This is a genomic window from Nonomuraea sp. NPDC051941, assembly GCF_044593615.1.
This window is the reverse complement of record NZ_JBIUCF010000035.1, coordinates 1-110,937: the sequence shown is the minus strand read 5'-3', so window position 1 is coordinate 110,937 and position 110,937 is coordinate 1. Positions and strand designations below refer to the sequence as shown.

The 110,937-nt window shown below is 67.7% G+C and carries 116 protein-coding genes, 2 tRNA genes, 2 pseudogenes and 1 riboswitch (1 of these 121 only partly in view); of the genes and pseudogenes, 45 read left to right on the top strand and 75 right to left on the bottom strand.

The features are described from left to right. The 5 genes from ACIHFD_RS44030 to ACIHFD_RS44010 all read right to left on the bottom strand — a co-directional run. A protein-coding gene (locus tag ACIHFD_RS44030) for an L-aspartate oxidase (protein WP_397371984.1) crosses the window boundary here: on the bottom strand, positions 1-396 show its 5' portion. It extends 2,130 nt beyond the left edge of the window; 396 of the gene's 2,526 nt are visible here — the first part of the coding sequence; its start codon is at positions 394-396; the stop codon falls past the left edge of the window. A 63-nt stretch (positions 397-459) separates the two neighbouring features. Further along, positions 460-966, bottom strand: a complete 507-nt coding sequence (locus tag ACIHFD_RS44025; RefSeq protein ID WP_397371983.1) for a DUF6624 domain-containing protein — start codon at positions 964-966, stop codon at positions 460-462. 19 nt (positions 967-985) lie between these two features. Continuing rightward, positions 986-1,822: a pantoate--beta-alanine ligase gene (gene panC / locus ACIHFD_RS44020; protein ID WP_350723751.1), complete on the bottom strand. Its 837-nt coding sequence runs from the start codon at positions 1,820-1,822 to the stop codon at positions 986-988. Between the two features lie 16 nt (positions 1,823-1,838). Continuing rightward, positions 1,839-2,729 (bottom strand): DUF2520 domain-containing protein, encoded by an 891-nt coding sequence (locus tag ACIHFD_RS44015; RefSeq protein WP_350723753.1) that lies wholly within the window; start codon positions 2,727-2,729, stop codon positions 1,839-1,841. Between the two features lie 443 nt (positions 2,730-3,172). Further along, positions 3,173-3,400 carry a chaplin family protein gene (locus ACIHFD_RS44010; RefSeq protein ID WP_397371982.1) on the bottom strand — a complete coding sequence of 76 codons (228 nt, stop codon included), beginning with the start codon at positions 3,398-3,400 and terminating at the stop codon, positions 3,173-3,175. Positions 3,401-3,586: 186 nt separating this feature from the next. Here ACIHFD_RS44010 and ACIHFD_RS44005 point away from each other — a divergent pair, with 186 nt between their 5' ends. After that, positions 3,587-4,549, top strand: a complete 963-nt coding sequence (locus ACIHFD_RS44005; protein ID WP_397371981.1) for an SAM-dependent methyltransferase — start codon at positions 3,587-3,589, stop codon at positions 4,547-4,549. Here the strand turns inward: ACIHFD_RS44005 and ACIHFD_RS44000 are convergent. Both ACIHFD_RS44000 and ACIHFD_RS43995 read right to left on the bottom strand, forming a co-directional pair. Continuing rightward, complete coding sequence (locus ACIHFD_RS44000; RefSeq protein WP_350723759.1) at positions 4,533-5,726, bottom strand: cytochrome P450; 1,194 nt, start codon at positions 5,724-5,726, stop codon at positions 4,533-4,535. The genes ACIHFD_RS44005 and ACIHFD_RS44000 overlap by 17 nt on opposite strands. A 9-nt stretch (positions 5,727-5,735) precedes the next feature. Then, entirely contained in the window at positions 5,736-6,473 is a 738-nt protein-coding gene (locus ACIHFD_RS43995; protein WP_397371980.1) for a TerC family protein, read from the bottom strand. 112 nt (positions 6,474-6,585) lie between these two features. Continuing rightward, positions 6,586-6,701: riboswitch (SAM riboswitch) on the top strand. A 45-nt stretch (positions 6,702-6,746) separates the two neighbouring features. Here ACIHFD_RS43995 and ACIHFD_RS43990 point away from each other — a divergent pair. After that, positions 6,747-8,039, top strand: a complete 1,293-nt coding sequence (locus ACIHFD_RS43990) for an aminotransferase class V-fold PLP-dependent enzyme (protein WP_397371979.1) — start codon at positions 6,747-6,749, stop codon at positions 8,037-8,039. A 43-nt stretch (positions 8,040-8,082) separates the two neighbouring features. On the opposite strand, the gene ACIHFD_RS43985 is transcribed toward ACIHFD_RS43990, so the two are convergent. Further along, on the bottom strand, positions 8,083-8,733 hold the full coding sequence (locus ACIHFD_RS43985) for a DoxX family protein (protein ID WP_397371978.1): 651 nt from the start codon (positions 8,731-8,733) through the stop codon (positions 8,083-8,085). Between the two features lie 123 nt (positions 8,734-8,856). Between ACIHFD_RS43985 and ACIHFD_RS43980 the strand changes: the two genes are divergently transcribed. After that, positions 8,857-10,002, top strand: coding sequence for an NADH-quinone oxidoreductase subunit D (locus tag ACIHFD_RS43980; RefSeq protein ID WP_397371977.1), 1,146 nt, complete (start codon positions 8,857-8,859; stop codon positions 10,000-10,002). Further along, positions 9,999-11,066 carry an acyltransferase gene (locus ACIHFD_RS43975; protein ID WP_397371976.1) on the top strand — a complete coding sequence of 356 codons (1,068 nt, stop codon included), beginning with the start codon at positions 9,999-10,001 and terminating at the stop codon, positions 11,064-11,066. Before ACIHFD_RS43980 ends, ACIHFD_RS43975 begins: the two co-directional genes overlap by 4 nt. On the opposite strand, the gene ACIHFD_RS43970 is transcribed toward ACIHFD_RS43975, so the two are convergent. The 11 genes from ACIHFD_RS43970 to dacB all read right to left on the bottom strand — a co-directional run bounded on the left by ACIHFD_RS43970 (position 11,063) and on the right by dacB (position 21,069). Next, a complete protein-coding gene (locus ACIHFD_RS43970; RefSeq protein WP_350723765.1) occupies positions 11,063-11,518 on the bottom strand; it encodes a DUF3180 domain-containing protein in 456 nt (151 codons plus the stop codon). The genes ACIHFD_RS43975 and ACIHFD_RS43970 overlap by 4 nt on opposite strands. Next, positions 11,515-12,018, bottom strand: a complete 504-nt coding sequence (folK, locus tag ACIHFD_RS43965; protein WP_350723766.1) for a 2-amino-4-hydroxy-6-hydroxymethyldihydropteridine diphosphokinase — start codon at positions 12,016-12,018, stop codon at positions 11,515-11,517. Before folK ends, ACIHFD_RS43970 begins: the two co-directional genes overlap by 4 nt. Next, the gene (gene folB, locus ACIHFD_RS43960; protein WP_350723768.1) at positions 12,015-12,407 is read right to left on the bottom strand and encodes a dihydroneopterin aldolase; all 393 of its coding nucleotides are present in this window, start codon (positions 12,405-12,407) and stop codon (positions 12,015-12,017) included. The genes folK and folB overlap by 4 nt, the downstream gene beginning before the upstream one ends. Then, entirely contained in the window at positions 12,370-12,816 is a 447-nt protein-coding gene (locus ACIHFD_RS43955; RefSeq protein WP_364245492.1) for a nuclear transport factor 2 family protein, read from the bottom strand. The genes folB and ACIHFD_RS43955 overlap by 38 nt, the downstream gene beginning before the upstream one ends. Next, positions 12,813-13,619 carry a dihydropteroate synthase gene (folP, locus tag ACIHFD_RS43950; RefSeq protein ID WP_397372035.1) on the bottom strand — a complete coding sequence of 269 codons (807 nt, stop codon included), beginning with the start codon at positions 13,617-13,619 and terminating at the stop codon, positions 12,813-12,815. Before folP ends, ACIHFD_RS43955 begins: the two co-directional genes overlap by 4 nt. 108 nt (positions 13,620-13,727) lie before the next feature. Then, positions 13,728-14,306 (bottom strand): GTP cyclohydrolase I FolE, encoded by a 579-nt coding sequence (folE, locus tag ACIHFD_RS43945; protein WP_192788835.1) that lies wholly within the window; start codon positions 14,304-14,306, stop codon positions 13,728-13,730. After that, on the bottom strand, positions 14,303-16,297 hold the full coding sequence (gene ftsH / locus ACIHFD_RS43940; RefSeq protein WP_397371975.1) for an ATP-dependent zinc metalloprotease FtsH: 1,995 nt from the start codon (positions 16,295-16,297) through the stop codon (positions 14,303-14,305). Before ftsH ends, folE begins: the two co-directional genes overlap by 4 nt. A gap of 238 nt (positions 16,298-16,535) precedes the next feature. Then, on the bottom strand, positions 16,536-17,087 hold the full coding sequence (hpt, locus tag ACIHFD_RS43935; protein WP_350723776.1) for a hypoxanthine phosphoribosyltransferase: 552 nt from the start codon (positions 17,085-17,087) through the stop codon (positions 16,536-16,538). Positions 17,088-17,097: 10 nt separating this feature from the next. Beyond that, positions 17,098-18,102, bottom strand: a complete 1,005-nt coding sequence (gene tilS, locus ACIHFD_RS43930; RefSeq protein ID WP_355193543.1) for a tRNA lysidine(34) synthetase TilS — start codon at positions 18,100-18,102, stop codon at positions 17,098-17,100. A gap of 291 nt (positions 18,103-18,393) precedes the next feature. Next, positions 18,394-19,470, bottom strand: a complete 1,077-nt coding sequence (locus tag ACIHFD_RS43925; protein WP_364245504.1) for a zinc-dependent metalloprotease — start codon at positions 19,468-19,470, stop codon at positions 18,394-18,396. A 177-nt stretch (positions 19,471-19,647) separates the two neighbouring features. After that, positions 19,648-21,069, bottom strand: coding sequence for a D-alanyl-D-alanine carboxypeptidase/D-alanyl-D-alanine-endopeptidase (gene dacB, locus ACIHFD_RS43920; protein WP_397371974.1), 1,422 nt, complete (start codon positions 21,067-21,069; stop codon positions 19,648-19,650). Between the two features lie 137 nt (positions 21,070-21,206). Between dacB and ACIHFD_RS43915 the strand changes: the two genes are divergently transcribed. Continuing rightward, positions 21,207-21,698, top strand: coding sequence for an inorganic diphosphatase (locus tag ACIHFD_RS43915; protein ID WP_185069348.1), 492 nt, complete (start codon positions 21,207-21,209; stop codon positions 21,696-21,698). Positions 21,699-21,703: 5 nt separating this feature from the next. On the opposite strand, the gene ACIHFD_RS43910 is transcribed toward ACIHFD_RS43915, so the two are convergent. The 5 genes from ACIHFD_RS43910 to ACIHFD_RS43890 all read right to left on the bottom strand — a co-directional run bounded on the left by ACIHFD_RS43910 (position 21,704) and on the right by ACIHFD_RS43890 (position 28,026). Next, entirely contained in the window at positions 21,704-22,807 is a 1,104-nt protein-coding gene (locus ACIHFD_RS43910) for an NlpC/P60 family protein (protein ID WP_350723782.1), read from the bottom strand. 102 nt (positions 22,808-22,909) lie between these two features. Then, entirely contained in the window at positions 22,910-24,316 is a 1,407-nt protein-coding gene (locus tag ACIHFD_RS43905) for an RNA polymerase sigma factor (RefSeq protein ID WP_397371973.1), read from the bottom strand. Between the two features lie 84 nt (positions 24,317-24,400). Then, on the bottom strand, positions 24,401-25,120 hold the full coding sequence (locus tag ACIHFD_RS43900; RefSeq protein WP_350723786.1) for a hypothetical protein: 720 nt from the start codon (positions 25,118-25,120) through the stop codon (positions 24,401-24,403). Positions 25,121-25,274: 154 nt separating this feature from the next. Next, positions 25,275-26,885: an ATP-binding cassette domain-containing protein gene (locus tag ACIHFD_RS43895; protein ID WP_350723787.1), complete on the bottom strand. Its 1,611-nt coding sequence runs from the start codon at positions 26,883-26,885 to the stop codon at positions 25,275-25,277. 187 nt (positions 26,886-27,072) lie between these two features. After that, complete coding sequence (locus tag ACIHFD_RS43890; protein ID WP_397371972.1) at positions 27,073-28,026, bottom strand: teichoic acid biosynthesis protein C; 954 nt, start codon at positions 28,024-28,026, stop codon at positions 27,073-27,075. Between the two features lie 177 nt (positions 28,027-28,203). Here ACIHFD_RS43890 and ACIHFD_RS43885 point away from each other — a divergent pair, with 177 nt between their 5' ends. The 5 genes from ACIHFD_RS43885 to ACIHFD_RS43865 all read left to right on the top strand — a co-directional run bounded on the left by ACIHFD_RS43885 (position 28,204) and on the right by ACIHFD_RS43865 (position 32,764). After that, complete coding sequence (locus tag ACIHFD_RS43885; protein ID WP_397371971.1) at positions 28,204-29,373, top strand: DUF4185 domain-containing protein; 1,170 nt, start codon at positions 28,204-28,206, stop codon at positions 29,371-29,373. After that, a complete protein-coding gene (locus tag ACIHFD_RS43880) occupies positions 29,370-30,380 on the top strand; it encodes a DUF4432 family protein (RefSeq protein WP_397371970.1) in 1,011 nt (336 codons plus the stop codon). Before ACIHFD_RS43885 ends, ACIHFD_RS43880 begins: the two co-directional genes overlap by 4 nt. Positions 30,381-30,447: 67 nt before the next feature. Then, on the top strand, positions 30,448-31,218 hold the full coding sequence (locus ACIHFD_RS43875) for an SDR family NAD(P)-dependent oxidoreductase (RefSeq protein ID WP_397371969.1): 771 nt from the start codon (positions 30,448-30,450) through the stop codon (positions 31,216-31,218). 218 nt (positions 31,219-31,436) lie between these two features. Next, positions 31,437-31,856 (top strand): peptidase inhibitor family I36 protein, encoded by a 420-nt coding sequence (locus ACIHFD_RS43870; protein WP_363977656.1) that lies wholly within the window; start codon positions 31,437-31,439, stop codon positions 31,854-31,856. A 128-nt stretch (positions 31,857-31,984) separates the two neighbouring features. Continuing rightward, on the top strand, positions 31,985-32,764 hold the full coding sequence (locus ACIHFD_RS43865; RefSeq protein ID WP_397371968.1) for a hypothetical protein: 780 nt from the start codon (positions 31,985-31,987) through the stop codon (positions 32,762-32,764). On the opposite strand, the gene ACIHFD_RS43860 is transcribed toward ACIHFD_RS43865, so the two are convergent. Genes ACIHFD_RS43860 through ACIHFD_RS43830 form a run of 7 tightly spaced genes read right to left on the bottom strand, consistent with a single transcriptional unit; the run spans position 32,723 to position 41,987 of the window. Then, the gene (locus ACIHFD_RS43860; protein WP_397371967.1) at positions 32,723-34,159 is read right to left on the bottom strand and encodes a S10 family peptidase; all 1,437 of its coding nucleotides are present in this window, start codon (positions 34,157-34,159) and stop codon (positions 32,723-32,725) included. The genes ACIHFD_RS43865 and ACIHFD_RS43860 overlap by 42 nt on opposite strands. Before the next feature lie 9 nt (positions 34,160-34,168). Further along, positions 34,169-35,401 carry an enolase C-terminal domain-like protein gene (locus tag ACIHFD_RS43855; protein WP_397371966.1) on the bottom strand — a complete coding sequence of 411 codons (1,233 nt, stop codon included), beginning with the start codon at positions 35,399-35,401 and terminating at the stop codon, positions 34,169-34,171. Then, positions 35,398-38,373, bottom strand: coding sequence for a glycoside hydrolase family 38 C-terminal domain-containing protein (locus ACIHFD_RS43850; protein ID WP_397371965.1), 2,976 nt, complete (start codon positions 38,371-38,373; stop codon positions 35,398-35,400). The genes ACIHFD_RS43855 and ACIHFD_RS43850 overlap by 4 nt, the downstream gene beginning before the upstream one ends. Continuing rightward, entirely contained in the window at positions 38,373-39,182 is an 810-nt protein-coding gene (locus tag ACIHFD_RS43845) for a carbohydrate ABC transporter permease (RefSeq protein ID WP_363977641.1), read from the bottom strand. The genes ACIHFD_RS43850 and ACIHFD_RS43845 overlap by 1 nt, the downstream gene beginning before the upstream one ends. Continuing rightward, entirely contained in the window at positions 39,179-40,027 is an 849-nt protein-coding gene (locus tag ACIHFD_RS43840) for a carbohydrate ABC transporter permease (protein WP_397371964.1), read from the bottom strand. The genes ACIHFD_RS43845 and ACIHFD_RS43840 overlap by 4 nt, the downstream gene beginning before the upstream one ends. After that, positions 40,024-41,271, bottom strand: a complete 1,248-nt coding sequence (locus tag ACIHFD_RS43835; protein ID WP_355193515.1) for an extracellular solute-binding protein — start codon at positions 41,269-41,271, stop codon at positions 40,024-40,026. Before ACIHFD_RS43835 ends, ACIHFD_RS43840 begins: the two co-directional genes overlap by 4 nt. Before the next feature lie 20 nt (positions 41,272-41,291). Further along, positions 41,292-41,987, bottom strand: a complete 696-nt coding sequence (locus ACIHFD_RS43830) for a FadR/GntR family transcriptional regulator (protein ID WP_350723811.1) — start codon at positions 41,985-41,987, stop codon at positions 41,292-41,294. Positions 41,988-42,034: 47 nt separating this feature from the next. Between ACIHFD_RS43830 and ACIHFD_RS43825 the strand changes: the two genes are divergently transcribed. Beyond that, positions 42,035-42,517: a hypothetical protein gene (locus tag ACIHFD_RS43825; RefSeq protein WP_397371963.1), complete on the top strand. Its 483-nt coding sequence runs from the start codon at positions 42,035-42,037 to the stop codon at positions 42,515-42,517. Then, positions 42,496-43,224: an alpha/beta hydrolase gene (locus tag ACIHFD_RS43820; protein WP_397371962.1), complete on the top strand. Its 729-nt coding sequence runs from the start codon at positions 42,496-42,498 to the stop codon at positions 43,222-43,224. The genes ACIHFD_RS43825 and ACIHFD_RS43820 overlap by 22 nt, the downstream gene beginning before the upstream one ends. Here ACIHFD_RS43820 and ACIHFD_RS43815 read toward each other — a convergent pair. From ACIHFD_RS43815 to ACIHFD_RS43785, 7 genes are all read right to left on the bottom strand, one after another. Beyond that, entirely contained in the window at positions 43,199-43,723 is a 525-nt protein-coding gene (locus ACIHFD_RS43815) for a DUF305 domain-containing protein (protein WP_397371961.1), read from the bottom strand. The two genes, ACIHFD_RS43820 and ACIHFD_RS43815, sit on opposite strands and share 26 nt — an antisense overlap. Positions 43,724-43,760: 37 nt before the next feature. Continuing rightward, entirely contained in the window at positions 43,761-44,321 is a 561-nt protein-coding gene (locus ACIHFD_RS43810) for a dihydrofolate reductase family protein (RefSeq protein ID WP_350723819.1), read from the bottom strand. Between the two features lie 32 nt (positions 44,322-44,353). Then, a complete protein-coding gene (locus tag ACIHFD_RS43805; RefSeq protein WP_397371960.1) occupies positions 44,354-45,298 on the bottom strand; it encodes a phosphotransferase family protein in 945 nt (314 codons plus the stop codon). Positions 45,299-45,329: 31 nt separating this feature from the next. Further along, positions 45,330-46,457: a WD40 repeat domain-containing protein gene (locus tag ACIHFD_RS43800; protein ID WP_397371959.1), complete on the bottom strand. Its 1,128-nt coding sequence runs from the start codon at positions 46,455-46,457 to the stop codon at positions 45,330-45,332. Between the two features lie 53 nt (positions 46,458-46,510). After that, positions 46,511-47,137: a class I SAM-dependent methyltransferase gene (locus tag ACIHFD_RS43795; protein WP_397371958.1), complete on the bottom strand. Its 627-nt coding sequence runs from the start codon at positions 47,135-47,137 to the stop codon at positions 46,511-46,513. Between the two features lie 151 nt (positions 47,138-47,288). Beyond that, entirely contained in the window at positions 47,289-47,924 is a 636-nt protein-coding gene (locus ACIHFD_RS43790; RefSeq protein WP_397371957.1) for a response regulator, read from the bottom strand. A gap of 160 nt (positions 47,925-48,084) precedes the next feature. After that, positions 48,085-49,185: a sensor histidine kinase gene (locus ACIHFD_RS43785; protein WP_397371956.1), complete on the bottom strand. Its 1,101-nt coding sequence runs from the start codon at positions 49,183-49,185 to the stop codon at positions 48,085-48,087. A 367-nt stretch (positions 49,186-49,552) separates the two neighbouring features. On the opposite strand from ACIHFD_RS43785, the gene ACIHFD_RS43780 reads away from it, so the two are divergent. After that, on the top strand, positions 49,553-50,542 hold the full coding sequence (locus ACIHFD_RS43780; RefSeq protein ID WP_397371955.1) for a hypothetical protein: 990 nt from the start codon (positions 49,553-49,555) through the stop codon (positions 50,540-50,542). A 184-nt stretch (positions 50,543-50,726) separates the two neighbouring features. Then, positions 50,727-51,416 carry a DUF4328 domain-containing protein gene (locus ACIHFD_RS43775; RefSeq protein WP_397371954.1) on the top strand — a complete coding sequence of 230 codons (690 nt, stop codon included), beginning with the start codon at positions 50,727-50,729 and terminating at the stop codon, positions 51,414-51,416. Positions 51,417-51,769: 353 nt separating this feature from the next. On the opposite strand, the gene ACIHFD_RS43770 is transcribed toward ACIHFD_RS43775, so the two are convergent. Then, positions 51,770-52,228: an ArsI/CadI family heavy metal resistance metalloenzyme gene (locus ACIHFD_RS43770; protein ID WP_397371953.1), complete on the bottom strand. Its 459-nt coding sequence runs from the start codon at positions 52,226-52,228 to the stop codon at positions 51,770-51,772. An 83-nt stretch (positions 52,229-52,311) separates the two neighbouring features. Between ACIHFD_RS43770 and ACIHFD_RS43765 the strand changes: the two genes are divergently transcribed. From ACIHFD_RS43765 to ACIHFD_RS43750, 4 genes are read left to right on the top strand one after another with little or no spacing between them, the layout of a single operon-like run. Further along, positions 52,312-52,695 carry an ArsR/SmtB family transcription factor gene (locus ACIHFD_RS43765; RefSeq protein ID WP_397371952.1) on the top strand — a complete coding sequence of 128 codons (384 nt, stop codon included), beginning with the start codon at positions 52,312-52,314 and terminating at the stop codon, positions 52,693-52,695. Beyond that, positions 52,692-53,414 (top strand): MIP/aquaporin family protein, encoded by a 723-nt coding sequence (locus ACIHFD_RS43760; protein ID WP_355193494.1) that lies wholly within the window; start codon positions 52,692-52,694, stop codon positions 53,412-53,414. The genes ACIHFD_RS43765 and ACIHFD_RS43760 overlap by 4 nt, the downstream gene beginning before the upstream one ends. Positions 53,415-53,423: 9 nt before the next feature. Then, positions 53,424-53,861, top strand: a complete 438-nt coding sequence (locus ACIHFD_RS43755; protein ID WP_397371951.1) for an arsenate reductase ArsC — start codon at positions 53,424-53,426, stop codon at positions 53,859-53,861. 38 nt (positions 53,862-53,899) lie between these two features. Continuing rightward, positions 53,900-54,385, top strand: coding sequence for a GNAT family N-acetyltransferase (locus tag ACIHFD_RS43750; RefSeq protein ID WP_397371950.1), 486 nt, complete (start codon positions 53,900-53,902; stop codon positions 54,383-54,385). 878 nt (positions 54,386-55,263) lie between these two features. Here the strand turns inward: ACIHFD_RS43750 and ACIHFD_RS43745 are convergent. The 4 genes and pseudogenes from ACIHFD_RS43745 to ACIHFD_RS43730 form a co-directional block, all read right to left on the bottom strand. Further along, positions 55,264-56,703: a hypothetical protein gene (locus tag ACIHFD_RS43745; protein ID WP_397371949.1), complete on the bottom strand. Its 1,440-nt coding sequence runs from the start codon at positions 56,701-56,703 to the stop codon at positions 55,264-55,266. Between the two features lie 725 nt (positions 56,704-57,428). Then, positions 57,429-57,920 (bottom strand): hypothetical protein, encoded by a 492-nt coding sequence (locus tag ACIHFD_RS43740; RefSeq protein ID WP_397371948.1) that lies wholly within the window; start codon positions 57,918-57,920, stop codon positions 57,429-57,431. Positions 57,921-57,961: 41 nt separating this feature from the next. Beyond that, positions 57,962-58,108: pseudogene (locus tag ACIHFD_RS43735) on the bottom strand (group II intron maturase-specific domain-containing protein); the annotation flags it as partial. A 1,082-nt stretch (positions 58,109-59,190) separates the two neighbouring features. Then, entirely contained in the window at positions 59,191-59,976 is a 786-nt protein-coding gene (locus ACIHFD_RS43730) for a hypothetical protein (RefSeq protein ID WP_397371947.1), read from the bottom strand. 468 nt (positions 59,977-60,444) lie between these two features. On the opposite strand from ACIHFD_RS43730, the gene ACIHFD_RS43725 reads away from it, so the two are divergent. From ACIHFD_RS43725 to ACIHFD_RS43705, 5 genes are all read left to right on the top strand, one after another. Continuing rightward, positions 60,445-61,755 (top strand): DNA methyltransferase, encoded by a 1,311-nt coding sequence (locus ACIHFD_RS43725; RefSeq protein ID WP_397371946.1) that lies wholly within the window; start codon positions 60,445-60,447, stop codon positions 61,753-61,755. Positions 61,756-61,905: 150 nt separating this feature from the next. Further along, on the top strand, positions 61,906-62,091 hold the full coding sequence (locus tag ACIHFD_RS43720; protein WP_397371945.1) for a hypothetical protein: 186 nt from the start codon (positions 61,906-61,908) through the stop codon (positions 62,089-62,091). Then, a complete protein-coding gene (locus ACIHFD_RS43715; protein WP_397371944.1) occupies positions 62,081-64,471 on the top strand; it encodes a hypothetical protein in 2,391 nt (796 codons plus the stop codon). The genes ACIHFD_RS43720 and ACIHFD_RS43715 overlap by 11 nt, the downstream gene beginning before the upstream one ends. Positions 64,472-64,560: 89 nt before the next feature. Beyond that, positions 64,561-65,400, top strand: a complete 840-nt coding sequence (locus tag ACIHFD_RS43710) for a hypothetical protein (RefSeq protein WP_397371943.1) — start codon at positions 64,561-64,563, stop codon at positions 65,398-65,400. Beyond that, positions 65,400-66,971 carry an SIR2 family protein gene (locus ACIHFD_RS43705; protein WP_397371942.1) on the top strand — a complete coding sequence of 524 codons (1,572 nt, stop codon included), beginning with the start codon at positions 65,400-65,402 and terminating at the stop codon, positions 66,969-66,971. The genes ACIHFD_RS43710 and ACIHFD_RS43705 overlap by 1 nt, the downstream gene beginning before the upstream one ends. A 796-nt stretch (positions 66,972-67,767) precedes the next feature. On the opposite strand, the gene ACIHFD_RS43700 is transcribed toward ACIHFD_RS43705, so the two are convergent. After that, positions 67,768-68,523: an XRE family transcriptional regulator gene (locus tag ACIHFD_RS43700; RefSeq protein ID WP_397371941.1), complete on the bottom strand. Its 756-nt coding sequence runs from the start codon at positions 68,521-68,523 to the stop codon at positions 67,768-67,770. A gap of 146 nt (positions 68,524-68,669) precedes the next feature. Here ACIHFD_RS43700 and ACIHFD_RS43695 point away from each other — a divergent pair, with 146 nt between their 5' ends. From ACIHFD_RS43695 to ACIHFD_RS43685, 3 genes are all read left to right on the top strand, one after another. Further along, positions 68,670-69,017 carry a hypothetical protein gene (locus tag ACIHFD_RS43695; protein ID WP_397371940.1) on the top strand — a complete coding sequence of 116 codons (348 nt, stop codon included), beginning with the start codon at positions 68,670-68,672 and terminating at the stop codon, positions 69,015-69,017. Then, positions 68,998-69,480: a GntR family transcriptional regulator gene (locus ACIHFD_RS43690; RefSeq protein WP_397371939.1), complete on the top strand. Its 483-nt coding sequence runs from the start codon at positions 68,998-69,000 to the stop codon at positions 69,478-69,480. The genes ACIHFD_RS43695 and ACIHFD_RS43690 overlap by 20 nt, the downstream gene beginning before the upstream one ends. A 68-nt stretch (positions 69,481-69,548) precedes the next feature. Beyond that, on the top strand, positions 69,549-70,115 hold the full coding sequence (locus tag ACIHFD_RS43685; RefSeq protein WP_397371938.1) for an HD domain-containing protein: 567 nt from the start codon (positions 69,549-69,551) through the stop codon (positions 70,113-70,115). On the opposite strand, the gene ACIHFD_RS43680 is transcribed toward ACIHFD_RS43685, so the two are convergent. Next, positions 70,083-70,559 carry an NUDIX hydrolase gene (locus tag ACIHFD_RS43680; RefSeq protein WP_397371937.1) on the bottom strand — a complete coding sequence of 159 codons (477 nt, stop codon included), beginning with the start codon at positions 70,557-70,559 and terminating at the stop codon, positions 70,083-70,085. The genes ACIHFD_RS43685 and ACIHFD_RS43680 overlap by 33 nt on opposite strands. 2 nt (positions 70,560-70,561) lie before the next feature. Next, the gene (locus ACIHFD_RS43675) at positions 70,562-71,302 is read right to left on the bottom strand and encodes an XRE family transcriptional regulator (protein ID WP_397371936.1); all 741 of its coding nucleotides are present in this window, start codon (positions 71,300-71,302) and stop codon (positions 70,562-70,564) included. A gap of 152 nt (positions 71,303-71,454) precedes the next feature. Here ACIHFD_RS43675 and ACIHFD_RS43670 point away from each other — a divergent pair, with 152 nt between their 5' ends. Next, on the top strand, positions 71,455-71,670 hold the full coding sequence (locus ACIHFD_RS43670) for a hypothetical protein (protein ID WP_397371935.1): 216 nt from the start codon (positions 71,455-71,457) through the stop codon (positions 71,668-71,670). Then, positions 71,667-71,858, top strand: a complete 192-nt coding sequence (locus ACIHFD_RS43665) for a hypothetical protein (protein WP_397371934.1) — start codon at positions 71,667-71,669, stop codon at positions 71,856-71,858. Before ACIHFD_RS43670 ends, ACIHFD_RS43665 begins: the two co-directional genes overlap by 4 nt. On the opposite strand, the gene ACIHFD_RS43660 is transcribed toward ACIHFD_RS43665, so the two are convergent. Then, positions 71,818-72,174: a GntR family transcriptional regulator gene (locus ACIHFD_RS43660; RefSeq protein WP_397371933.1), complete on the bottom strand. Its 357-nt coding sequence runs from the start codon at positions 72,172-72,174 to the stop codon at positions 71,818-71,820. The genes ACIHFD_RS43665 and ACIHFD_RS43660 overlap by 41 nt on opposite strands. Positions 72,175-72,283: 109 nt before the next feature. On the opposite strand from ACIHFD_RS43660, the gene ACIHFD_RS43655 reads away from it, so the two are divergent. The 10 genes from ACIHFD_RS43655 (at position 72,284) to ACIHFD_RS43610 (ending at position 79,825) form a co-directional block, all read left to right on the top strand. Next, positions 72,284-72,613, top strand: coding sequence for a hypothetical protein (locus ACIHFD_RS43655; protein WP_397371932.1), 330 nt, complete (start codon positions 72,284-72,286; stop codon positions 72,611-72,613). Beyond that, positions 72,606-73,925, top strand: a complete 1,320-nt coding sequence (locus ACIHFD_RS43650) for an FtsK/SpoIIIE domain-containing protein (RefSeq protein ID WP_397371931.1) — start codon at positions 72,606-72,608, stop codon at positions 73,923-73,925. The genes ACIHFD_RS43655 and ACIHFD_RS43650 overlap by 8 nt, the downstream gene beginning before the upstream one ends. A 15-nt stretch (positions 73,926-73,940) precedes the next feature. Beyond that, complete coding sequence (locus ACIHFD_RS43645) at positions 73,941-74,588, top strand: DUF2637 domain-containing protein (RefSeq protein ID WP_397371930.1); 648 nt, start codon at positions 73,941-73,943, stop codon at positions 74,586-74,588. 15 nt (positions 74,589-74,603) lie between these two features. After that, a complete protein-coding gene (locus ACIHFD_RS43640) occupies positions 74,604-74,945 on the top strand; it encodes a hypothetical protein (protein WP_397371929.1) in 342 nt (113 codons plus the stop codon). Positions 74,946-74,960: 15 nt separating this feature from the next. Continuing rightward, positions 74,961-75,122 carry a hypothetical protein gene (locus ACIHFD_RS43635; protein WP_397371928.1) on the top strand — a complete coding sequence of 54 codons (162 nt, stop codon included), beginning with the start codon at positions 74,961-74,963 and terminating at the stop codon, positions 75,120-75,122. 3 nt (positions 75,123-75,125) lie between these two features. After that, complete coding sequence (locus tag ACIHFD_RS43630; RefSeq protein WP_397371927.1) at positions 75,126-75,248, top strand: hypothetical protein; 123 nt, start codon at positions 75,126-75,128, stop codon at positions 75,246-75,248. A gap of 95 nt (positions 75,249-75,343) precedes the next feature. After that, a complete protein-coding gene (locus tag ACIHFD_RS43625; RefSeq protein ID WP_397371926.1) occupies positions 75,344-76,735 on the top strand; it encodes a replication initiator in 1,392 nt (463 codons plus the stop codon). Then, positions 76,732-76,917 (top strand): helix-turn-helix domain-containing protein, encoded by a 186-nt coding sequence (locus tag ACIHFD_RS43620; protein ID WP_397371925.1) that lies wholly within the window; start codon positions 76,732-76,734, stop codon positions 76,915-76,917. The genes ACIHFD_RS43625 and ACIHFD_RS43620 overlap by 4 nt, the downstream gene beginning before the upstream one ends. Further along, positions 76,914-78,131: a tyrosine-type recombinase/integrase gene (locus tag ACIHFD_RS43615; protein ID WP_397371924.1), complete on the top strand. Its 1,218-nt coding sequence runs from the start codon at positions 76,914-76,916 to the stop codon at positions 78,129-78,131. Before ACIHFD_RS43620 ends, ACIHFD_RS43615 begins: the two co-directional genes overlap by 4 nt. Positions 78,132-78,190: 59 nt before the next feature. Continuing rightward, the gene (locus ACIHFD_RS43610; RefSeq protein WP_397372033.1) at positions 78,191-79,825 is read left to right on the top strand and encodes a zinc-ribbon domain-containing protein; all 1,635 of its coding nucleotides are present in this window, start codon (positions 78,191-78,193) and stop codon (positions 79,823-79,825) included. A gap of 136 nt (positions 79,826-79,961) precedes the next feature. Here ACIHFD_RS43610 and ACIHFD_RS43605 read toward each other — a convergent pair. The 10 genes from ACIHFD_RS43605 to topA all read right to left on the bottom strand — a co-directional run bounded on the left by ACIHFD_RS43605 (position 79,962) and on the right by topA (position 91,694). After that, a tRNA-Thr gene (locus ACIHFD_RS43605) sits at positions 79,962-80,038 on the bottom strand. Positions 80,039-80,094: 56 nt separating this feature from the next. Continuing rightward, positions 80,095-80,925 (bottom strand): regulatory iron-sulfur-containing complex subunit RicT, encoded by an 831-nt coding sequence (locus tag ACIHFD_RS43600; RefSeq protein WP_350724339.1) that lies wholly within the window; start codon positions 80,923-80,925, stop codon positions 80,095-80,097. A gap of 68 nt (positions 80,926-80,993) precedes the next feature. After that, entirely contained in the window at positions 80,994-82,079 is a 1,086-nt protein-coding gene (locus tag ACIHFD_RS43595) for a permease-like cell division protein FtsX (protein WP_397371923.1), read from the bottom strand. After that, positions 82,076-82,603, bottom strand: a complete 528-nt coding sequence (locus ACIHFD_RS43590) for a SigE family RNA polymerase sigma factor (protein ID WP_397371922.1) — start codon at positions 82,601-82,603, stop codon at positions 82,076-82,078. The genes ACIHFD_RS43595 and ACIHFD_RS43590 overlap by 4 nt, the downstream gene beginning before the upstream one ends. 51 nt (positions 82,604-82,654) lie before the next feature. Then, entirely contained in the window at positions 82,655-83,566 is a 912-nt protein-coding gene (locus tag ACIHFD_RS43585) for a permease-like cell division protein FtsX (RefSeq protein WP_397371921.1), read from the bottom strand. 40 nt (positions 83,567-83,606) lie between these two features. Next, positions 83,607-84,779 carry a DNA polymerase III subunit delta' gene (locus ACIHFD_RS43580; protein ID WP_355193478.1) on the bottom strand — a complete coding sequence of 391 codons (1,173 nt, stop codon included), beginning with the start codon at positions 84,777-84,779 and terminating at the stop codon, positions 83,607-83,609. A gap of 134 nt (positions 84,780-84,913) precedes the next feature. Further along, a complete protein-coding gene (gene tmk, locus ACIHFD_RS43575; RefSeq protein ID WP_397371920.1) occupies positions 84,914-86,983 on the bottom strand; it encodes a dTMP kinase in 2,070 nt (689 codons plus the stop codon). A gap of 132 nt (positions 86,984-87,115) precedes the next feature. Continuing rightward, positions 87,116-87,661, bottom strand: coding sequence for a helix-turn-helix domain-containing protein (locus tag ACIHFD_RS43570; RefSeq protein WP_397371919.1), 546 nt, complete (start codon positions 87,659-87,661; stop codon positions 87,116-87,118). A gap of 75 nt (positions 87,662-87,736) precedes the next feature. After that, positions 87,737-88,951 carry a metallophosphoesterase gene (locus tag ACIHFD_RS43565; protein WP_397371918.1) on the bottom strand — a complete coding sequence of 405 codons (1,215 nt, stop codon included), beginning with the start codon at positions 88,949-88,951 and terminating at the stop codon, positions 87,737-87,739. 58 nt (positions 88,952-89,009) lie between these two features. Then, positions 89,010-91,694, bottom strand: a complete 2,685-nt coding sequence (topA, locus tag ACIHFD_RS43560; RefSeq protein ID WP_397371917.1) for a type I DNA topoisomerase — start codon at positions 91,692-91,694, stop codon at positions 89,010-89,012. 208 nt (positions 91,695-91,902) lie between these two features. Here topA and ACIHFD_RS43555 point away from each other — a divergent pair, with 208 nt between their 5' ends. Beyond that, the gene (locus ACIHFD_RS43555; protein WP_397372031.1) at positions 91,903-92,070 is read left to right on the top strand and encodes a DUF5703 family protein; all 168 of its coding nucleotides are present in this window, start codon (positions 91,903-91,905) and stop codon (positions 92,068-92,070) included. 118 nt (positions 92,071-92,188) lie between these two features. Here the strand turns inward: ACIHFD_RS43555 and ACIHFD_RS43550 are convergent, their stop codons facing one another. Together ACIHFD_RS43550 and ACIHFD_RS43545 are read right to left on the bottom strand one after the other, a co-directional pair. Beyond that, a complete protein-coding gene (locus tag ACIHFD_RS43550; RefSeq protein ID WP_397371916.1) occupies positions 92,189-94,204 on the bottom strand; it encodes a chaplin family protein in 2,016 nt (671 codons plus the stop codon). Positions 94,205-94,454: 250 nt separating this feature from the next. Then, complete coding sequence (locus ACIHFD_RS43545; RefSeq protein WP_350724341.1) at positions 94,455-95,051, bottom strand: hypothetical protein; 597 nt, start codon at positions 95,049-95,051, stop codon at positions 94,455-94,457. Between the two features lie 351 nt (positions 95,052-95,402). On the opposite strand from ACIHFD_RS43545, the gene ACIHFD_RS43540 reads away from it, so the two are divergent. Both ACIHFD_RS43540 and ACIHFD_RS43535 read left to right on the top strand, forming a co-directional pair. Beyond that, positions 95,403-95,488: transfer RNA gene (locus ACIHFD_RS43540), tRNA-Leu, on the top strand. 64 nt (positions 95,489-95,552) lie between these two features. Next, positions 95,553-95,969 (top strand): hypothetical protein, encoded by a 417-nt coding sequence (locus ACIHFD_RS43535; protein WP_397371915.1) that lies wholly within the window; start codon positions 95,553-95,555, stop codon positions 95,967-95,969. 39 nt (positions 95,970-96,008) lie between these two features. On the opposite strand, the pseudogene ACIHFD_RS43530 reads toward ACIHFD_RS43535, so the two are convergent. The 9 genes and pseudogenes from ACIHFD_RS43530 to ACIHFD_RS43490 all read right to left on the bottom strand — a co-directional run. Then, a pseudogene (locus ACIHFD_RS43530) lies at positions 96,009-97,145 on the bottom strand (recombinase family protein); the annotation flags it as partial. Between the two features lie 8 nt (positions 97,146-97,153). Then, positions 97,154-97,285, bottom strand: coding sequence for a hypothetical protein (locus ACIHFD_RS43525; protein WP_397371914.1), 132 nt, complete (start codon positions 97,283-97,285; stop codon positions 97,154-97,156). Next, positions 97,282-98,850: a replication initiator gene (locus ACIHFD_RS43520; RefSeq protein ID WP_397372029.1), complete on the bottom strand. Its 1,569-nt coding sequence runs from the start codon at positions 98,848-98,850 to the stop codon at positions 97,282-97,284. Before ACIHFD_RS43520 ends, ACIHFD_RS43525 begins: the two co-directional genes overlap by 4 nt. A gap of 35 nt (positions 98,851-98,885) precedes the next feature. After that, a complete protein-coding gene (locus ACIHFD_RS43515) occupies positions 98,886-99,041 on the bottom strand; it encodes a hypothetical protein (RefSeq protein ID WP_397371913.1) in 156 nt (51 codons plus the stop codon). Continuing rightward, on the bottom strand, positions 99,034-99,234 hold the full coding sequence (locus ACIHFD_RS43510) for a hypothetical protein (protein WP_397371912.1): 201 nt from the start codon (positions 99,232-99,234) through the stop codon (positions 99,034-99,036). Before ACIHFD_RS43510 ends, ACIHFD_RS43515 begins: the two co-directional genes overlap by 8 nt. After that, positions 99,234-100,658 (bottom strand): FtsK/SpoIIIE domain-containing protein, encoded by a 1,425-nt coding sequence (locus ACIHFD_RS43505; RefSeq protein ID WP_397371911.1) that lies wholly within the window; start codon positions 100,656-100,658, stop codon positions 99,234-99,236. The genes ACIHFD_RS43510 and ACIHFD_RS43505 overlap by 1 nt, the downstream gene beginning before the upstream one ends. 86 nt (positions 100,659-100,744) lie before the next feature. Continuing rightward, the gene (locus ACIHFD_RS43500) at positions 100,745-101,065 is read right to left on the bottom strand and encodes a hypothetical protein (protein ID WP_397371910.1); all 321 of its coding nucleotides are present in this window, start codon (positions 101,063-101,065) and stop codon (positions 100,745-100,747) included. Further along, positions 101,062-101,340, bottom strand: a complete 279-nt coding sequence (locus ACIHFD_RS43495; RefSeq protein ID WP_397371909.1) for a hypothetical protein — start codon at positions 101,338-101,340, stop codon at positions 101,062-101,064. Before ACIHFD_RS43495 ends, ACIHFD_RS43500 begins: the two co-directional genes overlap by 4 nt. After that, positions 101,340-101,750: a plasmid replication, integration and excision activator gene (locus ACIHFD_RS43490; RefSeq protein WP_397371908.1), complete on the bottom strand. Its 411-nt coding sequence runs from the start codon at positions 101,748-101,750 to the stop codon at positions 101,340-101,342. Before ACIHFD_RS43490 ends, ACIHFD_RS43495 begins: the two co-directional genes overlap by 1 nt. Before the next feature lie 209 nt (positions 101,751-101,959). Between ACIHFD_RS43490 and ACIHFD_RS43485 the strand changes: the two genes are divergently transcribed. After that, positions 101,960-102,286 (top strand): hypothetical protein, encoded by a 327-nt coding sequence (locus ACIHFD_RS43485; RefSeq protein ID WP_397371907.1) that lies wholly within the window; start codon positions 101,960-101,962, stop codon positions 102,284-102,286. Here the strand turns inward: ACIHFD_RS43485 and ACIHFD_RS43480 are convergent. Both ACIHFD_RS43480 and ACIHFD_RS43475 read right to left on the bottom strand, forming a co-directional pair. Continuing rightward, positions 102,271-102,963 (bottom strand): GntR family transcriptional regulator, encoded by a 693-nt coding sequence (locus ACIHFD_RS43480; RefSeq protein ID WP_397371906.1) that lies wholly within the window; start codon positions 102,961-102,963, stop codon positions 102,271-102,273. The genes ACIHFD_RS43485 and ACIHFD_RS43480 overlap by 16 nt on opposite strands. Positions 102,964-103,183: 220 nt before the next feature. Then, positions 103,184-103,468: a hypothetical protein gene (locus ACIHFD_RS43475; protein ID WP_397371905.1), complete on the bottom strand. Its 285-nt coding sequence runs from the start codon at positions 103,466-103,468 to the stop codon at positions 103,184-103,186. Positions 103,469-103,816: 348 nt separating this feature from the next. Here ACIHFD_RS43475 and ACIHFD_RS43470 point away from each other — a divergent pair, with 348 nt between their 5' ends. Together ACIHFD_RS43470 and ACIHFD_RS43465 are read left to right on the top strand one after the other, a co-directional pair. Next, a complete protein-coding gene (locus tag ACIHFD_RS43470; RefSeq protein ID WP_397371904.1) occupies positions 103,817-105,199 on the top strand; it encodes an XRE family transcriptional regulator in 1,383 nt (460 codons plus the stop codon). Further along, positions 105,196-105,738, top strand: coding sequence for a flavoprotein (locus ACIHFD_RS43465; protein ID WP_397371903.1), 543 nt, complete (start codon positions 105,196-105,198; stop codon positions 105,736-105,738). The genes ACIHFD_RS43470 and ACIHFD_RS43465 overlap by 4 nt, the downstream gene beginning before the upstream one ends. Before the next feature lie 272 nt (positions 105,739-106,010). Here ACIHFD_RS43465 and ACIHFD_RS43460 read toward each other — a convergent pair whose 3' ends face one another. From ACIHFD_RS43460 to ACIHFD_RS43440, 5 genes are all read right to left on the bottom strand, one after another. Then, positions 106,011-106,271: a ClpX C4-type zinc finger protein gene (locus ACIHFD_RS43460; RefSeq protein WP_397371902.1), complete on the bottom strand. Its 261-nt coding sequence runs from the start codon at positions 106,269-106,271 to the stop codon at positions 106,011-106,013. Continuing rightward, on the bottom strand, positions 106,268-107,569 hold the full coding sequence (locus tag ACIHFD_RS43455) for a tetratricopeptide repeat protein (protein WP_397371901.1): 1,302 nt from the start codon (positions 107,567-107,569) through the stop codon (positions 106,268-106,270). Before ACIHFD_RS43455 ends, ACIHFD_RS43460 begins: the two co-directional genes overlap by 4 nt. A gap of 4 nt (positions 107,570-107,573) precedes the next feature. After that, on the bottom strand, positions 107,574-107,927 hold the full coding sequence (locus ACIHFD_RS43450; RefSeq protein ID WP_397371900.1) for a hypothetical protein: 354 nt from the start codon (positions 107,925-107,927) through the stop codon (positions 107,574-107,576). A 979-nt stretch (positions 107,928-108,906) separates the two neighbouring features. Further along, positions 108,907-109,332, bottom strand: coding sequence for an organic hydroperoxide resistance protein (locus ACIHFD_RS43445; RefSeq protein ID WP_355193180.1), 426 nt, complete (start codon positions 109,330-109,332; stop codon positions 108,907-108,909). Between the two features lie 109 nt (positions 109,333-109,441). Continuing rightward, positions 109,442-110,503, bottom strand: coding sequence for a hypothetical protein (locus ACIHFD_RS43440; protein WP_397371899.1), 1,062 nt, complete (start codon positions 110,501-110,503; stop codon positions 109,442-109,444). A gap of 210 nt (positions 110,504-110,713) precedes the next feature. Between ACIHFD_RS43440 and ACIHFD_RS43435 the strand changes: the two genes are divergently transcribed. After that, a partial coding sequence (locus tag ACIHFD_RS43435; protein WP_397371898.1) for a helix-turn-helix domain-containing protein occupies positions 110,714-110,937 on the top strand: 224 nt, incomplete at its 3' end.

Genomic DNA, 110,937 nt, shown 5'->3' with positions numbered 1-110,937 from the left:
TTCCCTGGTGAGCTGGAGCTCCCCGTCGGGGGTGCGGTCGAAACGGGCGCCGCGGCCGATGAGCCGCCGCAGCGCGCCGGGCCCCTCCGTGACGAGCGTGCGCACCGCCCGCACGTCGCACAGCCCGACGCCGGCGATCAACGTGTCGTTCAGGTGCTCGTCAGGGGTGTCGCGGGGGTCGAGCACGGCCGCGATGCCGCCCTGGGCCCACCGGGTGGAGCCCGCCGACAGCACGTCCTTGGTGACGACCAGCACCTTGGCGGACGGCTCCAGCTCCGCGTGGCGCAGGGCCACGGTCAGGCCCGCGACACCGGAGCCGATGACGACCACGTCCGCCTCGACGGTCCAGCCGGCCGCGGGCGCGGTCAGCCGCAGGGGAATCGCCGGTGCACTCATCAGGGATCTCCTCACTGAGGGATTTCGTCAATATGACGATAACGCCTCGTGCGGAGTGAGATGTCAGCGGCCCTCTGTTTTCCGGATGAACGCCTCGTACTCGGCGAACGGCTCCAGCCCCACGGCCGCGCGGCGCTCGTCGAGCAGGCCTGGGTCCTCGATCGGCATGGGCTCCAGGCCGCCGACGCCGTCGTGGAACTGCGTCCCGTAGAGCTGGGGACGGCCCGAGCGGACGCGTACCCGGTCCTCCAGGTACGCGAAGTCACGCGGCGAGGCCTCCTCGCGCTCGACCGCGTCGGCCATCGCCTCGTGGAAGACCCGCTGCGCCCGGTGGGAGGTGGCGTGCTGGGCCAGCAGCCAGGCCGCCCGCGCGGCCCGGTGCCCGACCTGCGAGACCAGCGGCCAGCCGCGGGTGGCGACCACGGAGTAGAGCCAGGCGGTGTTTCCCTCGTCGAGCTTCTGCAGCCGCGCCAGCTGCCGGTCGTCGGGAAAACCCTTGGCCGGGTCGCGCATCGCCTGGTCCATCTCCATGCGCCGGAGCAACTCGTCCCGCAGCTCCTCGTCGGTCATGACCCGACGGTAAACCGCCTCAGGCGGGATTCAAGGTGAGGGTGACGTTGTCGATCAACCGGGTGGTGCCCACCGTGGCGGCGACCGCGAGCACGGCCATCCCCGCGTACGACTCGTCCACCTCGGCGAACGTCGCGGGATCGACCAGCGCCAGATAGTCGGTCGTGAGCCGGGGCCCGGCCGCGTCGAGCACCTCCTGGGCCACCGTACGGACCCGGGCCGGGGTGAGCTCGGCCGCGCCCGCCCGCAGCGCGCGGGAGAGCGCCAGCGCCACCTGGCGGTCGTCGTCGGACAGGTAGCGGTTGCGGCTCGACAGGGCCAGGCCGTCGGGCTCGCGTACGGTCGGCGCCCCCAGGATCTCGATGGGCAGGTCGAGGTCGGCGACCATGCGGCGGATGAGGGCGAGCTGCTGGGCGTCCTTCTGCCCGAAGACCGCCAGGTCGGGCTGGACCAGGTTGAACAGCTTGAGCACGACCGTCAGCACGCCGTCGAAGTGGCCGGGCCGGAAGGCGCCCTCGACGATCGAGCCCATGTGGCCCGCAGAGACGCTCACCTGGCGGTCGGACGCGTACATCTCCGCGGCGTCCGGATGGAAGACGACATCCACGCCCTCGGCCCGGCACACGTCCAGGTCGGCGTCGAATGTACGGGGATAGCGTGAAAAATCCTCGCTTGGGCCGAATTGCAGGGGGTTGACGAAGATGCTGACCACGACCTGATCGGCGCGGACGCGGGCCTGCCTGATCAGCGACCTGTGCCCCTCGTGCAGCGCACCCATGGTGGGCACCAGAGCCACCTCACCACCCCGGCGTGCCTTGACCAGGTCTTCCCGGCCCTTGGCGACGATCAACTCCATAAGATGCCCCTTACCGTCAGGTCCATATATTGCCCCCCAGCGCGTCGAGGAGCCGCTCCGCCTCCTCCGGTTTGAGCAGCCCCGCGGCCAGCGCGCGATCGGCCGTGAGGCGGGCCAGCGCGATGTAGGCGTCCGCCGCCTCGGGCGCCGCCAGGATCAGCGCGTCCACGTGCCTGCGCACGGTGCCGGCGTCGCCGCGGACGACCGGGCCGGTCAGCCCCGTGATGCCCAGCCGCAGCACGTTGTCGAGCGCGGCCCCGAGCAGCGGGCCCAGCATCCGCCCCGGGTGCTCGACGCCGATGCGCCCCAGCAACTCCTGCGACTCGGCGATGAGGGTGACCATGTGGTTGGCGGCCCCGGCCAGCGCCGCGTGGTAGAGCGCGCGGTCGGCGTCGGCGATCCAGACCGGCTCGCCGCCCATCTCGATCACAAGGGCCTCGGCGATGGGCCGCAGCACGTCGGGGGCGGTCACGCCGTATGAGATGCCGGTGAGCTTGTTGAGATCGTCGTCCCTGCCCGTGAAGGTCATCACCGGGTGCAGCGCGAGCGGCAGCGCGCCGGCCTTGGCCGCCGGCTCCAGCACGGACAGCCCGTACGCCCCGCTGGTGTGCACCAGCAGCTTGCCGTGGAGGTCGGCACCCGTCGTGGCCAGCCCGTTGACGAGGTCGGGCAGCGCGTCGTCGGGCACGGTGAGCAGGATGAGCTGGGCCTGCGCGACCACCTCGTCGGGCCTGGACGGCTTGACACCGAGGCGGTCGGCCGCCCATCGCTGTGAATTGTCCGAAACGCCGCTCGCGGCCGCGATCCGGTGGCCCGCCTGAGCCAGTGCGGCACCGAGGGCCGAGCCGACCTTGCCCGCCCCGAGTACGCCGACAGTCAGCCGTGCCGGGCGATCCCCTGCGTCCATGACGTCACACCCCTGTCGACCTGCTGATGAGAAGCCTGCCGGGCGGACTGCCGCCCTGGCCTCAACCAGGCACGACGAGCTGGACTCCGGTCCGACGAGCAGGCTTCTGTTGTGGCACTGCCGACCAGCGTAACGGCCTCTCAAGGGCTGCGGACTGTCGGGCGCGTCTCGCGACTCGCCCGAGGGCTCCTACGTGACCGCGGTTTTGCCGCCCGTTGAGTTAACGACAAAAGCGACAAGGGCATACAAAACGTGCACCCCCTGTCGGAAGAGATGAGGAGAGGGGTTTCATCGCATGGCAGCGGGCGCCGAGTCCCCTCATCCAGGACCCGACGCCCGCAGGATGTGACCTCTTGGAGGTGCGACCGGCCGGCCGCTCGCCGACCGACCAGCCGGAGTCGGAGCCCGGGCCGGACGAGTGCCGGCCCGGGTTCTCTCTTCTTTCAGTGGTGGCTCGGCACGTAGGCGGTGGCGCCGCCCTGGCAGCCGGCGAACGCGGCGCCGATGACGGCCACGGCGTTGCCACAGATGTTGATCGGGATCGCGATCGGAAGGTGCAGCTGGTTGCCGCTGAGCACACTGCCGTTGCCGCTGGTCGTGTCGGCGTGCGCCGGGGCCGCGAGCGACAGCATGGCGACGGCTCCTGTGACGACCATGACCTTCTTCAGCACGAGGGCTCCTCTCGGTTTCGCGGCCTGGGGCCGCTGGTGCTTGCTCGGGAGCGGTCGGTCGCGCCAAATGGGAGTGACGCAACGCGCACGCTCGATGACATTAGGTAAACGTACCGCAAGTCCGCGACAATGAGTAGTCAAACGATGACGATGCGTGTCACTCGAAAGTCATGAGATAGTCCTGACATGTGGCTCACCTGGCGCGCCGCAATGGAGCGCGCGCTGTACGGCGAGGAGGGCTTCTACCTTCGCGAACGCCCTTCAGGCCACTTCCGGACCTCGGTCAGCGCCTCCCCGGCGTTCGCCGACGCGGTGCTGGCGCTGCTGTCGGAGGTGGACGCCGAGCTCGGCGGTCCCGACGTGCTCGACCTGGTCGACATCGGCGCGGGCGAGGGCACGCTGGTCGCCCAGGTGCTGGAGGCCGCCGAGCCCGCGCTGCGCGACCGGCTCCGCGTCACCGCCGTCGACCTCTCCCCCAGGCCGGACGGCCTGCCCGAGCGGATCGCCTGGCGCCGGAGCGTGCCCACCGGCCTCACGGGCCTGGCCATCGCCAACGAGTGGCTCGACAACGTGCCGCTCGACGTGGTGGAGCAGACCTCCGCCGGGCCACGCCTCATCATGGTGAACGTCCGCACCGGCGAGGAGCGCCTCGGCGGGCCGCCGCGACCGGACGACTGCGTCTGGCTCGACCGGTGGTGGCCGCTGACCCGGGTGGGCTCGCGCGCGGAGATCGGCCGCCCCCGCGACGAGGCGTGGGCCTCCGTCCTGGGACGTCTCACAAGGGGCCGAGCGATTGCCGTGGATTATGCACACCCTGTGGATAACCGGCCGCTCTGTGGCACGTTGACCGGTTACCGCGACGGCGCGGTCGTTGCCCCGATCCCCGATGGGACCTGCGATATCACGGCTCATGTCGCGCTTGACGCGTGCGCCGAGGCCGGGCGCCAGGCCGGCGCGATATCCACAGCCTTGTCCACACAGCGCGACGCGCTGAGGGCTTTGGGGATCACCGGCACCCGGCCCCCGATCGACCTGGCCCGCACCGAGCCGCGCACCTACATCCGGGCGCTGGCCAGGGCGTCGGAGGAGGGCGAGCTGATCGACCCGGCGGGGCTCGGCGGGTTCGGCTGGCTCAGCCAGCGGCGGTGACCTCCAGCGACCGCAGCCCCCTGATGATGTAGCCGGGCTTCCAGCTCGGCTCCTCCCGCAGTTCGAGCTTGGCCGCCCGGTCCAGGAGCGCGCCGTACGACTCGATGAGCTCGATGCGGGCCAGCGGCGCGCCCAGGCAGAAGTGGATCCCGGCCCCGAACGAGATGTGCGGATTGTCGGCCCGCCCCACGTCGAGCCGGTCCGGGTCCTCGAAGACCGCCGGGTCGCGGTTGGCGGAGCCGAACAGCAGCGCCACCTCCGACCCGCGCGGGATCTCCACCCCGTGCACCTCGATGTCCTCCAGCACCCAGCGTTCGAACATCTGCAGCGGCGTGTCCCAGCGCATCACCTCCTCGACGGCCGTGGGCAGCAGCGAGCGGTCCTCGCGCAGCCGGGCCAGTTCGGAGGGATTGCGGAACAGGGACCACCAGCCGTTGCCCGTCACGTTCACGGTGGCCTCGTGACCGGCGTTGAGCAGCAGCACGCACGTGCCGACCAGCTCGTCCTCGGTCAGCTCGTCGATCTGCGCCAGTGCGCTGATCAGGTCGTCGCCGGGAGCCCGGCGGCGCTCCGCGGCCAGGGTCTTGAGGTAGTCGGCGAACTCCGACGCCGCCCGTACCGCCGTGTGCTGGGCCTCGAGGCTCGGGTTGAGCTCGTACATGCCGCAGATCTCCGCCGACCAGGGGCGCAGGAGGTGGCGGTCGGCGTGGGGGATGCCGAGCATCTCCGCGATCACCGTCACCGGGAGCGGCTCGGCTACCTCGGCGAGCAGGTCGCCGCCGCCCTTCTCGACGAACGCGTCCACCAGGCCCGCGGCGATGGCGCGCACCCGGGGACGCAGCGACTCGACCATGCGCGGCGTGAACGCCTTGGAGACCAGCCGGCGCAGCCTGGTGTGCACCGGCGGCTCCACGTCGAGCATGCCCGCCCTGATCACCCGCCAGAACGGCTCCTGGAACTCCGGCTCCGCCGGCCTCCCGAACTCCTCGTTGGTGGCCACGTGGAGGTGGGACCGCCCCAGGCGGCGGTCCCTGAGCAGGGCGTTCACGTCGGCATGACGTGAGATCAGCCACTGGTTCGTCGGCTCGAAGTAGCTGACCGGCGCCTCGCGCCTCAGCTCGTCGTACACCCGGTACGGGTGCGCCACGAAATCCGGATCCCAAGGGTCAAATCGCACTATTTCATCTTAAGGAGTGGGGTCCTCCTGTTGCGCCGTCCGCTTGCTCCGCATGCGGATGTTCAGCAGCTCGACGACGAGCGAGAACGCCATCGCGAAGTAGATGTAGCCCTTGGGGATGTGCTGGCCGAAGCCCTCGGCGATGAGCACCACGCCGATCAGCACGAGGAACGACAGCGCCAGCATCTTGATGCTCGGGTGCCGGTCCACGAACCTGCTGATCGGCCCCGACGCGAACAGCATCACCAGCACCGCCACCACGACCGCCGCGATCATCACGCCGAGCGTGTCGACCATGCCGACGGCGGTGATGACGGAGTCGAGCGAGAACACGATGTCCAGCACCATGATCTGGATGATCACCGAGGCGAAGGAGGCGGCCGCGGCCTTCTTGCCGTCCTTGCCCACGGGGCCGTCCATGCTGTGGCCGATCTCGGTGACGCTCTTGCCCAGCAGGAACAGGCCGCCGAGCAGCAGGATCAGGTCGCGTCCCGATATTTCGTGACCGAAGACGGCGAACAGCGGCTCGGTGAGCTGCACCACCCACGACAGGGCGAGCAGCAGGAGCAGCCGGGTGATCAGGGCCGCGCCCAGACCCAGCACCCGGGCTCTGTCCCGTTGTTCGGGAGGTAGTTTCCCGGCCAGGATGGAGATGAAGATGATGTTGTCGATCCCCAGCACGATCTCCAGGGCGACCAGGGTGAAGAAGCCGATCCAGATCTGCGGGTCGGTCACCCAGTCCAACATTTACGCACCTCCATGACACATGAGCGGGATTTCCGGTAGCAACGAGTCAGCCGCCGAATAAGTTCACGGAGTTGCGATCGATGGAGGGGATTGGGTTATAGTCTCCGCCGTAGGTCATGAGTGCCAGCGACAAGCCCCGGCTAGCTGGCCGGCAACCCTCGCGTCCGCGGCGGGGTGCCCCGGGTGAAGACCTGGTCCGTCATGAAGTGTGGCGGGCAAGCGCGGGCTCCGTGGCTGCTTCCAGGGGTCCGATGACCCTGAGGGAGATGTGCCGTGTCCACGTTGACGATCTTCAGCTCCGTCCCCGCTCGCGCCGCCGAGGCCGAGGCCGTTCCGGTCGCCACGAGCAGGCCGATCCCCGCCGTGCTCGGGGCCGATCTCGAGGTGCCGGTCAAGGGCGGCCGGCTCGTCGGCTACGCCAACCTCGACTACGCCGCCAGCGCCCCCTGTCTCGAGCCGGTCAGCGCCGCCGTCACCGCCGCGCTCCCGGCCTACTCCAGCGTCCACCGGGGCGCGGGCTACGCCTCGCAGCTCACCACCGCCCGCTACGAGCAGGCCCGCCACACGGTGCGGGCGTTCGTCGGGGCCCGCCCGGACGACGCGGTGATCTTCACCCGCAACACCACCGACGCCACGAACCTCCTGGCCCGCTGCCTGCCCGCCGGCACCACCACCGTGGTCTTCGACACCGAGCACCACGCCTCTCTCCTCCCCTGGGAGAAGTCCGTACGGCTGGCGCCGCCCGCCTTCCCCGGCGAGGCGGTCCGCGCCGCCGACGCGGCCCTGGCCGGCATCGACGGCCCCAAGCTGCTCGTGGTCACCGCCGCCTCCAACGTCACCGGCGAGCTCTGGCCCATCGCCGCTTTGGCCCACGTCGCGCACCGGCACGGCGCCCGCATCCTGGTGGACGCCGCCCAGCTCGTACCGCACCGGCGGCTCAACCTGACCGCGCTCGACCTGGACTACGTGGCCTTCTCCGGGCACAAGCTGTACGCGCCGTTCGGCGCCGGGGTGCTGGTCGGGCGGCGCGACTGGCTCGCGGACGGCGAGCCGTACCTCAAGGGCGGCGGCGCGGTGCGCTCCGTGGGCGACGACACCGAGTGGCACGACGACCCTGAGCCGCGCCACGAGGCGGGCACCCCGAACGTGCTGGGCGCCATCGCCCTGGCCGCCGCCTGTGACGCGCTCACGGCCACCGGCTGGACCGCGCTGGTGCGGGAGGAGGAGCGGCTGATCGCGCGCCTGCGGTCCGGGCTGGCCTCCATCGAGGGCGTACGGGAGCTGTCGCTGTGGGGGGACGACCACCCGCGCGTCGGCATCGTGTCGTTCACCGTGGCCGGCTACTCGGCCCGCGAGGTGGCCGAGGTGCTGTCCGGCGAGTACGGCATCGGGGTGCGCGACGGCAAGTTCTGCGCGCACCCGTTCGTCCGGCACCTGTTGGGTGAGGCCGACGGCGGATGTGAGGACGGCACCGCCTCCGCGGTGCGGGCCTCCATCGGCATCGGCTCCACGCAGGAGCACGTGGACCGGCTGGTCGAGGCCGTGCGGGACCTCGTGAATCGCTGAGTCGGCCGTCGAGTCGGCGCTGAGTCGACTGCTGAGTCGGCCGCTAGACGGCGTCGGAGCGGTTCGGCGGCTTGCGGTGCGGCGGCGGCTCGTCGGAGACCAGGGCGTCGATGTCCCTCATGTCGTCGTCGTTGACCCCGCCGGCCCGGTGCTCGGTCGGCTGCCTGGGCACCCGAGGCGCCTCGGCGGGCGTCGTGAGGCCGCCGGGCCTGGTCGTGACGTTCGACGGCTCCGAACGCTGTGGCCGCGCGGCGCTTTCCTCCTCGGCGGCCCGGCGTTCCGAGCGCCGGCGGAACATCGCGGCGAAGATCCCGTCGATCCCGATCCGGCCGCCTCCCAGCGCCAGGAACAACAGGGCCAGTGCCCCGAGCGCGCCGGGCAGCTCCCAGCCGCCGGCGCTGGACAGTACCCCGTGCCCCGCGTGCACGTACGTGATGGCGCCCAGCATGTTGACCAGCAACAGCAGCCCCACCAGGCGCACCAGCAGGCCCAGGATCAGGAAAATGCCGCCCGCCATCTCGACGAGGGTCGCGAACATGGCGGCGAGCTCCGGCATCGGGATCCCCATCCCCTTGAACGCCTGCCCCGTGGCCGCAAGACCGCCTTCCCACTTCTGCGCGCCGTGGACCAAGAAGATCACGCCGGTCACCACCCGTGCGATCAACGCCGCGACATCAAACACAACTCTCTTCATGGTGTTATCTCCCCCCGGTTCCTTGTATTCCTCCCCGTGTCCGAGTTAGGGATGCGTTTCCGTACCATTCCTTGACCCGGCCCCGCCCTGGCCCAGCAACCGGCGCGGTGGCAGCATTGCCATATGACGGAACGTGTGGTCGGGATCGGCGCGGGTGCAAAAGAGCTGGCCACCGAGGACATGATCCTCAACATCGGCCCGCAGCACCCGTCGACCCACGGGGTGCTCCGGCTCAGGCTGACGCTCGACGGCGAACGCATCACCGCCGCCGAGCCGATCATCGGCTACATGCACCGGGGCGCGGAGAAGCTGTTCGAGGTCCGCGACTACCGTCAGATCATCATGCTGGCCAACAGGCACGACTGGCTGTCGGGGTTCGCGAACGAGCTGGGTGTGGTGCTGGCCGCCGAACGCCTGCTCGGCATGGAGCCCCCGGTCCGGGCCGTGTGGGCGCGCACGCTGCTGGCCGAGCTCAACCGGATGCTCAACCACCTGATGTTCCTCGGCTCCTATCCGCTGGAGCTCGGCGCGATCACGCCGCTGTTCTACTCGTTCAACGAGCGCGAGCGCATCCAGGCGGTCATGGAGGAGATCTCCGGCGGCCGCATGCACTACATGTTCAACCGGGTCGGGGGCCTCAAGGAGGACCTGCCGCTCGGCTGGCTCGACCGGGTGTCGGAGGCCGTCGCGGAGACCCGCCGCCGCGTGCCCGACATCGAGAACCTCATCCTGCACAACGAGATCTTCATCGCCCGCACCAGGGGCGTCGGCGTGCTCTCCCGCGAGCAGATCACGCAGTACGGCGTCAGCGGCCCCATCGCCAGAGCCTCCGGCGTGGACTTCGACCTGCGCCGCGACGACCCGTACCTCGCCTACCCCGAGTTGCCCGTGAAGGTCGTCACGCGGCAGGCCGGCGACTGCCACTCCCGGTTCGAGGTGCTGTTCGACCAGCTCAAGGTCTCGCTCGACCTGGCCGACGCCTGCGTCTCGCGGCTACGCTCGCTGCCTCCCGGGCCGATCAACCAGCGCCTGCCGAAGGTGCTCAAGGTGCCGGAGGGCCACACCTATGCGTGGACCGAGAACCCCCTCGGCATCAACGGCTACTACCTGGTCTCCAAGGGAGACAAGACCCCGTGGCGGCTCAAGCTGCGCTCGGCCTCGTACAGCAACGTCCAGGTGCTGCGGGAGATGCTGCCCGGCCACCTGGTCGCCGACATGGTGGCCATCCTCGGCTCGATGTTCTTCGTCGTGGGTGACATCGACAAGTGAAAGTCGAGCGCGACAAGTACGTCGACTGGCTCCGCGCCCTGAGCCTCTGCGTCGTGGTGGTCTGGCACTGGGCGTTCACCATCCTGGAGTGGAAGCCGAGCGGCCCCGAGCCCACCAGCCCCCTGGGCTTCACCTCGGGGCTGTGGATCCTGACCTGGCTGCTGCAGGTGCTGCCGCTGTTCTTCTACGTCGGCGGCCACGTGCACCTGCTGTCCTGGGAGCGGGCCAAGGAACGCGGCGTCGGCATCGGCTCGTTCGTCTGGCGGCGCATCCGCGCGCTGGCCTTACCCGCCCTGTTCCTGTCCGGGGTGTGGATCGCCATCGGGGCGGTCGTGACGTACACGTTCCAGGTCGACTGGATGTGGCGGGTGGTGCTGCTGGTGCTCAGCCCGCTGTGGTTCCTGGGCGTCTACCTCGTCCTGATCGCGCTGCTGCCCGTGGCGCTCTGGCTGCACCGCCGCTACGACGTGCTGGCGCTGATCTGGCTCGGCGGCGCGTCACTGGTGGTGGACGTCGTGCGCTTCCGGTACGGGGTCGACTGGGTCGGCTGGCTCAACATGATCATCGTCTGGGGGCTGGCCCACCAGGCCGGGTTCTTCTACGACCGGATCGTCATCCTGCCCAGGCGCTATGACATCGCGGTGCTCTGGACAGGGCTGTTCGCCCTGTTCGGCCTGGTCTACTCGGGCATCTACCCGGGCTCGATGGTGGGCGTGCCGGGCGACAAATGGTCGAACATGGCGCCGCCCACGTTCGTGATCGTCGCCCTGCTGCTGTTCCAGGTCGGGCTGGTGGAGGTGCTGCGGCCGTCGATGGAGCGGGTGCTGGAACGTCCGGGCTGGCGCCGGGTGAACGAGTTCATCAACCGCTACTCGCTGCCGCTCTTCCTCTTCCACACGACCGGGATGGCCATCGCGCTGGGCCTGTCGTGGTGGCTCTTCGGCAGCCTGGGCACCGAGATCCCGCCGGACCTGAAATGGTGGCTGGAGCGCCCGATCGCCATCCTCGGCCCGCTGATCTGCACCGCCCCGGTCATCTACCTCTTCGGCAGGCGCTCGTCTTAGTCCGGTTTGTGCTCGTCCTGGTCCTTGGGGATCCGGCAGGCGTGCTCCAGGTAGAGGGCGGCGCAGATCAGCGCCACGCAGGCCACGAACGACCCCGCCGCGACAAAGAACTCCGCCCGCGGCGTCTCCCGGTCCAGGATCTGCACCGTGTAGAGCCCGAACCCGGCGAACAACCCGCCGAACACCGCCCCTGCGTACGCCGACGCCTTGGCCAGCGCCGCCAGCCGGGCCACCGACAGCGGCTCCACCGGCTTGGTGCCCGGCTTCCTGGCGATCCTGGCCTTGGTCACCCAGGCGCTGTAACCCTCGCCGATGGCCAGCAGCAGCACGGTCGGGATCGCCGTCCACGGCATCAGGGGCAGGTCTGAATAGAAGGGCCTGACCGCCGCCCACGCGATCAGCGCGACAACAGCGATGATGCCGACTAGGCGGCCCGGATGGGTGGGCTTCAATCGGGCCTCTGCAGTTTCAGGTCGTCGCGCAGGCGTACCCCCTGCTGGTCGATGCCCGCCAGCAGCTCCGCCACCCGGCCGCGCCCGGGCACCACCGCGTCGGGGTCGGCCTTCGCCCACGGCACGAGCACGAACGCGCGCTCGTGAGCGAGCGGATGCGGCAGCGTCAGCTCCGGCTCGTCGCAGATCGTGTCGCCCACCACGATCAGGTCGACGTCGAGCGTCCGCGGACCCCAGCGCTCGGCGCGCACCCGCCCGAAGGCGTTCTCCACGCTCTGTGCCCGCTCCAGGAGCGTGCGCGGCTGCAGGGTGGTCTCCGCGATCACGATCGCGTTGAGATACGGCTTCTGTCCCGGCGGACCGCCCACAGGGTCGGTCTCGTAGACCGGCGACGCCTGGACGAACTCCAGCCCCGGGGCGTCGAACAGGGTGTCCACGGCGCCTTGCAACGTCTGGAACCGGGGCCCCAGATTGCTGCCGAGAGCGAGGACGACTTTCATACGCGGCTCCGCTCAATGGTCACGACCACGTCGTCGAACGGCAGCGGGATGGGCGCCGCCGGTTTGTGCACGCTCACCTCGACCCTACGCACCAGCTCACTGGCCAGGCACACGTCGGCCAGCCGCTGCGCGAGCGTCTCTATCAACGCGACCGGCTCGCCCTCCACGACCTTGACCAGCGCCTCGGCCAGCTCTCCGTAGTGGACGGTCTTGGTGAGGTCGTCGCCGGCCGCGGCCGGCGCGGTGTCGAGGAACAACGTCGCGTCCACGACGAACTCCTGCCCGAGCTCCCGCTCGGCAGGGAGCACGCCGTGCCTCCCCCTGGCCCGCAGGCCCTTGAGAGCGATGCGATCAGGGCTCAAGCTCGCCTTCCTCCTCCTCGTCGTCATCTCCCTGGAGCACCGGCGAACCGTGGTGCATCCACAGCCGCCAGCCCTGCGAGGTGCGGATGTAGACGTTGCTGGCCACCACCTTGCCCGCGGCGAAGCTGGACTCACCCTCCTCGCCGGCGGTGAGGATGTTCTCGACGCAGGTGAGCACGGCCACATCGCCCAGCACGGTCGTGTCGACGTCGGTCAGCACGAACTGGATGTAGGTGGTGTTGGCCATGATCAGGGCCCACGACCGCAGCACCTCGGACCGGCCGCTGAGCAGGGTCCAGCCCGGGTGCACGCAGCTCACCTGGTCGTCGGCGGTGTCCTCGGCCCAGATCTCGGTCATCTTGTCGAGATCCGCGTTCTCGATCGCGGCGTAGAACTCCTGGTTGATCGTCTCGATCGCGACGGTGTCGACGCTCATGTGTTGGCTCCGGCTCTCTTCCATGCGGCTGCCACGCGTACGGCATCGGCGTTGGGACCCACCTCGTGGACGCGTACGCACCAGGCGCCCGCCTGGGCGGCCAGTGCGGTCACGGCCAGCGTCGCGGCGTCGCTGCGGCTGAACGGCCGGGGTGTGCCGTCAGGACCCGCCAGCAGGCGCCCGAGGAAGCGCTTGCGCGACGCTCCGATGAGCAATGGGTAGCCGAGCTCGGCCAGCTGGGGGATCCCGGCCAGCAGTGCCCAGTTGTGCTCGGCGTTCTTGGCGAAGCCCAGGCCGGGGTCGAGCACGATCTGCTGCTCCGCGACGCCTTCGGCCAGGACCAGATCGACCCGCTTGCCGAGCTCCTCGCGGACCTCGGTGACCACGTCGGCGTAGACCGCGCGGTTGTCCATGTCATGACTGTGGCCGCGCCAGTGCATCACGACGTACGGGACGCCGGTCGCGGCCACCACGCGCGGCATCTCCGGGTCGGCGAGACCACCGCTCACGTCGTTGACCAGCCGCGCCCCCGCCTCGACCGCGGCCTTGGCCACCTCGGCCCGCATCGTGTCGACGCTGACCGCCACTCCCTCGGCGTGGAGTGCCCTGATCACGGGGACGACCCTGGCCAGCTCCTCCTCCAGGGACACCCTGGCCGCGCCCGGACGGGTGGACTCGCCGCCCACGTCGACCAGGTCGGCCCCCTCCTGAACCAGCTCAAGGCCATGCTGGATGGCGGCCGCCTCGTCGAACCACAGGCCGCCGTCGGAGAACGAATCGGGGGTCACATTGACCACACCCATGACGAGGCACCGATCCGCACCTCCCGGCACGCTGATGGGCACGCTAGTCATGGGCCAAGCCTAGGCGCTCCCCCACACATGTTGACATCGTGGGTCCCCGTTCGGTCATCAACGACCCAGGATCAGCGCCATCGCCTCAGATCGGGTCTTGTCGCTCGTGCGGAAATCGCCGCGAACCGCCGAGGTGACGGTCTTGGCGCCCGGTTTGCGTACGCCGCGCATCGTCATGCACAGATGCTCGGCCTCGACCACCACGATGACTCCGCGCGGCTCCAGAACCCGCATGAGAGCGTCGGCGATCTGGGACGTCATGCGCTCCTGGACCTGGGGGCGGCGGGCGAACACGTCGACCAGCCGGGCCAGCTTCGACAGGCCCGTCACCTGGCCGCGGTCATTGGGGATGTAGCCCACGTGGGCCACACCGTGGAACGGGACCAGGTGGTGCTCGCAGGTCGAGTAGACCTCGATGTCCCGGACGAGCACCATCTCGTCGTGATCGACGTCGAAGACCTTGGTCAGGACGTCTTCGGGCTTCTGGCCGAGCCCCGAATACTGCTCGGCCATGGCGCGGGCGACCCGGGCCGGCGTGTCGAGGAGGCCGTCGCGGTCGGGATCCTCGCCGATGGCGTAGAGGATCTCGCGTACGGCCTTCTCGATCCGGCCCAGGTCGACGTCGTACTGAGTCACACACTGTCCCCGGACGGGAGGGCGTCCTGGTGGCCCGCGGTGAGCGAGCCGTTGGCCGACTGCTCCTTGGGGGTCAGGATCGGCGGACGGTCGGAGGGGAGCCGCTTGCCGTAGCCCGCGTAGGACGGGCGGTGCGCCCTGACCACGACCGAGGCGAAGATCTCCAGCACCTGCTCGCGGGAGAGCGTCTCCTTCTCCATGAGCTCGAGCACCAGATTGTCGAGCACGTCGCGGTATTCGACCAGGATGTCCCACGCCTGGTCGTGCGCCGTCTCGATCATCCGGCGGACCTCCTCGTCGATCGTGGAGGCGATCTTCTCGGAGTAGTCGCGCTCGTGGCCCATCTCGCGGCCCAGGAACACCTCGGCCTGGCCGGTGCCGAACTTACGGGCGCCGAGCTGCTCGCTCATGCCGTACTCGGTCACCATGCGGCGGGCGACCGCCGTGGCCTTCTCGATGTCGTTGGAGGCGCCGGTGGTGGGCTCGTGGAAGACGAGCTCCTCCGCCGCGCGGCCGCCGAGCAGCATCGCGAGCTGGTCCATCATCTCCGACCTGGTGGCCAGGAACTTGTCCTCCATCGGCAGCGTCATCGTGTAACCGAGGGCGCGGCCGCGGGACAGGATCGTGATCTTGTGGACCGGGTCGGAGTTGGGCAGCGCGTGCGCCACCAGCGCGTGACCGCCCTCGTGGTAGGCGATCATCTTCTTTTCCTTGTCGGACATAACCCGCGACTTGCGCTCGGGCCCTGCCATGACGCGGTCGATCGACTCCTCGAGGACGTCCATCGTGATCAGCTTCTGGTCGGCCCGCGCGGTGAGCAGGGCGGCCTCGTTGATCACGTTGGCCAGGTCGGCGCCGGTGAACCCGGGAGTGCGGCGCGCGATGACGTCGAGGTCGACGTTGGGGGCGAACGGCTTGCCGCGGCCGTGGACCTTGAGGATGCCCTTGCGGCCCTCGAGGTCGGGGCGGTCGACGGTGACCTGCCGGTCGAAACGGCCCGGGCGCAGCAGCGCCGGGTCGAGGATGTCGGGCCGGTTGGTCGCGGCGATGAGGATCACGCCGCCCTTGACGTCGAAGCCGTCCATCTCGACGAGCAGCTGGTTGAGCGTCTGCTCGCGCTCGTCGTGACCGCCGCCCAGGCCGGCGCCGCGGTGGCGGCCGACGGCGTCGATCTCGTCGATGAAGATGATCGCCGGGGCGTTGGCCTTCGCCTGCTCGAACAGGTCGCGCACACGCGAGGCGCCGACACCGACGAACATCTCGACGAAGTCGGAACCGGAGATCGAATAGAACGGCACGCCCGCCTCGCCGGCCACGGCACGGGCCAGCAGGGTCTTACCGGTGCCGGGCGGGCCGTACAGCAGCACGCCCTTGGGGATCTTGGCGCCGATCGCCTGGAACTTGGCCGGGGCCTGCAGGAACTCCTTGATCTCCTGGAGCTCCTCGATGGCCTCGTCGGCGCCTGCGACGTCGGCGAAAGTCGTCTTGGGGGTGTCTTTGGTGATGAGCTTGGCCTTGGACTTGCCGAAGTTCATCACTCGCGAGCCGCCACCCTGCATCTGGTTCATGATGAACAGGAAGATCAGCACGATGAAGACGATCGGCAGGAAGCTCACCAGGATGCTGACCAGGAAGTTTTCCTGGGGCACCTCGGTGTTGAAGCTCTTGGTCTTGCCGGCGTCGACCTGAGCCTGGAGCTCGTCGGTCAGTTTGCTGCCGTAGCCCGTGACCCAGTCGGACTGGATCAGCCTCGTCGGGGAGTCGCCGGCCTTGACCGTGATCGGGTTGGTCAGCGTCACCTCGATCCGGTTGTCCTTGTCGACAATCTTGGCGTTGTTGACGTTTCCGGCGCGAATCTGCTGGAGAACCAGTGACGTGTCGGCCTGCTTGTAATTACCGCCGCCACTCCAAAGCTGAGTGACGAGTAGGAGCAGCACGACGATGCCCAGGATCCACAGCAGTGGCCCACGTGTAAATCGCTTGAGATCCATCCGATGCGGAACCCCTTGCGGGCCCGTCCCTTCCTGACCATGGCCTGGAACCCCGGGCTGGCCCGGGGCCGCGGCATCCGGCACCGCGACTTCTGACTACCCGAGGGGGACACGCGGTCACCCTCCAGGAGTCTGAAGGTACACCGGCAGAGCGCACGGGGGGACCCGCCCGCTGCACCGGCCTTGCCCTATCAACGTACGTCACGGTGCGCGGTGTTCCCGGCCGAGGTCCAGATTGCTACTTGTAAACGTGTGGGGCGAGTGTGCCGATGAACGGCAGATTCCGGTATCGCTCGGCGTAGTCGAGGCCGTAACCGATGACGAACTCGTTGGGAATGTCGAACCCCACGTATTTCACATCGATCGGCACCTTCACCGCGTCGGGTTTCCGCAGCGCGGTGCAGATCTCAAGTGAGGCGGGATTACGCGACTTCAGGTTTTCCAACAGCCAGTGCAGGGTCAGGCCGGAGTCGATGATGTCCTCGACTATCAGCACGTCGCGGCCCAAGATGTCGGTGTCGAGGTCTTTCAGCACGCGTACGACGCCGGATGACTTCGTGCCCGCGCCGTACGACGACACCGCCATCCAATCCATTTGCACGGGCACGTGCAGGGATCTGGCCAGGTCGGCCATCACCATGACGGCGCCCTTCAGCACGCCCACGAGCAGCAAGTCTTTACCCGCGTAGTCCTCGTCGATCCGCCCGGCAAGCTCTTTGATCTTGGCCTGGAGCTTGTCCTCGGGAATGAGGACATTTTCCAGGTCATGGCCCATGTCGGCAGCGTCCACCTGTGGTTCCTTATGCGATGGGACTGATGGCGAGTATCAGGGTGCCATACCGCCGGACAGCGGACAGACCCCCGGGCAGGTCCACGGCCTTCTGCCCGCGCCAGCTCGTGACCAGCCGGTCCACGGCCAGCACGTGCGTGGCCGAGAGGGCCCCTGACGGGGTTCCCGCCGCGATGGCCGCCCGCCGCAGCACCCGCCGCCTGACGGCGTCGGGGAGCTTCTCCAGCTCTGGCAAGGCCAGTGTCACCGATCCCGGAATATCGCTAAGAGCGCAATTTTGGTACGCCGATTCGGCCCATTGATCGAGGGCGTCGGCGTCCTCCCGCGCCATCCCCGCGGTCCTCGCGAGCGCCTCGGCCACCCCGGGGCCCAATTCCGCCTCGAGGACGGGCAGGACCCTCCTTCGCACGCGGACCCTCGTGTAGCGAGGGTCCTCGTTGTGGGGGTCGTCCCAGGGGTCGAGCCCCATGGCCTCGCAGGCCTTGACGGTGGTGGCCCTGGGGATGTTCAGGAACGGCCTGCGGTAGCGCCCGCTGCGTGCCGCCATCCCGGACAGGGACCTGACGCCGCTCCCCCTGGCCAGGCCCAGGAGCACCGTCTCCGCCTGATCGTCGCGGGTGTGCCCGAGCAGGACCGCCTCCGCCTGGAGCCGGTCCGCCGCCTGGGCCAGCGCGGCGTACCTCGCGTCCCGCGCCGCCGCCTCGGGGCCGCCCTCGGTGCCGACCGTGACGGTGAGCACCTCGGCCGGGCTCAGATCGAGCCGGCGGGCCCCGATGTCCGCGACCGTCCGGGCCCGCTCGGCCGAGCCGGGCTGGAGCTGGTGATCCACGGTGAGCAGCCCTGCCCTGAGGCCCGTCCTGGGCGCCACGAACGCCAGCGCCGCCGCCAGCGCCAGGGAGTCGGCCCCGCCGCTGCAGGCGGCCAGCACGAGCGCGCCTTTCTCGACGTCGGCCAGCGCCTCACGCACTGCCCGGCGCACGTCGGCTACGGCTGGATGTGGACCCACGGGTGCCATTCTCACCCCCCGCCACCCACCCCAACACCACCCGCGCTGCCCGTTGCCTGCGCCACCCGCGCCCGCCGCAAGCGCCGCCCACCAACGCCCGCCACCTGCGCCATGCCGCTCACCGGCGCGGGGCGCCGAACTCCCCCACACCACGCCCTATCGGCGCGGCACCTCAAGGGGACGGAACGTTGGCATCATGCACCTGCATCACGAGGCACTTGCGCCACCCGCCCACCGCCGGCCGCCTTCGCAGCCCGCTGGGCGGTCGCTGGCGTAAGGGGCCGGGGCGGGCCGGGAGGGTTAGGCCGGGAGGGCCGGGGTGCCGATGACGCGGCTGATCCAGGCGTCCGGGTCGGAGATCTCCGACGTCGTCGGAAGCGTCTCGGGAGAGGTCCAGATCTTGTTGAAGCCATCCATCCCCACCCGGTCCACCACCTTCCGCACGAACGCCGACCCCTCCGCGTACTGCTTCATCTTGAGGTCGATGCCCAGCAGCCGCCGCACCGTACGGTCGAGGCGGGAGCCGCCCTCCCGGCGCTGGGCGAACTTGGCGCGGATGTCGCCCACCGAGGGCACCACGGACGGGCCCACCGCGTCCATGACGTAGTCGCCGTGCCCCTCCACCAGGGTCATCACGGCCGTCAGGCGGTCGAGGATCTCCTTCTGCCCCGGCGACTGGATGGCGTCGATGAGGTTGCCCTCCCCGCCGCGCACCACGTCGGCCACCGTGTCGGCGGCGCTGCGGAGGCGTTCGAGCAGCGTGGGCAGGTCGAGGTCGGAGGCGAGCAGGAACTCGGTCATCTGCGACCGGACGTATTCGCGCAGCCACGGCACACCCGTGAACTGCACCCGGTGCGTCTCCTCGTGCAGGCACACCCACAGGCGGAAGTCGTGCGGGTCGACGCCCATCTCGCGCTCGGCGTGGACGATGTTGGGGGCGACGAGCGTCAGCCGGCCCGCGGGCTCCTGGCCCGTGGGGTCGGGCGGGAGGAACAGCTCGTACTGCCCGAGGACCCGCGAGGCGAGGAAGGCCAGGACGGCCCCGACCTCGACGCCCGTGATGCGGGAGCCCACGGCGGTGACGATGGCGGGCGGCTGGTTGTCGCCGCTGCCCATGCGCTCCGTCAACGGCTCGAGCACCACGCGGAAGCCCTCGACGTTCGCCTTGATCCAGCCGGGCCGGTCGACGATGGTCGCGGCCTGCGGCGCGGCCTCCGCGTGGATCTTGGTGAACTCGCGCACGTGGCCCTCGGCCTCACGCGACAGGGTACGGAGCTCGGTGACGGCCTGCCTGGCCTCCTCCCGGCTCACTTGAGGACCGGGGCGCACCAGGCGCGTGCCGGTCGAGACAGCCAGATCCCAGTCGATCACCTGCATACCGTCCACCGTACGTGCTCGATGCCCAACCTGCGAAGGAGCGCCGGTGTCTGGACTGAGGAGGGAGGGAGCGAAGCGACCGAGCGACGAGGGAAGACACCGGCCCCCAGCGACTGAGCCGCGATCCGAAGGATCGCCATGAGCACGCGAAGGAGCGACCATCCCAGGGAGCGCCGATCAGGACCTTGCCACGGTGGCGGCGAGGCGGTCGAGTACGGGTTCGGCCGTGACCGGGACGCGGTCCGCCATGAACGCGAAGGTCACCAGCCGCCCGTCCTTCGTGGTCGCCATGCCCGCCAGCGTGTTGACGTTGTTCAGCGTGCCGGTCTTGGCGCGTACGAGCCCCACCTGCCCCCTGCTGTCGCTGCCCGTGAACCGCCGGCCGTTCCCCAGCGTGCCGGAGAAGCCCGCGATCGGCATGCCGGAGGCGACGGCGTGCAGGTTGGGCTGGCCCGTGGAGCCGGCCATGGCGATCAGCTTGGCCAGGGCGCTGGGGCTGATGCGGTTGCGGGTGGACAGGCCGCTGCCGTCGGAGAGCGAGATCCCCTGCGCGGCCCCAAGCCGCTGGAGCACCGCCACAACCGCCTTGTTGCCCCCTTCGAACGACGCCTCCTGGCCTTCCTTGATGGCCACGTGCCTGGCCAGGGCCTCGGCCATGTCGTTGTCACTTCGGGTGAGCGTGTGCTCGACGAGGGAGTAGATCGGGGCGGAGTCCACCCGGCCCAGCTCGGGGGCGCCCGCCGGGGCCTTGTCGGGCTTCACGGACCTGGAGACCGCGATCCCCTGCTTGGCCAGCAGCTTGGCGAAGGCCGCGGCGGCGTACTGGGGCGGGTTGGAGACCCGGGGCTGATGGAGACGGGGATTCTGGCGGCCTTCGTCGATGGTCAAGGCGTAGACGGGCGCGACCTCGCCGTCCGGGACGTAGTTCGGCTTCCAGCCGGGCGCGATCGGCGAACCGACGAACAACGAGGTGTCGTACGAAAGGGTGATTTTTCGAACGTTTTGCGACTTGAGGGTGGCGGCCGTGCGGGCCGCCAGGGTGGCCAGGCTGGCCTGCTTCGGGTACGTCGGTTTCGCCGACGGGCCGGCCAGCATCGGGTCACCGCCCCCGACCAGGATGGCCGTGCCCGGCTTCGCACCCTGGACGACCCGGGTGGACAGACGCGTGTCCGGGCCGAGGGAGGCGAGGGCCGCGGAACACGTGACGATCTTCGTGGTCGAGGCCGGGACGATGGGGACGTCGGCGTTGGCGGCGAAAATCCGTTCGCCGGTGGCCGCGTCGAGCACCACCGCACCCACATGAGAGCCGAGCGCTTCGTCACCCAGGGCACTGGTGAGCTGGCGCGTCAAAGTACCCTTAGTCGGGAGAGGTCCGCCCCCTGACTTCACCGAAAGCTGGGCCAGCACAGGCCCTGAGGTGACCACGGGGACGGAGGAAGACCCTTCCGGCGGGGACGCCGTCGGCTTGGTCGGTGGAGACTGCCTCGTCAACGCGCCCAGGCTGAAGTCGGTGGTCATCGCGTAAACGCCGATGACGATCGTCAGGGCCTGCAGCACGGCGAGAGTGGTCAACATCACCCACCGGTCGTGCCGCGCCACGTCGTCTGCCTCTCTCCTGTGTTCGCTTACGAGACATTAACGCCCAACCGGGGGTCCCCGGGGGCTTGAGTGCGGGAGACGAAGCCGAACCAGGCACTGCCCGGTGAAGCGGAATCGGCCCATGAGAAAGGACCGCGGTGGAGTTCGACGTCGTCGTTGAGATTCCGAAGGGGAATCGGAACAAGTATGAAGTGGACCACGAGACCGGGAAGATCAGGCTCGACAGGCTCCTGTTCACCTCCACGCAGTACCCCGCCGACTACGGCTTCATCGAGAACACCCTCGGCGAGGACGGCGACCCGCTGGACGCGCTGGTGCTGCTGCAGGAGCCGACCTTCCCCGGGTGCTACATCACCTGCCGGGCGGTCGGCATGTTCAGGATGACGGACGAGAAGGGCGGAGACGACAAGGTTCTCTGCGTCCCCTCGACCGACCCGCGGATGCACCACATCCAGGACATCCATCACGTGTCGGAGTTCGACCGCCTGGAGATCCAGCACTTCTTCGAGGTCTACAAGGACCTGGAGCCGGGCAAGTCCGTCGAGGGCGCCAACTGGGTCGGCCGCATCGAGGCCGAGGCCGAGATCGAGCGTTCCTTCCGCCGGGCCAAGGAGGAGGGTCACCACTGACCCCCTCAGCGGGGCCTGGTGGCGCCCACCAGGTCCCCGCGCCAGATCGAGGCGACCCGTACGACGTCGCCGGTCTGCGGCGCGTGCACCATCTGACCGTTGCCGACGTAGATCCCGACGTGGTGGATGGTGCCCGGGTCGCTGCTGACGTAGCCGAAGAACAGCAGGTCGCCCCGTCTGAGCTGGTCCAGCGGCACGTGCGGGCCCGACGTCCACTGGGTGCCCGTCCAGTGGTCCAGCTGTATGCCCACCTTCTCCCAGGCCCGCATCACGAGCCCTGAGCAGTCGTACGTGTCCGGGCCCGCGGCCGCCCACACGTACGCCTTGCCCAGCTGGGTCAGCGCCCAGTCGGCCGCCACGTCCCCCATGGCCGAGCCCCCGGTGGCCATGCTCTGCAGCGCCGCGGCCCGCTGCCTGGCCAGCAACTCCGCGCGGGTGCGCGCCGCGTCCACCCGGCGCTGGAGGACCACCGTACGGGCCTGCAGCTCCGTCGTCTCCTGCCGCTGCCGGGCCACCGCCTGCTCGGCCACGGTCTTGGCCAGCGCGACCCGCTCCGAGAGGACCCGGTGGGCGGCGTAGGCGTTCGCGGCCTGCGTACGCAGGATGGCGGCCACCTCCTGCGCGTCGCGCATGCTGCCGAGGGTCGCCGACTGTTCGCTCCTCATCTGCGCCAGCAGGCCCGCTCTGCGCAGGACGCCCTCTCGGTCGCCCTGATCGACGATCATGCTGACGACCGGGGTCATCAGCCCCAGCCCGCCGTAGCTCTGCGCCGCAAGCAGCGCGACGGCCTGCCTGGCCCGCTCGACCTCCGCGTCCGCCGACGCCAGCCGCGCCCTGGCCTGCGCGTAGGTCTGGTCGGCCTGCTGCAGCCTGACCAGCTCGCCGTTGTACGCCTCCACCAGCCGCTCCACCGCGGCCGCCATCCCGTCCAACCGCGCCTGCGCGGTGGCCAGGTGGGCGCTGGCCGCCCCCAGCTCCCGCGAACGGTCCTGCGCGGCCTGCCGGGCCTTGCGCACCTCCCGCGAGGAGGGAACGGGGTCGGCCACGACGGGCGGGCACAGAGCGACGACCAGGCAGCACACGAGGAGCCCGGCCCGGAATGCGCGCATTGGTCCCCCCGGAAACACATGGTTACTCTATGCACACAGTTCCCGGCAATTCACTCACGTAACGTGATCGCGGCTCGCAGAATCAAGACCCCGGTGGACCGGTCAGCCGGTGGTGGTGGGTGAGGGGGCTTCGGTGGGGGTGGTCGTGGCGGGTGGGGTGGGGGTCTGGGTGGGGGTTTGGACCGGGGTGGGGGTCGGGGTGGGGCAGGGGGTGCGGGTGCCGGGGGCGGAGGGTGGCGGGTTGTCCTCATGCGGTGGGCCGCCCGCCGGTGGCCGGTGCGTCGGCGGGGACGGTGGAAGCTGGGGGACGTACGTCGGGGGTTGCCAGTCCGAGGGCTGAGGAGGGTCGGAGGGGTCGTGGGAGGCGGGCGCCTCGGCCTCCGGCGAGGAGCGTACGGAGTCGCGGACCGGCGCGACGGACGGCACCAGCATCGGGACGCCGGTGACGCCGATCGGACGGGTGGTCCTGCTGTCCAGGACGGGATCGCCCGTCACCACCACGTCCGGGGAGTCGGAGCGCCAGGGCAGGCGGATGGCGGGCGGTTCGCCCGTGGCCGGGAACGCGGCCGTCGCCACCCCCGACACCCCGCCCTCCTCGGTCTCGAACTGATGGAAGATCAGCGCTATCGCCACCACGGCCGCGACCGCCGCCAGCGCGCCTGCCAGCGCCTTAGGCCACCCTCGAACGTTCCTGTCCGCGGGAACGGGAAATCCGGCGGCGCCCAGGTTGCCCGTACGCCTGGCGACGTAACGGCGGTACGGCAGGAGTTCGGGGTCGACGAAGCAGCTCATCACCCGCAGGCGGAGCGCGTCGGGCAGGGTCTGCTGGGGCAGCAGGCCGAGGACCTTGGCGGGCGACACCTCGCGAGTGCGGTGCGGCGCGCAGGTCTCGCAGCGCCGCAGGTGCCGGACCAGGCGCTCGCGCATCTCCTGGGTCAGCTCGCCGGAGAACCCGGCCAGGATCGCGGCCCGCTGCGGGCAGTCGTACGGGCCCTTCAAGGCGAGGATCTCGGCGGTGATCGCGTCGCGCAGCCGCTCGCGCGCCCCCTCCAGGACCTGCTCGACCTGCCGCGTCCCCAGCACCTGGGCCAGCTCCGGCGCGGGCAGCGAGTGCCGGTACGCGAGCTCCAGGGCCTCGCGGTCGGCGACGGGCAGGCTCTGGATGGCGTTCCAGGCCATGACCCGCAGGTCGGCGTCGGCCGCGTCGTGCGGCGGCGGCGCCTTGGCCAGGGCCTCGGCGGACCCCGGCGGCGCGGCGGCCCGGCGGCGCAGGCACTCGGCGCGGGCCAGCGCGTACAGCCAGGTGCGCAACCGGTCCGGGTCGGCCAGCGCGCCCGCGTGCGCCTCCGCCGCGATGAGGGTGTCGCGGAGCGCCACCTGGGCGCTGTCCGCGTTCAGCAGGAGGGACCAGCAGTAGCGGTAGACGCTCTCCGCGTACGTGTCATAGAGCGCGGCGAGCGCGCCCGGGTCACGGGCGCGGAGTGCTTCGACCAGGACGCGGTCATTCATATGACCGAAGGTAATTGATTGGTAACTAGTAGTTCTACCGCTTTCGGGGTGTCGGTATAACAACGCCTTTGGATTTTACCCAATTCATTGTTTATGCTCCGACACGACCTGTGTGCTCCGGTCTACCGAGAACGGCTCGGTCACCGGCTTGACGGTATGGACCGGCGCGGCTCCGGCGAGCGCCAGCTCCTCGTAGGGGCGGCCGGTCGAGCCCCAGGTCCGGGCCGTGATGTCGGTCCTCGCGACCTTTGTCCCTTGGGGCAGCCCTGACACGGTGAGGATGAATCGCGGCGGACTTCCGGTTTTGACATCGTCCACGAATGTGCTCCCGCCGCCGAGGAGTTTGCCCGCTTTGTCGCGCAGCAGCGCATTGACGACGAGACTGCTGGCCGACATTTGATAGGGATTGCCGACATATCCAGTAATAAGGTATGAGCCGTCTTTCTGGGGCAATGTCTGGACTCGGCTCACAGGGAACCGCTGGAACGCGGAGGGAATCCGCGCCGCCGCCCGCCAGCGCGCGGGACGGTACTGGATCGTCACCTTCGCCGGCTTCTCGGATGCGGTGGCCTGGCCGGTGAAGGCCAGCGAACCGCCCGGCGGCACGGCGTCGAGCGGCTGGTCCATCCTGACCACCTCGGTGCCCTTGGCGTCGTGTCCGACGATCGTGGCCACCACGTGCTCGCCGAAGTGCCACGGGTTGGCGTTGCTGAGCACGCCCGCCCAGGTGACGGCGTACCCGTCGGCGGACTTGACGATATTGGAGACCTGCTCCTTGAGCGCAAGGGGCTTGAGCTCTTGCACGGGTCGCTTCTCGCTCGCGCACCCGGAGAGGCAGATCGCCCCGAGTGCGCAGAGTGCGAGCAGGCTGACGGTTCGGCTGCGCGGGATCACTTTGCCGTGATAACCCGTGCATGGGCACGGCTGGCAGAGGACACGCGCCAGGCGTACCAACTCTTTAACGGGGACGTACGACCCTGGCCTCGTCCCAAACGGGCTCGGACGACTCGTAGACCGTGCCGTCGGAGCCGAAGACCAGGTAGCGGTCGAAGTCGGCGGCGAACCAGCGGTCGTGGGTGACCGCCACGACCGTGCCGTCGAACGCGTCGAGGCCGGCCTGCAGCGCCTCCGCACTGGCCAGGTCGAGGTTGTCGGTCGGCTCGTCGAGCAGCAGCAACGTGGCCCCGGACAGTTCGAGCAGCAGGATCTGCAGCCGGGCCTGCTGCCCGCCGGAGAGCGTGTCGAACCGCTGCTCGGCGATCAGCCCCGCCAGCTCGTAGCGGGCCAGCGTCTTCATGGCCTCGTTCTTGAGCTTGGCGTGCTCGGTCATGACGATCTCGACCGGGGTGCGGCCGAGCAGGTCGGGCCTGGCGTGCGTCTGGGCGAAGTGGCCGGGGACCACGCGGGCGCCGAGCTTGGCGACCCCCTCGTGGTTGACCGGCTCTCCGGCCAGCAGGCGCAGGAAGTGGGACTTGCCCGAGCCGTTGGAGCCGAGGACCGCGACGCGTTCGCCGTACCAGACCTCCAGGTCGAACGGGCTCATGAGACCGGTGAGCTCGAGCACCTCGCAGGTGATCGCGCGCTTGCCGGTGCGGCCGCCCCTGAGGCGCATCTTGATGTTCTGGTCGTTCGGGGGCGTCTCGGGCGGGCCCGCCTCCACGAACTTGCGCAACCGGGTCTGGGCGGCGTGGTAGGGGGCGGCCATGCCGTCGTTGTATCTCGCCTTGTTCTTGAGCATGTTGACCAGGGCCTTGAGCTTGGCGTGCTCTTCGTCCCAGCGCCTGCGCAGCTCGTCGAGGCGTTCGTTGCGGGCCTTGCGGGCCTCGGTGTACGTGCCGAACCCGCCGCCGTGAATCCAGATGTTGCCGGACTCGACGGTCACGATGCGGTCGGCCGCGTTCGCCAGGAGCTGGCGGTCGTGGCTGACCAGCAGCACGGTCTTGGGCGTCTCCCTGAGCTGCTGCTCCAGCCACTCCTTGCCGGGGACGTCGAGGTAGTTGTCGGGCTCGTCGAGCAGCAGCGTCTGGTCGGGGCCGCGCAGCAACGCCTCCAGGACGAGCCGCTTCTGCTCGCCGCCGGACAGCGTGGACACGTCCCGATATTTCACCCTTTCGTACGGGACGCCGAGCGCGGCCACCGTACACGTGTCCCACAACACCTCGATGTCGTAGCCGCCCGCGTCGGTGTAGTCGCTGATGGCCTGCGCGTAACGCATCTGCGTCTTCTCGTCGTCGCGCTCCATCATGACCAGCTCGGCCGCGTCGAGCCGCTCGGCCGCCTTGCGCACCGCCGGTGGGGCGACGCCGAGCAGCAGGTCGCGCACGCTGCTCCCGTCGCGCACGCTGCCGATGAACTGCCGCATCACGCCCAGCCCGCCGGAGCTCGCCACGCTGCCGTCGACCGGCTGGAGGTCACCGGCGATCAGCCGCATGAGCGTGGTCTTGCCCGCGCCGTTGGGCCCGACGAGCGCCGCTTTGACGCCTTCGCCGATCCGGAAGGACACGTCGTTGAGCAGGGGCCGCCCGTCGGGCAGCACGTACGTGAGATGTCCTACTTCGACGTGGCCCATCCCGGCAGGCTACCGGGCCCCTTCCGGCGCGGTCACCACATTTTCCGCCGCTCGTTCCAGCACGTGGGCGTCCACCGCGTGGACCTTTACCCCGAATTCGTCGATCAGGCGCACGGCCGCCACGAGCTCGCGACCTGCCCGCGGAGAAACGCGTTCGGTTTCCGTCGCCGCGGACGCGGTCTGTCTCTCAGACGAGGGCGGACTTGTAGAAGATGCTGGCCTTGCGGGCCCCCGCGACGCCCGAGGCGAGGCCGAGGCACAGCCGGGGCCGTCCCGAGACGATCTGGATCGCCATGCCCTCCGGCTCGCGGTAGTCCAGGGACTTGCCCGCCTGGCTGAGCGAGCGCTGGACCTTGGCGCCCGTGCGCAGGTCGACGCAGGTGATGTACGTGTTGCCCGGCGCGGGGTTGGAGGAGCCGTAGGCCGTGCCGTCGAGCAGGTAGAGGTAGTTGCCGTAAGCCGTGTAGCCCTGGAAGACGCCCAGGCCGGACGGCTGCGCGACGTCGTACAGCTTCTTGGCCGTGCCCGCCTTGACCGCCGCCAGCGAGTACGCCACGAACCGCGCCTGGCCGCCGACCCGGCAGCGCATGATCAGCCGGTTGGTGGACGGGTCGATGGCGCAGGTGGTGCTGGTCGCGCCCGAGATCAGGGTGTACTTGGTGAGCGCCGAGGACGACGGCGTGAGCGTCTGGCCGTTGACGAACTTGAACCTCGCCAGCCTCCGCCCCCACGCGTTCCCCGAGCCGTCGGCGACCGCGTCGGTCTCCGTCCACAGGTAGGCGGAGCTGCCCGACGGCTCCACGCCGATCTGCACGCCGTGGCCGAAGCCCTTGAGGTACATGTGGCCGAGCACCGATCCGGACAGGCTCAGCTTGGTCACGCAGAGATCGCCGGCCGCCGCCGAGCCCGAGCCGTTCTTCAGCTGGGCCAGGTAGATGTGCCCGTGGGTGTTGTCGAAGGCGAACGACTGCAGCACGGTCTCGTCGTACAGCGCCTTCTTCCAGATCAGCTGGCCGGCGGGCGCCGCCAGGTCGAACCGGCCCGCTGCGGAGGCGGCGGCCGCCGCCGTCTCCGTGCCTGCCAGAGCCGCCGCCGCGGCTCCGGCGCCGACCTTGAGCAGATCTCGGCGAGTGACCGGCATACGACCCCCATAACGGATATTTACGGATATTTCAGGAAGTCACTCACCCTAGTGCAGCTCGCTGAGGATCACCTCCGAACTCCAACGATCCGATTCGGCCGAGTGTGAGAGGGCCCTAGACAGTAAGTGATCTAATGACTAGAACTGTAGGGAACTTCCCTCCCCCAAGGACGAGTGATGACGCGATTCCGCTCCGCCTTAGCACCCCTCGCCATCGCGTTGGCCGGCCTGACGGCCGTACCGCAGCAAGCCTGGGCCGCCCCGCCCAAACCCGTCCCCTCGGTGGCCCAGCAACAGCAGTCGCCGGCCGCACCGAAGGCCGCGTGCGGCCCGACTGTCAAGGCAACCACCACCGACGCCCGCCTGACCAGCCTTTTCACCAATTACGGCAACGACAACAGCCGGTTGGACGACTGGACGGGTGCCGACGGCACCTACTCGGTCAAGCTGCCGAACGGCAAGGAGCTGTGGATCTTCTCCGACACGTTCCTCGGCCGGGTGAACACCGACGGCTCGCGCCCGCCCGTGGTCGGGGAGGGCGGGGACACGGTCTTCCTGAACAACTCCTTCGCCGTCGAGCGCGACGGCAGGCTGTCCACGATCCACGACGGCACCGCCGCCGCGCCGACCGCCGTCATGCCTCCGCGCGACCAGAACCACTGGTACTGGGCCGGCGACGCCACGGTGGCCGGCGGGCTCGTGGAGGTCACCTACCAGGAGTACGAGCGCTACGGCACCGGCGCGTGGGACTGGCGCTGGCACCGGAACGTGGTGGCCAGGTTCGCCCCGGGCCGGTTGAACGCGCCCGTCAGCGTCACCGACCTGCCGTCCGGGCACGGCGTGGCGTGGGCCTCCGCGATCCTGAAGGACGGCGGATACACCTACGTGTACGGCGTCGAGGACCTCGGCTCGCCCAAGTACATGCACGTCGCCAGGGTCAGCGGGCAGAGCCTGCTGGGCACGTGGGAGTTCCTGAAGGCGGACGGCACCTGGTCACCGAACGAGGCCGACTCGGCGCGCGTCATGAGTGGCGTCGCGAACGAGTACAGCATTACCAAGGTCGGATCCGGATATGTCCTGATCACGCATGACACGACCGAAGTGCTGAGCCCCAACATCGTGGCCTACACCTCGTGCTCCCCGTTCGGTCCGTTCACCGGCAAGCAGCACGTCTACACGACCCCCGAGACCAAGGGGAACATCTTCACCTACAACGCCCACGCTCATCCCGAGGTCGCGGGCAACGGTCTCGTGATCTCCTATAACGTCAACAGCTTCGTGAACACCGACCACTACCGGGACGTGACCATCTACCGGCCGAGATTCCTGGATGTGACCTTCCAGTGAGGCGTAACTGGGCGGCCCGCCTGCGGCCCGTCACGATCGACGGGCTGCGGGCGGTCGTGCTGGAGAACGAGCGGCTGCGCGTGACCGTCCTGCCGGACAAAGGCGGCGATGTGCTGGAATTTCTGCACAAGCCCACCGACACGGACTTCGTCTGGCTCTCCCCGCAGGGCCTGCGCAACCCGCACGACCACCTCCAAGGCGCGGCCGACGACGTCGCCCAGTTCATCGACCACTACGAGGGCGGCTGGCAGGAGGTCTTCCCGAACGGCGGCGCGCCCAGCGAGTATCGGGGCGCGCGGCTGGCGCAGCACGGGGAGGTCTCCGGGCTGCCGTGGCGCTGCGAGGTCGTGGCCGACTCCGAGGAGGAGGTCGCGGTACGGCTCAGCGTACGGACGCGGCGGCTCCCGTACCGGATGGAGAAGGTCTTCAGGCTCAGGTCGGGCACGGCGGCGCTGGAGATCGAGGGCCGGGCCACCAACGAGGCCGATCTCCCGCTGCACGCCATGTGGGGGCAGCACATCGTGTACGGCCTACCGTTCCTGCGTCCCGGCGCCCGGATCAGGCTGCCGGAAGGCGTCAAGGTGATCCCCCACGGAAGCGCGATAAATCCGGCGGGCCGCCGGGTCCGGGCGGGCGGGCCGTGGGAGTGGCCCGTCGTCCCGGCCGACGGCGGCGGCGAGACCGACCTGAGCGTGGTGCAGGAGCCGGGGTCGCCGAGCGACATCGTCTACCTGACGGGCTTCGACGAGGGTTGGTACGAAATTTCGGGGGATATCGGTATGCGGGTGGAGTGGGATGCGACTCTCCTGCCGTACCTGTGGATGTGGCAGGAACTCGGCGCGTCCACCGGCTATCCCTGGTGGGGACGGGCGTACACGCTGGGGCTCGAACCGTTCTCCAGCATGCCGACCGACGGCCTGGCCGCCGCGGTGGACAACGGCACGGCCCTCGTCCTGGGCCCGCACGAGACGAAGGTGTTGAGGTTGCGCGCGGAGGTTCTGGCGTGAGTGAGCGTAGCGAACGAACAATTAGACGCAGTAGTGAATCACTCATGCGCCCGACGAAGGAGGGCGCATGAGTGAGTTCAGCGGGAAAGTGGCGCTGGTCACGGGTGGTTCGATGGGCATCGGGCGGGCCGTGGTGGACCGGCTGGCCGACGGCGGGGCGTCCGTGGTGTTCTGCGGGGTCGACAAGGACGCGGCGCTCGACACCGATCGCGTCACCGGCGTGGTCGCCGACGTGCGCCGGGCCGGTGACATGCGCGACCTGGTGGACCTGGCCGTGACCAGGTACGGCGGGCTCGACGTCGTCGTCACCTGCGCGGGCGTGCAGCGCTACGGCACGGTCGAGGACACCCCGGAGGAGGTCTGGGACGAGGTGCTCGACATCAACCTCAAGGGCGTCTACCTCACCTGCAAGGCGGCCGTCCCCAAGCTGAGGGCCCGCGGCGGCGGCTCGATCGTGATCATGTCATCGGTGCAGGCGTTCTCCTCGCAGGCGCAGGTGGCCGCCTACACCGCGAGCAAGGCCGCGCTCAACGGCCTGACCAGGGCCATGGCGCTCGACCACGCCGCCGATGGCATCCGGGTGAACGTGGTCTGCCCGGGCTCGGTGGACACCCCGATGCTGCGCTGGGCGGCGGACCTGTGGCGGGGCGACCTGTCGCAGGAGGAGCAGGTCGCGCAGTGGGGCCGCTCCCACCCACTGGGGCGGGTGGGCCGCCCTGAGGAGGTGGCCGAGCTGGTGGCGTTCCTGGCGGGGCCGCGCTCGTCGTTCATCACCGGGGCCGAGCACCGGGTGGACGGCGGCCTGCTCGCGCAGAATCCGGCCGCCCTTCCCGAATAGCCCACAGGTTCCCCTGGGGGCGTACCAAAGCTGGCAAGTGTTGTGTCAACGCGAGGAACTTGCAGGTCGTACCACTGATACCAGTGGTCCTCGGCGTGCCGGGCACGCGACCCGATCCACGGGCGCGCAGCCCTTGATCGTGCGGCGAGTCATAGCGGCTCGTGTTCGATCTTGCACGCTAGGTTACGAGGTCGAAACGACTCACCGAGGAGAGACCTGTGAGGCTATCGAGAAAGGCCGCCGGCATCGTCGCCGCGGCCGCGCTGTTGACCGCGGTCGTGCCGGCCACCGCAGCGGTGGCCAGCCCCCGCTCGACCTGCTACGGCGGTCGAGTCTGCCTGTACGCCAGCTTCGACTACAACCGCGGTCAGGTCGACCACTGGCGTGACTTCATCGAGGACGACTCGGACTTCGCCGACAACAACTGGCTGAACTGGGACTTCAGCAACTCCTGGGAGACCATGGACAACGAGACCAGCTCTGTCAGGAACCGCATCGGCTGCAGCGCCACCCTCTGGCAGCACCCGGGGTACACGGGAGCCCACAGCACGTTCATGCACAACTCGAACGACGGCTTCCTGGCGAACAACGCCATCGGCAACAACCGCGCCAGCGCGCTCGACATCTGGTGCCGCTGAGCAGTAACGGGAGTGCCGGTTTCCGGGCTTGGCCGCCGGAAACCGGCTGTCGCGGACTCCTCGCGGGCGCACTGCTGCTGACCACGGTCACGGCCTGCGCCGCCGACGAGCCCGCGCCGCGAGCGCCGGTGAAAGGCGTCTCCTCGGTGTCGGAGCTGGTGCTGCCGTTCGACGCCTACAAGACCACTCCCGAGCAGCGGGCCGTCCTGGGCAACGCCCACAACCAACTCGTCGTGCAGTGCATGCGCAAGCAGGGCATCACGATCGACCCACCCGCGGAGGACGCCGCCGCCCTCGCCGCGGTGGACCCCGGCAACTCCCGCCGTTACGGCGTGGCCGACATCGAGGCGGCCAAGACCTACGGCTACCACCTCGCCCGGCCGCCCTCGCCCGACACCACGGGCGCCTGGGCCGGCAAGCTCCCCAAACCCGCCCGGCACCGCCTCTACGGCACCGCCGCCGACCGCGGCTGCCTGGACCGGGCCACGCTCACCCTGGACAAGGGCTCGACGAAGGCCGACTGGCCGTGGCTGGCCCTCCAGGACTCGCTCACGCTGGAGCAGGCCGCCAAGGAGCCGTCCGTGACGGCGGCCGCCAAGCGCTGGGAGACGTGCATGGGCCAGGCGGGCGAGTCCTACCCGGCTCCCGAGGCCGCCATCGCCGACAGCCGCTGGGACCTGGACAAGCCTGCGGTCAGCGAGGACGAGAAGCAGACCGCGACCGCCGACACGACCTGCAAGTGGTCGTCGGGCCTGGTGGCGGCCTGGTTCACGGCCGACGCGGAGCTCCAGCGGGCGGTCGTCCGGGACAACCCCGACCGCTTCGCCGCGCTCCGCGACAACCTCAAACAGCGCCTGGCCCGGGCCTCAGCCCTGCTGACCGAGCACGAAGGCGGCCAGGTCGGCTGACTGCCGGAGCCTGCTCGGCTCGTGGACGTACATCATGTGGCCGGCCTCGTAGTACCTGAACTCGACGTTGGCGGCCAGCTCCGCGGGCACGGGCAGGTGCGCGAACGCGTGCTCGGCGGCGTAGTACGGCGTCGCGCCGTCGTGGTAGCCGCAGGCCACGTGCACGCGCAGGTGCGGGTTGGCCCGCATCGCGTCGGCCAGCTTGTCGACCACCGCGACGTGGGCGCCCTCGAACTCCTTGAACGACCACGGGTGCACCCGCGACGTGAGCACCTCGTACGGCAGGTCGTTGGCGTAGCCCAGCTCGGCGCGCAGGTAGTGGTTGAGCGCGGCGCTGTAGGGTCCCATGATCGCGTTCATGCTGGGGTCGGCGGAGAAGTGCTCGCGCCCCGAGTCGGGGTCCCAGCCGGTGAACCGGCCGTCGAGGCGGCCGACGACCTGGCGGCGCGAGCGCAGCACCTCGGTGAAGAACCTGATGTGCTCGATCCGCAGGTCCACGCGGTCGACGTAGTCCTCACTCAGCCCGGTCAGCGCGGCGACCGTGGAGACGGCGGCCGAGCGCTCCTCGCCGGTGAGGCGGTTGCCGCGGGCCAGCGCCCACGGGTAGTCGCGCTCGGCGTACGCCTCGGCCTCGCGCAGCACGTCGGGCAGCGGCCGGTCGCCGTGCAGCCCGTGATAGTGCGCAATAGCGGCATAAGTCGGCAAATAGAGGGCGTAGGACAGGTCGTTGCCCTGGTTGAAATCCCCGGTGATGAAGTCGAGCACCGAGGAGATCAGCATCACGCCGTTGAGGTACATGCCGTACCGCGACTGCAGGTGGTCCGCCAGCCCGGCCGCCCTGACCGTCCCGTACGACTCCCCCGCCAGGAACTTCGGCGACATCCACCGCCCGTTCCTGGTGGTCCACAACCGGATGATCTCCCCGACGGACTCGATGTCGCCGGTGAAGCCGTGGTACGGCTCCGGCTTCTCGCCCTCGGCCGCCCGCGAGAAGCCCGTCGAGACCGGGTCGATGAAGACCAGGTCGCTCACGCTCAGCAGGCTCTCCTCGTTGTCGGCCAGCCCGTAAGGGGGAGGCAGGAGCGCGCCCGCGTCCCCCATCACGACCCGGCGCGGCCCGAGCACGCCCAGGTGCAGCCACACGCTCGACGATCCCGGGCCGCCGTTGAACGCGAACGTGACCGGCCGGCTCAGCGGCTCGGCCCCGTCGAGCGTGTACGAGGTGACGAACATCTCGGCCTTGGGCCGCAGGCCCCCGAACTTGCCGTCGTCGATCACCTCCTCGCGCAGCACCATGGTGCCGGTGGTGGCGGTGTACGCCTGCCCGGACGGCAGCGTGTGCGAGGTGGTGACGAGATTGTCAGCCGGCGGGGCCGGCTGGGTTTCTTCCGACATATCGCCCAATTATGGAGCTATATCGAGGGACACGGTGGGGTCGGCGAACCGTTCGTTCGGCACCGTGGCGTACCAGCCGGGCCGCCCGGGGTCCCGGTCGTACGGATAGCCGCCCGTCTCCCGGTAGAACTCGGCGTACTGGGCGACCCGCTCGGGATCCAGGCGCACCCCCAGCCCGGGGCCGGACGGCACCGCGATGGCGCCCTCCGAGTACGCCAGCTTCCCACCCTCGATCACGTCGTCCCTGAGCTGGTGGTAGTGCGCGTCGGCGGCGTAGGTGAGGTTCGGCAGCACGGCGCCGAGGTGCAGCATGGTCGCCAGCTGGATGCCCAGCTCGCCGGAGGAGTGCACGGCCACCCCGAGCTGGAACGTCTCGCACACCCCCGCCGCCTTCACGCACGGCCTGATGCCGCCCCAGAACGTCGTGTCCAGCAGCACCACGTCGGCGGCCCTGCGCATGACGTTGGAGGCGAGCTGCTCGAAGTTGACGACGACGGTGTTCGTCGCCAGCGGCACCCTGACCTGCTCGCGGATGGCCCTGAGCCCTTCGAGCCCCCAGACCGGGTCCTCCAGGTAGTCGTTGTTCAGCCCCTCGATGGCCCGGCCGAAGCGCAGCCCCTCGGCCACCGACAGCACGGCGTTCGGGTCGTACCTGAGCCGGTCGTCGGGGAACGCCTCGGCCAGCGCCCGGTAGCACTCCAGCTCGTGGTCCGGCGGGAACACGCCGCCCTTGAGCTTGTGCACGGTGAACCCGTGGTCGGCCTTGAGCTGCTTGGTGTGCTCGACGAGCTGGTCGGGCGTGCGGATCTCGCCGTACCCCTTGGCCGCGTACCGGAAGAACAGGTACGAGGCGAACGGCACGGCGTCGCGGATCCGCCCGCCGAGCAGGTCGTGCGCGGGCACGCCCAGGTGCTGCCCGATGAGGTCGATGCAGGCGAACTCGATGGCCGCGAGGAGCTGCGTCCTGTTGTTGTAGAGCGAGGCCGTCGGGTTGGCGATCTTGAAGCGCAGCGCCTCCAGCTGGAAGGGATCATGGTCCTTCAGGTACGGCACGAGCGCCCGGAACGCCGCTTCCGCGCTCTCGCCCCCGCCGCCCATCTCGCCCAGCCCGACCAGCCCGTTGTCGGCCTCGACCTCGACGATCGTGCGCACGAACCGGCCCCAGTGGGCGCCATTGCTGTGCCGCAGCGGCGCCTCCAGCGGGACCGCGACCGTCGTGGCCCTGATGTCAACGATCTTCACGAACACGTCCCCCAAACAACGGCCACCCCGCACGCGGGCAGCCGTACCTTGACCGTCTCGTCCACGACATCGAGCCCGCGGGCCGAGCGCAGGCCCGGCAGGCCCACCGTCACCTCGACCGGCTCGGCGGCCAGCGACTGCAGCCGCACCACGCGCTCCTCACCCGCCCGACCGAGGGACGTGACGAGCACGTCGGGGTGGTCGACGGACACGTAGGTCTCGGTGACGTCGGGGCTGTCGGTGACGAGCGCGCCGACGAACGGCTCGGTCAGCCCGGAGGCCGCTGCCGCGCCGAGCCGCCGGCCCCGGGCTCCGGCCTCCGAGGTCACGGCGTAGCGGAACGTGGTCTCACCCTGCTGCTGGGCCGGGAAGTTGGTGTCCCAGATGTTGTTGAGCGCCCACGAATAGACCGTGCCGTCCTCCTGGTCGAGGGTCGGCGGGAACGGCGCGTACGGCATGTGGATGGTGCCGAGCTGCACCAGCGGCGCTTCCAGCGTGGCCCAGGCGACGGTCAGCTCGGGGTCCTCGAAAGCGATCCAGTGCCTGATCGGCAGCATGTACTCGGCCGAGCCGGGCACGCGCGGCACGCCAGGACCGCCGACGCCGCCGGTCAGCTCCCAGGCGGTGGCCGGCCCGGTGGCGAACGGGAAGGCCAGGAAGACGGCCTCCTTGGCCGGGGTGCCCTGCTTGGCGAGCTGGTAGGTCAGGTCGACCCTGGGCACGCCGGCGTGCAGCTCGATCGTCGTGCGGATCCAGTCGACGCCCTTGCCGTGCAGCTCGACGACCAGCTTCTCGCCGACGGCCGTGCGCTGGACCTTGGTGATCGTGGCGCCCTTGCCGATGGCGCGGTCGCCGAGGAGCGTGCGGTCGTGCGCTCCGACGTGTCCCGACAAATGGTTGAAATGCGGGGCGGTGGCGTACTGGTCGTAGACGTACTGGCCGAAACCGGCCGCCGCGTCGCCGTTGACCAGCTCGCGGCCGGCCCGCTTGTCGAAGATCGAGCCGACGTAGCCCTCGCGGACGTCGTAGGCCACGCGGTAGAACTCGTTCTCGATCACCCCGCTCAGGTCCAGCTCGACCGGCTCGGGGGCCTGGTTCACGCCGGGCACGACGTCGAGGCGGGCGTAGCTGTAGCCGGGCACGCCGGGGACGACCGCGTGGACGTGCCGCCCGATGGGCCGGGTCGGCCAGTCGTCCGGGTGCACCAGCTCCTCGTGGTGCGGGAGCGTCTCCCCGGTCCGCGAGTCCACCAGCGCGATCGGCACGTCCACGCCCACCACGTCCCTCGGCAGGAACGCGCGGACCACGTCGGTCCGCGTCCACGTGCCGGGGTTGAAGACGGCGAACGAGGCCAGCGCGCCGCCCTCGGTGCCCGCCTCCGACAGCGCGGCGCCGAACCTGCGGACCGCGGCGTGCAGCAGGTCGGCCGCGTCGTCCTGGGCGTCGTAGGCGCCGGACGACTTGCGCGTCCACTGCAGGCCGCCCGAGTCGCCCGCCTCCTCGGCGTCCTCCCACGGGTTGGCCGCGCCCCAGGTGTGCTCGTTGAACAGGGCGACCTTGTCGTAGGCCGCGTCCACCTGCTCGGTCGCGTCCACCCCGGCCAGCGTGTGCAGCGTCTCGGCGACCCGCAGGGCCGACTGCGCCCGGCGCACGTAGCCGAGCGGGCGCGCGCCCGAGCCGAGCCCGTCGGCCCACCAGTCGGTCCAGTCGCCCTCGTGCACGGCCAGCCGGTCGTGGTAGCGCTCCTCGACGTGCTCGAAGAAGTCGCTGTTCACGGCCGAGCGCAGGCGCGGGTAGGCCCACTCCTCGTTCCACCGGCGCGCGATCGACGCGGGCACGATCGACGGCCCCGCGTTGTCGGCGTGCGCTCCCTGCACCCGCAGGTGCAGCACGTCCAGCTCGTACGGCTCCTTCGGCGCGTCCGGCCCCTGCCAGCCGAACGTCCCCGGCCCGTACGGGTAGCCGCGCGTGGCCAGCGCCGACAGGTAACGCGGCAGCAGGTCGTCGGCCAGCTCGTAGGAGTCGGTCAGCCCGACCGTGTTGCCCTCCATGTACGCCATGCCGTGCGGCGTGTCCGTGAACCAGACGATGATCTCGTTGCCGCTCGGCGCCCGCCAGCGGAACGGCCTGGTCAGCTTGTCGCCGCCGTGCAGGTAGGGCACGGAGCGACCGGCCCAGTTGTGCGCCGCGGCCAGGTAACGCACGCCGTGCGAGTGCAGCGCGTCCACCAGGCCGACGACCGCGCCCGGCACGTCGGTGTGCATGGCGGACTTGGTGGCGAAGCCGTACTTCTGCTCCAGCTGGGTGGTGAAGCGGAGCTGGCGGTGCAGCTCCTCGGTCGAGCACGCCTCCGTGTGGAGCTGGAACGGCAGCGCGGTCACCTCGATCACGCCCTCGCGGGCCTTCTGCGCGAAGGACTCCACCATCTCGGCGGGCCGCGCGGCCAGCCACTTCAGCGCCGGCATCGACGACTCGACCGACCAGCGGAACTTCGCGTCGTCCGGCCAGGACGCGGTCTCCTCGGCCAGCCGCAGCGCCGCGTCCAGGTAGTCGAGGTGGTGGCGGAGCACGGTCCCCTGCGGGTCGGTGTAGCCGATGTCCAGGTGCGAGTGGTGGACGACGAACACGCTCCACTTGCGCTGCGGGGTCACCGTGACCTGCGCGGTGCCGACCACCCCCGCGTCGTCGCGGCACTCCAGCGTGAACGCGCGCGGCGCGTCCACCTCGGGCACCAGCAGCGTCACGTCGCTGCCCGACGCGCTGTCCACGCCCACCAGCACGTGGGTCAGCGGCTCGGTGCTCGACACCCTGACCGCCTGCCGGCCGTCATGGGTGAACAGCGGCAGCACCGCGACCCGAACCTCCAGCCCGCGCACGCTGATCACCGGTGTCGAGGTGTCATCGCGCAGCGCCTGCCTGATCCCGTCATAGTCGGGACTGCCCAGGCTCCGCTGGAGCAACCGGCTCGTCATCAAACACTCCCTAGAGACAGGCCCCTGGCGAAGAGGCGCTGGGTGGCGAGGAACAGCACGACGGTCGGCAGCGAGACCACAAGGCCCGCGGCCAGGCCGACGGGCACGGGCGTCCCGGCGTACACGTCGGTCATGAGGCCGGCGATGGCGGTCATCACCGGCCGCACGTCCTCGGTCTGGGACAGGGTCAGACCGAAGATGAGGTCGTTCCAGACGAAGGTGAACTCCAGGATGAACACCGCCGTCAGCGCGCTGAGCGAGATCGGCAGGTAGATGCCCCAGAAGATGCGCCAGGTGGAGGCGCCGTCCATCCTGGCCGCTTCGAAGATCGAGAACGCTACGCCAGTGTAGAAGTTGCGCAGCACGAAGGCGGCCAGCGGCACGCTGATCGCCGTGTAGATGAGGATCATGCCGAGGCGGCTGTCGTACAGGCCGGCGTCGCTGTAGCCGACGAACAGCGGCACCAGCAGCATCTGCGAGGGGAAGACCGTGCCGCCGAAGATCAGGATGAACCAGAAGAACCCGTGCCGGAGCCGCAGCACCACGATCGTGTACCCGGCCAGCGCCCCGATGAGCACGCCGAGCAGCGGCGAGACGACGGCGTAGAGCGCGGTGCTGGCCAGGCTCTGCGTCAGGTTGGCGCTGTCGAGCGCCCGCGCGAAGTTCTCGAACAGCGCGAAGTCGGACGAGGGTGCCCACGCCCGGCCCGGATCGTACGAGGCGGCCGGACGCGAGGCGTTCACGAGCAGCAGGTACGTCGGCCCGAGCCAGACCAGCCCGAGCACGACCAGGACGGCACGCCGGATCACTGGGACACCTGCCGCTTGAGATAGAGGTAGGAAGCCAGCCCCGTGACGACGGTCAGCATCACCGCCACGGCCGAGCCGTAACCGTAGTCGCTGGCCACGAACGTCTCCTTGTACATGGTCACCGCCAGCGTCTCCGAGTTGCGCCCCGGCCCGCCCTGCGTCAGCACCCACACGATGTCGAACGTCTTCAGGCTGGCCACCAGCGCGAGCCCGACCACGACCGCGGTCAGCGGCCTCATGAGCGGCCAGATGACGTACCTGAACAGCCGCCACCCGCCGGCCCCGTCGAGCCGGGCGGCCTCGATCGGCTCCTTCGGGATCGACTGCAGCCCCACCACGAACAGCAGCATGTTGACGCCGAGTTGCTGCCACGTCCAGACCAGCAGCATCGCCAGCGTGTTGACCGGCGCGTCCTGCAGGAACGCGGTGTCCACGCCGAGCAGCTTGTTGGCGATGCCGTCGTGCGACAGGATCGGGCTCCACACCATGGCCAGGCCGGCGCCGCTCAGCGCGTACGGCAGCAGGAACGGCACCCGGAACCACACGCCGCCCTTGATGTCGTACGACAGCACCGCGACCAGCAGGCCGAGCCCGACGGGCAGCACCATGGTGCCGATGACCCAGAGCAGCGTGTTGCGGATCGAGGTGAGCAGGGCCGGGTCGTCGAGCAGCTTGCCGAAGTTGTGCGCGCCGATCCACTGGGCCGGCTCCAGGCCGTCATAGCGGGTGAAGCTGAGGTAGGCCGTCCACAGGAACGGCGCGTAGAGCAGCCCCGCGACCAGCAGGACCGCGGGCGCCACATAGCCGTACCCGAACCGCCCGAGTATGGGAGCCCTTGTGCTCACTGATGGGTGCTCCAGTACTCATCAGCGGCCTTCTGGATGGTCTCCAGGACCTCCTTGTAGCTGCCGGGCTCCGTCACGAACTTGCCGAACCCGTCCAGCGCGGCCGTCAGGACCGGCGGCGGCGTGGCCTCGAAGTACCGGTTGACCAGGCGGTACTGGCCGCTGCCCGCGTCCTTCGTGACGGTGCCGAGCGCCTTGTCCGAGATGCTCACCTTGGGGTTGGCGCTCACGTCTCCCCTGCTGCTCGCCCACTTCTCCTGCGCCTCCGACGTGGTCCACCACTTGAGGTACTTCTGGTTGGCGGCGGGGTCGGCGCCCTTGGTCAGTGAGCAGAGCGGGCCGCTCTCGAAGATCATCGAGGTCTTGGGCAGCGAGGGGTTGACGTTGGGGATGACGAAAAAGTCGTAGTCCTCGCCGGCCTTCATGTTGCGCTGGGTCATGCTGGTGTTGAACCAGGTGCCGAAGGAGACCATCGCCGCCTTGCCGTTCTTCAGCACGTCACCCGGGTCCGTTTTATCGCCAGGGTTGATGAAATATCCGGCGTCGATGAGGGACTTCCACTTCTCCATCACCTGGACCACGCCCGGGTCGGTGTACTTGGCCTTGCCCGTGGACAGGCGGTCGTACAGGTCGGGGTCGGAGCCGGCCATGAGCTGCTCGAACCAGACGAAGGAGAACAGCACGCTGGTGTGGTAGAAGGCCTTGACGCCGTTCTTCTTCAGCGTGTCGGCCACCTTGACCAGGTCGTCCCACGTCTTCGGCGCGGTGAGCCCGTACTTGTCGAAGATCTTTTTGTTGTAGAACATGCCCCAGTACGCGACGTTCATCGGCACGCAGTACTGCTTGCCGTCGATCGTGTAGTACGGCGCGAGGTCCTTCGACAGGTCGCCGGCCTGGATCGCCTGCTGCCAGATGTCCGTGGTGTCGGCCACCTGCTTCTGCTTGACGATCTCTTCGAGCATCCCCCCGGTCTGCCAGGTGAACAGGTCAGGCTTGACGTTCGTGCGGAACGACGCCTTGATGAACGCCTGGTATTGGGCCGAGTCCGTGTATCCCGTCGGCTTCATGCCCAGGCCGATGCTCTGCTTGGACAGGGCGCCCATCTGGTCGAAGTACTTCGTCCAGGCGCCCTTGTCGTTGTACAGGGTCAGCTCGCTCTTCTTCTGCGTCTCGGCGCCGTTTCCGCCGCAGGCGGTCAGGACGAGCGCCGCCACGCCGAGCGTGACCACACGTGACCGGAACATGGACCGGCCTCCTTGTTTCTTCAGGGGGATTGCAACCTGTGCTCTATAACCGTCTTGACGTCCACCAGGTGGGCCCGCATGCGCTCCTCGGCCTGCGCCGCGTCGCGTGCTTCGATGGCCTCCAGGATCGCCAGGTGCTCGTCGTAGTCGCGGCGCCGGTCGTCGAAGATCTGCAGGATCTCCTGCTGCTCGGGTCCGTGGACGGTGAGCAGCGAGTCGACGACCTCGTGCAGCACGCTGTTGCCGGCCAGCCGGGCCGTCGCCCGGTGGAAGGACATGTTCGCGTCGTGCAGGAGGGCGTCGTGGCCGCGCAGGTGCCTGCCCGCCTCTTCGAGCACCCGCTTGAGCGGGGCCAGCTCCTCGGAGTCCGCGTTGTGCGCGGCCATCGCGGCGAGCGGCGGCTCGATCACGATCCGCGCGCCGAGCAGCTCCAGGAGCTGGGCGGCGTGCATCTCGCGCATGTTGGGGTTGGGCAGGACGACCCGCTCGATGTCGGTTCCGACGTAGATGCCGGAGCCGTGCCGCATCTCGATGGCCCCGGTGGCCTCGAGCCTGCGCAGCGCCTCGCGCAGTGTCGGGGTGGTGACGGCGAAACGCTGGGAGAGCTCCCTGGTCGAGGGCAGCCTGTCGCCTGGCCGATGCCCTCCCGTACGGATGAGCTCCAGCATGCGCTCGGTCAGAGCGTCGGACAGCGTCGGCCGCGTTACCTCGGACATATCAAGTGATCTAATCACTTATTCGTGTGGGCGTCTATGATTTCGTCATGAGACGTGTGCTGGCGTGGATCGCGGCCGTCTTGGCGGTCCTGGCGCTGGTGGGGCTGGGTGGCGCGGGCTGGTATTACTCCGGGCTGGTGATCGACCCCTCGCACGAGGGATCGTACCCGCTGGAGGTGGTGGCCTTCGACGGCTCGAAGGTCACGCTGAAGGGCGGCTCCGACACCGCGGCGCCCGGCACGTACGGGCTGACCTGGCGCGACGGCAACGCCACGCTGGGGCCGGTGGTCTCCGTCGCCGGCTCCACGGTCGTCAGGGAGGTGACCCGCGTGCGGCGGGGCACGCTCGCGCCGGGCGTCCACGCGTGTTTGATGGTCGCACTCCCGACGGGCCTTCGCTGGTTACGCGGAGCTGCCGCTCTCAGGCCCTGCTCGTTGCTCCGGCCTTCGACCGCTGGATCTGGGGTCACGAGGACCCGCGCTCGGCGCTCGGCCTGCCGTACGAGAGGGTGTCGATCCGCGGCGAGTTAGGCGACTTCCCCGCCTGGCGGACCCCCGGCACCTCCAAGACCTGGGTGATCGCCGTGCACGGCCGCAACGCGAACGCCTCCGAGACCCTGCGCTTCCTGCCCGTCCTCCACTCCCTGGGGATCCCGGTGCTGGCGATCAGCTACCGCAACGACGAGGGCGCGCCGGCGAGCGAGGACGGCAAGTTCCACCTCGGCGCCACCGAGTGGCGCGAGGTCGCCGCGGCCATCTCGTACGCCCGCGGCCAGGGGGCGACCGGAGTGGTGCTGTACGGGTTCTCGATGGGCGGGGGCATCGCCCCGATGGCGGCCAGGATGTTACCCGGCGAGCCGATCAAGGGCCTGATCCTGGACAGCCCGGTCATGGACTGGAACGCGCCCATCGACCTGGGGGCGCGGCAGCGGGGGGTGCCGGGCTGGCTGGCCTCGGTGGGCAAGTTCGTGGTGGAGCGGCGTACGGGGATCTCGCTCGACGACCTCGACCACGTGCGGCACGCGAAGGAGTTCAGGCAGCCGATCCTGCTCTTCGTGGACGACGACGACACCAGCGTGCCCGTCGAGCCCTCGCTGCGGTTCGCGAAGCTCAGGCCGGACCTGGTGACGCTCGTACGCACGAAGGGCGGCGGCCACGTGGGCTCCTGGAACGTCGACCGGGCCCGCTACGAGCGGGCCCTCCGGGACTTCCTCACCGCTTCAGCAGCTTCATCATGATCTCGATCTGCCCCTTGCGCGAGGTCCGCACCTGCCCCGCCCACTGCTGAACGGCCGGATTGGCCCCGCCCGCCACCTCGGCGGCGGCCAGCTGCACGGCGTCGTCCTGATGCGCGACGAGCAGGTTGAGCAGGTCGTGCTCGAAGCTCTTGGACTTCCGCAGCGCCTGGATCCGCTTGACGTCGGTCTCGGGCATGCCTCCGTGATGATCGTGCGCACCGCTCGGGGGCGTGAGCGGCTGGTCCCAGGAGTGCAGCCAGCGCAGCATCCGCTCGACCTCGCTCTGCTGCGTGCTGGCGATGGCCGCGACCAGCGTCCTGAGCTCCGGCGTGGTGGCGCGCTCCGCCCCCACCTTGGCGATCTCGATGCCCTGCCGGTGGTGCGGCACCATCATCTGCACGAACATCACGTCCTCGGCGTTGACCGGGGCCTCCTGGGTCCGGGCCGGGCCGCAGGCCGTGATCAGCAGCAGGGCCGCCAAGGCGGGCAGCGCGCGCATAATCGATAGGAAACCTTCCTAAGGGTTTCCTGTCAGGCTACGTGACTTCGTAGCGAAGGTAAACGATCCCCGAGGGGAACGCCCGGGTTTCCAGCAGCCGGGTCCTGATGGAGGCGTCGAGCTGGGGGAAGAACGGCTTGCCCGCGCCCAGCACGAGCGGGTGGACGAAGATGCGGAACTCGTCCACCAGCCCGAGCCGCAGCACGCTCCACGCCAGCGTGGCCCCGCCCAGGTCGAGGTCGCCGCCGTCCTGCCGCTTGAGCCTGGTCACCTCCTCCTCGAGGTCGCCGGTGACGAGCGTGCTGTTCCAGCCGACCTGGTCGAGGGTCTTGGAGAAGACGTACTTGGGCATGGCCCGCCAGATCCTGGCGAAGTCGACCTCGAGCGCGTGGGCGTCGGGGCTCTGGTCGGCGGTGGGCCAGTAGGCGGACATGTTCTCGTAGAGGCGCCGGCCGTACAGGGATCCACCCATTTCGCGGGACATGTCGTTGATGAACGCGTGGACCTCCTCGTCGGGCGCGGACCAGCCGATGTCGCCGTTCGGGGACTCCACGTAGCCGTCGAGGGAGATCAGCATCGAGTAGATGATTTTCCGCATGCCCTTAAGACTGCTCCGGCCCGCGGAACTCATCACCTTCTCGTGAGGAACTCCAGCGCCTCCCCGCTGTGGAACTTCGAGATCCCCAGCATGAACTCCCGGTCCGGGAAATCGCCGTCGAGCAGCCGGAGCGGCCCCGCGGTGAGCGACAGATGCTGGGCCAGCTCGTAGAGCCTCATCCGGCCCTCGTCCAGCCCGTCGACGCGCAGCCGTTCGTAGTGCTCATGGAACCGGATCCGCAGGAAGACGTGCTCCCATTCGACGTCGAAGAACATCGTGCCTTCGATGTCGATCAGCACCGGCGCGTCGTGGTCGTCCACCAGCACATGGTCGGGCCCGAGCTCCCCGTGGATGAGCCCGTGATCCGCCCGCGGCCGCACGCCCGCGGCCATCTCCCGCAGCGCGCTCTCGAACTCCTCCCGGACCGCGCCGATCCGCCCGACCCGGACGGCCGCCTCGTCCAGGTCCCGCAGCGCGTGCTCGAGCACGACCTCGACCGCTGACTGCCGCCGGGTCCCCTCGATCTTCCCCACCCACGGAGCCCGCTCCCGCCCCATGGCCTCAAGGCTCTCCGCCAGCCGATCCATCACCCGGCCCGCCCGCTCCTGGTCGTCGCGCAGCAACGCCTCCAGCGTCCCTCCGCGTACGTCCTCGACCACCACGACGTCGCCCGGCCGGTCCACCAGGTAGACCTTGGGCACCCGCACCCCGAGGCCGCTCAACCGCCCATGGGCGACCTCGAAGAACCGCAGCCCGGACGCATGGCCGAACGGGGTCTCCGCGTCGGCGTTCGCCGCGGCGGGCCAGAAGTCCTCCTCCTGGGACCAGACGTAGACGATCGCGCCGGGCCCGTCGTCGTCGAACGAGAGCCGATAAACGCCCTTCTTGCTCCCGCCCCTGAGCCGCTCGACCCCTGCCGGCCGGCGCCTCTTCCCGAAGGCCGCACGCGCGACCTCGGCGAACCGCTGACCATCCATCACATGCCCTTCATCGCTGTGCCGTGGATCCTCAAGCGCCCAGACTCCACACCCGGATGGTCTTGTCGAGGCCGCTCGAAATGGCGACAGGGGTGCCGTCGCTGCGTTTCCCGATCGCCAGCGCGAATATCGCGCGAGTGTGCCCGGTGAAAGGTCCGCCGATGCGATCTCCCGTGTCCAGGTCCCACACCGACAGGCTCCCGTCGCCATCGCCGGAAACGATGACCGGGGAACCATCGCTTTGCTGCCCGACCGCGACCTCCATGGTGGTTTCGCTCCGGGCGGTGATGGATTCGCCGATGGGCTTGCCGGTGTCCAGGTTCCAGATCCGGATCGAGCTCTTGGGGGTGCCGCCTTCCTCGGCGGGGCCTGGCGGGATTTCACTGGTGACGGCCACCGGAGTGCCGTCTCCGCGCTTGCCTACGGCGAGCCCTTCCACCAGGCAGATGCCACATCGGCTGAGAGATTTGCTGAGGGGCTTGCCCGTGTTCGTGTTCCAGATGCGCGCCCTGCCGTTGGTCGCGCCCGTGACGAACACAGGGGTGCCGTCGCTGCGATTACCGGTCACCAGTTGGGTGACCGTGAACGCGAAGGGATTGACGGACGGCTTGCCGACGAGTTTTCCCGTGTCCAGGTTCCAGATTTCGACGTCCCTGGTCAGGGCGTCACCGCTGGAGATGATGACCGGGGTGCCATCGCTGCGCCTGCCGGTCGTCACCGCCCAGACAAGCCCGTTCCGGGCCTTGAGGGGCTTGCCGATCGGCTTGCCGGTGTCCAGGTTCCAGATCCGTATGTCATCGGCGGCAGCGGAGACGATGACCGGGGTCCCGTCGCTGCGTTTGCCGACGGCGACATCGTAGATCTCACCCTTGTGGCCCTTGAGGGGCTTGCCGAGGGCCTTTCCGGTGTCCAAGTCCCAGATCCGCACGGTCTTGTCGTAGCCGGCGGAGACGATGACCGGAGTGCCGTCGCTGCGCTTGCCCACCGCCACCGCCTCCACCTGGGCTGTGTGCCCTTTGATGGGCTTGCCGACGGGCGTGCCTAGGGGAGGGATATCGGCCCGCGACGAGGCCACGACAGCCGTACTGACCTGCTTGCTGGACGCGAAGTCGCTTCCCACTGCCGGATCAGACAATCCGACGATCATCAACGCGCCCATTACGATCGCTCTGGCCGACACCCTGCGGATTCCCCTCATAGTCCTAAAGCTGGTCATCCAGATCGCCGCAACGCCAGCGACTGGAACCGGAGTTCGTCAGATCCCACGATGTGGAAATCCACCACCTCGAAAGTCTTGCGTGCGTACTCCTGGAGCTGCTCATCGCTGCGGAAAGAGAAGAACCGAGGAGGATGGTGATCGTCCCCTTCGAAGGGACCCTCACCCGTCACGCTGCCTCCGCCGTACACGCCGAGAAAGAAGAGGCCACCGGGCCGCATCAGCGTGTGGATCGTATCCAGTACCGCCGGAAGGTCGCTGTTGGGCACATGCAGCAAGCAGTTCAGCGCGTACACCGCGTCGAACGAACACGGTGCGAAATCGAGGCTCAGAAAGTCCATGACATGCGCTTCAATGCCCTTCTCCCGGCAGCGGGCCACCATGGCAGGCGACAGATCGACGGCCACGACTTCCAGGCCGTTTTCCTGAAAGTACGCGCTGTCCTGGCCCGTTCCGGCGCCGACCTCCAGCAGTCGCCCGCGACGGTCGCCCTGCAGACGGCTCAGGAACGCCTCCCGCTCCGCCAGCTTCCACGGGGCCTTGCCGCTGACCTCACGTCGCTCGGCGCCACCGTCATATGCCGTTCGGAGGGGGCCGATCACGTCGTCGTAGCGCACGCTCATCGCGCCATGATGCCCTACGAAGGATCTTCGACAACAGGCACCCGTCGGCCTGGAGCCGCCTTGGGGACGGCAAGACCTGCGACCGCCAGGGATGCGGCTCAGCGCGGCTTCGCCGGACGGCGGCACGAGGCCGGAGCCGGCCGGCGCTGTCCTATGAGGCGTCGTGGACGACCAGGGCCAGCTGAACGCGATTGTCCAGGCCCGCCTTGGTGAGGATGCGGGAGATGTAGCCCTTGACCGTGCCCACGCTCATGTGCAGCTCGCCGGCGATGACGGCGTTGGTCTTGCCCTGCCCGACCGCGAGCGCCACCTCCCGTTCGCGCTCGCTGAGTGCCGACAGCACCCGCCGGGCGTCGGCCCGCCGCCGGTTGTCCTCCTCGGGCACCAGGTGGGCGATCAACCGCCGGGTGACGCTCGGCGACAGGCTGGGCTCACCGGCGGCGACGCGCCGGATCGCCTCGACGATCCCCTCGGGCGGCGTGTCCTTCAGCAGGAACCCGCTGACTCCCGCGCGCAGCGCCCGGAACACGTGCTCGTCGGCGTCGAACGTGGTCAGGATGATGACCTCCGGCGCGTCCTGGCGGGCGCGCAGCCTGCGGGTCGCGTCGATGCCGTCGACGCCGGCCATCCGGATGTCCATCAGCACCACGTCGGGAGAGTACTCGCCGACCGCGGCCTGGACCTGCGCACCGTCGGCCACCGCGCCCACCACCTGAAGGGCGGGCGCGCCCTTGAGCATCAACGTCAGCCCGGTACGGACGAGCGCGTCGTCGTCGACGATGAGCACCCGGATCGCGGCGGACGCACCCCCACCCCCGCCACCGGACGCACTCGCAACCTCACCCCCGGCCGCGCTCGCAGACTCACCCCCGGACGGACCCGCAGCCCCACCCCCGGCCGCACCCGCAGACCCACTCACGGGCGGATCCGTGGACCCGCTCACCGGCTCACTCATGGGGCCGCTCACGTGGCCATGGTAGCCGCGCCGCCAGCCGGAACCCGCCGCCTTCGGTACGTCCCCGCTCCAGGCGTCCGCCCGCCAGCGAAACCCGTTCCTCCAGCCCGGCCAGCCCGGCCCCGCCCCCGGTCGTGGCCAGCTCCGCCGCCTCCCGCCCGGCGGCCAGCGGGTTGCGCACCTCGACCGTCAGCTCCCCACCGGCCGCGCCGGAGACCACGACGGTGACGGGCCGACCGGGCGCGTGCTTGCGCGCGTTGGTCAGCCCCTCCTGCACGACGCGGTACGCCGTGCGCCGCGTCGTCTCCGGCAGGTCGGCGAAGCGTACGTCGTGCTCGTACAGCTCGATGCGCATCCCGGCCCGCCGCGACTCCTCCACCAGCGGCGCGAGTCCGGTCAGCGGGAGCTCGGCCGACGGGCTCTCGCGCAACACGGAGATGACCGCGCGCAGCTCCTGCAAGGCCTGGTGGGCGCTGGTCCGGATCACCCCGGCCGCCTCGGCGACCTCGTCCGGCCTGGCGCCGGCATTGAACTCCAGCGCCCCGGCGTGCACCGCCAGCAGCGACAGCCGGTGGGCGAGCACGTCGTGCATCTCGCGGGCGATGCCGAGGCGTTCGGCGCGGCGGGCCTCCTCCGCGCGCAGCCGCTGGTCGGCCTCGGCGCGGCGGGCCCGTTCCGCCAGTGACGCCAGCAGCTCCCGCCGGGTCCTGGCCAGGATGCCCCAGCCGGTGATCGCCCCGCCGAACAGCACGCCGACCAGCGCCCACACCGGATACGGCGCCAGGCCCGGCGGCCGCCAGGCGAACCTGACCAGCGTCGCCGCCACCCACGCCACCCCCACCGCAACGGCCGCGGGCGGTCGCCGGTACAGCGCCGCGACGAGCGTGGCGATCCCCGCGGCCACCGACGCGGCCGCGGCCGGGACGGACAGCGCGATGACAACCAGCGAGGCGGCCACCGGCCACCGCCGGCACAGCCACAGCCCCACGCACGCCAGAGCCCCGCCGGCCACGTCGGCCCACAGATACCAGCCGGGCATCCCCGGGACCAGATCCCCCCAGACCACCGCCCCGGCCCCGGCCACGGCGAGCACGATGCCACCGGCCCCGACCGCCCAGTCACGCCGCGACCGCCCCGCCCTCGGCCGCCCACCCGCCCCCGATCCCCAGCCACTCCCGCCCTGGCCACCGCTCCCGGCTGCGCGGTCCCGTCCCGAGCCGTCATCGTCTGCGGCTTCTCCATGCCTCCAGGGTTCGCCGTCGCGGCGGCCCCCGTCCTGGCCCTGTGCTGCGAACACAACCGCAGATCGTATCCGCCGGCCTTACGCCTGGTAAGCAACCAAGGTCACCATCGCCGCCCCGCCATGGCAACCAAAGTCACCACCCGGAGGCGACCGAAGAGGCCACGGACCGGCCTGGCGGCAGCAGCGCCCCGCGCCCGCCGCGGGAGACCGTAGGCGCATGGTCACCTCACGAGCACGCGGCCGGTGGGCCGCGCTCCTGCTGGCCGGGCTCACCCCGGTCGTCGCCGAGCTCACGCTCGGCAATCCGCCCCTCCGCCAGGCGTGGCTGCTGCTGCTGTGGGTGCCGATCTACGGCGCCGGCACCGTACTGATCCGCGAGCTGGTACGCCGTACCGGCCGGGGCTGGCTCGCCATCCTGCTGCTCGGGGCGGCATACGGGATCGTGGAGGAAGGGCTGGCGCTGCAGGCGCTCACCAGCCCGACCATCTACGGCGTGGCCGACTGGGCGCCCAGGATTCTCGGTCTCAACAGCGCCTACACCGAGCTGAACATCCCCTACCACGCGGTCTTCAGCGTGGCACTGCCGATCCTGTTGGTGGATCTCATCGTCCCGGATCTCCGCCATCGTCCCTATCTGGGGCGGACCGGGCTGGTCGTGGCGGGGGTGGTGTTCGTGCTGGGCGCCCTGCTGCTGCGGTGGACGACGGCCTTCATCGACCCCGGCTACCAGGCGCCGCCGGCGGTGCTGGCGGCGTTCGTGCTGGCGATCGCGGTGCTCGCGGTGCTCGCGCTGCGGTTCGTCCCCCGCCCGACGGACGTGCCGGCCGCCGCGCCCCGGACGCTTCCCGCGCCGCCGGTCGTCGCGTGCCTCGCCGGGGTGGTGGCGTTCGGATATCTCGCGCTCCTGTTCCCCTTCGGCGGTGCCCAGCACCCGGCCTTCACCCAAGGCGGCTGGGTGGCGGTCCCGATGCTGGCTGCGGCGCTCCTGGCGGTGGTGGCAGCGGTACTGCTGCGCCGATGGACGGCACACGGCGGATGGCACGACCGGCACAGCCTGGCGCTGGCCGGCGGGGCGCTCGTGGCGCACACCGTGTTCGGGGTGATCGCCAACGGCGAGAACACCACCGACCGCCTGTCGCTGGCCGCGCTCGGACTCGTCATGACCGTCCTACTGGCCCTCCTTAGTCGGATCAATCGCCCTGCTTGACCAACCCAGACCGTGGCCGGGTACGTGTGCGCGGTTGTGTCAGCGTGGGAGCGCCGCAGGTTGGTCACGAGAGGATCCCGGATGGGAGATCCGATCCTCTTCCAGATCTTGGGGATACATACTGGTGCACACCTCGATCCCCCCTTCCGAAGGCCTCCAGGTGATGCAGCTCTCTCATGGGCGATTGCGCCCGGTCGGTGGCGTCGCGCTCTTCGCCATCGCGGCCGTGGTGTCCGATTCCCTCGTCGGGGTCGCCACAGCGGGGATCAACCTCTGGTATGCGTCGCTCGTGGATCGTATGAGCAGTGATTTCGAATCCGTCTCCGAGGCGGCGATGCGAACGGGGGAGCTGCTCCTCCGAGGGTGCGGGGTCGCGCGATTCTTCATCTTCCTCGTGGCCGTGGCCGGGTTCCTGGCCTGGTTGTTCCGCGTCAGAACCAACGCCGTGAGCCTCTCGCCGAACGGTCACCGGCACAGCAGGGCCTGGGTGATCGCCGGGTGGGTGATGCCGATCAGCTGGTTCTGGATTCCCAAGCAGATCGTGGACGACATCTGGCGCGCCTCCACGCCCCCAGGCTCTGCCAAGGGGCTGATCAACGCCTGGTGGGCGGCCTGGCTTGCCGCCTGGGCGATGACGAAGGCGACCTGGGGCCTGCTCCACTTCTCCATCAACCTGGAGGGAATCGCCTTCGCCCTGCGCTTGGAGGTGGTCGGCCTCGGGCTGATGCTGATCGCGGCCGTTCTGGCGATCGGCGTCATCCGCAAGATCACCTCGGCCCAGGAGACGCTCCGCTCAACGCCTCCAGCCAACCCCGCGCCAAGCGAGCCGCCTCCGGCACCCGGCGGCGCACCCGAGCCGGCCGCGGCGTCATAGGGCATCGCGCCAGTACGACGTCTCCGGGTCATGTCCACGGACGCGGTACATGAACCGACGATCTCCCGGCGGCCGTCGGCGTTGATGATGCGGCCGCCCTTGCGCACCTTCTGGGTCAGCGCGTCCAGCAGACGAAAGTGACCTTGCTGCTGGGGAACCCCAATGCCTGGAGCCGAGTCCGTGGACGTCCATGATCGAACGCCTTCGTTGTCACCCGGTCGGGCCGGCAAGACCTTCGAGCGCCAGGCACAAAGATGCAGCTCAGAATGCCCAGCTTCTCAGAAGAGCGCGCCTACAGGGATGGCCTGCAAGCCTGCACGCGCCGGCCACGGCGAGAGAAGAGAAGCCCGTGGTCAGCAGCAGTTGGCCGAGGCGCTGACCGGCTCGGTGGCCTGCTCGCCGGCCGGGGTACAGCAGGCCGAATCGGTTTCCCTGGTCAGCGTGTCGGCGTCGCCCTTGACCACGTACACCTCCCATGGCTCGGCGCCAGGACCATGTACCCAGACCTTGTCCTGGAGGGCGTAGCAGCAGGAGGTGTCGTTCTCCTCGAAGGTGGCGAGCCCGGCGTCCTTGAGCCGCTGGGTGGCGGCGTTGACCTGGGCGGTGTCCTCGACCTCGACGCCGAGGTGGTCCATGCGGGTCGGCTCGCCCTCCTCCCCCTCGATGAGCACCAGCTTCAGCGGGGGTTCGGCGATGGCGAAGTTGGCGTAGCCGGGGCGGCGCTTGGCCGGTTCGGTGCCGAACAGCTTGGAATAGAACGTGATCGAGCTCTCCAGATCGGCAACACGGAGGGCGAGCTGGACGCGAGACATGACGATCTCCCATCGTTGTTTCGACAGATGTCTAAGTAGTGTCGAGTTTGCGCCGCTGCTTAGGAATCTGTCAAATTAGAGATATGTCGAAACAGGAGCTGCCGGTGCTCGCCTCCGAGTGCTGCGCACCGCTGATCGCGGAGCCGATCACTGAAGACGAGGCCGCGGAGATGGCTCGCGTGTTCAAGGCGCTCGGCGACCCGATCCGGTTGCGGCTGCTGTCCCTGATCGGCGCGCAGGAGAGCGGCCGCCAGATCGGCGACGGGGTGTGCGTGTGCGAGTTGACCGTTGCCTTCGAGGTCACCGCGCCGACGATCTCGCATCATCTCAAAGTGCTGCGTGAGGCCGGTCTGATCGACAGTCAGCGGCGCGGCACCTGGGTCTACTACTGGATCATCCCGGCCACGCTGAAGCGCCTGACCGGCGTACTGGCCCTGCCCGAGACGCTTGTCGCGGACGCGCGGTGAACCTGGCGCGCCGGGCGCTTGCCGAGTTCGCCGGCACCGCCGCCCTGGTGGCCGTGGTGGTCGGCTCCGGCATCATGGCAACCGATCTTTCGCGTGACGTCGGCGTACAACTGCTGGCCAACAGCCTGGCCACGGCGGCAGGTCTGGCGGTGCTCATCTTGATCCTCGGACCCGTGTCCGGCGCGCACTTCAATCCGGTCGTCTCCGTGGCTGCCTGGGTACTCACCCGACGCGACGCCGCCCCGGCGATGCGCGGACGGGAAGTGGCGGCCTACCTGCCCGCCCAGGTCACCGGAGCCGTCGCGGGGGCAGTCCTGGCGAACGCCATGTTCGCGCTCCCGGCCGTTCAGATCTCGGCTCATGACCGGTCGGCCCCTCACCTGCTGCTGGGTGAGGTGGTGGCCACCGCGGGGCTCATCGTGGTCGTCTTCGCGTTGGCCCGCCAAGGCCGCGCCGCGCTCGCCCCGGTCACGGTCGGCGGCTACATCGGCGCCGCCTACTGGTTCACCAGCAGTACGAGCTTCGCCAACCCTGCTGTCACCCTGGGCCGGGCCTTCACCGACACCTTCGCCGGGATCGCCCCTGCTTCGGTGCCCGCTTTCATCGTCGCCCAGTTGGCCGGAGCCGCGCTCGGTGGCCTACTGCTGGTCGCGCTCTACCCGAACAGCCCGCAGCCCGCTGCGGAGCCCGTCCCCGGCTCCGCCTACCAGCCTCGATAGGAGGAACCCGTGCCGGACCAGATCGACGCGCCGCCGCAGGTGTTGTTCGTGTGCGTGCACAACGCGGGCCGCTCCCAGATGGCCGCCGCCTTCCTGACCCACCTGGCCGGCGATCGAGTACGCGTGCGTTCGGCCGGTTCCGCGCCCGCCGATCAGGTGAACCCGGCCGTGGTGGAGGCGATGGCAGAGCGTGGCATCGACATCTCCGCCGAGATTCCCAAGGTGCTCACCGTCGATGCCGTCCAGGCCAGCGACGTCGTGATCACCATGGGTTGCGGCGACGCCTGCCCGATCTTTCCCGGCAAGCGCTACGAGGACTGGGCGCTGGACGACCCGGCCGGCCAGGGCGTCGAAGCCGTGCGCCCGATCCGGGACGCGATCGAGGCCCGCGTACGTGCGCTGATCTCTGACCTCACCTCCGCTACCGCGGACACGGCGATCAGGTGAGCGTGGACGGGGCGGCCCATGGGCCGCTCATCGAGTCCATGCGTGCTGCTCATGCCGATCAGGTTCTGGCCGTCTACCAGCTCGGCATCGACGAAGGCCAGGCCACCTTCGAGACCACCGCCCCGACCTGGGCCCAGTTCGACACGTCCAAGCTGCCCGACCATCGCCGCGTCGCCCTCGGCACCCTCGACGGCACGCCTGATCGGCTACTCGGCTGGATCGCCGCATCGGCCGTTTCGGCCCGCAGCGCGTACGCCGGTGTGGTCGAGCATTCGGTCTACGTGCACCCCGGTGCCCGCCGCCGTGGCGTCGGCCTGGCGCTGCTGCGGGCACTGATCGCCTCCACGGAGGCCGCGGGCATCTGGACGATCCAGTCCGGCATCTTCCCCGAAAACGCCGCCAGCCTGACCCTGCACGCTCGCGCCGGGTTCCGGGTGATCGGCGTCCGCGAACGCATCGGCCGCCACCACGGGATCTGGCGGGACGTCCTACTGATTGAACGTCGCAGCCCCATCGTCACCTGACCTCGCTACCGGGTCCGGCCGCAGTTCGAGGCTTCCCCGACGTCGGGGGTCTCCGATCTCTGATCACCGCAAGCACAAGGAGATGGGTCAACAGGCCAATACCCAGGATCAGTCCAGCGACCTGAAACGCAGGCGTCGTGAGCTCACCGGACAGGGACTTGAAGGTCAAGACAAACCCCAGCCAGAGCTGAGACCCGCCCCCGAGGCGTGCTCGAACCCAGGGAATGCTCCGCAGAACAGCCACCGCCGAGATGACAAAGCAAAGATCAGAAAGAACGCGGCAAGGTCGTGGGGAGGGTTCATCAGCAACAGCGCCATCCCGCCCACGAGACCCACCGCTGATATTGCGACCACGATCACGCGCTGCGGCACGGTCAGAGCGTCAAACCACGACCTCTTCTGATCAACTGGCTCCACGGGCTCGCTGTCCCACAAGTGGCCATAAGCGACCACCCACGTCCCGACACCGCCTTGCCAGGGAATCCTTAGACGCCCAAAAGCCCCCCGCGATCACGCGGGGGGCTTTTGGCCTGGAGCCGCCTTGGGGCTTCGAACCCCAGACCCTTCATTACGAGCAAAATCAAGGACCTGCTCATCCTCCCCCGCCGAGGAGGTGACCTGCCTTTCGTCGTCCGTCAGAGTCCGTGGACGTCCATGATCGAACTTCCTCGTTGTCGCCCACTTCGTCACCCAGTCGGGTTGGCAAGGCCTTCGGGTGCCAGGGACAAAGCCGCGGCTTAGCGCGGCTTTGCCGACCCGATCGCTCCCAGGCCGCATGCCTGGTGGGCGACAGGCGCACGGCTGGGTGACGGCGCCCTGCGCCACCGCCCCTTGATCCTATGAGATCCATTCGGCAGGGCACTGGACGCCGTTTGGCCTCATTCCTTCAGTTCGGTCTTGGCGGCGAACAGAGTTCCCCGTTCCGTGCCCTGCCCCCGGCGAATGTTCAGGCCCTCCTTGCGGAAGCTGATCCATCCTTCACCGTCAGTCAGTCCCCGCACGATTCTGGTTTTCACGATGTCGTGAGTCGCATAACCGACGTCCAGATGAGTCAGGTGACTGTCGTCCTTCCGGTGGACTTTGAGCCCCTCCACGGGGAAGGTGATCCATCCGTCGTCGGCGCTTCTTCCTTGCACCCATTCGGTGTTGATGCCGTTGAGATCGGCCTTGTCGGCGTGCACGGTTCCCCAGGCGTGCCCGGCTCCCTTACGCACGTCCAGCCCGTCCTTGGAGAAGCCGATCCATCCGTCGTCGGCGCTTCTCCCCTGCACCCATTCGGTGTTGATGCCGTTGAGGTCGGCCCTGTCGGCGTGCACGGTTCCCCATGCCCCGCTTCCGTTGCGGACGTCGAGCCCGTCCTTGGGGAAGGTGATCTTTCCGTCGTCGGCGCTCCTCCCCTGCACCCACCCGGTGTTCACACCGTTGAGATCGGCCCTGTCGGCAGTCACGGTCCCCTGCCCGCCAGAGTTGTCCGAGATCTCTACCCCTGTACCGATGAAGGTGACGCGCCCCTTCTTTCCGTCCACCACCCCCTGGACCCAGGGCGTGTCAATCCCGGTGGTGGCGGTGAGCGTTTCCAGGACGGGGAAGCGCACTTGGACGGTGGTGGTGAGGAAGTGCTGCTTCTGGGTGACGGGGTCGGTGGCAACGAGCGTGTAGGTGGTGGCCCGCTTCGGCGCGTCGGGCGGGGTCCAGGTACGCCCGTCCGAGGAAATGTCCTTCTGCCCGCCGGGGAACAGGATCTTGTAGTCGAATTCGGGGGACCCCTCCCAGCTCAGCGTGAGGTTTTCGCCGACGCCCACCATGCCCTTGTCCGGGTGGAAGTCACGCGGCGCCGGAATCTCCTTCGGAGCGGTCTTGACCAGCGCCACCGACGTGTAGCGGGTGTGCTCCCCGTCATCGTCTTCGGTCTTCTCTCTCACCGTCAGCACGGCCGGCCCGGCGGTGGCGGCAATGGTGACGTTCTCCATCGTCAGCACCAGGTAGTCGCCGGGTTTGAAAGAAGCCACACCCCCGCTCTTGGGGGTGACTTCAAAGACGTTGGTGTCCCGCTGCGGGTCGACCTTCACCTCCTGGGTTATCGCCTGGGTCCCCCACCGGTTGTCGGTGTACTTGCCCTTCATCTCCGGGAGGTTCGGGGTGAGGTCGCCAACGCCGTCGCCGACGGGCACCCTCACCTCGATCCTGGACCAATCCGTCCTCCTTGCGGTGTTGGTGATGACCAGGTACACCGTCCCTGTGGATGTGGACCTCCGTCCGGCCGCTGACGCCTCCACGGACGCCGGGTCGGTGAAGACGGTGTAGGTCAATGCGGTCATGATCACGACTCCTTTTTTGGAGGACGGCACAGGCCGATGCGCCGCCCGCCCCGAGAGCACCGGGGGCAGGACAGGCGGCGACGCTGGGACACATTCGAAACCCCCCGCTTGGAGATACGCCCCAGAAGATCGCCCTTTAGATCCAAACGTGCGCATTGGAGCGCGACAATAGAACGCGAGGCGGCCATAGCAGGGCGATTCAGCAATACCTTCAGCGTCTTGACAAGCATTCGGTCCATGCGCCACTGGCGCGCCGCGAATGCCTGCCAAACCGTACGCCTGCGCGAGTGTCCCGGTTGCCGTCAGGATGCATGGCGCAAAGCCGGAAACCCCGCCCCTCTTACGAAGTACGGGCCGCCCTCGATGCTCAGGCCATGTGGCTGTGGATCCCCGAGAAGCCGCTCATGGGCAGACCTCTGGTCTTTCCCGAGGACTGGGGCACGCTCTTCCCGCCGGCCAGGCCGCCAGCCCGTTCACCGCGGCACTCGCCGAACTGCTCGCCCTTCAGGTCAACCAGTTACACATACGATTAGCGACGGCGGCCCGGCCACCAACGCCAAACTGCACAGCCCTGAGGGTGGCATTGATAGGCAGGGCTCGGGTCTGGCTCACCAGCCTGAGAACGCTGGATAAGCACAGGTGAGGGGCGTATCCGTTGGATCCTGCGCCATTACTACCGGGACCCCTAGAAGCTCACGTAGGTGGGCACCCCGGCGATTGCCGGTCTAGTCGTTGTCCTGGGCGATGAATTCGGCGTAACCGTCCGCGTCCCAATTGAAATCGGACTTGGGCTTGTGGTCATGGATCTCCATCTCAAACAGCCAGCCCTCGCCGTAGGGGTCCCTGATGAGTAGCTCCGGAGTGTTGGCGAGCTCGGTGTTGACGGCGACGACTTTCGCCTCGACTGGTGCGCAGAAATCGCTCCAATCCTCGTCAGGAGCAGCATCCCCGTCCTCCCACTCCTCGTCAGGATCAGCATCCCCCTCTTTACTCCAACTGACCCGACCGAAGTAGTCACCCAACTCGACGTAGCTACCTACCTCAGGCAACTGCACCTGCAGCCCTCTGTCGGGGATCTGACCTATGAAGAAGGTGGTGAAGCCGACCCTCACCCGGTCGCCAGGCGTGTCCAGCTTCCTGTTGCGCTCGAACCACTTCCCGTTGCCCCACATGTGCAGCTCACCGGCGTACAGGCGATCCTGGGGGTACTCGCTCACTTCTTCCTCCCGTAGAAAGGCAAACCGAACCCTTCTGATCTTCACCGGCGGCGGCCGTAGTGTCGAGGCCCCCGGACGGAGCGGTGCTGGACGACCGCCTTGGCGACCCTGTAGCGGAAGTAGGTCGCCCACCCGCGTAACATCCGGTTCAGACTCGTGATCGCTCGCCTGGCGGGCCGTCCCTTCCGAGCGGCCCGCCAGCGCCAAAACCTGCTGCAACACCGGGGGCCCTAGGGTGTTACAGCCTGCCTTCCGCGCAGCGCGCTCAGAAAGGCGTGCGAAGCACCATCGACTGGTCGGAGCATAGTTCGCTTGCCTGGTATCGCAGCTTGAGAGCGGCTGTTGAGGTCGTCACCGTCTCATAGAGACAACAGGAACAGCCATCCAAAAGGCCTGTCCCTGTCTTGGACTGCGTTAGTGCTGGTCGCGGCACGTTCAGGGACGGCAGGGACACTGACGGCCGAAGTCGCGTGTGCCCCATCTAGGGGCCCATGGGCTTCATGCCATGAAGCTCCAGCACGTCGGCGGGGCGTTGGTCCGGCCGCTGTCCAGGCCGGTGCGCTCGAACACCGTCTTGGTCAGTAGCCACGGGATCGACTCCGGGTCCGCCGCATACCTGGCAGAGCAGCTTGTTCATGCACCGCCACTGTCGCCGCGTGTTGAGCTTCCTCATGCGCTCGGAACCGCGCAGGCGGGGCTTGTCCAGCAGGTCGCGCACCCTGGCGCGCAGGACGCCCGGCTCCCAGGACTTGGCGGCGGGAGGCTTGATCCAGTCGCCAGGGTGAGACGGCTGGTAGGCCAGGCGCAGTCGGCCTGCATTGGGCTCGAAGGCGATCGGCGCTGTCACTAGTTCGTTCAGAGAGGCGCGGTGGCCATGGATCGGATCTTCAAGACATGAGCTCGGGAGGCTTAGACACCCAGAAGCCCCCCGCGATCACGCGGGGGGCTTCTGACCAGGAGCCGCCTTGGGGATTCGAACCCCAGACCCCTTCATTACGAGTGAGAACACGACCGTCCACGGACATCCACCCGGGTCCAGGACACCAGCTCTGGCGTTGTGAAGAGAGGGAGCCGTTCCACGGCCGTCCATGATTGTCCGAAGCCGTTGTTAGCACTCCTGTTAGCAGGATTGGTGCTCAGCCCGCATGGTCCGGTACCGAGGGACCCGTACCGCAGGATTCGCCGGAAGCGTGCAGGAACGTTTGGAAGCGCCTCAATCTCATCTAAGCGTATCGCGCGTTAATCCCATTCTAGAAGTCGCACAGAAACTTTATCCATGTAGTTGCGTCTTGCCGTTTTCCGCAGAGACCGCGTCCCGCCAAATGCACTCGAACTGGTCCAGCCAATAGGCGTACCATCTATCGCTTATCTGGCGAGTCAATTCGAAGTGCATTCGAGTGGAAGTGGACTGATTGTGGTAGCCATGAATTTCAACGAGAATTCTACCCTTATGCGCCAACGGATCGATTGCAACTAGACTGAAACCTGGATTGAATTTGGCCAAGCGGTATTCAAAAACGCCAGAGACCTCCCAAAGCGCTATATTATTCAATAGGTGGACGACGTTCTCCAGCGACGAGCCAAGCTCTTGTACGGGATAGTCGACATCCCCGTCAAGCTGCCGCGAGGCAATCTTGACGGCTGACGCTTCAGTCGGATCCAAGACTACGATTCTCAAAGCGCCCTCCCCCTTGGAGAGAACAGTGGAGCGCAAAGCTTCACAGTTCTGCGGAGACAGCAGATTGACAGCCGAGGGTGCGGCGATCCACACTTCCCGCGCATCCGCAATCTTCCGATGGAATGGAATATCATCAAAGCTTGAGCGGTCAACAAAGACTCGATCTACAGATGGCGTCATTTCCGGTACGGTGAGCCGATATATGAGGAGACCCATCCCAGAGAGTATGGCCGCCCATCGCAAATTGATAGGTATAACATCACCGACAACGGTTGCAACTGCAAAGACTAGAGAGAGAAAGGTGATCACATAGGCATCGATGTTTCTTCTCGATTTGAAGTCGTCAACTAGGCGCCGCAAAAGATCGCGCAACTCCACTCCTAATATTCGAGCATCTGTCGTCTACTTAAGCAATCCATTAGCCAATACGATTACACTGCGTCTAATCTGTTCAATATCGATGCTAATTTCGAAGCATTCTTGCAATATAGTCGGACGGCCCGCACCTGTTCAAGTGCGGCCGCAGCTCATCCATTTCCAGCCTTTATAGGGTGGTCCATGCTAGAGCGGTAGAGAAGCTGGCTTGCGCAATCAGGTAATAAGCATCGGGGAAGATGACCTCAGAGCGCAGACCGAGTTTGGACAACCTGCGTGGGCTCCACAGTAACCTCGGCTACGTTAGCCTCGCCACCTATGTGGCCTCCCCAGGCCGCGCGACCACCACACTGAGTGTGTTCCCGCAAAGTGGAGCAACCGTAGGGGCGGTCGGATCGCAAGTACTGCTACCGCCAGGTGAGGGGTCACACGCCGTGGCGCACACCCCGTGCTTCGTGGTCCAATAGCCTAATGTCCGCGCTTCCGCAGTCCTCAGCTCACAAATGGCCGCAAGAACCTGGCTCGGGTAGGGGGCGCAGCCACGGTACGAGCAGCACCGAGCCGTTCGACCGATGGTTCCGCTACCCAGCTGGCTTTGCCAGCGACTACGTGGCCATGCTGCTGGACAGCCTTGGCCTGGCTAAGGGCACATTGGTCGACTGTTTTGCCGGATCAGGTGTGACGGGGACTGCTGCACGAAAGCGCGGCCTCGACTTCGTAGGTATCGAGGCGCACCCGCTAGTTGCCGAGGTCGCAAGGCTCAAGCTCATCCCAATGGCGACCCCTGCCCAGGTGCGGGCACTGAGTGACGAGATCCGTGCGAGCGCGCAGGTCATGGCCAAGGTCGATACGAAAGCATTGACCGCTGAGACGGACCTAGTCAGGAGAAGTTTCGACAAGGAGACCCTGAGCAGACTGGTGGGGTTGCGTCGGCTGGTCCAGGACAAGATGGCCGAGCCGGCAGCGCCGTATTTGAAGTGGGCGCTCCTCGGGACCCTTCGTGATGTTGCAGATGTCAAGGTTGGCTGGCCCTACCAGCGGCCAGGTGTTTCCAGGAAGCCGCGATACACTGATCCGCTGGCTCGGCTCATGGCACGGGCGGAGATGATCGCGGAGGATCTTGAGTCCCTGGATCAGGATCGCGGCGCAGCAGAGATGGTCGTCGGAGACTCCAGGGACAGCCAAACTTGGGCCGGCGTCACTGATGCTGCGTCAGCATGCGTCGCCTCGCCGCCGTATCTGAACAACTTCGACTACGCCGACGCAACCCGGCTCGAGCTGTACTTCTGGGGTGAGGTCAGAACCTGGGCGGACATGTGCCGTGAGGTCCGCAGTGACATGCTCACCGCCACAACTCAGCAGTCGTCAGTAGGCGAGAAAGCCTCTGCCATCGCGGCGCTCGAGGCCATGGACGATGAAGCAGCGAGGCAGGTCCTTAAGCTCGTCGATGCGATCGGTGAAGTGCAGAAATCGCGCAGTCGAAGAGCAAAGGAGTATGACCGCGTGGCGCCGGCATACTTCGTCGCCATGCGGCAAATTCTCGAGAACCTACATGCCCATCTCGCCCCGGAAGCATCCGTGTTGTGGCTTGTCGGCGACAGCGCCCCATACGGCGTTTATGTCGACACACCTCGCCTGATCGGCGAGCTCGGTGTCGGAGCGGGGTTCGAGTTTGTCGATGACGTCCAGCTTCGGGTCCGGGGTAATCGGTGGGGCTCCAATACTGACCGACACAAGGTGGTGCTCTCGGAGCGACTGCTCATCCTGAGGCGGCCTGCTTGATCCACGTAGGGTGACCGCCGACGCGACACGGCCGCGAGACCTGGGGAATCTCGAGCCGACGGGCTCGCTGGCCAGCGACAACGATCGCAGCCGCCGGATGAACTTGTGGAGAACTGCGACACTGCGCCAGCAGCGCGGTAGGTTCTTGGCATGAGCGATGCCGGGCTGACGCTACGACTGCTGAGCGCAGTTGCACGGGACGTCGACGAGAGCACAAAGCCCTCTACCACGCCTGAGTCGGGGACATCGGTGACGAGCCGACAGATGCTCGATGCCCTCATTGAGACCGGCTTCGACTTGCCGAGCGCCATCGTAAGGGTTGCCCGTGACGATTGAGGTCAACGTCGAGTCGCATTCACGTGGCGGACTCCGACTGATCAACCATATTCCGGCCGATCGTCCCTGCCGTTTGGAAGGCAAGAACGGAATCGGTAAGTCGGCGCTGGTCCGGCTTCTCATGCTGATGAGCGGTATCCAACCCTATAAGCACGAACCGGGGGCCTGGCGGTCGCTCACCAAACTCGTGGGACCAACCATCGTAACTATCAGCGGCATGCAAGGGACGTTCTCGACTGCACGCCTGAAGCTGACGCCCGAGCTGTGGCCTGTAGAGCCCCCGGATGTGGTCGAGGACTGGCTCGGTGTACTTGAACTGGACGGTGTTACCAAAGCGGCGAGCAAGCTCTTCGCCCACTTTGACGTCGTTCACCTCGTGGGCACCGAGCGCCTGAGCGACACCCTCAGCCAGCAGTACGCACGCCTGGGCACCTCGCTGCGCGAGACGCAGGCAAGCCTGCGGACTTTGGAGAACCAGCGTGCCGAGCTCGGCGTGATCGCGGAGGAACTCGCGGAGGCGTCGCCACGTACGGCTGAGGAGGAGCGTACCGCGCTGCTGCGATCCCAGTCGGAGAGTCACCAGCTGTCTCAACAGATCGGAGCCTTAGCCCCGAAGGTCGACGACCTTCTTAAGGCGACTGCCCTGCGGGCACTGATCGACACCGGCGATGCCGCCGCCCAGGAGCAGCGGCTCAAAGACCTCCGTAAGGAGTTGGAGGCCGCGCGCGCAGTCCATCGCACCAGTGAGACCCAGCATGAAGCAGCCGTCGCATCTCTGAACAAAGGAACTAAAGCGCAACGAGACGCCGCCAAAATCGAGCGCAAGCTCCGCACGCTCGACAAGGAGCTTGATCGATTGGCGGCCAGGCAGGCCGCAATGGGCTCACGTCTGGAGGCCGTGGGCGTTGCCTCCGACGTAGAGCAGCTGGACGAGCAGGGCGCAGACAGACTAAACGCGGCGCTTGAGGCAGCACTGGCACTGCAACGTGAGGCTCAGTTGCAGGCGGCAAGAATCAACCGCACACAGGCGGAGAACGACCTTATCGATGAGCTGCGTGTGGTGCTCAAGAGCGCGGTCGAGAAGGGGCTGGGCGGTTTGTGTGTAGCGGCCCTCAATGGTGAGGACGTTACTGTCGCCGACCTCATCGGTGCGCTTGGTCAAGCGGTAAGTGATCCCGGTGCGGTTGACCTCGATGAACTCACTGAGGCCAACGCCGCGGTCTCGGAGCTGACAGAGCTGAAGCAGACCTTCCAGCGCCGTGAGGCACTCAGGGGCGAGGAGGACACTGCCCGCACCAGCCTGGAAAGGCTCGGGCCGACGATCGCCGGGCACGACGATCTACGCGAAAGGGCCAAAGGCGCCCGCGCCGACTTGGAGACAGCAAGCGCGAGAGTGCGCTCGCTTAACATGCAGATCGGCGCCATGACCCGATCAGGCCTTGGCGGAGCGGATGTGGACGATGCCGCGGCGCGGGTGTCGGAGCTTCTCGCTAAACACGGGGTCTCTACGGAGGCGTTGGCCCAGTCCCTCGCCGGGGCTCAGGCTGACTTGAGCGAGCTACGGCGACGCGACCATGAGCTCAAGCGCGACCAGGCCGAACTGTCGAACAAGGCGGCCCGTCGGCGAGTACTGCGCGAGACCTTTCGGAGTCGCGCTCACAGCGACCCTCATCGCGCGTGGTTGACAGAACTCGCTGCGGTACTCGCATTGAGGCCCGACGTTGGCATGACACACGAGGATCCCGGCTCGGGCACAGGAGACTGGACCGATTCTGTCTGGCAGGCGCTCTCGGATCATGTCACCTCCGTCCGCAGCGCGCTGACGCATTTGGTACGTGACGTAGGGGGCCTCGAGGCGGTCGCGCGGTCCAAAGGCACCTCAGGTCCCTACGGTCCCGGGCTGAGGGCTGTCATCGAGCAGGACGCCCAGGAGCAACTGTCTGCCCGCCCGATTGCCAAGGCGCTGTTCGACGACGGCACTGTCGAGCGAGTCAACCTGGATGACGAAACCGTCACTTGGACGACATCAAAGGGGGAGACCCGCACCCGGCCTCTGGCAGCGTTCTCCTCAGGCGAGCAGGCACTCGGATTCATGCGTGCACAACTGCAGCAAGTCGCGGCTGCGCCCGCGGAGAACCGGCTGATCTTTTTGGACGAGTTCGGTGCATTCATCGCTGCGGATCGTCGTCGACCGCTCGCGGAGCTACTCACCAGCGATGAGCTGCTCGGCCTTGCCAAACAGGTCATCGTCGTGCTTCCCTTGCAGGCCGACTACGAGGCCGAACTCGACCAGACGACTGGCGAGCTTCATGATATCTATGAGCGCAGAGCCCGCGACGTTGACGCCGCGGGCTACTTCACCGAGGTCTTCGAGCGGTGAGTGACACGCTATTTGGTGCGCCGCTTGCCATGGATGCCGCGACCCTCGAGCAATGGGTCCGAATCCTCTCCAGGAGTTGGATAGCGCTCATGGATGATCCTCCCGGCGATTTGGAGGCGGACCTTATCGCGCTGGCGCCCGTATTCACTTCGGGCGCGAAGCCCAAGGCGGTCAAGGAGAGGGTTTACTCGTTGCCCGCCGCGAACGCCGAGGACCATCTTCTTCCCTCCGACGTACTGGTGCCGATCGACGGTGCTTTGTTGATCACGCCCGAAGGCAGGATTCTTCTCGATGTGCTATTGGACCTCCAGCGCAGCGGCCATACGACGATCGATGTCTCTCAGCAGGTCAGAGCCCTCCAGACAGCAATCACACTGCGAACCGAGTGGCAACGTACGTGGCTGAAGAATCAGTTCGAGGGCACGCTGAGTGCGTCACCGCTCGGCGCAGCGCTCTTCCTCCTCGTGAACGGCTCGAACGGGCCTGAGGCCGCCTTCACTCTGCCGAGCGCGGACAGCGAAGACCGTCAGGTTGGCCAGATTATCCTGCCGCTCATTGCTAGGTTCAGCGAAAGGCTCGGCGGTCGCGTCCCGGAGACGAGCGGCGGAGTGCGCAAGCACTGGGTCTTCACCCAGGTCTCCCGGATCCTGGGGCGCGACGTCGCACGAGAGCCCGCCGTACGTGGCACGATCATGTACATCCGGCCTGGCCGTCAGGCCGCACTTCTCGACGAAGTTGCTTCGCGGCTAGCGAAACTCGCCGACGTCCATCGGCGTTACGAGGCGGTTTCTGGCCTGGTCGACGGCTATCGGGAGATCCGCGGCGAACTCGCGGCTCTCGGACAGATGTATGAGGACCCCACTGCGACTCGTCGGATCATCCAGCGCGTGGCCGATCCCATGACGGAACCACAGGCTGGGGGCAGCTGATGATCAGTCCACCCGGCCTGAAGCTGCTGGGCATGCTGGTCGAAGAGCACCGCCGAGATCGCGGAGGTACACCCGTCCTAGTTCCCTGTTTACACGAGGAACTCGACAAGGACATCGAACTCCTCGCTGCCGGTGCTCGACGATGCGGCGGTGCCCTGTTTCACCTCAACGCAGATGACGAATGGGAAGACCCTCCTGGCCCGATCGTGCGAGACCGCTGGAGCCTCCTACAGGGCATCTTCAGCACCACCCCTGACAACATTCTGCCTTCCTCGGTCAAGATCGAAGCCACGACGGAAGGCGTGACTGTCTCACTAGCGGACGAGTCGCTGACCCCCGAGCCATCTCTGGTTCTCATCCTTCGGGCAGCAGCAGTAATTGCCAGCAGCGCCTACGAGCAATTCGACATGGTTGCAATCGCAGTGACGGTTGCGTCAATCGACGCCGAGCGACGCGAGCTGCTGTGGAGGATGCTCACTGTTGATCCGGCCGACCTCAACATCAGCGGAAGCCAAACGACGCTGGTTCCCATCATCGGCACGCGGGTCGACCCACAGGTCGACTACCGGCGACGCCCCGACGTTCGCTACGTCGTGCGTTGGGATCGTGTGATCAGACGCTCAGCCCACGGCCGACTCCGCTCGATTGAGACGATCGCCGATCTCGGTGACAGGCCACTGGTGTTGTTCCTCGGAGCCGGCGCCTCAGCATCGGCTGGTATCCGGCTCGGCAACGCCTATCGTGACCTTGCTCTTGAACCATTCGTCGGTCGCCATAGCGACAGCCAGGCCGCCGGTGAGGCCTTCTTCGACTTCCTGCACGAGCGTCAGCATTTCCTGCCAGGAGAAACGGAATCACGCACTGCTTTCGCGGCCGACCTGACCCTTGAACGGGTCCTCCGTGAGACATTTATTGACCTGGGCTTTCGTCCCAGAACCGACAGCCCGGTGATCCAGGAGCTGAGCAATGACTGCGCGAACGCCCTTGGATTCGTCCGCCTTGGCCGCGCCGCCATCAGAGACCTCGCCCGGAAACTCTGCGGCCGACTGATCATCATTACGGTTAACTTCGATGAGCTCGTGGAGACCGACCTCGGCGTCGAATCCACTGTCCTGTATACACCCGAGCAGTTCGAGGCTTCACTTGACTACCTGAAAGAATACGCTAAAGGGGATGTCTCCCAACCTGTACCCGTGCTGAAGATTCACGGCTCCATCAGCGCTCCGAACTCCCTGATCGCCACGATCGACACAACCTCTGCAGGACTTCACGACAGCGTCCGTGCCGCTCTCAATGTGATTCTCGAAGGCGCCGGGCCTTCTCTCCGATGGGTGTGGGTTGGCTGCAGCATGCGTGACCGGGACGTCAACGCCTGGCTCGGCGGATTAAGCGCCGACGCACTAGACGAATGGTGGGTCGATCCCCTTCCCGGTCAACCACTCGACGAGTTCTTTGCCCGCCAACGTGCACCACGCTGGGCAAAGACCGGGCAACAGCTCGTTGATCGTCTCGTGGTCGATAGCGCAGACGGTTTTCTCCACGCGCTTGCTGAGGTTGTTAATCGCCTCTGACCCAAGGGATTCGCTCTCATGTTTGCAGCGACGCTACTCACCCCTGCCCGGTCCTGAAAGAGATCTCTCTCACGGGACGTCCGTGACCTTCTGTAGGATTGTTGCCCAAGTGAAACGCTACAGCTAAGGTCGTCCCTCTCGACGCCGCCCAAGCGTTGTATGAGGGTCATGACGCACGTAAAGGCACAGTCCGGCATGGTGGTAACACCTAGCTGATTTGGAAACGCCTCGAGGAAATTCGTCGAGGGAAACCACTCACGTTGATCGACGGACCCGAACTGGTCAGCCTGTTGCACGATTACTTTGACATAGATGCCACCATCTCGAATCGACGTCCCATGAGCCGAGATAACCAGTAAATCGCATGTGTCGATATTGTCCCCTCGGCGTCGTGCGCACGCCTCTACCTGAGAAACCAAGGAGCCATCCCGGAGCAGCTTGCACTTCACGGTGATCAGCCGTGATCCTCGGTGGGCCAGTGCTGAGGAACGAAGCCCTGGCCCTTCGATCGCCCCCAGCCACGTAGGGTGACCCGCCATGCCGTGGCGATCGTAAGGACCGCATTTGTGTGGCGGGCCGAACATTTAGCCGGAACGCTGGGTTCATGTGGCATGGCTCTATCGCCCTCGTGGCGTTACACATCTCTTTGGGTTCCATGTAACCGATGTGGCGTTCATAGCGTGTGGGTGGTGCTGGCCGCGACCGGCCGGAGAGCCGCAGCGCGGCCAGCGACCGCCCGACCCGCGGCAGGCCGCCGCAGGCGGGCTGCCCTTGATGACGTGTAGAGAAGTTGCTTTCAGGGCTGTCCGGAGTCTGATCGCGGCTGGTCCTTGTGTGGCGTGGCGGTAGTCCAGATTCGTTCGAAGCTGGCGAGGTAGACCGTTGATGCCCCTTGCTCGTCGGCGTGGTGGAGATGCATGACGGGGGCGTCGGCTGCTGGGGTGGCGTAGGCGTGGATGTTGACCAGGAGTTCGGTGTCTGCTCGGTAGATGGAGTTGTAGAGGACCGTGCGGTGTAGCCGGAGCTCGACGTTAGGGATGCCCAGTAGCGGGCGGTAGAGGGCGAGTGCGTTCTTGATGCGGGCTGCCATGACGTCGGAGCCGATTCCCTCGTCGGTTCCTCGCACGGCTACCTGAGGGCTGTTGGGGTCTCCGAGGAGCACGCGGACCTTGACGCCTGCGCGCGCTCGGTCGATGAGCGCATCGAGGATTCTGCGGTCTTCGAGGAGGAACAGGCCGCTGTAAGTGAGGATGTCGATCTCCTCCGCTGCGCCTTGGAAGAGGGTTTGCCACACGGTATGGGGAACGGCCCAGCGGTGGGGGTAGATCGCTTGTACGCCGTCTGCGAGTGGGCGGTGTTGCTGGGCGAGCTGCGGCCAAAGGTCGGTTTCGTGGACGTGGAGGAGATCGGCGACGGCCCAGCGGTGGCGCGGATAGGGGATGCGGCCCTTGAGCCAGCGGCTGACGGTCTTGGGATCAACGGCAAGGGCGGCTGCGACGTCGGTGGTGGTGATGCGGGCTGCGACCATCGCATTGCGCAAGTTGTCGTTCATGGAGACCGCCGCTCCTCTCTCGGGGCCGTCGTTGCCTGCGACGTTAACATGAGACGTCCCTAGACGTCCCTTAGTTGGGGTGTAGAGGTTCCCGCAGTGTGACCGATGCTCATCGGGCCGGAACAACCGCCGAAGGGACGGGACACATGCACAACGCCCGAGCACAGAGCCTTGCCTACCAGCAACGTCTGCTAACGGATCTGGGTAATGGGCTACGACCACGAGGCATCGCGGCGGTCTTGATGGCCGCTGAAGACGGGAGCCCCGGGTTGAGCGTCAAAGATCGTCGGTCTCGTATCCGCAAGATCTACGTCAACGTCCCGTTTTACTGGTTCTACTGGGGTGATCAGCCCGACGAGCGCACCAGCTGCCTCAACCTGGAGACCGCCGTCGAGAGGATTGAGCAGGCCGCCCGTGCCGGCTGGCGTGCCGGCGAGCAGGCCGAGCTGCGTATCGACCTGGGCATGATCGCTGATGCGTATCGGCGTGCCTGACCCCATGGTCTCGGATGAACGCCCGTGGCTGACGGGTGGCCGCGTCTACACCCAGATCGCGGATCGGCTGCGGGCGCAAGTCGCTGCAGGACGGTATCCGCCGGGTAGTTCGCTGCCGTCCGAGGCCAGGCTGTGCGCGGAGTTTCGGGTGGCCAGGAACACGGTCAGACGTGGCCTGGCCATCCTGGAGCAGGAAGGGTTGATCGTCACGGTTCCCTCCAAGGGCCGCGTGGTGAAGGATCCATCCGCGGACACCGCGTACCGTTATCAAGTGATCGCCTCTGAGCTGCGTGCCCAGATCGAGCAGGGCGAACTCGCCGCAGGGGCTGTTTTGCCAAGCGAGAAGGAGCTGCGGCAGCGGTATGAGGCCTCGCGGGCTACGGTGCGGCGGGCGCTGGGCGTGCTGGAGAGTGAAGGCGTGGTGGTGGTCGAGCACGGGCGGGGCCGGTTCGTCCGTCATTAGAGACGTCCTGGGACGTCCACACCCGCCCTCTAGATTGGTCCGGGTACGGCCTGTTTATGGTGAACAGCGTGGGACATGCTGACTGGGCTCATGACCTGGCCAAAGAACTGCTGGAGACGACCTTGCCCCGCCGCTGGGCACATACTCAGGGGGTGGCCGAGCAAGCTGCATCCTTGACGCCGATCCTCGGCGGAGAGGCCGACACCTTGATTGCCGCCGCGCTGCTGCACGACATCGGATACGCCCCAGACCTGGTCGACACGGGCATGCATCAACTCGACGGCGCCCGCTACCTGCGTGATGTGGTCGGCGCTGACGATCGTTTGTGCAGGTTGGTGGCCTACCACTCATGCGCGGACAACGAGGCTCGACAGCGGGATTTGCTCGCAGTCCTAACGGCCGAGTTCCGCCAAGAGCAGCCCGACCTGGCGCAAGCGCTGACCTACTGCGACATGACCACCGACCCGGATGGCCGGCACTTGGACGTGGAAGACCGGCTGGCAGAGATCCACTCGCGCTATGGCCGTGACCATGTGGTCAGCCGTTCGATCAGCGCGGCCACTCCCTGCATCGTGTCGTCGGTGCGTGCGGTGGAGGCCGCGCTATCCGATGTACGGCAGGGCGGTGCCGGTTAGGTAGTGGTCGATCCGCATCCGCATCGACCGGTCCATGAGTAGCGGTGCGAGCTGCTCGCGGGGGACCCATCGAACTTCGCGGGACTCCTCACTCGGGGTCGGCTCGCCACTGACGGCTCGGGCGGTGAGAACGATGGAGAACTCCTGGCGGGCCTCGCCGTTGCTGGTGTAGAGGATCACGTGCCTCGGGTCGCTGTAGGTCCCCACGAGGCCGGTGATCTCGCACGTAATCCCGGTCTCCTCGATCGTCTCCCGTATGGCCGCTGCCGGGATGGACTCGCCGAGGTCGATGGCACCGCCGGGGACGGCCCAGTTGTCGTTGTCGCTGCGGCGGATCATCAAGACGTCCCCGGCCGCGTTGGTGACGATGACGTTGACCGACGGGACCAGGCTGTTCGGCTGGGGTGCGGTCGGGTCGTTGTAGAAGTCGATCCGCTTGCCCACGATCAGGACTCCACCGGGGCGGCGTGCGCCCATACCTTCTCGAAACTGTCGGCGTAGGTGGTCACCATCTCCCCGCCGGCCACCCTCCGCAGATGCAGTACGGGCGCGTTCCCGGCGCGGGTGCCGTACACGTGCATGTTGACCAGGTAGTCGTCATCGGCCTGGTAGATCGAGTTGTACAGGATCGTCTGGTGGAGCCGGAGCTCGAAGTTGTCCAGGCTGAGGAGCGGCCGGTAGAAGACCAGCACGCTACGGATCTGTGCGGCCATGCTGTCCCCAACGCCCTCGTCCTGTCCCCGTTGAGCGACCTCGGCGCACTCGGGATCGCCGAGCAGAATGCGCACCCGCACGCCCGCACGCGCCTTCTCGCCCAGCAGGCGCACCATGGCAGCATCGTCGGCGAGGAACAGCCCGCTGTAGACCAGGACGCCGATCTCCTCGGACGCGGCCGTGAACAGACGTCCCCACGCGTCCCGGGGAACCGCCCAGCGGTGCGGATAGATCGCCAGGACCTCGCTCTCGGAAGCGGCGACCACCTGCTCACGCGAGAGCGCCTGCGGCCACAGGTACGTCTCGTCCACGCCCAGGTAGGAAGCTGTGGCGAAACGGTGCTTTCGGTACGGCTCGCGGCCCTTGGTGATCCACCGCTCCACCGTCTTGGGATCGACCTCGATCGCCTCGGCCAGATCCGCGACGCTCACGCCCTTCTGCAACAGGGCCGCGCGCAACCGTTCGTTCGCCATCTCACCTGCTCCCAAGGACGTCCGGGGACCTGGCCATCGTAGGCCGGACGTCTTGAACATGTCCCGTCGTGTAGTGATCTCGTCCTGACCCTGCGTCGCATCCTCGGTTGCACAACGCCACAACGGCAGCAACCGAAGGAGGAGATGCACTCATGAACAACGAGATCACCATCCTGGGCGAGACGCCCTCATGCGAGTGCGGCAACGCTCTGGCCGAGGGCCAGACCCGATGCTCCAAGTGCCTGGCGCGGGATCGCTGGACACGCAAGGAGCGGGCCAGGAACCGGCGCAACCGGCGGCGTTCCGAGAACCGGCGTCCCCCGCGTGCCCCTCGCGGCCTGGCTCAGGCGGGGGTGATCTGGTCATGACCACGATTCCGCTGATCATCGCCGGGGCGCTCGGCGTCGCGCTACTGGTGGGGTACGTGATGGTGCTGGTCGGCATCCGCCGGGAGGACAAGCGGCTGAGCCTGCGTCACGCGCCGGACGGGGCGTCGGCGTCGCTGGCGCGGAAGGTCACCGGCTGTCGCGTCCGGAACGGCGTGTCGTGGACGTAGCCAACTGCTCCTCGACCTTGGCCAGACGTACCGACAAGTCCTGTACGGCGGCGCGCAGCTCGGCCACCTCGCCGGCGGCCGGGGAATCGTCGGCGTCGCGGACGAATACGCCCTTGCCCTGCTGGCCGATCACCAGGCCCTCGTTGCGCAGGATGCCGACGGCCATCTTCACCACCGACAGCGAGGCGTCGTACTGCTCGGCGAGCTGGGCGGTGGACGGCAGCGGGGTCCCGGGCGCGAGGGAGCCGCCGCGGATCTGTGTTCGGAGATCGTCGGCGATCTGCAGGTAGCCGGGGCGCCCGGTGTTCTTGACCATCGCAGTCCATCACACCACGAAACAGCAACCAAGCCAACCGAGAGGACGTTGACAACCGAGCCAACTAGGTTAACTATGTTGGCTAAGACGAATAAGGAGGTCACAGCCCATGCGTTCCGTCCCGATCCCTGTGGATGTCAGCAAGCTCGCCATCACCTGCGTCAAAGCCCCGCACCCGCGGGTGCTCAACCGCGACACCGGCGAGATCAAGACCGACAAGAACGGCAACACCGTCTACGAGGTCACCGTCTCGGTCGAGGACGAGTTCGGCCGGATCGAACTCGTCAAGATCGGCATCACCGGCGAACCGCCCATCAGCGTCGGCGACCAGGTCAACGCCATCGGCCTGCTCGGCTACGTCTGGGAGATCGCCGGCCGGTGGGGCATCGCCTACCGCGCCTCGGCCCTGCTCCCCGTACGGGAGGCCGCCGATGCGTGACGCGCTGGAAATGCTCGCAGCCTTGACCGCTGTCGCGGTCGGGCTGTGGGCCTGGCGCCGCTACCACCACCCCTCCTTCTGGCTCGTACTCGGCTTCCCGCTCACCGCCCTATCCGTACGAGCGTCCTGGCGGCGCGTGGCTCTGGGGTGCGGGCTGACCAAGAAGCGGCAACGCTGGTGGTTCACCACCGTGCCCGGCGCGATTGCCTCCACCGGCCTGGTGAAGGTCTGCCGCCGATTCCAGCGGGTCGCCGTCGACACCAAACCGTTCATGTGGCTGCCGCTGCCGACCCGGCACGGCTGGCGCGTCACCTTGCACACTCTGGAAGGTCAAACGCCCGGCGACTACGCCGACGCCGCCGAACGCCTCGCCCACTCCTGGGGCGTGCACGCCGTACGCGTCTCCTCGCCTCGGCCCGGCCGCGTGGTGCTCATGGCCACCATGCGCGATCCGCTCGTCAAGGTCGACCAGCTCCCACCCTCGCCCGAACTTCTCAAGGTCACCGTGGGACGGCTGGAGACCGGCAAGCCGTGGACCATCGACTTCCGCACGGTGCCGCACTGGATCAATGCGGGCGCAACTCAGTCCGGCAAGTCCAACCTCGCCAACGCGCTCATCGTCGGCCTGGCCCCGCAACCGGTGGCGCTGGTCGGCTTCGATCTCAAGGGCGGAGTGGAGTTCACCCCCTACGCGCCCCGGTTGTCGGCGCTGGCCACCTCGCGCGCCGAGTCGGTCAGCCTGCTGTGTGACCTGGTCGGGTTGATGATCGACCGGATGGGGCTGTGTCGCCAGGCCGCTGCCCGCAACATCTGGCAACTCCCACCCGGCGTCCGTCCGGTCCCGGTCGTGGTCCTGGTCGACGAGTTGGCCGAGCTCTACCTGATGGCCGACAAGAGCGAGAAGGACGAAGTCGCCAAGACCTCCACCGCACTGCTCCGAGTCGCGCAGTTGGGTCGGGCGTTCGGCATCTACCTGTTCTGCTGCGGTCAGCGCATCGGCTCTGACCTCGGGCCCGGCGTCACCGCGCTGCGCGCTCAGTGCTCCGGTCGGATCTGCCACCGGGTCAACGACCCCGAGACCGCAACCATGACCCTCGGCGACCTCGACCCGGCCGCGCTGGTCTCCGCCCGCGCCATCGCCGCCGAGACACCCGGTGTCGCCATCGTCGCCGGCCAGGACGGCGAGTGGTACCGCGCCCGCTCCTTCTACGTCACCGAGCAAACCGCCGAACACTCCGCACGCGCTCACGCCCACCTCACCCCGTCCTGGGACGAGATCACCGCCCACCTACCCGAGCCCATCACCACCTGACCGAAGGGAGGAACGATGCGACGCCTCGCCCGCTGGCTGCTCGACACCGGCCCGGTCCTCGTCCTGGCCGCCATCGCAGGTGCCGGATCGTTCACCCACATCCGCGACACCGCCAGCCAGCACGGCCAGACCGGCTGGATGTCCTGGGCCATCGCCGTCTGCATCGACCTCACCTGCGTCATGGCCGCCCGCGAACGCCAACGCGACAAGAAGACCGGCAAAGCCCGGACGGGTCGCCTCACCTGGCCCGTCCTCGTCCTGACCGGCGGCATCGTCCTGTCCCTGGCCGCCAACCTCGCCCAAGCCGACCCAACCGTCTGGGGCTGGATCACCGCCGCCACCCCGGCCGCCGCCTTCCTCATCGCCATCTCGATGCTGGAACGCCGCTCCACCCGTCCCGAACCATCCGCCCCAGAGCCCTCGCCCGTCCTGGCTCCGTCCCCGGCTCCAGAACTCGTCCCGCACACCGCTCAGAACGAGGACGACGGCCAGGACGAGCGGGACAGCGACCTCGCGCCCGCCCTCGTCGACTACGCCCGCCGCGTCGCCGACGAACACCACGCCAAACACGGCAAGCCCATCACCCGCGACGCCCTACGCGCCCACCTGGGCGTGTCCAACCAACTCGCCTCCGACCTGCTGCGCACCCTGCGCACCGCCTGAAGGGAGAACTGACCAATGACCCACAACCACCGCACCGCCCTCATCAACGGCCTGCTCGACCTGGCCGCCTTCCTCGAAGCCCACCCGGACGTGCCCATCTCCTCCAGCGTCACCGTCCACCACTTCCCCGACCAGGGCAGCGACGCCGACCAACGCGCCGAGATCGACCAGATCGCCGCGCTCGTCGGCTCGGAGATCGACTACGAGGACTCCCCGTACGGCCACTACGCCACCTCGCGCCTGTTCGGCCCGGTGGAGTACCGAGCCGTGGCTGTCCTGGCCGCTGCCCGCGCCCGCCACGACGCCGAGTCCAGCTACCGCGGCTGCATCCAACCCGACCCGGCACCCGCCACCTGACCTGGAGGACCGATCATGCGCATCCGCCTCGACGGCACCCGGGCCGAAATCGTCGACGCCCTGTTCCGCCTGCGCCTGCACTTCACCGTCTGCGGCGTCTCCCGCGTCTACCCCGACCGTGCCCACCCGCGCCAGTGGCGCGTCTACCTCACCACCCGCTCACGAGAAAAGAGCTGACCCTTGCCCGAAACCCTGCCGGTGATCCACTACCGCTGCTGCACCTGCAACGGCACCGGCCTCGACTCCGAAGACGCCCGCTGCCTCGACTGCGACGGCACCGGCATCGACAACCACGGCGCATAACGCGCAGCGCCCCCGGCCTGGCCGTACATCCGCCAAGACGCCTGCCAGGTCGGGGGCCATCCCTTCACCCAAACGAGCGAAAGGAGGTCTCCATCTTGCCCACAACCCACGCCACCACGCACGCAAAAGCGGGCATGATCGCCCGACTCAACCACCCCGACTACGACCGCTGGGCAAACCAGATCAAGCGCACCGGCGGCTGCCGCCAGCCCATCCACCTGCGCGGCAAGGTCGACCACTACGACCCCGCCACCGGCCAACTCCTACACCGCTACACCACCCGTGCCGAGCCCGACGGCATCCTGCGCGTCCCATGCAAGACCCGCCGCGCCTCCCGCTGCCCGGCCTGCGCCGAGACCTACCGCGCCGACACCTACCACATCATCCGCACGGGCCTGATCGGCGGCAAAGGCGTCCCCGAAACCGTCACCACCCACCCGACACTGTTCGTCACCCTGACCGCCCCGTCCTTCGGCGCGGTCCACACCCGCCGCGAACACAACGGGAAGGTCCAGCCCTGCCACGCCCGCCGCAACGCCACCACCTGCCCGCACGGCCGCGTCATGTCCTGCACCGCCCGCCACGGCAGAGACGACGTACGCCTCGGCGAACCGCTCTGCCCAGACTGCTACGACTACACCGGCTCCGTCCTGTACAACGCCCTGGCCCCGCTGCTGTGGAAGCGCTTCGCCGACTCTGTACGCCGCCACCTCGCCAAGCTCGGCGGTCTGTTCCTCAAAGAGCTGCGCTGTCACCTAACGCTCTCCTTCGCCAAGGTCGCCGAATACCAGCGGCGCGGCGTCGTCCACTTCCACGCCGTCATCCGCCTCGACGGCCCCGGCGGTCCCGACGCACCGCCACCGGCCTGGGCCACCCCCGACACCCTGACGCGAGCAATCCGGCACGCGGCCAATGCCGTCTCTGCCGCTGCCCCGGCCTACGATGACCAGCCCGAGCGGGTCCTGCGCTGGGGCGACCAGCTCGACATTCGCCCCATCACCCTGAGCGGCGACCTTACCGAACAAGCCGTCGCCGGCTACATCGCCAAGTACGCCACCAAAGCCGCCGAATGCGTCGGCACCTTGGACCGCCGCATCCAGTCACTGGAGAGCCTGGACGCCTACGACCTGAGGGACCATGCCCAACGCCTCATCGTCACCTGCATTCGTCTCGGTGCCCTACCGGACTTGGCCGAACTCCGCCTCACTGACTGGGCCCACATGCTCGGCTTCCGCGGCCACTTCTCCACCCGCTCCCGCCACTACTCCACCACCCTCGGCGACATCCGCGCTGATCGTGAACAACACGCCCGCGACAATGAGATCACCACCGGCCGCCTCCCATTCTTCGACGACGACACCGTCCTCGTGATCAGCGAATGGGAGTACGCAGGCAAGGGCTACTCCGCTGGCGATCAAATCCTCGCCGCGGCCCTCGCAGGAACACCGCTGCCGACGGCCCAGGACACCGTAGGGAGCCGCCAATGACCCGGCTCCTACTCACCGTCGCAGAAGCCGCGGAAGCCCTGTCCATCTCCCGCAGCAAGCTCTACCAGCTGATCGCCTCCGGCGCGGTCGATTCCATCCGCATCGACGGCTCCCGCCGCATCCCTGTCTCGGCCCTCACTGACTACATCGCCCACCTGACCAGGAAGGAGATCGCCGCATGACCAAGACTCTCGTCGGCGCATCGGACGAGCAACCGCGCAAGAAGAAGGCGCCCAAACTGCGCGACGGCGTCATAAAGCGTGGAACCACCTGGGCCTACGTGATCAGGGTCCGAGACCCCGAAACGGGAGAGAGCAAGCCTCGGTGGGTAGGCGGCTTCGCCACCGAGGACGACGCCAAGGCGGCCCGCGATGAAGCCCGCGTCAACGCCCGACGCGGTGAATATGTCGATCGGAACGAAATCACGGTCACCGACTACCTGGACATGTGGATCGAAGATCACGCTATGGAGATCAAGCCCGGCACCCTGGAGGACTACCGGATCGGCATCCGGCTCTACATCAAGCCGCACATCGGCAAGATGCGCCTCCAAGCGGTCCGCCCATCCACGATCACCAAGCTCTACCGCGACCTTCTGACCACGGGCGGCAAGAACGGCAAACCGCTCAAGGTCTCAACGGTCACCCACACCCATGCCGTCCTCCGCCGCGCCTTCCGCGACGCCGTACTCGTTCACGAGTACATCAGCAGCTCACCCGTCGAGAAGGCCAAGCGCCCGCGGGCGAACATCGACGCACCTGGAACAATCTGGACGGCCGCTCAGCTCCGCATCTTCCTCGATCTAGCCCGCTCACATCGTCTCTACGCCTTCTTCCACTTGGCCGCCTACACCGGCGCCCGTCGCGGCGAACTGCTCAACCTCCGCTGGCGGGACATCGACCTCGACGGCAAGCACATCACCATCAAGGGCTCCGTGGGCATCGTGGAAGGCCAGCGTGTCGAAGGCACCACGAAGAGCGGGAGGACTCGCGTGGTCAGCATCGACGACACCACGGCAACCGTACTCCGCGAGCACCAGAAGGCCCAAGAAGCCGAGAAGGCCCGCGTCGGCGACTCCTGGAAGAGCACCGACGACACCGTGTTCACGACGGCCTGGGGCGGCTCCATCTACCCCACGACTGTCACGGGCCTGCCGCGCAAGCTCATAGAGGCCCACAACAAGACCGCCACCGACCCACTACCGATGATCCGCCTGCACGATCTACGCCACGTACACGCGACCCTGCTGCTCCTGGCCGGCGTCCCCGTCCACATCGTCGCTGCCCGCCTCGGCCACGCCGATCCCGCAATTACACTGCGCGTCTACGCCCACGTGATCCGCTCAGCGGAAACCGCCGCCGCTGACATCTTCGCTAAGTCAGTGCGCGACGGCTGATAAGCAGAAGCTGCTTGGGTCTGGGTTTCGCTGAATTCTTGTTGTCAGTGGCGTATGCCATGCTCCCGCTCGTGAGAGATCAAGATGAGGACGCTGACCGATCCGAGCTCTGGGCTCGGCTCCAGCGCGAGTTCGTCTCGAACCTCTCGAATCCCGGACTCCACCTGGAGGAGATGCGGCCGTCGTCCAAGGATCGCTGCTTATGGCGATGTTCGAAGGCTGGGTGCGGGCATGAGTGGCAGACAATCTTGCAGTTCCGGGCCCGGCGCACGAACCCGACAGGGTGCCCGGAATGTTGGAGGAAGCGGAACCGAGTTCCCGGCCCAGGTGAGTCGCTCGCTGTCGTCAATCCCGAGCTGGCCAAGCAGTTCCGCAGGAATCTCACCCGTCCGGAGCGGGGGCCGGATACCTTGCTGCCGCAAGCGCATGATAAGTGCGAGTGGGAGTGTGAGCGAGGGCACCTGAACCCGGCGACGGTTGCCAACCGCACCAACGGACGCGGGTGCCCAGACTGCAGTGGACAGGGGCGGACCTTCTTCGAATGCAAGGTCGCGGCACTCGTCGAAGCCGCCTCCGGGCTGACCGTCGAACTGGATCACCGGTTGCACCTGCCGGGGCGAAGAAAAGACCGCTTCGATCTCTTCTTGCCCAAGCTGGACCTGCTGATTGACTTGGACCCCGCCTGGACTCATCGCGGAGCCGACAGTCTCGCGCGCGACACCGCCAAGACGGAAGCGGCGATGCTCGCCGGGCTCGAACTCGTGAGGATCCGCGAGCGTGGGCTGCCCCCGCTGCCAATCTCCGGCTTGAGCCACTATGAGGCCGGGCCAGGAGTTGACCCCGAGGAATGGGCGGCCGCAATCGGTTATGTGCTGCGCCGACGCGGCGAGCCATGGAAGGATCTCGACGCTGCTCAGGTCACGGCTGCTCTGACGAGAGCGTCTGCGCTGTGGCACGAAGTCGTGGCAGGGCCCAAGATCTCGGCGCTGGACGTGGCGCCTCATCTGGCCGACGAGTTCGTCGCCAACCGCACCAGTCCCGGCAGAGGCCTTGAACGGATGCCGCCGGGATGCAACGACGTGTGCGCCTGGCGCTGCTCGACGCCGAATTGCGGCCATGAATGGGAAGTCGCCCTGTCGGTGAGGACGCTCATGGGACGGGGGTGCCAGGAATGCGGCTGGCGCAAGACAGGGGCAGCCAACAGCCGGCCCGGTCCAGGCGAATCGCTTGCCGAGGTGAATCCGGAGCTGGCGGCTCAACTCGTCGAGGTCGTTGATCACCCAGGATGGACTGCGCCCGATCTCCTGCCCAATTCGAACAAGCCGTGCATATGGAGATGTCCAGATCCCGACTGCCGATACGAATGGACAGCTCCCCCCGGCCGCCGCACAAACCAAGGCAGCGGCTGCTCGGAGTGCGCGCGCAAGCGAACCGCTGCGGCTCGAGTTCGGCCCAAGCCCGGCCAGTCGCTGCAAGACCTGTTCCCGCAGATAGCAGCCGAGCTGGTCGAGGTCATCGGACAGCCGAGGTTGACGGCTGCCGATCTGCGTGCCGGTTCTAACATGAAGTGCAGGTGGCGGTGTGCGAAGCCGGGATGTTCTCGTTCCTGGCTGGCGACGCCCGGACAGCGGACACGCCGTGGCGGGACAGGGAAACCTTGCCCGAGGTGCCATCCGCGTCGCGGCCAACAGTAAGGTGACCCCGGCCCGGAACGATAGGCCTACTGTCGTACGGCCCCACCGCTACCGACCTCGCCCTACGTGTCTCCTAGGCCTGTTAGCAAGCGTGTTAGCAAAGGCCCTCCGCGATCTTCGCGGAGGGCCTTTGAACTGGAGCCGCCTTGGGGATTCGAACCCCAGACCCCTTCATTACGAGTGAAGTGCTCTGGCCGACTGAGCTAAGGCGGCGTGCTCTGCGACTTGCAAGAGTCTACAGGAGCCGGAGGGGTCCTCGCTCCCCTCGATCACGCCTCGGCCGGATCCCCGTACGTCGAGTCGTACGCCTTGCGCGGCGCGCACACACTGGCCTTCGAGCAGGCGCAGCGCCGCCCCCCGTCGTTGAGGCGCACCACCACGGAGTCCGACGGGACGTTGTGGCCGACCACGACACCAGGCCCCTGCGGGGTCTCCACGTTCGCCCCCGCCCGCGGGGCAGAGGCGCGGAACTCCTGGTAGAGCGGGTGCTCGTACTTCAGGCAGCACATGAGCCGGCCGCACGCCCCAGCGATCCGCAGTGGATTGACCGGAAGGTCCTGGTCCTTGGCCATGCGTACCGAGACCGGCTCGAAGTCCTTCAGGAATGTGGCACAACACAGGTCACGGCCGCAGGGCCCGATGCCGCCCTGCAGCCGCGCCTCGTCCCTCGGCCCGATCTGCCGCAGCTCGACCCTGGCCCGCAGGTTGCGGGCCAGGTCGCGGACCAGGGCGCGGAAGTCGACCCGGTGCGGCGCCGAGAAGTAGACCGTGTAGACGTTGTCCTCGTCGAGATAGTCGATCCCGACCACCTTCATCGGCAGCGTGTGCCGCTTGATCAGCCGCTTCGACACGCTGCGGGCCTCGGCCCTGCGGCGCTTGTTGGTCTCGTCGCGAGCCAGGTGCTCCTCGCCAGCCAGGCCCGCGCACAGGGGCAGGCCGTCGACGTCCTCGCTCGTGTACTGGGGCGCCCAGACGCACTCCGCCACCTCGGGGCCCGAGTCGGTCGGCACGAGCACCTTGTCGCCCACCTTCGGGCTGTGCTCGCCGGGATCGAGGTAGTAGAGCCTCCCGTAACGGGTGAAGCTCACGGCCATGATCATTCCCATGGGCTCGAGCTCGCCTCCTGACGCCTTGGGGTCGTACGACCTTCCCTGCCACATTACGTGTGTCAGCCCGCTGTGGGAGAGGGGCCGGGGTCCGGATGTTCGCGGGATCGCTTGTCCATCGGGCACACCTTGCTCTCGGGCAGGATCAACCCGTAGCGGTCGATCAGGCGGCTCCTGTCGTCCGCGCATCCTTGGTAGATGACCTGGCTCACCCCTGGTTCCTGCCTCAACCTGCTGACGACCTTGCTCCAGTCGGCCTCAGGCAGCAGCGCCACTCTGAACGATTGGGGCATGTCGCTGACTTTTGTGGCGTCGAGCAGCGCCTTGTTGTCCTTGTACAAGCGGCGGAAGTTCTCGTAGGCCTCCTCCTGGCCCTCGAAGAACACGTCCTTGACGCCAGGCATCGAGAGGATCAGCTTCTGGATGGCCTTCATCTGCTCGGGCGTGACGCCCCTCCCCTCCTTCGTGACAGTGAAGCTGCCTTTGCCGTCAGACTTACGCTCAGCGCCGCACGACCTCATGCCCGACGAGGGAGAACAGAGGAAGACGCTCACATCGAATTTGCTCACCGGAGTGGCGTCATCGGATGCCGATTCCTGAACGTTCAAGACCCCTTGCACCCCGCGCAGCGCCTCCTTCACGCGGAGTGGATCGACACCCTTCGTGAGGGTCAACCGCAACGAATCGGGGATGTCGTCGGCGTCTACAGCGGCCAGCAGCGCCTTGTTGTGCGCGAAATCGCGCCGGAAGTCGGCGTACACAGTGCTCTTGTCCGCGTAGATGATCTCTCTGACCCCCGGCACCTGCTTCAGCTTCGCCACGATCTCCTGCGTCTCCTCCTCACTGACGGCGCCCTGGCACGACGTCTGCTCCCGGTCCGACTTCGCGCACAGGAAAACCATCACCTTCCGCTCGGTAGGCGGCGGATCCGCCGCCACCGCCCGGTCCTCGTCACCCGGACCGCTCAGCAGCCCGACCGTGGTCGCCGCCCCCGCGAGCACCACGGTCGCCGCCACCGCCACCAGCCGGAAATCCACCCTGAACCGCCGCCGCTCCGACGCCCGCAACGGCCTGAGCATGCCGGCGTCCACCGTCGCCCCCGCCTCGGCGAGGGCCTCCCGCAGCCTGTCTTCCATCGCGCTGTTCATGAATCCTCCCCAAGTGCCCGGCCGAGGGCGGCCAGCCCCCGCGCGATCGTGGACCTGACCGTGCTGGCGCCGATCCTCATGGTGTCGGCGATCTCCTGGTCGGACAGGTCGAGGTAGTAGCGAAGAGTGAGCGCCTCCCGCTGCCTGCGCGGCAGCTCACGCAGGGCGAGCAGCACCCCGCGCCGCTCCTCGCCCATCAGCGCGGCGCTCTCCGCCGACCAGACGGGCGGTTCGTACGGCACCGCCCGCCGGAACACGGTCGCCCGCCTGCGCAGCACCGACCGGCACCCGTTGAGCACCGCGGAGCGGACATAGGCCAGCGCCTTGTCGGCGTCGCGCAACCGGCCGCGCCCGGCATGGGTGCGCGCGAACGCCTCCTGTACGACGTCTTCCGCGGTCGCCTGATCGCCGACCATGATCAGGGCAAGCCGCACGAGGCCCACGTGGTGCTCGGCGAAGATCGACGCCACGTCTATTCGCTGCCGCGCCCGGGCCTCTTGTTGGGTGAGTAGTTCGACTTCCACGTATCAGAGACGCCCGTCAGCCCCATCTGCTGCTCACGTCACCCGACGGGTTCACTGACGCGGCGCGCAGACCTTGCTGTCGGGCAGGTTACTGCGCCCGTACTCCACTTCCAGCTTGAGCTTGGCGTCCGTACACCTCAGGTTGTACACCTGACTCACCCCTGGCAGCCGCGCCAGGCTGCGGCTCACGGCGTTCCAGTCGACCTCGGCCCGCATGGTCAGCCGGTACGACTCGGGTATGTCCGACAGTTGGGTGGCGTTCACGAGCGCCTCGTTGTCGGCATAGGACTCGACGAAGTTCCGGTAGGCCGTCGCCTGGTCCTCGAAGAAGTACCCCGCGACCCCGGGCGTGCCCTCGATCGCCTTGACCACGGCCTTCTTCTCCTTGAGAGTCGCGGCCTTGCCCTTCGCCCTGCCACGACCGGACAGGCAGGCCGGCATGAGCGAGTCCTTCACACAAAGGAAGACGGCGATGTCCGATTCCCACGCCAAAGCCAGCGGATCACCATAGATCTCGGCCTGGTCGACGACCGTGCCCACCCCGGGTCGCCGCTTCGCCGCGAGCCACATGCGATCCCGGTCGGCCCCCTTCTTCACCCGCAGGCGGAACGACTCCGGCAGATCCTTCGCCCGTACGGCCTTCAGCAGCGTCTTGTTGCCGGCGAAGTCCCGCCGGAAGCTCTCGTACGCGCTCGCCCGATCGACGAACCGGACGTCGCTGAGCTCCGTCCTGGATTCCAGGAACGTCCTGAGCGCCTGCTTCTGCTTCGCCGTGGCGCCGCGCCTGTGGCACCCGTACGTGGTCGGAATGCACAGGAAGACGGCGATCTCCCACTCGTCGCTCGCACTGACCTCCGGAGCGGTCACCGCGTCCGCCGCAGCCGGCGTACCCATGAGAACCGACATCCCGGCCAGCAGCGTGGCGATCAACGACCGTAAGCCCGAGGGTGCCTCGTCAGCCACTGCCACTCCTCATCCCCGCCCAACGCCCCATGATCACGAGTCAGGAACGCAGCGACAGCATCATCGCCTCTACGGCCATCTGCGGGTTGACGTTCGCCGCCAGCCGCTCCCTGCACTGCATGATCGCATCGATCCGGCGCAGCGTCTCCTCCGGCGTGGCCACCTTGGCCAGCTGATCGAGGTCGAAGCGGAGATCGTCGTTGGCCAGCTCGACCCCGGCCCCGAACTGCATGGCCAGCACGTCCCGGTAGAACGACACCAGCTCCAGCAGCGCCGCGTCCAGCGAGTCGCGCTTGATCCGCGTGGCCCGCGACTTCTGCCGGTCCTCCAGCTCCTTCAGGGCCCCGGCCCCGCCGCGTACGAGCCCTCGGTTGAGCCCCTTGCCCGTGGATCCCTCACCGTAGAGCTTGCGCAGCTCGGCGGTCTCGTTCTCGTTGAGCGCGGCCGTGGCCGCGGCGGCCTCCTCCTCCGCCGTCTTGACCAGCCGCTCGGCGGCCGAGACGCACTCCCCCACCCCGGTCAGCGAGCGCGGGATGCCCAGGACGGCCTCACGACGCCGCCTGACGCCCTCGTCGAGCGCCAGCGCCCGCGCCCTGCCGATGTGCCCCTGGGCGGCCTTGGCGGCGAACCTGGCCACGTCCGGCGGCACGCTGTCGCGCGTGGCCAGCACATGGGCGACGGCCTCCGTGGCCGGGGTGGTCAGGTTGACCACCCGGCAGCGCGACCTGATGGTGATCATGAGGTCGTCGGGAGCGGGCGCGCACAGCAGCCAGACCGTACGTGGCGGGGGCTCCTCGATAGCCTTGAGCAGGGCGTTGGCGGCGGACTCCGTGGCCCGGTCGGCGTCCTCGAACAGGATGACCCGCCACCGCCCCTGCGTCGGCGCCCCGGCCGCCCGCAGGATGAGCTCGCGGGTCTGCTTGACGCTGTAGGACAGGCCCTGGGGGCGTACGGACTCCAGGTCGGGGTGGGAGCCGATGAACACCTGGTGGCACTGGTCGCAGTGGCCGCACCCGCCGTCGGGGCAGAGCAGCGCGGCGGCGAAAGCGCGGGCGGCGTCCTCCCGGCCCGAGCCCGGCGGCCCGGTGAACAGCCACGCGTGCGTCATGCCCGCGCCGCGCCCGCCCCTGACGACCTCCCCGGCCGCCGCCGCGGCCCGCGACAGCACGGCCACCGCCTGGTCCTGCCCGACGAGGTCATCGAAAACTGCCACGACGTAAGGCTAACCGCCGACGGCAGTCCCCACGCCCGTACGCGACTCTCGCCGACGCGCCCGCCCGAAAGAAGACCCCGGAAGAACCCGGGCGACATCCGCCATCTCCCGGGGCTCCGCCCACGCGAAGAGGTCTAGTCGCGGATGGTGGGCATCGTCCAGTCGCCGCGGATGGCGGGCATCGTGCCCGTGGCGTCCTCGGACTCCTGCGGCACCGGGTCCGGCAGGATGTCGCGGATCCGGTCCTGGATCTGGCGGGTGATCACCTCGGGCTCCAGCGTGCCGTCCACCACCAGGTAACGCTCGGGCGCCGCCGCGGCCAACGCCCGGAACTCCTTGCGTACCCGCTCGTGGAAGTCCAGCGGCTCCGACTCGATCCGGTCGGCGGCCCCGCCCAGCCGGGTCAGCCCCACCTGCGGCGGGGTGTCGATGAGCACCGTCAGGTGCGGCACCAGCCCACCGGTCGCCCAAGCGTTGATCTTGGACACGTCCTTCGGGTCGAGCGCCCGCCCGGCCCCCTGGTAAGCCAGCGAGGAGTCCACGTAGCGGTCGGTGATCACGAGCGAGCCCCGGTAGAGCGCGGGACGGATCACCTTCTCCACGTGCTCGGCCCGGTCGGCGGCGTAGAGCAGGGCCTCGGAGCGCGCCGACAGCCCGCGCTCGGCCGCGTCGAGCAGGATCGCCCGCAGCCGCATGCCGACCTTGGTCGAGCCCGGCTCGCGCGTCTGCACCACGTCGTAGCCCTGGTCACGCAGCCAGATGGCGATCAGCCGCGACTGGGTCGTCTTGCCCGACCCCTCGCCGCCCTCGAACGCCACGAACAGCCCGGGCACCGCCTCGGCCGCCTCGGCCGGGAACCGCTCGCCGCGCACCGCCGCGATGAGGTCGCCGGCCAGCGAGACGCCCTTCCTGTCGTCCATGTGCCGCAGCGCGAGGACGCCCACGACCATGGCGAGCACTCCGCCGATGACCAGCACCAGGTTGGAGCCGTCGAACCGGTAGGCGATCGTGCCGAACCGCAGCCAGTGGACGTCGAAGATCGCCGCCAGCGGGTTGGCCACGGCGACCACCAGCAGCAGGGTCACCCGCGCCGTGGACTGCAGGAACGAGAACGTACGGCCCCGCAGCCCGTCCTCGACCTCGAGCCCGATCAGCGTGTAGCCGATGATCCACGCGATGCCCGCGCACGCCCCCAGCAGCACGGTCAGCATGACCACGATCACCAGGTTGTGCACGAGCGCGGTGGCCACCAGCACGAGCCCCGCCACGGTGATGGCCAGGCCGAACAGCCGCCGCCGCGACAGCTCGCGCAGCAGCCTGAGGCCGAAGAACATGCCCAGCGCCATGCCGACGAAGACCGCGCCGAACACGACGCCGTAGGCCGCGTCGCCGCCGCCGAGCGCCTGGACGTAGATCTTGGCGACGCCGACCACGGCCCCGCCCGCGGCGAAGGCCCCCAGCATGCCGATGATCAGCCCGCGCACCAGCCGGTTGCCGCCCACGAACCGCCAGCCCTCGACGATCTGCTTGAGCACGGAGGGCGTGGAGATGGCGCCGTCGCGCTTGGGGATGTCGCGCAGCGTGAAGATCAGGACGGCCGAGACGAGGTAGGCGCAGGCGTTGACGACCAGCGCGAGCGACGTGGCGTCCTGGCCGGCCATGGACGGCACCATGCTCGTGATCACGCCGCCCACCACGGACAGCGCCGCGAACAGCATGGCCGCGACCGGCGCGGTGCCGTACGTGACCAGCAGGTTGAGCCGGTTGGCCGACTCGAGCTGATCCTTGCGCACCAGGTTGGGCACCGTGGCGTCCTTGGCGGGAACCCAGAACAGGTTGACGCACTCGACCAGGACGGTCGCGACGATCACCCACTGGTAGCTGCGGACGAACGGGATCGACAGCACCACGGCGAACCTGAGCAGGTCGGCCACGACCATCATCAGCCGCCGGTCGAACCGGTCGGCGAACACCCCCGCGAGCGGCCCGAGCAGCACGGCGGGCAGCATCTTGGCGATGAACACCCCGCCGACCGCCAGCGACTGCAGACGGTAGTCGTTCTGCGTGAGATTACCGGCCAGGGCGGTCAGCGCCAGGATGTTGAGCCAGTCGCCCAGGCTGCACACCGACATGGCCATCCAAAGCCGTCGAAACGGCGCATTGGCCAGCACGTGGGCCGGGCGGCTTCGACCAGGGGCAGTCATGATTTCAGCGTATCCAGGAAGTGGGTGGACAACAGACCAGCCGGATATTCCCGGCCGACTCGGGGCTGAGGGTATTACGTTCGCGGGCCAGCGTGCAGGGTGCAGACCTCGAATAGGCCCCCAAAAGCATCATCAATTCATAACTCCGGCCTCAAGTCGGGCCTCTTCCACCAGTGGCCCCCACTCCGCGCGGATCTCCTCGGGCAGCTCCAGCTCGCCCCACAGCTCCACGAGCAGCACCCCGTCCACGTGATCGAGCAGCTCCTGAGGCTCGCCCTCGCACAGCAGCACGGTGTACGCGGCCCGGCGCGCCTCCCGGTCGGCCAGGTCGTAGACCCGCTCCCGCAGCCGCACGACGCCCAGCGCCGCCCCGACCGGCAGCCGCCGCAACCGGCTCGGCACGTGGAACGTCCGACCGTCGCCCGCGCGGGCCGCGAACTCGACCTTGGCCTCGAGCGCCAGCCGGAAGCCGGCCGCGTCGAGAATGCGCCCCGCGGTCTCCAATGTCGGTGACTTCCTGCCGTGCTCGTAGGCCGACAGCGTGGTCCTCGACGTGCCGCTCACGCTGGCCAGGACGCGCTGGTTCATGCTCGCCGCATGGCGGGCCTGCTTGAACAGCTGCCCGCCGCGCTTGGCCCAGAAGGCGGCGTGCGCCGCCTCCATAGGCGAGGAGACCATCCCCCACCTCCGATCAGTATCCGGTTGGATACTCTACGCCATCATGACCGCAGGTGACCAGTAGATCGCGGAAGGTCAGCGCAACTCCAGCAGCGTGATCTCGGGCGGCGCCCCGACGCGCACCGGCGGGCCCCAGAACCCGGCGCCCCTGGTGACGTACACCTGCACCCCGTCGACCGTGGCCAGGCCGGAGACCACGGGCTGCTGCAGGCCCACCACCAGGTTGAACGGCGCGATCTGCCCGCCGTGCGTGTGGCCGGACAGCTGCAGGTCGACGCCGTGGCGAGCGGCCTGGCCGACCTGGACCGGCTGGTGCGCCAGCAGCACCGTGGACCGGCCGGCGTCCCGGCCGCCCAGCGCCTTGTCGAAGTCGGGGCCGTCGCCCGCCGAGGCGCCGTTGAGGTCGTTGACCCCGGCGAGGTCCAGCACGGCGCCCTGGTGCCTGATCTCCACGCGCTCGTTCCGCAGCGAGCGTACGCCGAGCTGATCGAGCTCCTCGATCCACTCCATGGGCCCGCTGGGAGCGAAGTATTCGTGGTTGCCGGTCACGAAATATGCCCCGTAACGGGACTCCAGGCTCTTCAGCGGCTGAGCCAGCGGCCCCAGCTGGGCCACCGACCCGTCCACCAGGTCGCCCACGATCGCCACCACGTCGGCCTCCAGGCCGTTGATCATGCGGACGATCCGCTCGGTGTGCCCCCTGCCCGTGAGCGGCCCCAGGTGGATGTCGCTCACCACGGCGAACCGCAGGCCGCTGAGCCGTGAGTCCAGCTTCGGCAGGGCCACCTTCACGCGTTCGATCACGGGGTCGCCCAGGGCGCTCGTCATGCCGTACCCGACCGTGCCAAGCGCTCCCACGCCCGCGATGGCGGCGGTGGTCCGCCCCAGGAAGAGCCTCCTGCTGATCGGGGCCGCCACGGGAGCGGGCTCGGGGGGCGCCGGGGCGCCCGCCATGGCGGGCACGGGCACCGGCGCCGCCTCGCGCGTCACGGCCTTCCGCGAGGCCCTGCGCAGGACGAGCGCGGCCACCGCCCGCGGCACCTCCAGCACCACCATGAAGACGATCAGGTAGAACATCAGCGCCAGCCAGACGTAGCCCGGCCAGGCCAGCCAGTGCCCGAAGTCCATCCGCGTGGCCGCGAACGTGGCCACGACGAGCACCGTCAGCCCCACCACACCCCACGTCAACGCCTTGCGCAGCCGCCCGGGGGCCGTGGTGGAACGGACCATCCGCTGCCACAGATAAAGGTGTGCCAGCAGGATCAGGCCCGCGAAGAACAAGACGATCACAGCGTCGATGCTACTTGCGGGGCCGCGTCCTGCGGCCCCGCCAACCTCGCGGCTCGCCTTACGACTTGGCCGCCGGCTTCTTCGCGGGAGCCTTCTTCGCCGGCGCCTTCCTCGTGGTGGTCTTCTTGGCCGCCGGCGCCCGCTCGCGCCGCTCGGCCAGCAGCTCGGCCGCCCGCTCGGTCGTGATGTCCTCGACCGTGTCGTCCTTGCGCAGCGACGCGTTCGTCTCGCCGTCGGTCACGTAAGGCCCGAACCGCCCCTCCTTCACCACAATGGGCTTCTTGGAGTGGGGGTCGGCGCCCAGCTCGCGCAGCGGCGCCGCCGCCGCGGCCCGCCGGCCGCGCTGCTTCGGCTGCGCGAACAGCTCCTTGGCCTGCTCGATCGTGACCGTCAGCAGGTCTTCTTCCGAGGCCAGCGAGCGCGAGTCGGTGCCCTTCTTCAGGTACGGGCCGAACTTGCCGTTGGAGGCCACGACCTCCTCGCCCTCCAGCTCGCCCACGAGCCTGGGGATCGACAGCAGCTTGAGCGCGTCCTCGAACGTGATCGTGTCCAGTGACATCGTCTTGAACAGCGACGACGTGCGCGGCTTGGGCGCGTCGGCCTTCTTCGTCCGCCTCTTGGGTGCCTCGTCCTCGGGCGGCTCGGGCAGGACCTCCGTCACGTACGGGCCGTAGCGGCCGTCCTTGGCCACGATCATGTTCCCGGACACCGGGTCGCGCCCGAGCTCCCGGTCGCCCGTCGGCCTGGAGAACAGCTCCTCGGCCTTCTCCGCCGTCAGCTCGTCGGGCGTCATGTCCTCGGGCACGTTGACCCGCGCGCCGTCCCTGTCGAGGTAGGGCCCGTAACGCCCGACCCGCAGCACGATGTCCGTCCCCTTGACCGGGAACGAGCTGATCTCCTTGGCGTCGATGTCACCGAGGTCGGTGACCATCTCCTTCAGACCCTCGTCGCCGTCGGAGCCGTAGTAGAAGCGCTGCAGCTCCGGCACCCGCTCGGCCCGGTCGTTGGCGATGTCGTCGAGGACCTTCTCCATCTCGGCCGTGAAGTCGTAGTCGACCAGGTTGCCGAAATGCTGCTCCAGCAGGTTGACCACGGCGAACGCCAGGAACGACGGCACCAGCGCCGTGCCCTTCTTGAACACGTAGCCGCGGTCGAGGATGGTCCCGATGATCGAGGCGTACGTCGAAGGCCGCCCGATCTCGCGGTCCTCCAGCTCCTTGACCAGCGACGCCTCGGTGTAACGCGCGGGCGGCTTGGTCGAGTGGCCCGCCACGTCGAGCCTGGTGACGCTGAGCGCGTCGCCCTCCGCCAGGTTCGGCAGCCGCTTCTCGGAGTCGTCGCGGTCGGTCGAGGGGTCGTCTGCCCCCTCCACGTACGCCTTGAGGAACCCGTAGAACGTGATCGTCCGCCCGGACGCGCTGAACTCGACGTCCTCGCCCGACGACGACCTGCCGCCCACCTTGACCGTGACCGACTCGCCCACCGCGTCCTTCATCTGCGAGGACACCGTGCGCTGCCAGATCAGCTCGTACAGCCGGAACATGTCGCCCGACAGCCCGGTCTCGCCCGGCGTGCGGAACTCCTCGCCCGAGGGCCGGATCGCCTCGTGCGCCTCCTGCGCGCTCTTCACCTTGCTGCTGTAGACGCGCGGCTTGTCGGGCACGTACGCGGCCCCGTACAGCTTGATCGCCTGGGACCTGGCGGCCGCCACGGCGGTCTCCGACAGCGTGATGCTGTCGGTACGCATGTAGGTGATGAAGCCGTTCTCGTAGAGCCGCTGCGCCACCTGCATGGTGTACTTCGCGGAGAACCCCAGCTTCCGGCTGGCCTCCTGCTGCAGCGTGGTCGTCCGGAACGGCGCGTACGGCTTGCGCGTGTACGGCTTGCGCTCCACGGACTTGACCGCGAACGACGCGCCCGTCAGCCGCCCGGCCAGCTCGCCCGCGGCCTCCTCGGACAGGTGGAGCACGTCGACGTTCTTGAGCCGCCCGGTGCTGGCGAAGTCGCGGCCCTGCGCCACCCGCTTGCCGTCGACCCCCGTGAGGGTCGCGGTGAAGTCACGCGGCCGCTCCTCGGGCTTGTTCGTGTCGAAGAGTGCCTGCAGGTCCCAGTAGTGGGCGGGCGTGAACGCCATGCGCTCGCGCTCGCGCTCCACCACGAGCCTCGTCGCCACCGACTGCACGCGGCCGGCCGACAGGCGGGGCTTGACCTTCTTCCACAGGACCGGGCTGACCTCGTAGCCGTAGAGGCGGTCGAGGATGCGCCGGGTCTCCTGGGCGTCGACCAGGCGCAGGTTGAGGTCGCGCGGGTTGGCCACGGCGTCCTGGATGGCCTGCGGGGTGATCTCGTGGAACACCATGCGGTGGACCGGGACCTTGGGCTTGAGGACCTCGCGCAGGTGCCAGGCAATGGCCTCGCCCTCGCGGTCCTCGTCAGTGGCCAGATAGAGCTCGTCGGCGTCCTTCAGCAGCTGCCGCAGCTTGTTGACCTGCGACCGCTTGTCCGGGTTGACGACGTACAGCGGCTCGAACTCGTGCTCGACATTGACCCCGAGGCGGGCCCATGGGGCTCCCTTGTACTTCTCGGGGATGTCGTCGGCCCTCTCCGGAAGGTCCCGGATGTGGCCGATGCTCGATTCGACGATGTAGCCGCGCCCGAGGTACCCGGCGATCGTCTTCGCCTTCGCGGGCGACTCGACGATCACCAGGCGTGTTCCGCCGGCGCTGCCGTTCTTGGCTGGCACGCTGCTTCCTACCTCGCTGTTCGCTTTGCAAATCCCCCTGCCGGGAGTCGGTACAGACTGAAAGGTAACCCGACTCGCGGAAATTTCCTTCCCCCGGGCTACCCACTAGCTTCCGGGTCCACCCACAAGCACGCAGAATAAGGCCCATCGAGCGGCATGGCGCCCTGACTCACCCTGGAGACTAATCGTTGTGCTCGACTACTCCTACATGGATATCTTCATTCCACGCGATCTCACTCGTGAAGCAGCACGTCAGCTGCTGACCGAACACGCAGAGTACGGGCAGTGGGAGCTGGCCCGCGTACGCGTCTACCCCGACGGTAGCCGCCACGTACGGCTGCGTCGCAAGGTCTTGCGGGTACGCAGCACGCTGTGAACCCCGGACATGGCTTTGCCCGCCCCGGGCCGCGCCCCCGGAACGGGCAAAGCGTCTAACGCTGACCGCTCACAGGCTGTGAGCGGTAGCCGTCCTTGTTACGTGCTGCCTGATTCCCTTACTTCCGGCCGATCCGGAACCGGCGAGCGGTCCCGAACAGCGTCGCCGAGGCGGCGAACATCGCGCCGATCATGAGGGCGAGCAGGGAGCTGGAGTTCATCCCCCCGAGGCCGGCGGGCTGCTCGGCGCTCATCAGGCCGCTGACCGGCAGGCCGCGGGTGGCCGAGGTGACGGCGCCGCCGACCGGGGTGCCGGCCACGAGGCCGGTCGCCGGGTCGAGCACGGACACGGCGCCGCTCGAGGCGGCGGGGCGCCCGGCGCCGTCGACCTGGCCGGCCGCGTGCTTCTTCTTCGGCTGGGCCGGGGTCTGCGCCTGGCCGGGCAGGCCGGGCAGCTCGGGCAGGCTCGGCAGGCCGAACGTCTGGGCGGCGTCCTCGACCAGCGGCACCGAGGTCAGGCCCGTACCCGTGACCTCCTGCAGCTTGCCGGTCACGCCCAGTTGCTGGGGAACCCCGGCCAGGTCGTTGCCCTTCTGGGTGACGCCGGCGAGGTCCTGCACGCCGCCCAGGACCGGGACGGCGGGCAGCATGGGCAGCAGCCCGCCCTTGGAGCCCTTGCCGGCCGTCCGCTCGACGCCGCCGCGGACGTATCCGTGCCCGTACTCGGGCCTGCCGACGTTCGCGCCACCGAGGCACCCGGCCGCGGCGTCGCCGAGCACGGCCGCAGCGTTGCCGCAGACGTTGATGGGAGCGGCGATCGGCGCGATGATCTGGTTGCCCGCGAGCACCCCGGCGCGGCCGGAGGTGTGGTTGCCGCCGCCACCGGTGCGGTCGACCTTGGCCCCGCCCTTGCAGTGGGCCCTGGAGGCGCCGAGCACGGCGGCCGCGTTGCCGCAGATGTTGATCGGGGCGGTGATCGGCGCGATGACCTGGTTGCCGCTCAGCACGCCGGCCCGGCCGGAGGTGTGGTTGCCACCGGCGCCGGTGCCGCCGTTCTTCACGCGGGCGCCGCCCTTGCAGCTGGCGAACGCGTGCCCGACCAGGGCCACCGCGTTCCCGCAGACGTTGACGGGCGCGCTGATCGGCGCCACCACCTGGTTGCCGCTGAGGACGCCCGCCTGGCCGGAGGTGACGTTGCCGCCCGCCCCGGACCCGCGGCGGGTGTTCTCGACCTTGGAGCCGCCCTCGCACCTGGCGGCGGCGTTGCCCACGGCGTTGCCGCAGACATTGACGGGCACGCTGATCGGGGCGATCACCTGGTTGCCGCTGCCGACCCCGAAGCGCCCGTCGGTGTCGTTGCCCGAGGAGCCCACGGGGCCGCGGGGGCCGTGGTAGCCGTGCCGGTGGCCGCCGCCGTTGGTGACGGTCGAGCCGCCCTTGCAGCCCGCGAACGCCCGGCCGACGACGGCGACGGCGTTGCCGCAGATGTTCACCGGCGCGGAGATCGGCGCGACGACCTGGTTGCCGCCCAGCACGCTGGCGTTGCCCGAGGTGCGGTTGCCGCCCGCGCCCACTCCGGTGTTGTGGACGCTGGAGCCGCCCTTGCAGCCCGCCGTCGCGCTGCCGAAGATCGCGACCGCGTTGCCGCAGACGTTGATCGGCGCGGAGATCGGCGCGGTGATCTGGTTTCCGCCGAGCACGCTGGCGTCGCCGGAGGTACGGTTACCGCCCGCGCCGCCCTTGCCCTGGTTGCGAACGGTGGCGCCCCCCTTGCAGCCCGCGTCGGACCTGCCGACCAGCGAGACGGCGTTGCCACAGGCGTTGACCGGGGCGCTGATGGGCGCGTTCACCTGGTTGCCGCCGAGCACGCTCGCGTTGCCCGAGGTGCGGTTGCCCGGGATGCCGCCCTTGTTGACGACCTCGGCGCCGCCCTGCGAGGAGGCAGAGGAGCTGCCGACCGCGCCGACGGAGTTGCCGCTGATGTCGATGGGCAGGGAGATCGGCAGGTCGACCTGGTTGCCGCCGCCGACGGACGCGTCGCCCGAGGTGTCGGCCAGGGCGGTGCCGCCGCCGAACGACATGACGGCAACGGCGAGCAGAGCCGCGGGAGTAGATGCCTTTGCCCACGTACGCATGATGAATGCTCCTAGTGGTTCTTCTTGGGGGGATAACTACTTGGGGGATAACTTCTTGGGGGATAACGGAACGGTTCGCGGGCAGCCCGAGGCCGTGCGAGGTTTCGCGCACAGCGGAGACCTCGGGTTCGCGAACAGCTGAACTGACGTGTTTGTGCACCCGCCGGCGGAGAGGCGTCTCAGACCGCGCTCAACCGCGTTACTTCGGAAAGGGGCCGGTCAACGAAAGGACCGGCAGCTGCAAGGCGGGTCAGTCAGGCGAGAAGGAGGGGTCGTCCGCCGCTGTGCGGACGACGGGGGCAGGCACCCGCGCCAGGAGGGCGCGCAGCACCTGCAGCCGCGGGTCGAACACAGACCTCGCGACGTCCCCCGCAGCGGCCCCGAACGAGCCGCTGCCACCGCCGTTGGGCACCAAGCCATTGGTGTCCAGGATCTTTCCGGCGGTGGATGGCGATGGCAGGCCAGGATCCTGCTGGCTGTTGAGCCCGTCGACCGTACGCCCGGCCATGGCCTCGGCGTTGTCATCGGGGCTGGTGAGGGAGTGAGGCACCTGAGCGGACGCGGCTCCGTCCACGGTCTGCGCGGCCGTGGTCTTCGCTTGCGCGTCCGCCGTAGGAGTCGCCACTTCGGCCGCCGCCGGGGCGGCGGTGAGCATGCCGAAGATGACGGCGAACAGCCATCCGGCGGCTACCAGGGCGCCGACAGTGACTGCCCGCACGACGAGCCGCCGGGCACCGGCCGCGAACCGCGCCATCCGGTCAACCCGAACGGTGGTCACGTCATGCGCCGGGACGGTCACGGGCAGGCGATGCACACCGAGGGCCACAGCCCTCCGCCGCACCACCATGCGCGCCACGTGACCTCCCGCACTCCAGAACCGGCCTCATTTGTCGTGAGGCCGGTCCATGGACTCACCCCTCAACGGTCCGTAACCGTAGCAGCACTCAAGGTGGCCGCAAGAGCTTTTCAACGGAGACCCAGAAATTCGCCAACTCCCCATGGGCCAAACCGCCACCAACTGCCTCAACACCCTCTGGCGTACGTCAGCAAGGCCCCATCAGGAGCTCCCGCCCGCCCCATATTCCGGCCGGCGGAGACACCTCGAAGGGGCGAGCTGATTCTTGGTATGACGCACCCCTCAGAGTTTGCTAACCTTACTGAGCCGACGCGAGATGACGGTCTCACGTGCAGGCACCAAGTCCGGGTGGCGGAATAGGCAGACGCGCTAGCTTGAGGTGCTAGTGCCCAGTGATGGGCATGGGGGTTCAAGTCCCCCCTCGGACACAGACCCGTACCCCATATGGTCCTGGTTGCTGGAGACAGCAACCAGGACTTTGTGTTGTGAGGGGTGGTAGACCAGCTCCAGGCCGAGGCTCGCGTAGATCTTCGCTTTGCGGATCGGGTCGGCTCTTCCCAGAACATCGACGAGACTCCCCAGATCGCGCAGGGACGCTGCCAGGCTGTCACGGTCGAAGAGACGGGGCCGGGCAACCGGGAGCCGCGTGAGCCTGTGTTGCAGCTCAGTCTTCCGGCCTTGTTCCTCGCTCATCCAACTCGCGATGAGCACCGGGTCAGCGCCGGCTTCCAGGGCTGCACGGTGGCGAGCCAGCTTCCGATCACATTCAGCCATCTGCCGCTTGATGGCCTCAGTCTCGTGCGAGGCCGGGGACGGCGCTTCGTGCGCTGTCACCAGGAGATCCAAGGTGCGGTCGATGTTCGACGGAGTGAACAGGCGTCCCAACCAGCGATCGAGCTTGGGGGCTAGGTCGATCTCGCGCAGGTAGACGTTGCGAGGGTGCGTCACGCGGTTGGCGAGCGCGTACTCCTCCGGGAACCTGCACCGGTAGTAGGGCATTTCGTTGGCCCAATGCCCCTGCATCTTGCGGTCACAGAGTCCGCAGATGAGTCGTCCACGGAGCTGGTACAAACGCTGAGCCCGCCTGACGGTCTTGTCGGTGTAGCGATCACCACGACTGTGGAGCGTCTGTTGCGCCGCCTCGAAGTCCTCCCGGCTCACGATCGGAGGATGCGCCGGGGCATCCGACCAGATCCACTTGTCCTTGGGGTTCCAGCGGAGCTTGGGCATGTGCCCGAGGCCCACGTCATCCACGTCGATCAGGACCTCGTCCTTCCGTTGCCTGTTCCATACCTGGTAGCCGGTGTAACGAGGGTTGAGCAGGATGGCACGCACGGCGCCCTTGGACCAGGCGATCCCGGACCGGTGACGGTTGCGTCCAGGATCGTGAGCGGACGGACACAGGATGCCCTCTCGCGTCAGCCTCTCAGCGATGGCGAAGATGCCGTAGCCCGCGAGGAAATCGGCGAAGATCCGAGCGACGACGACCGAGGCGACGGGATCGAGTTCGAGCCGATGCAGCCGCCGGCCATCCGCCGCTTTGGCCGGGTTGGGGTGCGGACCGGCGTCAACCAGGATGTAGCCGTACGGCGGACGCCCGCCGAGGAACCGGCCTTCCATCTGCGCTTGGGCTCCCATGGCGCTACGTACTCGGACCTTGACGCGGTTGCGCTCCCCCTTGCTCATGCCGCCGAAGACGCTCATCACAAGATCGTGCGCCTCGTTCGCCGGATCGATGGGACCGCCCACCTCCGGCACCCACAGCGGCACGCCGAAGTGCTCGAAGATCGGGAACGTCAGGCCGTACTGGTTGCCGTAGAAAGCCCGGTGGGGCTCACCGATCACCACGGCCTCGAAGCCACGATCATGGTTCCGTAGTACGGCCAAGAGCGCCGCCGACTGAGGACGACGCTGCCAGGGGATCGAGCGTGACTTGTCCACGTCGAAGAACTCAGCGACGATCACTCCCCCACGTGGCTCGATGAGCGCACGGGAACGGGTGAGCTGCCAGGCTCGGGACGATGCGGGATCTTGGTTGTCCTCTGTGGAAACTCGGCCGTAGAAGCCGAAACGAATGGTGTCCATGTCACTCCTCAGGCGGCTTCGGTGTGGACGCTCTGGGACTCCCGAGCCTCCAAGAGGATCGCGAGCAACTCCGCCGCAGCGCTCGCGTTCAGTGTGGGAACAGGTGGGAGGACGACCGACAGCTCGCTTGCCGCCTTCATGCCGCCCTCCCCTCACTTGCCGAAAAATCTTGGTCGTCCGCTTCGGCTTGGAGTCGGGCCATGTGTGCGCGCCAGCGTTGCCGTTCGGCCACCGACCGCAGAAGCCGTACGGCCAGTGGTGCAACGTTGGCGTCTCCGGCCGGGACGGGCTTCCAGACGTAGCGGTGCGGGTCGGTCTGCTCGGCGGTCTGGCCGAGAGCTTCAAGGACCCACGTACGACGGTCTTGCTTGTGCTCGGCGAGGGTCTTGTTGGACCACTTGCGGGAGACCAGGACGCGGCGTCCCGCATAGCCGAGGTGATCGGGCTTGTGGGCCTTGCTCCGACACTGGCCGGGAGCCATACCCGGCTTGGCGCCCTTGGGCTGGACGCCGTAGCGGAGCCAATTCGGGCAGGTCGGGGAGCAGGGCTCATAGCGCAGCGCCTCAACCATCCGTGCGGCGTGATCGCGCTGGGCCTGGTTGTCTGGGTCGAGGCTGTCACCGAGTGACTTGGTGAGGTATTTGGACAGGTAGCGGATGCACTGGTCGGCGTCCGAGGTGCCAGCGAGCACGCCTTGCACGTCCACCTGGACGCCGAAGCGGATCACATGCAGGGGTTCGGCCGCCTCATCCGTGTCGAGCTGGTCGAGCGCCTGGTCCCAGGTGGGCAACACCTCACCCGTGCTGGGGTCGAGGTAGCCCGTGCCGTCCTCCCAGATGGGCAGGTGATCGCCCTCAAAGACGACCTGGTCGGCCGCCGGCCACCAGACCTGGTGGTAAGTGGCAGCGGCTATCTGCTTGATCTCCGCGCGGGGCAGGGTTCCGCGGATGGCCATGTGCAGGTGCGGCGCGAGCCGCTTCTGTGGCTCCACAGCGGCGAAGTACTGCACGTCGTAACCGGCGACGCGACGCAGGTTCTGCACAAACCGATCGACGAGCTTGGAGAAGTGCAGCGCATCACGAGCAGCGCGGGCGTAGTCGTAGGTGTCCGGATCGACGGGAACGCCGTCCTTGACCTTGCCGTAGGACGGGAGGGTGAGAGTGACGAACAGTGACGGCCGGTAGACCTTGCCGTCCGAGCTGGTGAAGGTCCGCCCGAGCGTGGAGTTGATCATTCTGCGCTTGGGCAGCTCGGGGGCATCCTGCCGTCGCTTGGTCGAGCGGTTGCGCTTGGGGACCGTCCGGCCGAGGACATTGCCGCGCATGCCCGCCGCGTTGATCTCCTCATCCAGCCCGACGATCAGCTCGTCAAGATCAGTGGTGTCCTGGCCTGCCTGGTCGGCCGCATCGCGTTGGGCCTGGACGTCGGCGCGGAACTCGATCAGCCAGCGTTGTTCCTCGTTCGGCTCGTCCGGCGTGATCGTGGGTTCCTGGTCGAGGTGCCAGCCTTCCCGGCACTGGGCCATGCGCAGGTGCCGGTTGCGCTTGGCACACGGCGGACACTTGGCCTCCAGGGTGGCTCCGCACGGGACATCGACGATCTCCCAGACTCCGGTGTGGGTGTCGAGCCGCTTGAGAGGGATGGGCCGGATGCACACCCCGTACTGCTTGGCGACCTCTTCGGCCACGTCGCGGGCAAGGGGCATGGCCAGCCGTTCGGCGCGGGGCAGCGCGCGGCCGGTCACCAGGCGTCCCCCTCGTGGTCGGGGTCAATGAGGGCGCCTTGGCCACACCCGCGGCACTCGACCAGGCCCGCCGCCAGGTCCAGCCAGAGCGTGTTGTCGTTCAGGCACTCCGAGCAGCGCAGCCCGTCAAGGAGGTAGGAGCGGTCACGCACGGTCGCTGCCCTCCGTCTCGGCCAGCTCGGCGCACAGCCGGTAGAAGCCCTGGTAGGGGTGGCGGCTGATGTGGATGTGGAAGATCTCGAACGCGCGTACACGGGGCAGATCGCGGACGGTGAGCATGAGGAGGACTGAACGTCCTGCCACCAGCTCGATTTCTTCGGCGGTGCCGTGGAAGCAGACCTTCATCAGGCGTCCTTTCCGGCGGCGAAGGCGTCGGCCATGGCCCGGATGTCGGTGTCGGAGACGTAAGCGGCGCGAACGCGGATCGGGTCGGGCGAGGTCTCCAACCGGACGTAGCCGACGCCGGCGCCCAGTCCTGGGACGGGTGAGATGTGGTCGGCCAGTGCTCCCCGATCCCTCGCGCCATCGCCGAGGACCATGTCCACCTGTTCGGACTCGTCCAGTCGAAGCGCGATCTTGTCGGGGAACAGGTTGCGGATGCTCATGACCTCCTTGCGTGGGTCCTGGAGCGCCGCCAGAACCCCCACACCCACAGCACGGCCCTGGGTCGTGAGGGTGGCCAGCGCGGCCGAGATCCGCCGTTTCAGCTCCCTGTCGGACTGGTACGCGGTCAGGAACGCCACCTCGTCGACCACCACCATGACGAAGGGGTCGTCCACGGTCGGGGTGTGGGAGCGCTGGATGCCGGCGAAACGGGCCGCGCGCTTCTGCATGACGGACACGGCCTGGTCAAGCAGGTCGGCGCATTCCTCCGGGGTGGCGGCGTATCGGTTGCCGAACAGGTCGCGTCCGTAGGACAGTTCCATCAGCTTGGGGTCCAGGGCCCAGATCTCGACCAGGCCCGCGCGGACGGCGGGAAGGAGCCCGCGGATCGTTGACCAGATGATCGAGCCCTTGCCCGCTCCGGTGGCGCCCGCGACCAGGACGTGTGTGCCGTGAACCTTGAGCAGCCAGGGTTGCCCGTCCTCCTGCTTTCCGATCTCGACCGGCCCCACGGTCGGCGAGCTGGGCGTGGGAAGCGCCGGGATGCGTTCGGCCAGCGGGTCATGCCTGGGAAAGGTGAGCGTGAGGCGACCGCCCCGTGTCAGCGCTACTCGGCATGAGGCGGAGCCGAAGCCTTGGGCGAGGTGGTCGAGGCGGTCGGCCCAGTCCTTGACTGATTGCCCCTTGAGCATGCGAACGGTGACGAGGTCGGCCCACGGGGTGCAGGTGACCTTGCCGAGCCGGGGGAGGTAATCGCGTCCCCACAAGTGCCTGCCGAGACCGGAGACGATCATGACAGGTTGCCAGTGTCGCCGGTAGACCCACACGAGCCGCCACCAGGCCAGCAGCCGCCAGCCGACCCACCTGACGAACGAGGAACGGTCGGCGAGAGCCCAGGCGATGAGCCCTGCTGGCACCGGTGTGAGAAGGAGCAGAGCGGTCTGCCAGCCGTACAGCCAGCACAACACGACGGGGATGGCCGCGACGGCCACGCCGATGGGGTGCCGCCAGTTCAGCCGCACCAGCCCGGCGAGCAGCCGCCAGGCGAGGATGACGATGGTGATGATGGCCGGAGTGGTGACGACGGCCGGGCGGAAGACGACGGCCGTGTCGGGGGTGGTGGAGACGAGGTTGCGCGCCTCGTCGCCGGGAAGCCTGCGGAACATAAGCTGAGTGCCTCTCGTGATGTGGATCGTGGGAGAACCAAGGGGCCGCCGGAAGTTGCCGCTTCTGGCGGCCCCGCCTTGCTTGGTCAGGCCGCCGGGTCGTTGGCGGTCTTGTCAGTGGCTGACTGATCGGTGTGCAGGCGCTCGCAGTCAGCCAGGTATCGAGCGGCGGCGGTGAAGATCTCGCGGGCGATGGCCAGGTCGACATCGGTGACCGGCCCCGCGCCGGTGGTGGAGATGTGCACGTGAGCCTCGTGCGAAGCGAATTCCAGGAATGGGCGCGGGTTGCTGAGCAGCATTCCGGAGCTGACTCGCAGCTTGGGTGTGTAGAACGAAACGGCCAGATGTGGGGCGTCGTCCGGCCGCATCGTCAGCGTGACGTAGGTGTAAGGGCCGACGTTGCTCACGCCGCCCTCCTCTTGGGAGCCGCCTCACAGTCGCCCAGGGCACGGAAGGAGCGCTCTACCCAGCGGACGTAGCGGGCGGTCTCACGGGCGAGCTGGCGCGCGAACGCCAGGTCGTCCGCAGTCACCGGACCGGCGGTGGTGACCAGGACGCAGGCGGCTCCGAAGTCGAGCGCCAGCACGGGCTCACGGTGGCCGTAGGGGTGGAGCAGGGTTCGGGCGGTCCGGCCGGTGGTCAGCCGGATCACGCTGGTTCGAGGGGTACGGCGACGGGTCATCAGGCGGCGTCCTTTCCGGCCTTGTTCGGGGTGCTCTGGCGGGGAGCGTGCATCTGGTGGACCTTGATCGAGTAGGCGAGCCGTCCGGCGGCGTTGACGTACGGCGTGACGGATATGCCGTCGAACTCGACCGGCGTGAACGGCAGGCCGGGCATCGGCTGCGGGGGCACCGGCTGGACCGGGGCGAGGATCTTGACCGCCACGGTCTTCTGGGCGGGCTTGAGGGTCGGGTCACCGTCCATGACCGCGACCTGCCAGACCAGCTCTGCGGTCTGCTTGTCGCGGGCCTGCACGAACCGGCCGTTGGAGGAGGCGTCGAAGTCCTTGACGGGCTCGACCTCGCCGACGACGTAGCAGCCGTGCGGGAAGACCATGGCGAAGGTGACGGGGATGGGACCTTGCAGAGCCATGACGGCCCCTTTCTTGGATGTCAGACACTTGACCTATCAAGTGATGCTCTGAAGATACGACTCGCAAACTTGCTACGTCAAGTGACCTAGCTGGAGTGACACATCTCTTACCGATCCGGTAGACACAGGCCCTCACGATCAAGGAGGAGCCACAGGTGTACGTGAGGTTTCAAAGCCCCAGCCCCAATGCGCGAGGGGTCCATCCCGGCGTGTTCGGCCTCATCAATGCCCTTGCCAAACAAGGACGACTCTCGCCCGAGGAAGAGCGCTACAAGACCGAGAGCCACGCCTGGTACCACGCGAACCTGATCGACCCCAGCGACGTGGACCCCGACATCTACGACCGGGAACGCAACCCGGGAGCCAGCGCCTGGTTCAAGCTGTCGGCCGGCCATCTCCTCGACCGGATCTCCGGCTACTTGGAGATCCTTGCCACACACGAGGTGGCATGCGTGCGCGTCGAGATGACCGACCCCGGCAACGTGATCTACGAGGACGCGCACCAAGTCATCGTTGTGCCCTACCGAACCGGATAGGCGTCTTCCAGCTCGTGACGATCGGCCGGAAGCAGCACCTCCACCACGACCAGGGGACGGCCCGAGGCATCGCGGACAGCCCCGAAGACCGCCAGGAGCGGGACGTTGTTGGGCATGCCGAGCTGCTTGGCCTCCTGAGCGGTGGGCATGCGCGCGGTGATCTGCTCCACGATGTGATCGAAGCGGACGCCCTTACGGGACTGGAGATGCTGCCGGATGCCCTGCGGCAACGGTTCGCCGCTCGTCAGGTCGGTACCCTCCGACAGCTCCAGAGGCAGCCACAGTGAGACCAGTTCGCTAGGCTCGCCATCACGGATCACGAGGCGTCGGCGCAGGAACGCCTTGCTCTTGGGCTGTGCCTCCAGCAACGCCGCCACCCGATTGGGCAGCGCGACAGCACCGGCCTCGACCAGCTCACCGAGGGCGTCGGTCTCCGGGTTGGTCAGGTACGCCTGCCCGGGACGGTTGGGCTCCACGGCCGCCATCGCGGGACGGCCACGCACGAAACGCCCCTTGCCCTGCTGGGACTCGATCCAGCCCTGCTCACGCATCACCCGCAGTGCGGCGACAACGGTGGGGCGCGAGACGCCGAACTCTTGGATGAGCTGGTGTTCACTGGGAAGGAGGGAGCCGGGCGGGTAGGCCCCGGACTCGATACGCCGTTGAAGGGCCTGCACAAGCTGCGCATACTTCGGCGGCACGGACTCTAGCGACATTCTGACCGTCCAACACCCGACAGGTTGTTTTACCAAGTTTGAGCGTATCCCTGGCCTGCCCCTGCTGTCCACGCTTAGCCCAAGCAACCCAGGCCCGGCAACTGGACAGGGAGACGCGTCGAGGCAGCAAGCACCACCGGCCCTCTGGCCGGAGCACCGTCACGGCCTCGCCGCGCCTTTCTCAGCGACCCTTGACGTACTCGGCCAGGATCGAGGCCGCACCCTGCGGATCGTTGGTCGGGTGTTGCTTGCTCGCGTCCTGCCAGGAGTAATAGGCGCCGCCAGGCCCGACGACCACCCACACCGGCAACCCCGGATGGCGTCGGGCAACCATCAGTGCGCTGTTGTTGTCGCGCAGTTCCGCATTCACGCCGAGGACAGTGAGTTCATCACGCAGTCGCACGATCATGCGCTCCGCAGCCCACCGTATGACGTCTGCCGCCAGTTCGGCCGCGATCGGATTCATCTCCCGCTCCCTTCGGCCCGGCCTCTTCCGAGGCAGTCGAGACACTCCTGCTCCCCAATCCGTTCGGGCTCCTCCCCGTCGTTGCCGATCAGGAGGGCGCGGCGCGAGCTCCGCAGCTTGTAACCGAGCCCTCGACACGCAGGGCAGAGCCTTGCCTCGCTGTTCTCGTCTGGCCGGGTCACCGTCGCCATCTCCTTGCGAGTCGTTCGGTACTCCCTGTGGCGGAAGTCCGCTTGACGTACCGTGGTTGATTGATGGCAAGTCCACCGGCAAAGCAGAAAGAGGGGACCCGCTAAGAGGCCCCCCTCTTAACCCCTTTTCGATCCACCATCGGAAAGCAGGCCAGGTATGCCCGAGGCAACACCCAATGTGCTACTTCGGAACTGGCGGCAGCAGGCCGATTTGACCCGCGCCGAAATGGCCAAAATGGTCAACCTCACCAAGAGTGGGATCAAGTGGAACCTCGCCTGCGACGAGGAGCGCATACGCCGTTGGGAGGCGGGCGAGGTCACATGGCCGCGCGAGCCGTACCGACTGGCCTTGACCGAGCTCACACACCAGGACCCGGAAGACCTGGGCTTCGCGCCCACCAAGCGCACCCGCACGCACGTGGATACTCCCAAAGCGGTTGATACCCTTGCAAATGCACCACGCGCTGTGAATCTCGTCGAAAGAGGAGAGGACGAGAACGTGCGACGCCGCGAATTCGTCGGCCTCACGGGGGCCGCCCTGTTCAGCTCAGTAATCGGACAGCCCAGCCCCACCCAGGACACCGGCCTCAATATCGAAAATCTCGCCGCCGCACTCGTCGATTACTCCACTCCCGCGGACGGCCCGATCGACCTCGACGCACTCGCCACCGCCGTAAGCACCGCCAAGCGCAACTACCAGGCATGCCGATACGCCCAGGTGACCGCCAAACTGCCGACCCTGCTCAGCAAGCTCCGCGCAGCCAGCACCACGCTGAACGGCGACGACCGGCTACGAGCTCACATGTTGTGCGCCGAGGCGTACCACGTGACCGCCTCCATCCTGCTCAAACAGGAGGACAAGGGACTTGCCTGGCTTGCCGCAGACCGCAGCGTCCAAGCCGCACACGCGAGCCAGAGCCCCATCATGATCGGCTCAAGCTCCCGCATCATCACCCACGCCCTGATGGACGGCGGGCACCATCGCGCCGCCACCGACGCCGCCCGCAGCGCTGCCCAACGCATGGACGCCGACCTCACCGCCCCTTCCCCCGACGACCTGTCGATCTACGGATCCCTCCTGCTCCGTGGAGCCGTCGCCGCTGCCAACGCCGGCGACCGGCACAACACTGTCGAGCTCCTCGACGAAGCAGCCGAAGCAGGCACACGACTTGGGCACGACGGCAATCACATGTGGACCGCATTCGGCCCGAACAACGTCCTGTGCCACCGGGCCAACGTCGCCCTCCGTCTGGGGGACGCCGGCATCGCCATCGACTACGCCCGCCAGGTCGAGTTGGACAAGCTCCCGATCAACGAACGCAAGGCCACGCTGCTACTCGACACCTCCCGCGCGTTCCTGATGTGGAACCAACACGACAAGGCGCTGCACATCCTGCGCGCCGCAGGTGAGATCGCCCCCGAGGAAATCACCGGCCGCCCCGCGGCTCTCCGGCTGGTACGTGACATCCTGGCAACCGCCCCAATCAGCGTCCGCCGCGAAGCCCGCGAGTACGCGGCCACCCTGGGAGTCATCGCGTGACCCAACCCGGCAAGGTCCTCTACATCATCGTCTGCGCCGCAGGACCCGCCCACGACGTCGGCCGCCTCGTCACCCTCGCCCAAGACCAGGGCTGGACCGTCCAAATCATCGCCACCCCGCCGGCCCTCGACTTCATCGACATCCCCGCGCTGGAGAAGCAGACCGGCCACCCCGTCCGCAGCCAATACCGCAAGCCCGACGAGCCGAAATCACATCGCGCCGACGCGATCATCGTCGCCCCCGCCACGTACAACACGATCAACAAGTTCGCCCAAGGCATCGCCGACACCTACGCCCTAGGAGTTCTCTCCGAAGCCCCAGGTTTGGGCATCCCAGTTGTCATCCTGCCGTTCGTCAACAGCGCCCTGGCCTCCCGCACACCATTCCGCCGCAGCATTGAGGACCTACGCACCGATGGCGTGCGCGTCCTGTTCGGCCCAGACCAGTTCGAGCCGCATCCGCCGAGTTCGGGGGGCGATCGGATCGACGTCTACCCCTGGAAGCGCGCACTCACAGAACTTGCCGAATTGATCTCATAGGTATCAAGCGGCGGCGCTGCGCGCCGCCGGCGCGGCCCTGCGCTCGGCCGCACGCTGCGCGTGCGGCCTGAGGGCCGTTCTCGCGCGCGCCCGTGCTCGGGCCGCACATTGACGAGGCCACCACTCACGGAAGCTTCAATCAGAACGTGTGAGTGCTCTGATCTGATCATGCCGGTTTCACGCCTATCGACATGGCCCCAACATCCGCAACCCTCTCCGCGAAGGGTACGGCGGCCTCCAAAGACGGCGCTACTCCGAATTTAGTTCAGCCGTTAGCCCATTGTCCAAAAAAATTTGTCATCCTCAGTCATATCTGCTGGAATATTGTAGTAGGAATGAGATGGGGCTTCGGTTATTCCCAAGCTGAAGCTTGTTTCCTCCTCGATTATCTCAGCACATAAATCAACGCATTCATTACAGATGTGCGAGTCCTTTTTCTCCTCTTCTATGACTTTAAACACTTCCTTCTGAGACTTTCCACAGAAGTCGCAGAAGCGTACACCCTTCTGGCTGCCACTTTTCCGCGTCGTCATCCCGTTATATCCTTGAGATCTTTTCTAGCGCGAACAGTGTGAGGATGATCGGCGCCAAGAACCTCGCTCCTTTGAGAGACTACATATCTCAGCAGTGCTTCCGTCTCACTAATCATGTCCACTTCAGTGAGATTGCGGGCAAGAGCGTGACATGTATTGAGTGTTGCAGGATTAGAGGGGCCTAAAATTCGCATACGGTCTATCAATAGCGGTCGCAGCAGCAAGACGGCATCACGCCGAAACCCGGCTTCCCCCATATTGATGGCCAAAAATTGAACAGTCTGAAGATATTCGCTCGACTCCGAATCCCAAGCAGATTGAGTGTCGAGAAGCCTTCTCAGTTCCTTAGCGGCCTCCAGGGGTGCTCCCAGCGCTCCTCGTACATGAGCAAGTAACCGCCTTGAACGAAGAGTGTCCGGATGGTTCTCACCAAGTATTTCTACTTGCTCCTCAACCACCTCTTCTAGCATCCTGAACGCCGCTCTCCACTGCTGCTGTTCGCTCCGCTCCACGGCCGCTAGATATCTGTTACGAAGCTGCTTTACGCTCGATCTGATTATGGCGCGATTGCGTGCCAGTCCGAGAAGCTCTACGGTCTGGGTACCTCTTTTCTGAGGTTCCGAGAGGCCCTCTGCTTTCATCCTGTTCAGCAGCTGCCGATAGATACTTTCGATAGTAAGAAGTCGAGGCCCCTTTGGGATCCCGTGGCGTAGCACGTCAAGCATTCGACCGGTGAATGAGGTATGTTCCTCTTTTGGAAGCACGAGAGAAACTTGGTCTCTATGTGCGGACGTAAGGACATATGTCCCGTCAATTTCCATTTGGCCTGACACTTCGGCCACGGGATCCGCCATCGTATCCGATAGAACACGACCGGAAAAACAGCAGTCCAGGATAATAACTTTGCTCGAAGCTGTACTGTTAAGTACTACACTTCTCAACTTATCAAATTCGAGAGAACTGAAGGCAGGGTCTTGCCAATCGCTATCAGGCAACCCTAGAAATAGGTCGTGTCTACGACCGCCGATCAAACCATGGCCAGCGTAATAGACAAGGAGAAGATCGTCAGCCTCTGTTGCCGCTTCGCGTAGTTTTCGCCCGATATCCCGCAGGTCGCCTTGGTTGATGAGCACAGTGCAATGCTCCGCAGGAACTATGCCGAACATAGGGTCCGTAAGGGCAATGGCCAAGTCGCGGATAGACTTTTCGACAGCAGGGATGTCATTGAGCTTATCATCGGTATAGATGCTCGCACCCAGAAGAACAACACGCGAGCGCCTAGGATCCGGCAGACGCACAATACTACTCCGGCGTCGAATCTAGCTTGCCAAGGAGCTCCTGAATTTTGGCATCATTCATATTTTGCGCGTCTATTTCTATCTCTAGGCCATTGCCATTTCGGACTCTGATCTTGATGCTTGACATTCGCGGCCGCGCAAGCCAAGTTTGAATCGACGTAGCAAGAACAGATAGAAAGCCGCCCGATCCGACCGCTACTAGGATAACCTCCATCGCGCCACCCATCTCGCCAGGCTTTGGCGGAACGTCCGCCCAGCGAACCCGGCCGCGAAGCTCCTTCTCTCCTTGAAACCAGTCGAAGAGAGACTCGAGGTCTGCCCGGCTGTGATCTGACACGAACGAGAGTGCAATGTCCATATATCCCTCCGCCGACTTCAAGCGCTATCTCTGCACTGCATCCCAGACTTCGGCCGAGACCTGGTCAAACGACAGCACACTTATCGAGTTGATGTCGGCAACTTCATCAAATCGATAAGAAGTAGATACTTGGCTACCAGCCTTCCCCACGTGGATAACCTGCGGGAAGATCGTTTTGGTAGTGGCACTCGAATGGCTCTTGGAACAGGTCTTCGGCAAAGACTCCTCCGGCGGGGACTCGGACTCCGGGATGATCTCGACGAGCCGAACGTTCTCAGTAGCTGGGGCAGGCCAGCTCTGCCCGTCGCTGCATGCTGCTATCGGTGGAGAAACGTCCAACCACGGAGCAGCACCCTCCTTCGTTCGCCTCCCGCGTCGGACGCGTCCACATCTCTGGAGAACGCTCGCCTGCGGTGCACTGGCGCGAATCAGCAGTGCCGCATACAACGCAGCCTCGATCTTGCCAGCGCCAAGATGGACGATGAGCTGCGAGGGTGATCGGGACGGCATCGCGTCAACAAGTAGGGACACCTCTGCGCCAGCCTCGAAGTGAGCACCCGAATCCCGGCACCGTTGCGCCGGCTCGTACATGCCGCGGAACTTGGGCCCTCACGATCGCCCGTCTGTGGCTGTGCGCCGTACTTGGCTGGGGGCGATCGACGGGACAGGGTTCGTTCCTCACCCAGTCCCACCGGGCAGGGTCGGCTGCGCTTAGTCGAGCTCAAGCCATCGTTCTCCCTGCTCAAGAAGATGGGCGAACGGTTCAACACGCCCCTCGGACACTTCATATCGAAGCGGGAGAAGTGATGACTTCTCCCGCTTCGCATTTCAACGCCTGTGGAGCGTGTCCTCACCCCCGGCGAGATCGACGCCATGGTCGACGGTCGCGTCCCAGCCCCGGTCCGAATCGGCCAGCGCCGCCGGCAGCACAGCGGACTGCGGCCACGGCAACCGCCGCGAGTCAATCGTCCGAAGTCCCCTACTGGACTATGGCCTTGAGGGTCACCTCGATGTTCCCCCTGGTGGCGTTGGAGTACGGGCACACCTGGTGTGTGGCCTTCACCAGCTCGTCAGCGGTGGGCTGCTCCAGGCCGGGCAGGAGCGCTGTCAGCGACACGGCGAGGGCGAAACCGCCGGTCCCCGTCGGGAGCAGGCTCACCTTCGACCGGACGCTCGACTCGGGCAGCTCGACTCCCATCCCCTTCGCGATCAGGCGGAGTCCGTTGTGGAAGCAGGCGGCGTATCCGGCGGCGAAGAGCTGCTCCGGGTTGGTCCTGTCGCCGCCGGGGCCGCCCAGGTCCTTCGGGATCGCGAGGGCTTCGTCCAGGACTCCGTCGAGGGACCGTACGTGGCCGTTGCGGCCGTCACCGGTCGACAGGGCCTCGGTGGTGTACAGCGCAGACATGTTGTTTCCTTTCGCGGGTGCCAGGGATGACGGTGTGGTGCGGCAGGTCGGGCCGGTGTTCCTTCGGAACCGGCCCGGGGAGAGAGGCGTGCCCGAACGGTGGTGCGGGTCAGCGCACGTTGACCGGGCGCAGCGTGAAGCCGTCGTTCGGCTTGCCGGCCAGCAGGGCTGCCAGACCGCCGCTGAGCGCGTAGGTCGTGCCTCGGGGGCCGGCCGTGACGGCACTGCTGACCGGGTCTGCGACGGTGTCGGTTACCGAGACGGTGGCGAACTTCCAGTGACGGCCGGGGCGAACCCGTTGCACGACGGCGGCCTTCCCGCTGAGCAGTCCACTGCTGATCGCGGCGATCGACCCGTCCGGCAGGGCCCGGATGCCCGCGGTGAGGGCCTTGAGGTTCTTGGAGAGCCTGACCTTGGCGGCCTGTTCGGGGTGGGCGACCGGTACCCGCACCAGGCTGCCGTCGGCCTTCGCGACGATGAGGAGGTTGCCTGGCATCCATGCGACGGCGCTCATGCCCACGTTGTCCAGGAAATCCGGGATCTTCAGATCACCGGCCAGCAGGTCGTCGCGCAGGAGGACGGAGGCCCGTCCGGCGCGGTCGATGCGGAAGATCGTCGGGGAGAGCTCGTCGACGGCGTACGCCGTGCCGTCCGGAGCGATCGTCACGTCGGACACGAGATGCTGCTTGTCGTCGTTGGCGACCTTGTTCAGGTCGGCGTACCAGAGTCGGCGTCCGCTGTCGGCGTCGTAGCCGGCGACACCCGCGACCTTGAACTTGGTGGCGGGCGCGGAGCGGTCGGCCGTTCCGTAGTCCACGTTGCCGGCCAGGATCCGGTTCCGCCTGGAGTCCACCCGTACGGCCTGCACGGACACCAGATCCTTGTCGTCGACGAGGGTGCGCACCTTGCCCTTCTGGTCGACCGAAGAGATGGTGCTGTGCGCCAGCGAACCCGTCACGAACTTCCGGGAGTCCGGGTCGTAGTCCGCGGAGTGAGGGAAGACCCCCGGCCCCTTGGCGTCCACGGTGGGCGCCGCCGGACGGGATTGGTCGGAGATGGTGACGGCGTGCCGATCGGGGGTGGCGAGAGCGCCGGTGGTGCCGGCCAGCACGATGCCGGGGACCGTCATGGCGGAGAGGGCCAAGGCGATCGCGGACTGCTTCAGCTTCATGGGGTGTTCTTCCTTCCGAAGACGCGGTCCGGCCCGGCGTGCCGGACGGCGCGTGGATACCGTTTCCAAGTGAGTCAGGCCGAGCAGCTGCCGTACCGGGCTCCGGCCCTGTGTCCTGCTCGTGGCGTCGAGTCTGCTGCCGCCGGCCGTTCACAGCCTGTCCCTGGCGGGGTCAGGCTGCCTGGCGCCCCGGTGCTCGATACTCGGCGTATGAACAAGAAGTCGGGGTTGGGGGAGTTCCTCAGGATGCGCCGGTCGCAGTTGCAGCCGGCGGATGTGGGACTCCGGGACTTCGGAGAGCGCCGTCGCGTGCCGGGGCTGCGCCGTGACGAGCTGGCACAGCTCGCCGGGGTGGGCCTGTCCTACTACACGCGCCTGGAGCAGGGGCTCTCGCTCAACGCGTCACCGGAGGTGCTGGACGCGCTGGCCCGTGC

Excerpts from the sequence above, each read along its gene's own strand:
- ACIHFD_RS43615 (WP_397371924.1), top strand. The coding sequence starts at position 76,914 with ATGACCAAGACTCTCGTCGGCGCATCGGACGAGCAACCGCGCAAGAAG.
- ACIHFD_RS43875 (WP_397371969.1), top strand. The coding sequence starts at position 30,448 with ATGAGTGAGTTCAGCGGGAAAGTGGCGCTGGTCACGGGTGGTTCGATG.
- ACIHFD_RS43655 (WP_397371932.1), top strand. The coding sequence starts at position 72,284 with ATGCGTTCCGTCCCGATCCCTGTGGATGTCAGCAAGCTCGCCATCACC.
- ACIHFD_RS43825 (WP_397371963.1), top strand. The coding sequence starts at position 42,035 with ATGAGACGTGTGCTGGCGTGGATCGCGGCCGTCTTGGCGGTCCTGGCG.
- ACIHFD_RS43640 (WP_397371929.1), top strand. The coding sequence starts at position 74,604 with ATGACCCACAACCACCGCACCGCCCTCATCAACGGCCTGCTCGACCTG.
- ACIHFD_RS43570 (WP_397371919.1), bottom strand. The coding sequence starts at position 87,661 with ATGGTCTCCTCGCCTATGGAGGCGGCGCACGCCGCCTTCTGGGCCAAG.
- ACIHFD_RS43505 (WP_397371911.1), bottom strand. The coding sequence starts at position 100,658 with ATGTTCCGCAGGCTTCCCGGCGACGAGGCGCGCAACCTCGTCTCCACC.
- ACIHFD_RS43885 (WP_397371971.1), top strand. The coding sequence starts at position 28,204 with ATGACGCGATTCCGCTCCGCCTTAGCACCCCTCGCCATCGCGTTGGCC.
- ACIHFD_RS43910 (WP_350723782.1), bottom strand. The coding sequence starts at position 22,807 with ATGCGCGCATTCCGGGCCGGGCTCCTCGTGTGCTGCCTGGTCGTCGCT.
- ACIHFD_RS43725 (WP_397371946.1), top strand. The coding sequence starts at position 60,445 with ATGTCCGCGCTTCCGCAGTCCTCAGCTCACAAATGGCCGCAAGAACCT.
- ftsH (WP_397371975.1), bottom strand. The coding sequence starts at position 16,297 with ATGGATCTCAAGCGATTTACACGTGGGCCACTGCTGTGGATCCTGGGC.
- ACIHFD_RS43490 (WP_397371908.1), bottom strand. The coding sequence starts at position 101,750 with ATGGCTCTGCAAGGTCCCATCCCCGTCACCTTCGCCATGGTCTTCCCG.
- ACIHFD_RS43860 (WP_397371967.1), bottom strand. The coding sequence starts at position 34,159 with ATGTCGGAAGAAACCCAGCCGGCCCCGCCGGCTGACAATCTCGTCACC.
- ACIHFD_RS43795 (WP_397371958.1), bottom strand. The coding sequence starts at position 47,137 with ATGAGCGTGCGCTACGACGACGTGATCGGCCCCCTCCGAACGGCATAT.
- ACIHFD_RS43780 (WP_397371955.1), top strand. The coding sequence starts at position 49,553 with ATGGTCACCTCACGAGCACGCGGCCGGTGGGCCGCGCTCCTGCTGGCC.
- ACIHFD_RS43815 (WP_397371961.1), bottom strand. The coding sequence starts at position 43,723 with ATGCGCGCGCTGCCCGCCTTGGCGGCCCTGCTGCTGATCACGGCCTGC.
- tmk (WP_397371920.1), bottom strand. The coding sequence starts at position 86,983 with ATGACTGCCCCTGGTCGAAGCCGCCCGGCCCACGTGCTGGCCAATGCG.
- folB (WP_350723768.1), bottom strand. The coding sequence starts at position 12,407 with ATGACGACGAGGAGGAGGAAGGCGAGCTTGAGCCCTGATCGCATCGCT.
- ACIHFD_RS43620 (WP_397371925.1), top strand. The coding sequence starts at position 76,732 with ATGACCCGGCTCCTACTCACCGTCGCAGAAGCCGCGGAAGCCCTGTCC.
- folP (WP_397372035.1), bottom strand. The coding sequence starts at position 13,619 with ATGGGTGTGGTCAATGTGACCCCCGATTCGTTCTCCGACGGCGGCCTG.
- ACIHFD_RS43765 (WP_397371952.1), top strand. The coding sequence starts at position 52,312 with ATGTCGAAACAGGAGCTGCCGGTGCTCGCCTCCGAGTGCTGCGCACCG.
- ACIHFD_RS43770 (WP_397371953.1), bottom strand. The coding sequence starts at position 52,228 with ATGTCTCGCGTCCAGCTCGCCCTCCGTGTTGCCGATCTGGAGAGCTCG.
- ACIHFD_RS43525 (WP_397371914.1), bottom strand. The coding sequence starts at position 97,285 with ATGAAGGCGGCAAGCGAGCTGTCGGTCGTCCTCCCACCTGTTCCCACA.
- ACIHFD_RS44025 (WP_397371983.1), bottom strand. The coding sequence starts at position 966 with ATGACCGACGAGGAGCTGCGGGACGAGTTGCTCCGGCGCATGGAGATG.
- ACIHFD_RS43460 (WP_397371902.1), bottom strand. The coding sequence starts at position 106,271 with ATGACGACGCGGAAAAGTGGCAGCCAGAAGGGTGTACGCTTCTGCGAC.
- ACIHFD_RS43800 (WP_397371959.1), bottom strand. The coding sequence starts at position 46,457 with ATGGGCGCGTTGATGATCGTCGGATTGTCTGATCCGGCAGTGGGAAGC.
- ACIHFD_RS43635 (WP_397371928.1), top strand. The coding sequence starts at position 74,961 with ATGCGCATCCGCCTCGACGGCACCCGGGCCGAAATCGTCGACGCCCTG.
- ACIHFD_RS43705 (WP_397371942.1), top strand. The coding sequence starts at position 65,400 with ATGATCAGTCCACCCGGCCTGAAGCTGCTGGGCATGCTGGTCGAAGAG.
- ACIHFD_RS43995 (WP_397371980.1), bottom strand. The coding sequence starts at position 6,473 with ATGTTGGACTGGGTGACCGACCCGCAGATCTGGATCGGCTTCTTCACC.
- ACIHFD_RS43710 (WP_397371943.1), top strand. The coding sequence starts at position 64,561 with ATGGATGATCCTCCCGGCGATTTGGAGGCGGACCTTATCGCGCTGGCG.
- ACIHFD_RS43510 (WP_397371912.1), bottom strand. The coding sequence starts at position 99,234 with ATGAAGGTCTGCTTCCACGGCACCGCCGAAGAAATCGAGCTGGTGGCA.
- ACIHFD_RS43555 (WP_397372031.1), top strand. The coding sequence starts at position 91,903 with ATGGATATCTTCATTCCACGCGATCTCACTCGTGAAGCAGCACGTCAG.
- ACIHFD_RS43675 (WP_397371936.1), bottom strand. The coding sequence starts at position 71,302 with ATGGCGAACGAACGGTTGCGCGCGGCCCTGTTGCAGAAGGGCGTGAGC.
- ACIHFD_RS43720 (WP_397371945.1), top strand. The coding sequence starts at position 61,906 with ATGAGCGATGCCGGGCTGACGCTACGACTGCTGAGCGCAGTTGCACGG.
- ACIHFD_RS43660 (WP_397371933.1), bottom strand. The coding sequence starts at position 72,174 with ATGGTCAAGAACACCGGGCGCCCCGGCTACCTGCAGATCGCCGACGAT.
- ACIHFD_RS43520 (WP_397372029.1), bottom strand. The coding sequence starts at position 98,850 with ATGCCCCTTGCCCGCGACGTGGCCGAAGAGGTCGCCAAGCAGTACGGG.
- ACIHFD_RS44005 (WP_397371981.1), top strand. The coding sequence starts at position 3,587 with ATGTGGCTCACCTGGCGCGCCGCAATGGAGCGCGCGCTGTACGGCGAG.
- ACIHFD_RS43610 (WP_397372033.1), top strand. The coding sequence starts at position 78,191 with ATGCTCCCGCTCGTGAGAGATCAAGATGAGGACGCTGACCGATCCGAG.
- ACIHFD_RS43470 (WP_397371904.1), top strand. The coding sequence starts at position 103,817 with ATGCCCGAGGCAACACCCAATGTGCTACTTCGGAACTGGCGGCAGCAG.
- ACIHFD_RS43440 (WP_397371899.1), bottom strand. The coding sequence starts at position 110,503 with ATGAAGCTGAAGCAGTCCGCGATCGCCTTGGCCCTCTCCGCCATGACG.
- ACIHFD_RS43550 (WP_397371916.1), bottom strand. The coding sequence starts at position 94,204 with ATGCGTACGTGGGCAAAGGCATCTACTCCCGCGGCTCTGCTCGCCGTT.
- ACIHFD_RS43830 (WP_350723811.1), bottom strand. The coding sequence starts at position 41,987 with ATGTCCGAGGTAACGCGGCCGACGCTGTCCGACGCTCTGACCGAGCGC.
- ACIHFD_RS43985 (WP_397371978.1), bottom strand. The coding sequence starts at position 8,733 with ATGAAGAGAGTTGTGTTTGATGTCGCGGCGTTGATCGCACGGGTGGTG.
- ACIHFD_RS43895 (WP_350723787.1), bottom strand. The coding sequence starts at position 26,885 with ATGGGCCACGTCGAAGTAGGACATCTCACGTACGTGCTGCCCGACGGG.
- folK (WP_350723766.1), bottom strand. The coding sequence starts at position 12,018 with ATGAAAGTCGTCCTCGCTCTCGGCAGCAATCTGGGGCCCCGGTTCCAG.
- ACIHFD_RS43745 (WP_397371949.1), bottom strand. The coding sequence starts at position 56,703 with ATGACCGCATTGACCTACACCGTCTTCACCGACCCGGCGTCCGTGGAG.
- ACIHFD_RS43600 (WP_350724339.1), bottom strand. The coding sequence starts at position 80,925 with ATGATCATGGCCGTGAGCTTCACCCGTTACGGGAGGCTCTACTACCTC.
- ACIHFD_RS43890 (WP_397371972.1), bottom strand. The coding sequence starts at position 28,026 with ATGCCGGTCACTCGCCGAGATCTGCTCAAGGTCGGCGCCGGAGCCGCG.
- ACIHFD_RS43905 (WP_397371973.1), bottom strand. The coding sequence starts at position 24,316 with ATGAATGACCGCGTCCTGGTCGAAGCACTCCGCGCCCGTGACCCGGGC.
- ACIHFD_RS43700 (WP_397371941.1), bottom strand. The coding sequence starts at position 68,523 with ATGAACGACAACTTGCGCAATGCGATGGTCGCAGCCCGCATCACCACC.
- ACIHFD_RS44015 (WP_350723753.1), bottom strand. The coding sequence starts at position 2,729 with ATGGACGCAGGGGATCGCCCGGCACGGCTGACTGTCGGCGTACTCGGG.
- ACIHFD_RS43835 (WP_355193515.1), bottom strand. The coding sequence starts at position 41,271 with ATGTTCCGGTCACGTGTGGTCACGCTCGGCGTGGCGGCGCTCGTCCTG.
- ACIHFD_RS43750 (WP_397371950.1), top strand. The coding sequence starts at position 53,900 with ATGCGTGCTGCTCATGCCGATCAGGTTCTGGCCGTCTACCAGCTCGGC.
- ACIHFD_RS43545 (WP_350724341.1), bottom strand. The coding sequence starts at position 95,051 with ATGGTGGTGCGGCGGAGGGCTGTGGCCCTCGGTGTGCATCGCCTGCCC.
- ACIHFD_RS43695 (WP_397371940.1), top strand. The coding sequence starts at position 68,670 with ATGCACAACGCCCGAGCACAGAGCCTTGCCTACCAGCAACGTCTGCTA.
- ACIHFD_RS43850 (WP_397371965.1), bottom strand. The coding sequence starts at position 38,373 with ATGACGAGCCGGTTGCTCCAGCGGAGCCTGGGCAGTCCCGACTATGAC.
- ACIHFD_RS43475 (WP_397371905.1), bottom strand. The coding sequence starts at position 103,468 with ATGAATCCGATCGCGGCCGAACTGGCGGCAGACGTCATACGGTGGGCT.
- ACIHFD_RS43665 (WP_397371934.1), top strand. The coding sequence starts at position 71,667 with ATGACCACGATTCCGCTGATCATCGCCGGGGCGCTCGGCGTCGCGCTA.
- ACIHFD_RS43690 (WP_397371939.1), top strand. The coding sequence starts at position 68,998 with ATGCGTATCGGCGTGCCTGACCCCATGGTCTCGGATGAACGCCCGTGG.
- panC (WP_350723751.1), bottom strand. The coding sequence starts at position 1,822 with ATGGAGTTGATCGTCGCCAAGGGCCGGGAAGACCTGGTCAAGGCACGC.
- ACIHFD_RS43980 (WP_397371977.1), top strand. The coding sequence starts at position 8,857 with ATGACGGAACGTGTGGTCGGGATCGGCGCGGGTGCAAAAGAGCTGGCC.
- ACIHFD_RS43810 (WP_350723819.1), bottom strand. The coding sequence starts at position 44,321 with ATGCGGAAAATCATCTACTCGATGCTGATCTCCCTCGACGGCTACGTG.
- ACIHFD_RS43670 (WP_397371935.1), top strand. The coding sequence starts at position 71,455 with ATGAACAACGAGATCACCATCCTGGGCGAGACGCCCTCATGCGAGTGC.
- ACIHFD_RS43450 (WP_397371900.1), bottom strand. The coding sequence starts at position 107,927 with ATGGACATTGCACTCTCGTTCGTGTCAGATCACAGCCGGGCAGACCTC.
- ACIHFD_RS43925 (WP_364245504.1), bottom strand. The coding sequence starts at position 19,470 with ATGCAGGTGATCGACTGGGATCTGGCTGTCTCGACCGGCACGCGCCTG.
- ACIHFD_RS43495 (WP_397371909.1), bottom strand. The coding sequence starts at position 101,340 with ATGACCCGTCGCCGTACCCCTCGAACCAGCGTGATCCGGCTGACCACC.
- ACIHFD_RS43445 (WP_355193180.1), bottom strand. The coding sequence starts at position 109,332 with ATGTCTGCGCTGTACACCACCGAGGCCCTGTCGACCGGTGACGGCCGC.
- ACIHFD_RS43595 (WP_397371923.1), bottom strand. The coding sequence starts at position 82,079 with ATGAACAGCGCGATGGAAGACAGGCTGCGGGAGGCCCTCGCCGAGGCG.
- ACIHFD_RS43805 (WP_397371960.1), bottom strand. The coding sequence starts at position 45,298 with ATGGATGGTCAGCGGTTCGCCGAGGTCGCGCGTGCGGCCTTCGGGAAG.
- ACIHFD_RS43645 (WP_397371930.1), top strand. The coding sequence starts at position 73,941 with ATGCGACGCCTCGCCCGCTGGCTGCTCGACACCGGCCCGGTCCTCGTC.
- ACIHFD_RS43650 (WP_397371931.1), top strand. The coding sequence starts at position 72,606 with ATGCGTGACGCGCTGGAAATGCTCGCAGCCTTGACCGCTGTCGCGGTC.
- tilS (WP_355193543.1), bottom strand. The coding sequence starts at position 18,102 with ATGGCACCCGTGGGTCCACATCCAGCCGTAGCCGACGTGCGCCGGGCA.
- ACIHFD_RS43955 (WP_364245492.1), bottom strand. The coding sequence starts at position 12,816 with ATGAGCGTCGACACCGTCGCGATCGAGACGATCAACCAGGAGTTCTAC.